Genomic DNA, 115,343 nt, shown 5'->3' with positions numbered 1-115,343 from the left:
TTGATATTGATATAAAATTATCTACTATATTTAAAATAAATATTAAACTTCAAAAAAGAACTCCAAAAGGAGTAGAGAAAGATGATGTAAAAATATTAGAAAAGTATTTAGCTAATTTAAATTTTAATAGCTTTATAGATATTAGATCATCTTTGATATTAAAAATACTTCTTTACACTGGTGCTAGAAGAGGAGAGTTAGAAGTTTTACAAACAAAAAACTTCATTGAAGATGAAGAGTTGTATGTTATACATACAATTGGTAAAGGTGATAAAGAAAGAACTCTATATATCCCTAAAGTTTATATTCAGAAAGAATTATTGTATTACATTAATAATGGTATAAACTATATAGCTTCAACAAAATCAGGTAAAACAATGGATGGTTCTCAAATATATAGATTTTTAAATAAAATTTATAAAAAAATTGGTATTAAATATTCAGGCGCTCATATACTAAGACATACTTTTGCAAAATCAATGATAGCTAAAGATGTAAATATTGTAACAGTTAAAGAGTTACTAGGACATGCAAGTATTCAAACAACAATGATATATACAAATCCAAATCAAAAAGAGGTTCAAAAAGCTTATTTGAATGCTATAAAGTATTAGGAATAAACTAGTAAGCTTAAACCCTTAAAATTAAATATAAATTAGAAAGAAATATAAATGGATCCAAAAAAAAGAATAAATGTAAAAGCAGGACTAAAAGTAAATATAGTTTTAAAAGCTGATCAAAGAACTAATAAATTAACTCAAGGAATAGTAAAAGATGTTTTAACAAACTCACCATCTCATCCACATGGTATAAAAGTAAGATTACAAGATGGGCAAGTAGGGCGAGTGCAAGAGATATTGTAGATTTTTTATTTAAACGAAACCAATTGAGATAAAAAACTTTATTTTTATTAATTATAAGTTTTATTAGGGGTTAGAAATTTCTTATAATAAAAACTCAACAATATAAAATTTAAAAATATATAATTAAAGGAATAATAACAAACTTTAAAGCTTATTGTTTTTCTAAAAAAAATTTGGATTTAAAACTTTCTGTGTGTAAAAATTTACCATATAAAACTTCATTAAAGTCAAATTTATTCTCTCTTCCTTTCTCAAGACTTGATATTATTATTTTATTAGATAGACACCGATTTTCTAATAGTAAGAAGTCCTTAGTTCGAAAATTATCTCATTGTTTCTCATTATTTCAAATCCTTCTTCCATACATCCATTATTAGAGTCAGATATTTTAGTAACTCTTGTGTATTTATATATTTTATCCTCATTTCCTAATTTTGATTTTATATCTATCCAACGATAATTTAGAAAACCAAATACAACTGGTTTGTCTCCAAAGCTTGGGTCTGTTACCATGTTTTCATTTTCTACTCTTTCTAATGAATATAATTCTCTTGTGTGTACAACATTAATTTCAATTACTTTCTGTTTTAACACACGATATCGAAGAAAATTAGTAAAATTATTTATCAATCTTTTGAAAAATTTCATATTATAAATTCTCCTTTTTTTGCACAACATTCTCTATCATTTTATAGCCACCTGATTTAATTCACTTTGTAATTTGTTTAATATTTTGTTCTTTTGTTCCGTTAACACTTTCGAGGATACAAAAAATTATAACTTAATTAACTCAACTTTCGCACATAAAAAATCATCAATTTCTCATGTGTAAAAGCTTTCTAAAGCCCATAAATAGACACTTTTTGATATAATTTCATCACCACAAATCAATTATAAAAGGTATTTTTATGGGTATTGACAATTTTATCCAAACTGCTATGAACAATGTATTAAAAAATCCTATTCTTTCTATTTTAAGAGATATAAATTTTAGTTCTATTTTAAAACAGAGTAATTTTATAAAAAGAGATATTGGAAAATCTCCATATCTAGTTATTTTACATTTTCTGTATATGTTTGTAATAAATAGAAAAATTTCTAGTTTTATGAAATATAGTAATGATAGTTTTCTCAAAGAGAGTGCAAGCACAAGAAAAAAGATGTATATTACAGACTTTTAAAAGATAATCGATATAACTGGAGAAAATTACTATTACTGACATCTGTAAAATTAATTTGTAAATTACATAAACTTCAAAAAACAACTGATACAAAAGTATTGATTATAGATGATACTGTTGAAATTAAAAGAGGTAAATTTATAGAAGGTAGTTGTAAAAATCTTTGGAGCAATAAAGAACATAGAACTGTAAAAGGTTTGAATATTGTATCACTCAATTATAGTGATTGTTATACTGATATGATGTTAGATTTTTCTATTAACTACAACAAAAATCAAATTGTAAATGTTAATGAAAACTATTTTCATCATAAAAGTAATGCTTATAAAAGAAGAGTTGAAGGTAATGATGGTAAAAATATTTTAGCTCTACATATGATTCAAAGAGTTTTAAAATCTGGAATATATGTAGATTATTTACTAGTTGATAGTTGGTATGCTAAACCAAATTTTATAAATGAAGTAAAAGAAAATGGTATTGATGTAATTGCAAGATTATCAAAATCAAATAGAATTTGGCAATTTACAGGAAAATATAATACGCTTGAAAGCTTGTATATTCAAACAAATAAAACCAAAACTTTAAAACTTGGTAACTATAACTCTATTAAATACACTTATGTTTCAACTACAACTACACATAAAACACTTGGAAGAGTAAAAATTGTATTTATTAAAACCAAAGATAATCTTATTCCAATAATATCAACAAATACAAATTTATCTGATATTGAAATTATCAATACTTATAAAAAAAGATGGAACATAGAACAAGGATATAAAGATTTAAGAGAGTATTTTCAATTTGGAAAAGAAGAAAATAGAATCTATGAAGCAATTATTGCTAGAATAACTCTATCGTTTTTAGCTTATAATCTTACAAGCTATATTAATAGAGTTCAAAATGAACCACAAACCTTAGGTAATCTTTTTAGAGATTTAGAATGCCAGCTTGAAACTCTAGCAATATCTATGGAATTATTTGTAAAAATCCTAGAACAAATAATAGAATCTCAAGAAATTGTCAAGAGAAATAAAGATTTAGAACAAATCATTCATATGCTCAGAGTTCACACTAAAAAACAGCTCGGTTTTATGTGCGAAAGTTGAGTTAATTAACTTTCTAAACGTAACATTTTTTCTTCAAAATGCTCTTTGAACCAACCATTTACTAAACTCATCTCTTTATCTTGAAGATCTTGATTATATTTACTTTTAGATTGAAATATTTTATTATCTTGTATTTCAACTGCAAATTTAATTACATTATCTTTGAAAAAACCATATACTATTGTTTCTTTCTCTTTAATGATTCTGCAATATCCTGATAGGCAATTTTGAAGTTTATTTGACCAATCATATAGTTCTATTCCATTCATTGGTAATCTAATATCATAATCTAAGATATCTACACAAGCTTTTAGAAATTTATCTTCAAATTCAAATGTTGTATCAAAATCTATTTTATTCATTAGCATTTGATGATATTGAATAATATCATGGTGAATATTACCTTTGTTACATTTACTTAATATTAAATCATCAGCATCATTAGCAATTTCATAAAACATTGAAACAGAATCATGTAACCAAAATAACTCTGAGTCTTGATATGATATAAAAAGTTTTTCAATTTGCTTATCCCTAAAATATTTAGTTAAAAATTTTATAAATTGATATAAGTTCATTGGATAATTTGTATAAGACATATATAAATTAAAATCTAATGTAATCATTCTATTTAAAACATTTATATCTTTTATACTTCTAGAAATAGAATAAATATAAATAAAATTATAGAAATTATATTCTCTCATTTGAAATTTATAATTATCAAATACTAATTTTTTCAATGATTTTTCTTTTCTATAATTCATCACAAAATCTAATGCTTGAATTATAGTAAGCTTCTCATCTTTAGGTAAGATATCTACATTTTTCCATTTATAAAAATCTAAATCTAGAAGATTATTATATTTCACAAAATAGCAATACTCATCTAAATTAGATGTTTTTAATGCAACTTTAGAGTTAAATGTATATTTACAATTTTGTAACTCTTTTAAAATAGCTCTTTTATACTCTTTTAAATAAAAATTTCTATTAATCAAATCTTCTTGGGAAACATATTTATCAAACATTATTTCTTTTTCAGTTAATTCACCACTTAAATTAAAATTAGTGTGTAACTGTCCTGTATAGTTACCAAATTGATCAATATTAAATTCATAAACATCTTTATAAATATAAACTATTTCATTTCTTGCTAAATCTATTGTTGTTGGAATTTTAATTTGAAAAGCAGCTCTTATTATCTTATTATTTTCATCATAATATATATTTGGTTTTAAATATAAAATATAATCTTCTTTGAATAACTCATAAATTGGTTCATACCAAGTAGAATTATTATTATAAAAATTTGCATCATAAAACTCATTATTATCACAATGTTTACAACTATAATTTTCTAAATTAGTATATTGATCTTTGATTATAATTTCATTATGACCACAACTACAAACAAAGCAATCTAGTTCATAAGGAAGATCTATTTGTGAAAATAGATTTCTAACATTGTTAATATTTTTATTTAAGTGCCATGATAAAGTATTCAAATGTTTATTTCTTTTATTTTTAGTTAATTATATTTTAAACTCTTCGTAATTTATATATTAAATATTTTTTGATAGATATTTAATCATAGTTAATTCATCTTTTGCAATTGCAAAATGTCCACTTGAATGAACAAATTCCATATTATTATCTTGTTTTAATGGATTTCCATTTAATTCAAAAGAACCAACAGTTTTTGAAGGTACTTTTACTTTCCAAGTTCTATCATCTTCATCTTCCCATACAACAGCTTTAACAAATGGCATAGTTATTCCATTTATATAACTTGTCCAATAAGGTGTAAATTCACTTAATTCAATAATTTCTGGATTACGATTAAAATTAAAAGAATTATTTATAATCTCTTTTGCTTTTATCATACCCTCTTCCATATCTTTCATTGATAATATTATATTTTTTGAAAAATTTACTGCTTGATAAAATTGTTCATCTTGTTCTTTTGAGCTTGGATTTCTTGTATTGTAGCATTTAATTAAAGATGAATATTCAAATGGTTTTGCTTTTTCAATACCAACATCATTTCTATCTACTAAATCAATAAGTTTAGATAATTTTGGATATTCTTCATTCAATCCTATATAATCCCAAATTAATCCAGCTGAACTCTTTCCACCTTTATATTGATGATGATCAAAATATTTTATTCCATCAAATTTTTTACCAATATCTATAACAAAATCATATTTAGAAAAATCTTTACAATCATGCTCTACTCTTTCCACTTCTATTTCAAAATCAGTGAAAACTTCTAAAAGTGCAATGGCTGTTATTTCATCTGCATGAAACATTTTATTATGTGTTGCTATTAATTTTTTCATTTTATATAACCTTTGATGTAATCTTAGTTGGATTATATAAACTACTTAAGACATATTCTGTCTAAAAATAAAAAATATACCTTGTTTAAATTATGATTTACAGTTTTGATTTATTTTGAACTATTTAATAGAATTATCTTTTATTTTTATTTATTATCTTAACTATTTGTAAAAAAATTTTAATCATATAGTGCTGTTTTATAAAATTCCATTGTAAATTCATTACATTTTGGGCATTTATAATAACCATAAATATCAAATTTTGGTAACTCAACTCTTTCTTTTTTTCCAAGAAGTTTTGAAAAAAATGATAACTTTTGTTTTGGTGGTTCTGGTTCTTTATTTAATTTGTGTTCACTATATATAACTACATTTTTAGAAGAACAGCTTGGACAACATAAATTTGGATCTTTATAATTACCTTGGAAAAAATCATTACATTCATTACAAGAATATGGATATCCTTCAAATACCTTATGATTCGTCATTCCACATTCAATTTTTATACCTTTCTTTATAAAATCACATTTATTACATTTTGCAGTAATTATTGAACCCATTAAAATCCTTTTATATAATTATCGTATTATAACATAACTAAAAAATTATGCATTTTGAAAATTTTTATTTATAAATCATTTTATCAACAAAGCAAAATATATACTAATATAGCATTGTTAATAAATATTCTATAATCAATTAATAAAACTCTATATCATCATAGAAATCAATTATTAGATCTTTTTCAGAAATTTTATTTTTTTTAAAATCATAAATTATGTAATTTGAATTTGTATTTTTTATCTCATAAATTGCTCTAGAAAATTTCTTTATGTTGTCATACTCTATATTATTCTTTTCACAATTCTCTCTTACAAATTGATCTAATTGAAATAAAAGCTTATGATCATTAATATTTGAAAAAAAACTAATCCAACCATACTTCTTATTTTCAATTATACAGCCTGTTATTTTTAAATTCAATCTCGTAATAAAATAATCCTTTGAATATATTCTTTCATTTTTATACAATGTAAATAATTTACTTATATTTGTGTACATTTTTTGAACTGAGCTATTTCTAACACTAATTAGCTCATTTTCAAATTTATAGCCTAAAAATTCATATAAATCTTCTTTATTACCATATGTAGATTTATTTGAATTTTCTTCAAATTTATGAATTGTTAGCTTTAAATCTCTAAAATCTGATTCTAAATTAATCATTATATTTTCTAAGTGATCTTTATTACATAAAATCAATATATCATCAACATATCTAAAAAACTTCAATTTATTATTGTTATTATATTTTACTTCTAAATCATTTACATAAATTTCTGCAAGAAGTCCTGAAATAGACAATCCTTGTGGAACACCAACATTGTTGTTATATTTTATTCTTTCTTTATTAGAAGTTTTTTCATCTACAGTTGTTTGTTTTATAGCTTTAGTAATTAAATTTAAGATATTCTCATCAAATATTTTAGTTTTTAATTTTTCTAATAATATTTCATGATTTATAGATGGGAAAAAATTTACAATATCTACTTTTATAAAAGCATTAAAATTTTGTCTTTGTTTTATTACTTCATTTACTATAATATTTGCATGTGATTTTGAAGTTAAATTTTCTTTAAAACTATTTGATATCTCATTAAATAAATACTTTAAAACTATTTTATCTCTTAGTGTAGGTATTGATATTTCTCTAGTTTTATTTATAGATTTTATTAGAAGTTTTTGTTTATAAAATGAAAAATCATAACTATTATTTTCTATTTTTCGTTTAATTATTGATATTTCATCATCTATAATCTCATCAAGTTTTTGTTTTGAAATACCGTCAATTCCTGTACTTTGATTTGATTTTAGATTTGAATATATTTTATATAACTTATTTTCCATTTTTAAACCTTGTAAACTAAATTTATGTAGCCCAAAACTTTGCTTTGAAACCCTACACTTAAGTAGAATTATTAGTAATTTTAATGTGAAATACCTTTTTATAAAAAAGATCTACTACAATATTGTAGTAAGGCTACTAATGGAATTTTATTTAATATTATAGACATATTATGTTTATAATTTAATATAATCATAAACTAATACTCATTTTATAAATATTAGTTTATGTAAATAGATAATTGTTGAAACAAAATTAATGATTAATTCACAAATTATTTTAGGGTTTAAATCTTCATTTTGTAGATTTACTTTTTGCTGTTGAAGTGGTGATTTTACTCTTTTGATTTCTACATTACTATTTTTAATTTGATTTTTCTTCAAAATTAAATCTGCTATTTGTCTATTTGCTTCATTTATAAAATCTTCATCTCCATATGGTTCTATATTTTCAAGTTTCCAATCTTTTGCAAGTGCTATTTGTATCATTATTTTTACTTGTTCTTCTATATTTGTTCTATTTTTAACAGATACAATTTCTTCTCCTTTATCTATTATTTTAATATTTTTGGAAAAATTACTAACAATTACTGAGAAAAATAATTTAATTTTATCAATTTTAATAAGTTAATTCAAATAAATAGCTATATAGTAATAGTTTGGCAAGTTTGGAAGTTTGGCAAAATAAATTTAATATATAAAATAAATCTTAAAAAACTACTCTGTAACAACTGGATTGTATATTTTATTTTAAATAAAGACTCTTCCCAGTTGTTTGCTCATTTTTTAAGTAAACTTAAAAAATCGAGCCTTTGAATTTAAATTAAAAAATAATAGTATAGTGACAAAATTAAGTAGAATATTTTTAATTTAACTATTTATCTTTTAATATTTCACTTATAAGTTGAGACAAATCAGGACTATTTAACTTAGTTTGATACTCTACATTTACACCCATTTCACGCAATTTTTTGAAAAATGCTTCAGCACTTTTGATTTGAAGTTTTTCTTTTGTGCTTATATCATCAAATTTATCATATCCTTTAGTTTCTACTACAAAATATAATTCTTTTCCATTACCTATTTCTATTACATAACCAAAATCAGGATTATAATGCCTTCCATGTGCTGTTGGAATATTTACTTTTGGTAATTTTCCAAAAACTGTAATTCTTTTGTCGCTAGATTCATCAATAGCAATTTTTTCTGCTCCACTATCAACCTCCATAAAGTCTTCATCATAGATTGACAAATCTCTTATATTCTTAGATTTAATTTTATATGTTTCTGTACCTAAACTTCCCTCAGGTATAAACTCTTTTAAATTTCCATTCTTATCTGTTAAAGATGTATTACAAGTTTTTATTTCTTTTAAATCATAAGATATTTTATTTATAATAACTTCATAAATTGAACTTACTAATTGTTCTTCTATTTTTTTAAGTGCTAAATTTTCATTTTGATATATTAAATCAAATTTTTCTTTTTTTATACCATGTAATATTTTTGCAACTGTTTGCATACTTAATTTAGTACTATTAGAAACTGCTTTTACAAACTCATATAGTGTAAAAATAGAATGTGTTTCAACACTGATAGTTTCTTTTTCACTATCATGTTTATCTTTATCTTCAATATTTTTATCTCTTTTAACAATAATATCTTGTCCACTTATCAAAAAATTTTCATTTATTTTTTTTATTGCTGTTTCAATTAAAATATCACTATTTATGTCATATTTTACAACTGCATCATAATTTAAGTTATTCCATAAAGTTTTAAACTTTTGGAAATTTTCTTTATGAATTTTTATTTTTCCTTTTTCTTTTTTATCACTTCTATCTTTTGCTTTTATTCTGTTTGTTGTTTTAAAGAAACTATCAAAATACTCTTTTAATTTACTATTATCACAACCTTTTATATCTAAAGATTCTAATTCTTTTGATCTTGTTGAATAATCTTCTTTTGATATGATTATCTCACTCATATCATTCTCATCTATTGAAATAAAGCCTATTTCATCAAGTTTATCAAGTAATTTTACTGCTGTTCTTGAAGTTGTAGCAATATGATTTTCTACCATAATATCTTCGTTAAATAGTTTCGATACTTGCTTAATACTGTTTTCACTTATCTCTTTTTGTATTGAAGTTACAAAATTTTCTTCAGTTGATGGAATAACAACAAAAAGTTCATTTACAAAATCAAAATTACTATCATCTTTTGTAATTCTTTTTCCATCTTGATTTACTGCAAGTCTTAATCCTCTACCTATTTGTTGCAATTTAGATATTTTAGAATTACTAGGAGCTAATTTACAAAGTGTCATTACATTTGGATTATCCCATCCTTCTTGTAAAGCCCATTGAGAAAATATAAATCTAAGATCACTATCAAAACTTAATAATTCTTCTTTTTTATTTAAAATTAGCTCAATAGCTTCTGCTTCATCTCCCTCTTTTTTAGATTTTGCAAAATATCCACTGTGTACTTCTTTTACAGAATCTTTTGTTTTCAAAAGATATTTTTTATAATCTTCATCTAAATTATCTTTTTTTAAAACTTGTTCTAAATTTTTTAAATATAAAGTTTCAAAAAGAAGTGCTAACTTTCCATTAATCCCATCTTCAGTCAAATATTTATCAACTCTATCTATAAAAAACAGACAAAGTGATTTGATATTCAGTTTAAATAATTCTTCTTCTCTTTCAAAATGATTTTTTATAGCTGTATCAACAATAGCTTTTTGCACTTCATCAAGAAGCACACCATAGCTCTCACTCTCTCCAAGAAGTATTGAAATACCATTTGTGAATATCACTTCACTTTTAGTAATTTTTTCAACTACATAACTAGTTAGATATTCAATCCCTACTTTTTCTCCTAAGTTCTCACCATGCTTTAATTCAGTAGGTTTTGTTTTAGAATTAATATCTTTATACTCTATTTTTGCTACATAATCTTTTTGGTTAGCCCCTTTTACTTCTTTAAGCCTAATCGTATGATTATCTACATTTTCATTTCCCACAGTATCGACTGTTATAGCCTTTACAAGTCCCCTACTAAAGGCATCTACACTATCAAGTGTATATATGAGATTTTTATACTCATCACCTTTAAAAGTTGCACCAAACCTTAATGTAAAAAGTGCATTAAACTCTTTTAGATATTTTGCTGTTTGTTTTCCCTCAAATCTATGTGGTTCATCTATAATTATTACAGGTCTTAAATGTCCTATTGCTTGCATATAACTTCGAGAACGACCAATAAGAGTTTGTTCTATTTTATTTTTATTAATACTATTTGTTGCTTTGTTAAATGATTGATAAGTCGATACCAAAACAGAGATATTTTGACTACTTGCATTTATATAATTTAAAACAGTTTTTTCACTATAGTTATAAACTGATATTTGTTTACCGTACTCTTTTGTAAAAAATTCTTTTGTAATATTGATATTTTTAATAGTACCTTGTCGAATTGGATTTGAAGGCACTAAGATTATAAACTTACAAAGTCCATAATCTCTATTTAGCCTATATATTGACTCTAAAAATGTAAAAGTTTTTCCAGTACCTGTTTCCATTAAAGTATCTATAACAAGCTCATCTTTGATAGAGATATCGCCAATATCTACTTTATTTATTTCTCTAACTTTTGTAATATTATTTACTAATATACTTTTTGAAGCTTGTAAATCAAAAGATGGATTACTTTTCTTATTATCATTTGGTTTAAATGCTATATTTTTGAATACATCACTGATACTATTTACTGCAAGTTCTTGATAATCAAGTCTGTCAAATTTTATTTTTAGCATTATTTTTTCTCTTTTACCATTTTTGCAATATTCTCTAAGGCTTTTATATTTTCTATAAACCCTTGTTCTTCTTTTTGAGCTCTTCTTTGTGCAGAAAATATTTTATATTCATCTTTAGCTTTTTTATCTGCTTCTTTTTTTGAAACTTGTCCAAAATTTTGTAAAACATCTCTTTCATTAAACTCTAAAAATGCATCTAATTTATTTTCCCAATCATTTAAAAACACTTGTTGTTTTCTTTTAGCTTGATCTTCTGCATAATCCAACCACATTACAACTATACGATTAAGTTCTTCAATCTCTTTTTCACTTAGATAATTTTTAGCCACTGTTATATCTGTACTTTTTATACTATCTGTAGAAAGAGTTGTAATACCCATATTTGGTAAACTAGCATTTGCTCTTTGAGAAATAATTTCAGCTGCTGTTAATTTTGTAATAGCAAAATGAAGTTTATTTTGTATATGCTGAAAAAATCGTGTTGTTTCACTCCATGAAGGATCATAATCACTAGCAAGTGCAAATATCTCTTTCACTCGCAAGTATACTCTTCTCTCACTAGCCCTTATATCTCTAATTCGCTCTATCATCTCTTCAAAATAATCAGGAACCAAAGAATTTGCTACAGGAGGATTTTTAAGCCTTTCATCATCCATTGCAAAACCTTTTACAACATACTCTTTTAGTATATTATTTGCCCATTTTCTAAATTGTACACCTGTTCTACTTCGTACTTTAAATCCAAGAGCAATTATCATATCTAGATTATAATATTTCACATCAGTTGATTGAGTTTTTCCCTCTATTGCACCATGCTGAGTGGTTGTTCGGTAATTCCGAACAACCACTTTTTCATCTAGTTCTTCATCTTCAAAAATAGTTTTAATATGTTCACTTATAGTTGATTTAGATTTTCCAAAGAGTTCACAAAGTTGCTTTTGGTTTAACCACAAAGTCTCATTTTCAAGTTTTACATCAAGTTTTGTTTTCCCATCTTCACTTGAATAGATAATAATATTTAGATTTTCTTCCATATCTATCCTCTAAATCTTAGTTTATCACTCTTGATACCAAGTTTTGATATATTACTTTCTATTTCAAGAGTAAACTTATCATTGCTAATATTTGGAGAATACACAGTGATATATTCACACTCTTTTTTATCTTTTAAAGCTTCAACCAATTCATCAGAAGTTATATCACCAAGAATAAAAGCTACATTTGACGCTAAATAAAGTTTATCTTTAATAAGCTCTTGATGTTTTGTACTAAGTGGTAAAGCTTCTGCTACAAATAGATTATAAAGTATCTCTTCATTTGATGAAATATCAGGTTTTTCCATCATCACTAATAAATCTTCTTGATTTACCTCTTCTAGTGATTTTTGGTAAATTTTTTGTTTTTGGTCTTCCACTATTTCAAAAGTTCTAAAACCTATATCACCTTTTGCTAACTGTTCTCCTGCTTTATCTATTCTTGCTTTTGTAATATCAAATATTGTTTCATACCCAGCTTTTTTAGCTTCACTATTTTCAGGTGTCCCTTCTGCCCATTGAACACAAATATATTTACGATTTCCATTATCTTGAGCATTTAAATCCATTACTGCATGTGCAGTTGTTCCACTTCCTGCGAAAAAGTCTAGAATAAGGTCATTTTTTGTAGCTAATTGCAAAAATTTTGAAATTAAACCTATTGGTTTAGGTGTATCAAATAAATTATTATTCATTAACTTTTTTAAATTTTCTTTCGCAAGTTGTGTTGAACCAACATCATCAGCTAATAAAAGAGATGAAGATAAAACACCTTCCTTAACTTCAGATAAAAACTTTTTTAACCTAGGAACATTTTTCCCATCTTTACCAAACCATAATCTGTTATCATTGTATGCTTTTATTAAACTATCTTTAGATAATCTAGGGTATGTACCTTTTACAGGCTCCCATTGAACACCATTATCAAATTCAATACTATATGTATTTGAGCCACTTTTAGCCTGTAGTGCCACACTTGTCCACAATCCTCTAGGATCATTATCAGGATTTTGATACCTTTTTAGTTGTTCTTCTGTTCTTTCTAATAAATTAAATCTAAATATATTAAAATTCTTTGCATATACTAAAATATACTCATGATTAATTGACATATGTGTAGCATCATTTTGTACAACATTCTTTTTATTCCAAATATATTCTCCTACAAAATTATCATCACCATAAATTTCATCACATAGAAGTTTTAACTGTGCATTTTCATTATCATCAATCGATATAAAAATAACTCCATCATCTTTGAGAAAATCTTTTGCCAATAAAAGTCTAGGATACATAAAACTAAGCCAACCACTATGTGTTTTAGCTCCTTGAATATTTTCAATATAGTCTATATATTCTTTATCATATCCAAGCTCTTCAAGTGTTTGTTCAGTTGAAGTTGTGAAATCATCATTGTAAACAAAGCCATCATTTTTAGTATTATAAGGTGGGTCGATATATATCATTTTGATAGATTCATAATAGTTTTGTCTAAGTATTTTTAGAGCATCAAGATTATCCCCTTTTATAAGGATATTTTCTGTTTCATCCCAATTTTTAGAAATCTCTTTAAGTGGTTTTAGAACTTTATAGTTTTTTGTAAATGCATTATGATAAGCCTCTTTTTTCCCAACCCAATTAAGCCCATAACCATCTTCTTTTATTTGGGCAAGTGATGGGTCTAAACTCAATTGTAACTGTTGAGGGTCTATTACATACTTACCATTTTCATCTATGCTTACAGCGTTAGGAAATTGTTTTTTTAATAATTCATAATTAACATCATTTATACTTTGTTCTTCTATAACGTTTTTCTCTAAACTCATTTACTTTAATCCTCTTTTATAAAGTAGATATTATATTTAAATGTTTGTTAGATTGGGATTATAATAAATCCAATTTATTCATGTGTATGCTTAAATTAAGTAAAACATCATAAATCTTTTTTGCACAAGAATTATAATCATTAGATTTAATAATAGGTAAGCTATTTTCTATTCCTTTAACTGAATTTCTGATAGTTATTTTTGTATTAGAATGAGTATCAGACCAAAAAACAACAACTAAAGGCACATTTAAAAGTTTACAAAAATCATCAAGAACACTAAATCTAGTTGAGTCTGCATTATATTTTTGAATAGATTCTTCCTCTAAAATTCTTCCTTGTGTATCAGATTTATATTCTAAAATAGCTTGAACATTATAGTTTTCATCCATAAAAATACCATCGGCATCCCCTGGAAAAGCTATTTTCCATTGATCTTTTGGAATATTTGCTAAATAATATTCTAATTTTGTAGGTATAAATGTTACTGCTTTTCGAGTAAATCTTTTTTCATAATTTTTCAATAGTAACCTTAAACCATCAACATTAGTTCTTTTAACTTTTTTTTCTATATTGATTTTTGGAAATAATATTATTTCCTGCTCTATAGCTTGCTCATCATCTTTTGGATAATTGTATGGAATAAATACACAAGTTAAATCACATTTAAGTTTTTTACTGAATTCTATAGCAATTTTAAAATCTATTGCTTTATTCATTTCATCAAATAAAATTTGTGCTAAAGCAACCAACTCTTTATCTTTAACAAGCTCTTGATTATATTCACGGCAATATAGTAGTAAAGTTACTCTACTTCCATTTTTAGGAATAATATATCCATCAAAACCAATTATTTTGTGTGTTAAATTAATTATTTTCTCTAGTTCTAATATTAAATCACCTTTAGCCGGTTTTCTTTTATATTCACGATTGTCATGTTCTCTAGTAACTCTATCATACAGTAAACTCAAGTTGTCACTCCTATTTATATATTTAATTCATCAATACCCATCATCATTTTATAATGTCCTTCATGATCAGTAAAAATAAATATTTTTTTAAATACTTCTAAATATTTATCTATAGTATCATCATGTGATTCTATAAATAAATCGTCTGATATACTATGAGAACCATCATTAATCCAAGAAATTAAAGAACGGCAAATAACCTGTTCTTCATATTCTTCAAAATTTTTAATCAGTTTATCATCGCTGAAATTACCGAGAATTTTAAAATAATTTTCAATTATTCTTCTCATTGTATTTTGTAATGTTATATTTGAACTTTTTTCTTTATCTCTTAGTTCTTGCCATAACAATTCATATGAAGTTTTGATTGGATTTGTATCATATGGATAAAATTTTGAAACTTTATTATTTTTTCTTAGTATCCAAAAATATGTATCATTTCTTCTCCCAGTATCCCGACCATCTATAAATGACACTTCTTTATAAAAATAGACATTATGAGTTAATATAATAACCTGTTTAATATTACTAATTCCATTTCTAACATCATTTATGATTTTTTTTAGTAAGGTACTTACAACAAATAAAATATTACTATCTAAACTTGATATTGGATCATCAATTATTAAAATCCTATTATTAGAAACTTCATCTTCTTTTACTGCCCCTTTTGTAAGTTGATAATAATATAAAAATGTAATAAATGTAATTTCTCCTTCACTCAATGTCTCTTGTGCTAAAGTTCCATCTTCTCTTTTAATTTGATATTGATTTATTTCTGTTTGAGAAGGTACTATCTCAAAATTTAAAAATCCATAATAATTTAAAAGTTTGTTTATTTCATCTATTGTCGGCTGTACACTTGTTACATTTTTTTCTAAATCTTTTATTTCTTGACTAAGTTCCCTATATTCTTGTCGTTTTTTATTATATTGTATCGTTAAACTGTCTATACCTTTTTCTAAACCTTTATGCTTTTTTGTATATTCTTTTATTTCATCTTCAAATGATTTCACTAGAAATTTCCAAATTGCACAAATTAAATTAGTTTTTTCTGTTTGGTAATTTGCTACTATTTTATTATGTTTTTTAATTTCTTCATTAGCACTATCAATAGCAACTTTAATATTTTCAAATTGCTCTTTTGTTGATGTAAGCTCTAAAGACCTACTTGGTTCTTTTATTTTACTTTGTAAATTTTCTTTATTTGAGTTTATTTGACTTATAAGTGTTTTGATATAAATAGAAAATTTTTCTAAGTCTAATTTTGAATTATTATTTTGTTTTTGTTCATGTTCAATATAGTTTAATTGTTCTATAATATTTGAGGAATGTAAATCGTAATCTTGCTGATATTTCTTAATTTTATTAATTAAATCAACATATGTTGTATCAAAATATTTTTCAAGTTGTTGTCTAAAATCATCAGTGATTGTTTCTTTTTGGCAGAAAGGACAGATGTTATCATCTTTAAGATAACCCTTACCTTGATTAACCCAATCATTTATATTTAAATATTGAATTAATCTAGCTATATCTACATCTGACTTACCAATAATTTTTTTATTCCAAATATCTTCATTCTCAATATTATTCAATTCATCAAATGAAATCGTTGAGATAAGATTTAGATGTTTTGGAGTTTCACCAAAAATTGTTTGTGCTTTCTTTTTTAATTCATCAATACTTAATATAGTTACTTGATTATTTGCAAATTCACTAAGTATTTTATCTGTAAAAGTTTGTTTTTGCATAAAACCTTTAAAGGCTTCTTTAAAAGTTTCTTCATATGGTTTATAAATTTTTGTCCAACAAAACTCTTTAAATTCATTTTCTAAATCTTGTATCTTCCCTAAACTTTCACGTGTTCCTTTTAAATCTTCTAATTTTTTCTTATATCCAGTACCTTGTATTTTAATAGCTTCTAATTGTTCTTTTTTTTCATCTATAAGTTTTATATCATCATCTGTTGCTTGTCCTAGTGTAAAAACACCTTTGATATGGTTTGAAGAGTTGAAATTTGTTTCTTTAAAAGATTTATTATAAACCATAGTATCAACAATGTATCCATCCTTCCATATTATATTACAATCTCGATATTTAACATCTTGTGGATTATTCATTAAGTTTGAAACCGTAGTTTTTCCACTTCCATTTGCCCCATAAATAAAATTAATTTCTTTTAAATTATTTAGAGATGTTCCAGCTTCATCATAAGTAGCTATATTCTTTAATTCTATATTATTAATCATAATTCATTCTCATCTTCTAACAAATTATAAGGCAATTCTAAAGCCTTAACATTACCAATACTATTTCCCGCTATGCCTTTTATAGAACCATACATTCCTATAGTATTATCAAGTACCTTTTCTATTTGTTTTTCTCTTTGTTTCCAGATTCTTTGCATGGATCTTTTTTCACTATCAAGGTCACTTTGCATTTGAGTAAAACCTTCTACTATAGCTTCTATTTGCATTTTAAATTCTGTACTTGTTAAATAACCATACAATAAACTCATCTTATCAGTTTTATTTTCTTCTGATTTTTTTGCTTGATTAATTTTAATAATACTTTCTCTAAGAACTGACGATAAACCTTTAAACTCTTCATATGTACATATCCACACTCCATCAATAAGTCCCATACGTTCTAGTTCTTTTGGTAACACTTCTGTTACAAGTACACCTATATCAGCTCCTTTTTCTCTCATATCAGCTTTAAACTTTTCTATCCATGTTCGTTGAAAATCTTTAGTCCTTTTACTCTCATAATATATTTTTCCACAGTTTTGTATTTCTCTAGTATGAACTGTTTGAATACAATCCCCACCTCTTACACCTTTTTTGATTTCTTCTATAGAATCAAAAGGATATTTATTTTGTAGATACTCTTCAATAGCAAGTTCTTGTACTTCTCCTTGAAGTTGTTGTGAGCCCTGCTCTAGTTTTCTTTGGGTATCTTGGAGTTGTTTTTTAAGTTGTTCTAATTGTTCTTCTTTTTGTTTTAATTTTAATTCATTTTGATCATCAACAGTTTTTTGTATTTTCTCTTTTTCTATTTTTAGTTGTTCATTAAGAGCAAATTGAGCTTTTGCCATGATAGCTGACTCCATCTCTTCTTTATCACGTTTAAGTTGTTCTATTTGAGCTTTTGCAGTGTTTAATTCTTTTACTTGATTAGATTTTTCATCTAGCTCTTTTTTAAGTAGTGCTATAGATTCACTTTGTTCTTCTAGTATCTCTTTTTTTAGTTCTTCTTGAAGTTTTTGTTTTTCTTGTTTAAGAAGTTCTTTTGTAGCTTTTTTTAGTTCTTCATCAAACTTCTCTTTTTGTTCTTTGATATCTTCTTCTTTTTGTTTAAGCATATCAAGTGCTTGTTTATACTCAATTCGTTTTAAAGCTATCTCTTCTTCAAACTTTTTCTTTTCATTTAAATTTTTTTGTTTAAACTCATTTTCTAATTGATGATAAAGTATCTCATTAACATCTATTAACTCACCATAATTTGGACATTTTATACTTGATTCTGTTGACATTTGAGCATATTTCCCCTATAAATATAATATTATCAATTATAACAATTTAAACTAAAAAGTAAAAATAATTTGTAATTAAAACACTTGTTTTCCGACACTTTCTTTTCCTTCTCAAAAACATTCAAAAAAATAGCTATTTTTTATACGATAAATACTATCGGATTGTGATATAATACGAAAACTATATAAGAGAGGTTTTTCGTATGTATGTAGGTTATATTAGAGTTTCAACTGATGATCAGAATCTTTTTTTACAAAAAGATGCACTTTTAAAATATGGAGTAGATGAAAGAAATATATTTTCTGATAAAACATCTGGTTCAAAAGATAAAAGAGTTGGTTTAGATAAAGCATTAGAATTTTTAAAAGAAGGTGATACTTTAGTTGTATGGAAACTAGATCGTCTTGGAAGAAGTTTAGCTCATCTTATATCTGTTATTACAGATTTAAAAAATAAAAATATTTCTTTTGTATCTATTACTGAAGGTATGGATACAACAACAGCTTCAGGAGAATTATTCTTTCATATATTTGGAGCTTTAGCTCAATTTGAAAGAAGTTTAATTCAAGAAAGAGTTAAAGCTGGATTAGAAGCTGCTAAAGATAGAGGTATTAGAGGTGGACGTCCTAGAGCTATTGATACTGAAAAAATGATAGCTATTAAAAAAGCTCTAAATGAGGGAATGAGTAAAGCTGCAATTTGTAGAACATTTGGAGTTAAAAGAAGTACACTGATTGATAGTTTAAATAGAGAGAATGTTTAATTTTTATTTTTCAACTTAAATTCACTAATAATTTAGATAAAATGAAATAATAAATCAAATAGGAGAAAACAAATGAATAAAAATGAATTTATTGATGCAGTTGCTGCAAAATCTGGATTAACAAAAAAAGATTCTAAAACTGCACTAGATGCTGTGTTAGATACTATTACAGAAGCATTAGAGAAGAGAGATTCTGTTGCTTTTGTAGGTTTTGGGACATTCACAACTGCTTCAAGAGAAGCTAGAACTGCAAAGGTTCCGGGAACTGATAGAACTGTTAATGTACCAGCTACAATTGTTGCAAAATTTAAAGTTGGAAAAGCTTTAAAAGAGGCTATTGCTAACTCTAATTAATATCTTTTAATATCAACATAATAATTTTATTATGTTGATAAAATTAGTAAAATTATGCTGCTAATTAATAACTACTCTTTATTGGAAATTTCTTCATTATAATTTAGAGGTTTTGTAATTGCTTTTGAGGGGACCGTAAACTAAACTGTGTTTTATCACAAAAATTTTATATTTGCAATAAATTATCATTATCTTGAAATAACTCTTTAGCTTCTTCTTGTTCTTTTATGGGTATAGTTTTTTCTTCTAAATTCATCTTTAAATCTTCTAAGCTATTTAAAATACTTTCTTGATTTTCTTCACTTTCTTGATTATTAAAATCTTCTTCTTTTAAAAGTTCATTATTTATATTTTCATCATAACATATTTGTAATCCTTTGTTTACACCTCTATTATCTTTGCATCTATACTCCCAATCTTCATCATTTTCAATTAAATATTCAAATCTATCTTTAAGTACGAGATTATGAAATACTTTGAATCTAAATAAACTTTTTATTTTTGTATTTGATACTTCTAAAATATTTTTTGTATTTTCTTTTAATGATTGATTTTCTTTTTTAAGCATTAGATTTTCTTTTTTTAATTCATCATAATCGCTGCTTATATTTTGTATAGAACTAATTTTCTTTTCTAGGCTATCTTTTTGTGTACTTAAAATTAGATTTTTATTCTCCGTTTTTAGTTTTATTATAATTTCATCTTTAAGGTTGTTATCAAACAGTAAAGTTTCTATATTTTTGTCTTTGTCATTTATGATCTTTAATTGGTTTTCTACTATTTCTTTGTTTTTTAAAGGTTTTTTTGTTACTTCATTTAATTCAGTTTCATGATAAACTAATTTTATTAATTCTCTAATTTTTTCATATAATGTTTGGATAGTTATTTCGTTTTCTTTATCTTTAGAATTATATTTCTCAACCTCTTTTTCAAGTGTTTCAATTTTCTTTTCTAATTCTCGCTCTTTTCTTTTTTGTATTTTCCAGTCTTTAATGCTTAACCTTTTTCTACTTACTTCTACTTCAACTCCTAGTCTTTTTGCTTCAACCGTACTACTACATTTTCCACGAGTCATTTTTAAAGTATCGGCTACAATGCTTTGCATTCTAGACATATCTTTTAATTGATTTCTTATTGTTCTATGCTTTGTAAAATCATAGTTTATAATCATGAAATGAGCATGGTAGTTATAATGCATTTTGTAATTTACTATTTCGTCACCTTTAACCCAATCATTATTTTTATCTAAAAACCACTCATAGAACTTATTTTCCTCAAAATCTAATTCAGCAATAAATGAAGTTTCCTCTTTGTTTTTATAAGCATCTCTTCCCATCACAAAGTTTTTTTCTTCTGTATAAATATAGCCTTCATCTTTATGAAGATTTATGTCTGTGATTGTATATCCAAATTCTTTTTCTAATTCTAATTTTACTTTTTCTAGGTCATCTATATTATGATTCTCATTTATATTTAAAATAGCTTCTTTTAAAAGTTTCGCATTACTTGGTAATTTTTTTCCTTGTTTATTATATTTTTGATAATCTTCAATAGCAAATTTGATTAAATCATTTATAAAGACATTCTCAAATACTGTTTTTATTTCTTCTCCATTTTTTTTATTAGTAAATACATATTTAAATTTAATATATTTTCTTGATTCATTAATTTTTTTACCATTTATATTTATTAAATAATCAGGAATTAATATTCTTAGATTATGTAACAAAGCAGATATTTGAGAATTTTCAATATGTATTGATGATATAGCCATTTTATTAACTTTTTAGTAAAATATTTAATTTTATTACAACTGTTAGGGGGTACCCCCTAACAGTTGTAATAAAATTATTAATATTATATCATATTTTTTAAATATTGATTTATAATTTATATTTTTGTATAATATAATAAATTTTATACAAGGTTTATCTATGGCTAAAAAAAATTTAAATAATGCTTTTATAACTACTAGAATCAAAAATGATGATGAAATAAAAAAAGCAACTTCTAAAAATATAAACAGAATAAATGAATATGATATAGAAGAAATACATAAAAATTTAATAAAGACATTAAATATTAAAAATGAAAGTGAAACTAATTATTTTTTACTTGAAAAATTTAAAGAACTAATAAATGAAATAAAAAATGAAAAAAAAATAAATAATGAATATAAAGAGTATAAGTATAAAAATGGTAAAAATGCATTATCAAAAAAAGAGTGGTTTAAAAAAATTAAAAATCAATTATAATAAAAAACAATAATTGTCTAATATTTAAATGCATATAATAGAATTTTTAAAATACAGTTGTAGTTATTTTTTCTGTAAAAACCTATAATATTTTTGTATTTTTTATGTTCTATTATTTATGCTCTTATAAAAATTTAATCCTAAAATTGTTTTTAAAGAAGTTTTTTACATTTTCAATTAAATATTCAAAGAGTGAATCATGTGTCATTTGTTTTATCTTTTAATTATATTAAATATCTCCCCTAGTTTCACTCCAAAATTCTCAAAATCTTTTTTCCAATAATCTATTTGCAATTGATTTTCAAAACTATTTGGATTATTAAAAGCTCTAAAATAAATATATGCGTTTATTTCTACCTCATTACAAATTACAGGAATTAATTTTCTATAGTAAAAATCTGGAACACCTTCAAATAGATCAATATCTTTTATATTACTATTTTCAAGAATATATAATTCTCCTTTTAGGTGATGTATCTTTTCATTTTCAATTGCATAAGGAAATAGGTACAAACTATCTGGATACATATTATATTTATTTTTAGAAATAGCATTTCCTATAAATTTTTCATTTATTAATCTATTATGATTAATAAAATCTTTTTTCATTGAGCCATAGACAAATAAATAATATTTCATTTAAAATAACTCTTCAAATTTTGATTCAGCTTCAAGAAATTCAAGTTTATTTTCAAGCATCATAATTCTATCGCTTAGTCTTTTTTCAGCTTTTATAATTGCTCCAACAGAACGTAAACAATCATTTACATATTTTTCCATCTCATCTAATTTTGAATAATATTTATTTGGATTAATTTTTATAGCAACCCTATCTTTATCATTAGTATCTATAGTTTCTATATCACAAGATACGGATAAATAATCTACTGTAAAATATTTTTCATCTACTGTTTCTATCATTATTTTATACTCTTCAATTAACTTACTGTCATAAATAAAAATATAAGGTTCATTACTTTGGTAATCTACTAATTGTAAAAGATTATTTAATTTCAAAAATTCATATTCTACTTTTATTAATTCTTTTCTATCAATAAACAGTGGAGTTGCAAAATATTTTCTATTGTTAGAGATATTTAAATATTCAAATTGTTCCATTATTTCTAAATTATTAGAACTAAAACTAAATTTATCTACTAAATTTGAATATAGTTCTTCAAATTTTGAATTACCTAGTTTATTTATTAAAAGTATTTTATCTTGAGTTGCAAAGATATATTCAAATTTACTTTCTCTACAAACATCAGTTTGTGGTAAATATTGAGAACTTAAAACTTTTTGAGCTTCATCTATTACTATACATACAGGTTTCATTATCTCATGTTTTACTTGTTGTAATCTAGTATATATTGCTGTATTGATACAATCAAGTATATTTTCACTAAAAGTCGAAACATCTATAATTACAATTTTTCCAGCTCTTAACTCTTTTATGATATCAATATCATTTTTATTTAGATACTCTTTACTTGCAATTTGATTTAAAATACTATTTAAATGATTAACAACAGCATTTTTACCATGATCATCATCTTTATTTACTGATTTATAAATTTTTAAACTATTTAGAGATTTTGAAATGCAATTAATAGATTCATTAAAAATATTTAATCTATTTTTATATAAATTTGTTTCATAAAAATGTAATTTATCTCTTACATATTCTAAATTTAAACTCATTGTTTCAAAGAAAACTTTTGTTTCCTCAACTGAAGATATTTGATTATAAACAGTTTCAAAGGATACTTGTTTTACTTCATAAGGAAGAGTGAAATTTTTATCCATTCTTTTAAATTCATTTTCAAGGATATTGAACTTTTTATTTATAATAAAAATCATTTCAAGTAGATTTCTTGAAGCAGTATCCCAATAGTTACTTCTATTTTCTTCAGTTTTTACAATCATAGGAATTTGTTTTAAAGATAGATAATCACAAAGATTAATATTTTTACCCCAAGGTTTTCCAATTTCAATTACATCTGATAATTTATTATACTTATTTGCAAGATATTTTGTTTGTAGGTGCAAATTACCTTTAAAATCATATATCAATAATCCATAGTCAGATTTTATTCTATCTTCAATATTTGGTAATATAGCACATGTTGTTTTACCACTACCAGTTCTTCCAAAAACAATACCATTTGTAAACTCTTTATTAAAAATCATCTCTTTTTTAGATTTATTATTTGAATTATTAAAACCGATTGCCATCTTCTTATCCTTGTGATTTTTTTGATAATGAAAGTCTAAAATATATTATTGACAAGTTTTGACATTTTTAATATGATAAGAGTAATTTATTCGAGGAAATAATTTGGCTAAATTATCAAAAAAAATATCATTACATCAAAGAATAGGCTCTTTAATTAAAAGATTAAATAATGGCGAATATATAAGTACAGAAGATGTAGAGCAACAATATGAGATAAGTAAAAGAAATGCTGAGAGAGATTTTACAGAAAGATTACCTAAATATTTAGGAGAGGCTCTTTTGAAAGAAAAATCTACAAAAAAATGGTTTTTAGAAAAATCAAAAAATAATATGCTACTAAACGAAGAGGAAGAGCTTACTTTAAATTTACTTATTGAGCAAAGCAAGAATATCGACTCTACTTTATATAAAAACACTTTGAAAATTGTAGATAAATTTAAAGATTCCCTTCATAACAATACTATTTACACCAAAATTGATGTTGAAGATATTTCTGAAATAAAGTCTGATTTAATAAAAGTTGAAAAAGCGATATTAAATAAAAATATTATCTCTTGTATTTATAACAATAAGCCAAGAATAATCAAACCATTAAAACTAGCTAGTTTTAATGGATATTGGTATTTAGTTTTTAAAGATAGTGATAATTTAATCAAAAAGTTCTATTTTAAAGATATAAAAAATATTGATGTATCAAAAGAACAATTTAAAGATACCATAGATGATTTACAGAAAAAATTAGATAATGCAATCAACGCTTATTTTGATGGAAATAAAAAAGAATATGCAGTCCAGTTATATGTAAACAAGGAAATTTCACACTTGTTTAAAAGAAAAAAAATTTCACCATCACAAAGAATCATAAAAAATTATGAAGATGATTCTATAGATATAGAACTTTTTATAACTAATGATATGGAAATAATACCTACTATTCAAAAATTTATTCCTTACATAAAAATAATAGGCCCTATTTCTTTAGAAAAAAAATGTATGGAAAATATAGAAAATTATAAACAATTTTAGACTGTATCTATTTTCGCTAGATGTCTGTATCTAGCAATAGTGATTTACTTTTTATTTTAATCTACAGCTTTCACCAGTAACATTTATTATTTGTGGATAGTTAATTAGTCTCATCTCTAATCTAAAACAGCTTTTTGATCATGATTAAAATACTGATTTAAAACCTCTTTTAAAAACTTTAGATTTTTACTATACGGGGAGCTTAAAAAAATAGATTTTAAATCTTCTAAATCAATAAAATATTTATCTTTTAAAATCTGTAAATCTTTTTTAGTTGCATTTTCAAAAATATCATTTACAAATAATCTTTCATTGTAAGTTAAATCATCATATCTTTTTTTAGTAAGAGCATTAATTATAAAATCTATTGCTAGGCTATTATTAACAATTTTACTTTTAATCAATTCTCTTTTTTTGATTATTTTTAAAGCTTCTATTTCGGTTTGTTTAATCAGCTCATTAGCTTTATTAATTAGTTCTAAACTCATTCACTATTTCCAATATCTCTTTAAAAGTTCCATATTCTTTATAATCACCTCTCAAAGGGATTTCTAAACCTTTGATATTTACAAAACCTACCTCAAATAATTCTTTATATTACTCCCCCAATAAACAGAGTTAATTTTATTAACTAGCATATTTAACACTAGGATGTAAAAAGAAATTTGCAACTTTTTGTGGATTTTTTTGTAAACTCTCCATATAATTTTGCGTATTTTCTTTTAACTCTTTTTGATTCTTTGGCAGACCATTTTTATGTACATTACTTTTATAATCTTGATTTAAATATTCATCTGGGTTAAATTCAGGAGAGTATGGTGGTAGATAAAATAGTTTTATTTTATCTTTATTCTCTTCTTCCCACTCTTTTACTTTTTTAGCATGATGTACTCTTAGGTTATCTACTATCATAAATACTTTTTTATCATTTGACTTTATTACTTTTTCTAAAAAATCTATAAAATTATCAGTAGCTATTGAATCATCATAAAGTGCAAACATTGATTTACCTGTATTAGTAATAGCACTTATCATATTAACTTTAAACTTTTTAGCTGTATGAGTTAATATTGGTTTTATTTTACTTCCTATTGGTGCATATCCTTTTAGATTACTTGGCAATGAAACACAAGCTGTTTCATCTGCCCACCAAACATCAGCATTATTTATTTTTGCTTCTTTTTTTATCTTTGGGTACTCTATTTCAAGCCAAGCTTTTGTAGCACTATCTTTTCTCTCATAAGCTCTTTTTATTGGCTTTTTAGATGTAAATTGCCATTTAGCTAAATAATCTCCAACAGTTGATATTGGCATATCAACATCAAGTTCTCTCAAAATCAATTGTTTTACTGCTTCCCTTGTCCATAGGGCAAATTTAAATTTTAGCTGTTCTGGTGTTGTATCTATTAGCATACTAATAATTCTTGATTCTTGTTCATCACTAAGGCGTTTACCACTCTTTTTTGGTCTACCTGTTTTTTGAACTTTAAGAGCTTTCTCTCCATCTTTTTTATATTTACTATACCATCTTGAAGTTGTAATTTTTGATAAACCTAAAATACTAGCTGTCTCAATATTACTAACACCATTCTCTCTTAATTTTATTGCTCTATCCCGAAGATATTGCAATGTTTTTGAATCTACTTTTCTTGCATCATTTTTATCTAATTTTTCCATTAGAAATTGTACCAACAATATCCATAATATTAGTTTAATTTATCGGTGGAGTAATATTTATTGTTTAGTTCTTGTAAAACTCTATCTTTTCCAAATTTTTTACAAAGAGTATGAATATCTTGTTTATTCATAGTTCCTAAATAGTTTCTAATAATTAATGTAACTTTTTGTTTTGCAGGAAACGGTGTTTGCCAAAAACAATTAAAGGTGTAATCTTTGGGGTCGTGTAGATACAGCTCGTCATAAATATCTTTGACATATATTATATCTCTATTAATTCTTTTTAAAAGTAATGGTTTAATATGCGTATGCTCTCTTATCAAATCAACTTTTTTTCCTAATTCATTTTCAATTAAATCTTTAATAGCAAACATATCAAAGATTTTTGGAGGCATTTTTACAAAAATATCAATATCGCTCTCTTTGGTAGCTTCATCTCTTGCATAACTACCAAATAATCCTATTTGTTCAATATTGTATTTTTCTTTGAATTGTTGAAGATTATTTTTTAAACAATTTAAAATTATCTCTTTATTCATAATCATTAACCCTATAAGAAGTATTTTGTTTTAGCTCTTTATAAATATTAATTACTTTACTTTTATCTATATTGTTATGCGTAATAAAATCTTCTAAAACAGTTCTTGGCATTTCATTAAAAATTCTTATATAAAAAGGGCTTTTTTCAATATCAAAACTATCAAACAAAACTAAAGTTTCTTGCTCTTTTAAATGTTTTTCTTTAGCAAAAGACCAGTTACAAAAAGCTAGAAATTTTCTATTTAGGTTTGTTTTAGAAACAATTCTTCTATTTTTACTATTATATCTTTGCATCATATTTTCTCTTTGATTTTTTAGCTTTTAATAATTATTAATTACTCAAAGCTTAATTTATATTTTGCTGCATACCTCGTTAGGATTAAACTCTATTTTTTCTGTTAAAACACTTCTCGCAAGCATTTATATAATGATTATTTTTTTCAGTTGTTTCTATTTCATCATTCGCACCACAATACTCACAAATCATCATAGACTTATCTTCTGTTACATAGATTAAAGAGTCAATTAATGTTTCAACAATTTTTGGTACAGATGAAACAAAATGATAATCAACTCTTAGAGTATTATATTTGTTATACATAGCTTCTATTTTGGGAAGTTCGCAATTTGCTAATTTACAAACTTCTTCTATATTTTTTCCTAATTCATAAGCTAAATCTACCCACCCATTTGAAAATTGAAAATGTTTTTTATCTTTGTATATTTCTAAACTTTGTAATTTAGCTTTGTTATCTTCACTTAATCCTATTTCGGGTTTTTGGACTAATATTTTTGCTGTTTGCATTTTAATCTCTTTTTTGAAATCTATGTTTTCCAGTTTCGATGAATAGTTTTGAAAAGTTCTCAAAATCACACAAATAAACATACCCTTCATTATCTATAATAGGTTGAGTGCTTCCTTTTGAGCTATCTAGCCAAAAATCATAAAAAGGTAGTTTTTTAATATCATTTTCTTTGATTAGGTTTTCTTGATAAATTTCCAAACCAAAATAAGTTTTATTTTTTGTAGGTTTTATAGTGTATTCTTTTAATGGTTTTTGTAAACAAACTTCGGCAAAACTACATACACTGTTTTTAATATCATCTGTAATTTCTAAATCTTTTGTAATCTCATTTACTTCATCATAAAGAAGTTTTACACTAACACCCATTAAATAACAAGCAACTAAAAAACTTCCATTTGATACATAACAATCTTCTTCATCATACTCTTTGCCTTTTAGGAAATTATATATATCTTCTTTAAAAGCTAAAGAGATAATTCCATCTTCACTTCTTGTACATCTTTTAATATATTTTTTTGCATAATGTACTTCTTGATTAAGTTTTAAAGGCACTATATTTTCAATATTTTTTTCTGTAAAACTTTTAATTCCTTTATCATCTATAAAGAAATCCTTGTTTATTTTAAAAATCATTTTTCTATCAATCATAGTTAGAACTTCATCATTTGCTTGTGCAAATTTACTTAATTGCATTTTTTCACCTTTTCTAAAGCTCTTTTTTCGTGGTGGTTTTTAACCATTTCTTCATACTCATTTTTTGAAATTGAATTGCCTTTATGCTCTTCACAAACAGTTGTGTAAATTCTATTCTCAACTCTTGTTTCACCATATTTGCCACATACCTCGTAAGTATTAGATGATTTTATTTCAGCTTGAAAAACTAAAGCTCTTATACTTTTTTCTACTATTTCAGGGTATTGTGAATTTAAAGTATTGTAATAAAATCTTAATGTTCCAAACTTCTCTTTTATTTGTTGAATTTTTGGAAGTTCACAATTAGTTAATTTGCATAACTCTTCTATATCTTTACCTAAATTATAAATTAAATCAGTCCACCCGTCTTTGAATTCAAAAGCTACTTTATCTTTATAAAGATTTAAACTGTTTAATTTATTAAAATTATCATCAACTACATTACTAAACTTCTTATTTTGATAGATTATTGCTTCTTTTGTTTTTTCATAGTTTTCAGTATTCATTTTAATTTCTCCCTATATTTCTCAAACCAAAAATCATTATTAGTCATATCTTCCATGGATAAGTTTTTAAGTTCTTCATCATTTGGGTATTTTTCTCTAAGTTCTACCCACAATTTAGCTCTTTTTTGAATGTTTTCAACTTTCTCTTTTGAAATTGGATTAGTCCATTTTCCTTTTGTAAAATCTATATCCATTTTATTTATCCTTCAAATTATTATTTGTTTTATTTTTACAAACTTTCCATTTCCACTCTCATTGTAGTAACCCAAAGGATTACAAATACAAGTAACATTATGTTCTTCATATTCAATAACATCGTGGTTATGTCCAAATATCCAGTATTTCATATTTCCATTTTTTAAATACTCTTCACCATCAAAGCAAAAAAATGTACTTGAGGGATTTTGATATTTAATATTTAAATATTCTTTTTTAGCACTTGGATTAACATGAGTAATCATCACATCACACTCTTTATAAACTCTTTCAATTTTAGGTTTTTCTATTTCAAATATATCATCAAAATTTTCAATTTCTAAAATATTTTTATAATCAGGAGTACAGTTTTGCCACATAATATTAGTTGAATATTTTGGGAAAAATTCATCAGGATAATTTACTTGTAAATAACCTTCATTATACCAACCATTACAACCACCAAATTTAACACCATCAATTTCAATAATATCTCCATCTAAGCAATAGATATTCTCTTGCTTATTAATTAGTTCTCTCATATTAAAAACTCGTTCAAAAGAGCCTTTAAATAAAGACTTATTCTCTTTACCTACTAGATAATAATCATGATTTCCTAAAACACAAACTATATTTTTATAAAACTCTTTTAGAATTTTTAATATCTTTATATTTTGATGATTGTTATGTCCTAAATCACCAGCAATTACTAATACATCTCCACAATTATTAAAATCAATAATTTGACTATAAAAGTTAATTACATCATCTTTTGTGTATTTATTATAAAAGTAGTTATCAAAATGTAGGTCACTTAATATATCTATTTTCATTTTTTCTCTTTTTCAACATCACTGTTATTGATACTACTTAAGATATTTTCAAAATCTTTTTTTAAACTATCTTTTTCAATTATTAATTGAGCAATATTTTTTTCACTCTCTTTTATTTTTTCTTCCATAGTTGATATTACATGAGATATAGTTATTATCTTCTTTTTCTCTTCAAATTTAAAATCTTTTAGTTTGATATCTTCAAGTAAAGAATCAATTGAAAGTTGAATATTGTCATAGTCCTCTATATTAATAGTTAAAGTATCAACTTTTTCAAAAAAATCTGTTTCTTCTCTTTGATGATTTTTAAAAACTTTATAAACTTTACTTTGTTCGTAAAGTTTTGCATCAAATTTTATATAAAAAATATTTTTTCTATCTTCTTCAACACAATCAAAGATTCCTAATTTTTTTTGATATAAAACTTCAACTTTAAACAAATCTATATCATTAATAAATAGTGGCTCAGCATATTTAGTTCTATAGTATGTATCTATGTATATATGTGGTTCATACAAATCATTTTCATTCGTTGCAAATGACATTCTTGTTATAACATTTTGAATTAATTCTTTATATTTATTTGTAGTAAGTTTATTTTCTAATAATACAGGCGATTGAGTAGCAAAGATATATTCAAATCTTGATTCTCTACAAACATCTGTTTCTGGTAAATAATCTGCATGTAAAATTTTTTGAGCTTCATCAACTATTATTGATACTGGATTTAAAAATTTTTGATTTAATCTTTGTAGTGATGAATATATACCTAAATTTATTAAGTTCAAACTATTTTCTGTTAAATTAGATACATTAATTATTATAATTTTTCCTCTTCTTAGCTCACCTACAATATCAAAGTCATCATAATTTAAAAAATCATTTGAAGCTATATTTCCTGTATAAGAAGCAAGGTGACTAACAACTCCATTTCTTCCACTATCATCTCCATCATTAACTAATTCATAGTTCTCTAATGATTTTATATTCTCTTTTAAATGTTTAATTTTTTTAGAAATAGTACTTAATAGAGCACTATTTTCTATTTTATTTAGTACTTTTTGATACTTTATCTCTATAGTTTTAATTCTTGAGTTTTTATACTCTAATAAAAAGTTTTTTAAATTAGTCGGTTTATTTACAATATCATGTATTTTTTTAAAACTAATCTCATTAATATAATTCTCACCTAATAGATCTGATAATTTAGTAAAAATATATTTTTCAAGGTTTAAAATAGAATATATTCCTTCAAGTAAGTTTTTTGAAGCTGTATCCCAATAATCATTTACACCACTATCTGATTGTACTACATTTAGTAGTTGTTTTGTAGTTAAAAATTTAATTACATTAATATTTTTACCCCAAGGTTTACCTATTTCAATAACATTATTTAACTTTTTATATTTATTTGCAAGATATTTTGTTTGTAAATGTAAACTACCTTTAAAATCATATACTAATAAACCATAATCAGATTTTATTCTATCTTCCATTACTGGCAATATTGCACCTGTAGTTTTACCACTTCCTGTTCTTCCAAAAAACATTGCATTAGTAAAATCTTTTGGTACTTCTATTCTTTTTGTATTTCTATTTTCTTTTATATCAAATCCCATTTTCATCTGAAATCCTTTTTATATTAAAATATTTAAGTTTTTAGAAACTAAAACTAAATTAAAAGTATTGTATATTAATTTTATATAATTTGTCAATAGAAAATTAAATATTTTAAGTTTATTTTTTATAAAATTACTTAATAACTTAATTATATTAATATAACTCAAAAGGCTTAATATGACAAAAGAACAAATTATGGTTGAACTATTTGAATTTTCGGCTCCTACATATTATAAATGGTCAAAAAAAGAGAGAAGAAAGATATTTGATTTATTAAATTATGCTTTTACATTAGAAGAATTAGAAGAATTTATATCTAGTGGTAAAATTGAAAAGATGGAAATTATAAATAATAATCAAGTTTTAATTAATAAAATCAAAGAGTTTAAAGAAAATTTGATTGAAAAATCTAATACATTTATTGCAAATAATGTACTTGTTAAAATAAAAGAGCATTACATTAGAAATGATTATAAAATTGATATGGAAGAGTTAAAATTTGAGTTATTTAATTTAAATGACTACTATTTTATAGAGTGTGCCGATGAAGAGTTTATGTTAAAACTTAATGATTTTGATACAAAATATAATTTTGATACTAATTCTTTAGATTCTGAAGAAAGAACTTTAGATACTATTAGTTCTATGACTAGATATAAAATAATTAGCTATATAGAAAATACACCTAAAGAGATTTTAGAGTTTGCTTTGAATTTATAATTTAGTGATTTCAATTATTCGGAATTACCGAATAATTGAATATTTACTATTTGTTGTTTAATTCAAACAACAAAAATTTGCATACTAAGTCCACGTATATAAAGCTTAGCCGCTTATCTGCCATTAACAATATTCCACAGTGTATCAAAATTATCTATCTTGCTATATTTTAATTTTAAATTGTCAGTACTTAACTTATCAAAAAATCTCTCAGCACACTCTATTTTAATCTCTTCTATTTTTCTCATTTGTAGACTTGACATACTTCCTTTTGTCTCAGCCACAAAATAGATATACTGAACACTTCCCTCTTTAAATGCAACAGCCCAGTCAGGATTATAATCTCCTACAGGAGTAGGTATAAAGAACCCTTTAGGTAGTTTTGCATAAACAACTACTTCATTGCTTGCATCAAGTTCATCTGCAAAGTTTTTCTCAATTTTTGAATCTGTAATTAGATAGTTGTAAATATGCTTTTTAACCTCTTTAGCATTCTCAAAATTATAATTTGGTTGATTCATAGTGAATATGTCTGTATCAAATCTATCATCAATCGGAGTGTAAGCTAACTTTTGAACAACCATTGCTGCTTTTTGCTCATTGATTATTCTACTAGCTTCATTTACTTACTTCATCAAAAAGTTTTTTAGCATTCTTTTCACTAATTTTAAGAACCTGATTCTCGAGTAAATGATATACATTTAACTTCTTTATAGCTGCTATATACTTGTTTCTTAATGGTAATGGCAATAAAGCCAAGTCTATTGATACTGCATAATCTTCAGACATTTTGAACTCCTAATGTAATTTTATAATAGTTGAAATACATAACCATGTAATTTATAGTCCCAATTTATCAAAAAATATCCGATTTCTATTTTTTGCATCTTTCAATAATTTCTCATATGAAATTATTTCAATGTATGAATGACTTGAAGGTTCATAACCAAAATATCCTGTCCCATCCGATGCTTTCATAAGCCATCCATAGTTTTTTCTAATAATAACTTCAAATGTTGAAGTTAAATCAGCAATAATAAAAATTTGTTTTTGAATATTTGGATTAATTGTTATAGCCATATTATCATTATCAATTATTCTGCTGTTGCTAGAAATTTCATCCAAATAATTGATGACTTGTGAAATGGGGTCTTTGCCTAAACTATAATCATTTCTTTTTGGTCTTTTAAATTCAATTAAAACCATAGTACTCATATATTCTTTATTTGGAGAATATATAAAAGGCTTGTCAAATATCAATATATCAGGTCTATCTGCACTTTTACTATCTTCTAAAAACTTCTTAAACTGTACATCTGATGCACAAAAATTGTGAAATGCTAGCCTATCATCAATAAGCCATAAATTATGTTCACTATAGTCTTTTGTTTCTATTGTTTGCATAGGATAAATAAGTTTATGAATATCATCTTCTAAACTCTTATCATCAATTTTTAGGAATTTTGCAAGCGTATCAATTATAGTCTTTCTGTAAATAACATATTCAGCAAGATTAGCACTATTTAATGCAGTTACTTTTTCTACTAATGATTTTGTATCAATTTCATTTAAAGATGAAAGATCTTTGGCTATAGATTTGATGTCTTTTTCTAATGACTGCTTAATATTAAACAGTTCTTGCTCAATTTGTTCACCTTTCATATCTTTATGAACTTTTCTTATTTGCTCTTCTGTAGCATAACGAATGATTTTAGTATATTGCGGAGCTTCTTTTTTAACATACTCGTTTAAATAATTTCTATTATCTTCTTTTTGTTGTAAAATCAAATCCCCTAATGTCTTATCAATATGCTCTATAATTCCTTGTTCTAATTTTCCAAAATCTACATTGTAATCATTAAATAAATTTGAATCAAAATCTGTTCTTTCATCATTTACTGTATCATCGAAAACTTTACCGGATACAAAAATTTGTATATATTTCTCTCCAGGCAATGATGTTTTAAGTTCAGGAATAAATTTAGATAACTTATCTTCTTTTACAACCCTATTATTTGCACAGTAAAGAATCTTGTTTTCTGAGATATTTGAATATACTTTAATTAAATTTAAATCATTATCTTGAACATTTAAACTGCTTTTTTTTGTTTCATACTTTTCTGAAAAAAGCTTATTTAAATCCAATAAAGGAGATTCTTCTTGTTCATCATAAATTGAAAATTTGATATCTCCTATTGTAAAATAATATAAACAATGTTCAATAATTTTAACTCCAATTGATTCCATTTTTTTTGCTATATGTTGTAAAAAAATATCTTTGATACCATCAAGTTTTATTATTGTATTTGTATTTTGCTCTGTCGAAGTAGCTTCATTTTCAATTTCCACGCCATCTTCAAAAGAATGATGAAATTTAAAACTCTTTTGTTTTAAAACATCAGAATCATAATAGTGTGAAGAAATATTGATTTTATCAAAAGCTTTAAGCCAAGCAAGCCTTCCAATACCTTTACCACCTTTAGCAACTTTGTTTAAGGTATCTAATTCTTTAAAAGCATCAAAATTTTTTTTGTTAAACCCTGGACCATTATCTTCAATCCAAAAACCTTTTATTTCACCAAGATCTAATTTTTTTTCTGTTGAAGACATTAAAGTATCATTTCGAAGTATAAATATTTTAATATATTTCTCATTTTGCTTTTCATCTATTAATGAATCTATTGAATTTACGATAGCTTCAAATAAAGGCAATAAAGCTTTTGATTTTGGTAATTTATACTTTCGCAATCTTCCTTCAAGATTTGAATTCATAGATTTTCCTCATTATTTTAAATAAACAAATATGCGTTCTGTTAATATTTATTTGAATTTGTAATTATATCTAAAGTACTATTCAAACTTAATTTCTATCTATTAAATAAAACTATTTTTTGAACTTTTTAAACCTATCGGTATCACTCACTTCTTTTTTTACAATTTTTTTCTTCTCTTTCTTTGTATCTGTATCTTTAGCCATTACTTTACCTTCAAGATAATCTAAAGTTTCTCTTCTTGGTAATGGTTCACTTGTATTCATAGTAACTACACATTTGATACAACCATTTAAACACTCTTCATTGTGTTTTTCATCTATAAAAAGCCTTTGTCTCGTTTTTTCTAACCAGTCATTCCATCGATTTTTTGCCAAGTCATAAACATATCCAACACCGCCTGATTGATTGTCATAAATTAATATACTCAATTTCCCATCTACTTCTTGAATGAGAGCATTAATCTCCCTCTCATCAATACCTAACTCTTCTGCACCACTTAACTGCATTGCATTTGCTAGTGTTTGAGCTATAGTAATATCTTTGATATCTCTTTTTGGAATAATCATAATGGCATCTGTAATCATTTTAGCCATCAAATTATGATTTCTCCATATAGTAGGGGAAGTTTCCAAACATATATTTGCAGATGATTCACTATAAATTGATGAATGCTTTTTAAATGATATTGGCAATTTATCATAACTGCCTGTATTGACTTTTTCTATTTCTGATTCTGTATAACCGCACTTTGTACAAATTGCAAATCCTAAGCCTTTATTTCCTCTATTAATCCCATAAATAAGTGCTTTCTCTTTATAAATGATAGAAAAATCATCATATGTGAAATTAATATCATTTTCTGAACTTGTATGAATTGCACTATGAATCTCCAATCTTCCAACTTTTTCTGGACTACCTGCTCTATAAGACAATTTATCAGATGCAGCTGTGATATATCCATGTTCAGGCATTAAATAATTTGAAGCAGGTTTAACAACACCTTTGCAACCACTCATACTACACTCGTGAACTTTGATATACGGTGATGTAAAAAAATGTCCTTTATCACAAAGATAAGTAAACCCTTTTTCACCAAATGCTTCATCTAAATTTTCACCCGTAAAGTGTTTTGAAATTCCTTTAGATTCAATCAACATACCACCTGCTAAAATCTTTGATCCTGGAGCATATTCAGACAATGCCAAAAAACTACCTCTTGATAACTCAAACATTTTAGGTGCATTAATTACTTGCAAGGTTTTTATATCTATAGGAAATCCATATTTTGGTAAAACTTGTGCATTTGAGAAAATCTCGATTAGACTTTCTCCATGTTTTTGTTTAATGTTGTATCTAACTGCATTTTTATGACTTGTATTTGTAGCAAAATTCCAATCCGAATAAAGTTCTTTTAAACTATTGATATATATTGTACTCATAGCCTGAACTTGATCAGTAAAAACTTTGATTAATTGCTGATAATCAAGAACCTTGCTCGTATGTTTAAAGATCTCATCAAATGCTTTTTTATCATCCTCAATAATCTCAAAATTAGTCAAAAACTCAATAAATTTATTATAAATAGAATTCTCATCCATTTCAAAATCTAACTTTGCATAAGGATTATCTGTATGTTTTGGTATTTCATATATACCTACAAAATATCCCATTTTTTTGAATGAATCAAAAATTAATGCATCTTTACTACTTGCATGATTTTCATAAAATTTGAATAACATTAATGAATTAAAATGTCTAGTTGCTATTTTTTCTTTCTCAAGAGATATTGTTAATTTTTTGTGAGGCTTATCTAAATAAAATTTAAAATCTCTAAATACATTTTGATCAAAATGCCTTGTTTTAGTGTAAGTAAGAATTATAGATGAGCCATCAGTTCTTCTTCCTGCTCGTCCTGACCTTTGAATATAATTTGCTTTGTTTGGAGGGACATTAGCCATTAATACACCACTTAATCCACCAATATCAATCCCCACTTCAAGTGTTGTTGTTGCAGATAATACATTTCTCTTACCTTGTATAAACAAATCTTGCAACCTCCTATTTTCTTTTTGTGCAAGTTGAGCTGAGTGTTCTTCTGCCCATAATCCCATACTAAGTTCTTTAGAAGTATTGAGATACATTTTTCTATATCTTGAGAAATATGGATCTGCATCCAAATCACTTTGTGTAACTTCTTTTAATTCAACAATACTATGTTTTTCAGGAACAACACCATTTATAGCTTCTTGCCAAATTGTTTTATTGACACTGTTCATATATAAAGTTTGAGGTATTTCAATAGATAATTCATAGAATACTATTCTAAAAGCATCAACAATTCTTCCATCATCAGTCTGAACTCTATTGTGTTCTAACCACCTAATATCATCTCTCTTTGCAGCATCTAAAAATGTTTCAAATACTGCTTCTAAAAAAGTGTATATATTCTCTTCGTTATCTTCGATTTTAAAAATTCTAAACACTGAAGCAATAAACTTATAAATAGAACTTCGACTTGTTACTTTAAAATTAAATATATTTTTATTTTTCGCATCAAAAGCAATGTATTGACCTAAGCCTATTTTTGAAGCCTCATAGTCTTTTAATTCATTAGACTGATATTCAGAAGTAATACTTTTATAATCTCTAAATATATATAGGAACTGTTTAAGTATATTAAGTTTAAAACGGTCAATAATCTCTTTTTCTTCATTAAAAATATTGTTAAACTTATCAGACAAAACAATAGACTCGATTCCTGGATAAGTAAGTTTTATTAGCCCCAAACTTTCAAGGTTTATATCTTTTATATTTGGGGTAATCAATGCCTCTACAATTCTGTTATAGATATTTTTTTTAATCGCTTCTTGATTTTTATCAAATGACAACTGCTCTCGCTCTTCAGCTAATTGCTCTTTCATCCTTTCTCTATCAAAAAACTCTCCAATTAGAAGATGTTTTTTAAGATTATCAACTAAATCAGCAATTGAAAACCCTGAACTCATTTTTGATAATTCTACTTTTGCTTCATTAATTTTTTCTACAAGCTTTTGCTTTACTATTGGGTTATCTATATTTGATAGCTTTAGTTCATTTTCTTTGATCTCATTTTGATAATATTCTCTTAGATCATTATCTTGATTTTTAAAAATATTATTTTGTATTGTTTCTACTATTAACCTTCTAAATAGTTGTGTTTCATGTTGCATCGTTAAAAGTGGCCCAAGTCTAGCTGCTTCACTTCTACTATCTGAAAATGTTAAAAGTCTTCTTCCACGAGCAGGTAAGAAAACATTTACCTCTTTATCTATTTCGGGCATATTAACAAGCATTGTTTCTGATACCAATGGAATTAAAAACTGATCGCTTACGCTTAGCCCATAAAATTCTTCATTTGAACACACAGGACATACAGAATGTTTATAAAATTTATTGTTGTAATCATGTTCTGAACATTTTTTACCATCTTTACTGATGTAGATTTCTTCACTTGACTCTTTAAAACTCAATATATGGCTATTTTCACTTTTAGTATCATCTTTAAAGAACCTCTCTAAATATAAAGTATCTTTGTAATTAAATTTACCATGATAAAAATGCTCACTACACTCTGAACATCTCACAAGATTTAAAGTAGGACTTTGACATGTTGTACAGTTATAAAAAGTTCCATGATGAATTTTACCTAGACCCTTAATTTTAGAATCAGGACAATTTGGATTTGAGCAAACTGAAAAACCTTGAGAACTCCTTACTTGTAAATGCAATTTATGTGGAAGTAATGGCAGCTCATTGTCATTCAAACGAGCTTTTGCTCCAATTGTAAAAATATTTAATAAAGTTTTTGGGTCAATACTTGAAGAGACTAACTTTAATAACTCACTAAATTGAATTGTGTATTTTTCAGATAATATTTTTAATATTTTAGGAAATACCCTATACCCTTTAAATTCATTGTATAAATCTAAATTAGGCTCTGTCATCATAGAAGATATATCTATAAACTGCTCTATTTCATTATCAACATTGATATTTGCGTCTATCTCTTTAAACTCTTTTTCTCCAGATACTCTTAGAATATTATCTTTATTAAAAAATTTACTAAAAAAATCCTGTTGTTCTTGCTTATCATCTGAAATTGTTGCAGTTGTTGCGATATATAATATCTTTGAATTATCAACTTTTGCCTTAGTAGTTACTCTTCTTAAAAGCAAAGACACTTCAGCAGCTAAAGTACCCGTATATAAGTGGGCTTCATCTACTACTATAGTTCTCAGTGCATTACCAATTAGAGGAAAATCATTTGGTCTTGCTAATATATACTCAAGCATAGAATAGTTAGTAATCATAATATCAGGAGGATTTTCTCTTGCTTCTTTTCTTGTTTTTATGAAGCATTTATCGTCAAACTCATCAGTCGCATATTTTTTTGATTCAGGAGTTTCACTGTTATAAAAGAACATACTTACATTTGATTGTCCTTTTAGGTATGAAAATAACCTTTTATTTTGATCTGCAACTAGTGCATTCATCGGATATAGAATAATAGCTCTAACACCTTTTTCATCGGATTTTCTTGGATTAGAAACTAAATCGTTAAGCATTGGAAGTAAAAATGATTCTGTTTTACCTGAACCAGTTGGTGCAGTAACAACAATTGCAGGTTTATTATTACTATCCATCTCATTAACAATTTTAAGAGTTTCAAATTGATGCTTAAACGGATAAAAATTTGGATTAAATACTTTATTTAAGTCAAGCAAATCTAAAAACTTTTTATTCAAAAATGGAATGTTTCTTAAAATATCATCATGTTTTTTTGCTGAAAATGCTCCTTCTACAAGTATTTCAGATATTAAGCCATCATTAGATTTGATTATTTCACTTAACTCATTTTGGAGTTCTTCGTCTCTTACATTAATGCTGCTTAAAACTATCTCTTCAAGTCTATTTTTCAAATTATTCGATAGTTCAATTGCATCTAAATATTTAGCCATTTAATTTCTCCAATGCTTTTTTTAAATAATATGGACCATTGATGTAGTGCATAGCAACTTTTAAATTATGTTTTTGTGGACCACTTAATGTTGTAGTGTCAAATAGATTGTTAATTATCAATTCTATAAAACTTTCATCTCTCTCATCCTCAAGTTCTGCATCATTAACAAGATTATAAAAGTAATATTTGAGTTTATTTGAACCACACGATAATAAAAGTTTAAATAAAATGATAGGAGTATCAAGCATCAGTCTTTCTTGCTTGTTAAGAATTATTCTTTGTAAAATTCTTTCACTAACTTCTGCATCTATTTTTAAACTAAATAGTACATGTTCTATCAAAAGATTAATCTTTGAGAAATCTAATCTCAATAAATTTTCATTTATGATGATTCGATCATTATAAAAAATGGAGAAAAACTCTTCTATGTTATGCATTATAAATTTTCTTAAAAAATTTGTATGTGATTGCTTAGATAAAAATGGATAGTTTGAGACTAATAAATTTTTAATAACTTCTGTATTTGTATAGTCATTAAAACTATCTAAAAAACTATTATCATATGAACTATCAACTACACTATTACCCTGAATAACAAGGACTGAAACCAATTCATTGTCAAAACATATCTCATGATTGTTTGCACTCTCTAGTAACTGTTGATGTGGAAATTCATGTTCTTTTAGATTTTGGTCTAAAAGTATTAATTTACATTGTTGTGGTAACTCTCTATGGATAAAAATTTCATTCTTTTTTTCTTGATTTATTGAAATATATTCATCACTATTTCTATAATCAAAAACACTTATCAATGGGGAATTAAATAAATGCTCTGCAATAAAAATAGTTTCTCCAAATCCATCAAATTTCGCAAAATTTATAATTTTATTTGGTCTAATTGTTTGATAAAAACTAGATTTATTTTTAATGTAGAATTGCTCAGTTCTGCTAAAATCACTAAGATAGTATCTATATCTTTTTAAATCGGACTTTGTTAAATAGCCTGTTCTATCAACTAGTTTAACAGTTGCATCACTTCCCATTTGAAATAATCTATATTGATTTTGTTTTTCAAAGAAGTTACAATAAACTACCTTTTTAAATACCCTATTTTTATATTTAATAAGTAGTGTATGCTTTGGAGAAGTAATCATTTCAGGATACAATTTACTTTTTATTGAGCTGTTATTTTCAATATCATCACTATCTGAATAACCACCCAAATATGACCATTTTATAATTTTAGCTTCTGAAGGCAATGTCTTTAAATCAACTTCTTCTGTTTTAGAATCAATTTGCATAATTTTTAATTCAAAAGTATATTCATTATTTAATATAAATGAAGGATTAGCCGTTGTATATAAAACTAATTGATCTATGAATTCAGGTTTTTCAACATTTTCTGTAAAATTTAACTCAAATAATATTTCTTCATTGTATGTAATTTTACAGTTATCTTTGTATCCAATAAATGGAACTAGTGTAGCATATCCGTCAAAATACTCCCTTTGAAAATCATCATTAAAATCGCAATCTAAATCAGAATCCATCAAGATATGATATTTTTTATGAGCATTTAATTTTTTGAATATATTTTGATAGATATTTCCATCTTCATCAAACAATACCATCTGTTCACTAAAATCAAATAGCACTATTTCTGTAGCAAATACTACATCATCATCTTCATTTCTTAGTTCTAAATCTATCTGATTTGTAGCGAGATTAAAAATAGTAATTGGCGATTCTAATATAAGCTCTTTGGAATTATTAGCAATCAAAACACCTTTATATTCATCGTCTATATAAATTTCATATCTAAATCCGCTCAAATTTAGTGAATAAAGGTCTTGTGCATTAATTGTAAAACTTAGTCCATCGTCTGAATAATTAATTTTTTCAAGATAAAACACAGGTAAATCTTCATCTTGAGTAATCATTAATTGCTTTTTAGCTCTTTGTTTAGCTGCTTTTAGTAATTCATCTAAATTGAGATGTTTAAACCAAATGTTTTGAGTTAAAATATTTTTTGCTTGGTCATTTGATAAAATGTTATCTCTAAATCTTCTTAAAACTCTCCATCCATCATTAAACTCTTTTGAGTAATTTTGAGAATCTACATCTAACAATTCTGAAACAATAACCGGTAGGTTGTAATTTGATAGCCAAAGTTTTAAATGATCGAAGCTCTTATTTAAAAGCCCTATTTGTAACAATATAGTATTTCTTACATATTGCTGCTCATCTTTTGCATCAAAATTATTTCTAAGATGAAATAGATTACATGCATACTCTATTGACTCTTTTAAAAAGAAATTTGGATAATTTTGACTTGTAAAATATGAATCTAAAAAATGTCTTGTAACTGAAGAATAATGTTCCAAGTCACTTGTAATAGCTTTCCAAAGTGATGAATAACTAAGTTTTGATTCAAGCTTATAAATTACGTAAGTTAAAAACACTAATCCAACAAATGCTTTTTTTGTGTGAGTTAGCTTACCTGGTTCTCCTCTAAAATGGAAAAATAACTCCTCAATTTCATTTATATCATTTACAGTTAAATCTAACTCTATTATCGATTTAAAGCTACTTTCATTGTTAAGAAATAGCAATATTTTAGTTATTGTTGCATTGCGTTGATACTCTTTTATTAGTTGATCTAAAGTAAAACTAACAACTGTTGTATGCTCATGAACTTCTTTATTTGAATGTTTTTCATGAATTATGTGTTTTTGTTCTGCCACTTCATCAATTGTATTTCCTAACCAATCACTCCAATTTGTCCATCCATCATTTTTATATACATATTGTGGTGATTTTGGTAAATCCATAGGTCTTAATGGCAAATTTTCGATTCTATTATCTATATATGCTTTCCATTCATCATATGATGATAATTTTAAAGAGTGAACATACTCCTTTGCATCTTCATATGACAACCATGTATCGTCAACTTCACCATGAGTTGTTCTTCTCTTTCTCTCAGTGCCTAGCCAATCAGACATATCAATCCAACCGTTATCTTCATAAACTCTTTTGGGATCTGTTGGAATATCAAGAGGTTTAGATTCATAGCCATTTAGTTCATTTTTACAATATAATCGCCATTCAACTTGTCCATTTAAACCTAAATTTCTAACAAATTCTCTAGCTTCCTCAAAGTTTTTCCAATCTGTACCTATCCAATCTTTTATTCCGTTCCACTGTTCAGCATAAATTTTTTGTGGATTCCAAGGAATATTATCAGGTTTTACTAACCCATCTATTTTCCCTTGATAATATCTTTGCCATTGTTCAGCATTTACTAAATTTAAACTTCTTACAAAGTCTCTTGCCTCTTCAAATGGTAAATATTCTATTTCAATATTTTCACTTATCCAATCACTCCAACTTATCCATCCATCATTTCTATAAACTATATCAGGATTAGAAGGTATAAAATCAGGGCGTCTTTCCTTTCCTTCTAATGTACCATTTGACCATTTTTTCCAAGCTCTAGTGTTTTCTAAATTTTGATTTCTAACATAATTTCTTGCTTCATCAAATGATAAATACTTAGATAAATTACTCATACTAACCCCTCTGCAACTTTTTTTAACTCAGTATTTAACATATCTATCATAGTTTTATATGAATGTAATTCATTTGTATTTAATTGATAAGCCCATATAGACTTTGGAACATCAGTCCATATCATTGCTCTACTAATTTCATTAAAAATATTGTTTAAATTAAACTTTATTTCCTCATTTGAATACAATAATTTGGTATATTTTGGAAATTGACAATAAAAGAATTTTTGGTAATCATTTAAAATAAATTTCGCTAAATCTTCAAAGTAATTTTCTGTAGTTTCTAAATTCTCAGTATGTTTTATTGAAGCGATTAGCAATAATGAAGGATGAAGATTCGACCAGTAGCTAGATAAAATACCAACCAACTTAGGATATTGAGCAATATTTTGGAAATCTTGATGTAAATGTCTTGCAGCACTATGAATGGCTTGATCTATTAAAACAGAAAAAAAGAAGCTAAAAAGAAAAAATTGCTTTTTCTGAATTCTATTGAATTCATCTCTTACTACACCATAATGGTCCGGTGCAGACATATCATCAACTAAACTAACAATCGAAATCCTCTCTTTTGCGAATTCATGAGAATTCATTAAGTTAATTAAATCCTTTGAAAACTGCTGTTGATAGTATTCAACAATAGACATATTCTACACTCCTAAATCATATCTCAAATATTCCATATTCTTAATTGAAATTGTATAATAAATAAATTACCAAACTTTATCACTCAAACCTTTTGAGATACAAATCAATGTTGTTTTTAACCTCAATTTTTAGCTCATCAGGAGTGATTATTCCAACAAAAGGTATGTATCTTTGTATCGTAGGAATTATCTCCATCAAGTCTGTTATGATGATTTCAAGTTCAAGTGAACCATGATCATATTTTTTGATAACTCTTTGAGTAGGATTAAGAGGTTTTCGTAAAAAATACCGTGACACGGTTGCATCTATAAATAGTTCTACAGTTATTGGTTCATTCTCAGGTTTATAGTAAGCTGTAATAGCATTGTCAAATGTTTTTACTATCTCTTTATCAAACTTGTAGTTTGCATTTAATACTTCAATCTTTTTGATAGTGTTAAGGTGAAATGTTTTTATCTTTTTATCTTGAGGTTCAAAAACTATTAAATACCAATATCCTTCAAGATTTAAGATTTTAAGAGGGTATATTTCTCTATATTTATTATTATAAAAACATTTAACAATGTTTTTATTCTCGATAGCATTTTCTAATTGTATTAATTCATTTTGAAACTTATCTATTTTTTCAACAGAAGATTTAGAGTAAAGTTGATTAGATAGTTCTTTTTCAAATTTAAAAAATAGTTTATCAACATTAGCTTTTAAATCATGATCACTATATTTATCAGTAGATTTATTTTTTAATACAGCAATAATTGCTAACTCTTTTGAGTTAAAAAGAGTTTTAGATAAAAAATTGTTTTTAGCTTTATATGTTTTTGAAGAGTAATCATAATAGATTGTTTCATTAGGTAGTAAAGGAAGAATAAAATCTTTAAAATCAGTTTGAATGATTTTTTTAGAAATATTAAATCTTTCAACAAGACTAGGTGTTGAAAGATTATATCCTTGATTTAACAAATCTAATATAGCTTTTATTCTTTCTACTCTATTGTTTAAGTTCATATAATTATATTAGCTAATAGTTGTAAGATTTATGTAAGATTTTTATTTTTCATCACAAAATAAAATTATATTTTTATACAAATTTACTCTATACCTGAAAATAACATTGTACACTTGATTGTCTCATTTGGAATATCTTCATTTATAGATGATTCAAAAATCAGATCACAATCTTCAGTTAAAGCATCGACTAAAATCATTGAATCTTTAAAACTATTAGCATTCACTGTAGAATTAAACTCAACTTTAACCAATAAACCTTTTGCAACAGATGTTTCATTAGTATAATCATCAGCTAATATTTGCCACATATTTTCATTAACACTAAAAAATCTTACTTCACTTTTTATTTTTCCAGTTTTAGAAAGAATTACTTGATAATCCTCTTCATTAAGATCATTGTTTTTATTTTCCATTTTTTAATCCTTGTGATAAGTTTATAAATAAATTGTAGCACGAGTGATTTACTTAAGTTGGTGATTTATATATCTGTATAAACTTATATCTCTTTGAAAGTTTATAATATGTGCTTCTACTCTGCCCTACTCTCACTATTAAATTTTTTTCTATAAGGCTATTAAGTGTCTCTTTTGTTTTTTGTTTCGCTATATCCCGTAAGATTTAGTGTTTTTTTGTAATCTTTTCATTGTCAAGAAGATATATTAAAATCTTTTTATCTTCTATTTGCAATCGGTCGTAATCAGCCACAATCGGTCGTAATCGGTCGGAAAGATATTTTGTTCTTCAACATTTAATATTTTTTCTTTTGAAATTTTTGGCTGTATAAACTCTATTATTTAAAATAAACATTAACACATAAATTGAGAAATTTATATATATTATATAAAAAAAAATTTATTTAATTATTGAGAATATCGATAAAATAGAGGTTCTATATTTTTAAAAATGTATTTTTGCCCTACTTTTCTCATTTTAGGTGCTAATTCCTTTTGTTTTATACATTTTTAATAACTTCTGAAAAAAGTTATTAAAAAGACTTCTTTAATAAGTCTTTAATAGTCTTTAAGAGCTAGTGTACTATGGGTGTATTTTGATGTACTATGGGTGTAAAATTTGTTGTTTTTAGTGTACTTTGGGTGGAACATAGGTGTACTATGGGTGTATTTGATGTACTATGGGTGTATTTTTTAGTGTACTAGCCCTAAAATAGGCATTTTTCTTCAAGTAAGATAAAAAATCCTTATTTTTTTTGATGTACTATGGGTGTAAAAATTTGTTTAAGAAAAAATTTTCTTGCTCTAAAATAATGTACTATGGGTGTATTTGATGTACTATGGGTGTAACTTGATGTACTATGGGTGTAAACAAATGTTGGCAAATAGGCACTTTATAACTAGAAAGGAGTATAAAACTCCCCTAAAATGGGCACTTGAATTATAATAAAAAAAATATAATTCAGTTTGAACTTCATTAAACAGCTTATGTACTTTGGGTGTAAACGAATGTTGAGAAATAGGTACTTCACAAATAAAAAAATTCTGATTTGTCCTAAAATTCGTATCTTGAATTATATTTTTTTTAATATTATTCAATTTTGATTTTGTTGAATAGCTTATGTACTTTGGGTGTAAACAAATGTTGGCAAATAGGCACTTTATAACTAGAAAGGAGTATAAAACTCCCCTAAAATGGGCACTTGAATTATAATAAAAAAAATATAATTCAGTTTGAACTTCATTAAACAGCTTATGTACTTTGGGTGTAAACGAATGTTGAGAAATAGGTACTTCACAAATAAAAAAATTCTGATTTGTCCTAAAATTCGTATCTTGAATTATATTTTTTTTAATATTATTCAATTTTGATTTTGTTGAATAGCTTATGTACTTTGGGTGTAAACAAATGTTGGCAAATAGGCACTTTATAACTAGAAAGGAGTATAAAACTCCCCTAAAATGGGCACTTGAATTATAATAAAAAAAATATAATTCAGTTTGAACTTCATTAAACAGCTTATGTACTTTGGGTGTAAACAAATCTCTATAAATAGGTAGTTCAATAATTAAAAATATATTTCAGATAGAAATTTTTTACCTTGAATTATATTTTTTTTAATATTTTTGAAGTTGTTTTTTAGTTAAAAATATTTTTTTAATATTTTTGGTTTTAAGTAATTTTAGTTTTAAAAAAAGATAATCACTTAAAAAAATAGTAAAATTATCAAAAAATATGATATATTTTGAGTCATTTTAAAAAAAATATGTTAAAATCACTAAAACATATTGTCCGTTCTACGGACAGAAAATAAAGGTAGATAATGTCAATTGAAAATATATCTTCTGTAGAATATCTAAGTAAACAAAAATATAGTGAGTTCGCTGGTATATCTGAAACAAAAATTAAACAACTTTTAGATGAAGGAAAATTACCACATTTTCAATCTACAAAAAAGTATTACATTCCAAGTTGTTTAAGAGATACTTTAGAACTAGTTGAAGCAAAAAAAGAGCTTGCTCCTGGTTGTATTGTTATATCAATAGGAAATCATAAAGGTGGAGTATTAAAAACTACTAATACTCAAAATATTAGTGCAACTTTGGCATTTTATGGATACAAAGTTCTTTTGATTGATGCTGATCCACAAGGAAATGCTACAAAAGGGTTTGGAATTTTTCAAAATCAATATGATTTAGTTGAAAATAATACTATACAACTGATGTTGAACATAAAAGAAGATTTATCAGATGTTGAATTTGAAAAAAATATTAGAGAATCAATTGTAAATGTACAAAGACCAGAAATTACAGGAAAGTTAGATATTTTACCAAACGATCCAAAAATGATTGACAAAATTAGATACTTAGATGATTTAGCAAATACAGAAGATAGTTTAGAATATATATTATCATTTATCAAAAATGATTATGATTTTATAATAATTGATACTCCTCCAAGAACAGATACAATATTAAGAACTTGTTTAATGGCAAGTGACTATTTCATTATTTCATTAAAACCAGAGCCCTACTCTTCAATTGGAGTACCTGATGTTTTTGCTCCAATTAAAGCAATAAGTAGAAGCTATCGAATGAGAAAAAATAAAGATTTATTTGTATTAGGTGGTATTGTTGGAGATATTGGAACTTCATCACTTCATAAAGCAATAATAGAGCAAGATAATTTAAATCTTATGCAAATAACAAACAATACTGCAAAAATATTTGATACTCAAATATCTCACTATGAAAAAGTTGGAGAATCGCAATTAGGTTTAGGCGCAATGATTTTTACAGATTTTAAACATGATTCAACTAAAGCTTATATGCTTTTAACAAATGAAATAGTTACAAAAATATTAGAAAAAGAAGCATTAAAAGAACAATAAAAATATTTTGTCCGTTCTCCGGACAGTAAAAAGAGGAATTTATGAGTAACCAAAACAAACCTTTATCTAAGTTGGAACAAATTAAATTAGCAGCAGCTGCACAATCAAATAAAAACATTGCACAAGCAAATGTAAAAGAGAGTAGATTGAAAGTTTCTGAAATAAAATTAAACCCTTTTCAACCTAGAAAATATTTTGATGAGCAAAAATTAAATGATTTAGCAGAATCAATAAAACAAAATGGCCTAATTCAAGCTATTACAGTTGCACAAATAAATGATGAACTGATTTTAATAGCAGGAGAGAGAAGATTAAGAGCTCACCAAATAGCAGGATTAGAATATATAGATGCAAATCTTTTATACAATATAACAGATGAAAAATTAAGAGAATTATCTTTAATAGAAAATTTACAAAGAGAAGATTTAACACTGATTGAGGAAGCGAATGCTTTTAAAAAATTAAATGAAGAGTACAATAAAAGTTATAGAGATATAGCTGCACTAAGTGGAAAATCAAAAACAACAATTGCAGATATAATTAATCTGAGTAATTTTTCCGAAGAATGCCAATTGTTAATTCAAGAGAATAAACTAAAAAATACAGCTATATTAAACAATATTTTAAAGTGCCCTACTCTAGAACATTATGAATTGATTTTAAGATTAATCGAAAATGATTTAACACACAAAGAGATAAAAGATAAACTTCAAGAGTTCACAGAAAATAAAAATAAAGAAAATAGTAAAAAAAATAAAACTCAAAAAATAAAAACTTATCCATTTGAATTACCACTTATTACAGGTGTTGATATAGAAAGTAAAAAAAATAAGCTAAAAATAGAGATTGATATGAGTGTTTTTAAATTAGATGATTCTAAAAATATAGAAGAGTATATTAAAAAAATCATATTAAGTAATAGTAACTAGAAGTAGGGCATATGTTTAATAAATTAGATTTAACTTTTATAGATAGTATGGAGAGAGGGATTCTCTCTACAATTTTATTTGATAATAATACTATCAAAGATGTAAAAGAAAATATATTTTCAAATCAACAATATAAAAATATATTTGATGTTATGCAAGAGTTAAATAAAAATAATTTCCCAATTAATGAAGAAGCAATAGTTGCAAAGCTAGGGAATAGCTATGAACAAACATTAATAAATATCATAACAACTAATCCACTAACTCAAATAAAATCTATTTACAATGAATTACAAGAAAATAATTATAAAATATTTTTGCAGGATCAATTAAGAAAGATAGCTAGTTCAGATTCAAATAGTATTGATAAAATAAATGAACTACAAGATTTAATAATAAGAAGTAGAGATTTTAAAAGACAAGAACTATTTAATCTTGTAGATTTTTCAAATGTAAAAGAAAAAACACCAAACTTTCTATTAGAAGATGTTTTGCCAATTCAAGAAAATGAGATAAATATCATAAGTGCTGCTGGTGGAAGTGGAAAAAGTTATCTTTCATTATATTTAGCTTTGAACTACATTTCAAAATATAAAGAGAATAGGGCATTTTTATGGCTAAGTGAAGATGAAATAGGGGTATCAAAAAAAAGAGCACTAAGTCTTTGTAAAGTCCATCATAATTTAACTATTAATCAAAGAATTTCTGTTTTAGGAAAAGAGACGCAAGTATTTCATTTTGTTGATAAAAATTTGAATATTAATACAAAATTTGAAGAAATGAAACAGCAATTAAAAGATTTTTCATTAATTGTGATAGATCCACTTATAGCTTTCTTTGGTGCTGATGAAAATTCAAATGCAGATGCAAGATTTTTTATGAGTTTATTAAATAAATGGTGTGTAGACGAGAATAAAACAATTATTTTAATACACCATCATTCAAAGGCAAGTGGAACAAGTAAAACTACTGCAAGAGGAGCAAGTGCTTTTATTGATGCTTGTAGAATGCATTATGTGATTGAAAAAGTTGAAAATGATTCAAGAAGTAGAAAAGTAGTTATAGATAAGACAAATCATTTTTCTAATGACAAAAAAGATTATATTATTAAGCTTTTTGATGTAAAAGTTGAAGTTATTCCTTACAAAGAAACTGAAAAAAGAGTGCCTAAAAAATATTCAGTACCACTGCTTGGGGATATTGAAGCAACAGAAGTAGATGAATTATGATAAAAGTTTTACAAATATACAACAAGGGAAAATCATGGCTGTACAAAAAAATGATGAAATAAAACCAAAATTTATTAAGAAGATGGTACCTAAAGAAAAAGTAGGTTTTTTACCTGATGAGAGTCAAATTCAATACAGCCTCTTTGATACAAAACAAAAGATAAATGAATCAACAGCGACTCTTATGGATTTAAGAGTTAGTCCATTTATGCCTGTTGATAAAATATCTCATAATAGTGCTCTAGCTAAAGAGTTTGTTGCAAATAAAAATATTTTAAGAAGAGAAACAGCTTTTGGAACTGTAGAAATTAGAAATAGGCTACTTACACAGTATCATAAAATGATATTAGATTGTATAATGATTAATAATATTGCAAGATCAGTTCTTTATAAAGGAAATATAGCTATTTATTTTAGTATATATGAAATTGCCCAAAAGTTGGGATTGGAATGGAGTGGTAAAACTCAAAAAAACATTCAAGAAGCAATAGAATATATAAAAGACGTTGTAATTGTAAGAAGCGATAATAATGGTTCAGGAGTAAGCTCTAGCTACAATATTATTCAAGAGATGAAATATAGTTCAAAAGAACAATCATATGTTATTATTTTATCTTCATTATATTCAGAATATTTTAATAAAACAATGTCAATAAATTATAATAAACGATTTGATGATTTGATCAGTATAAGAGGCAAGGGTAGTGCATTTATTAGGTCAATAATTGAGTTTTTTATTACTCATGATGCTAGTGCTGATAATATTCAAAGAATAAAGTTAATGCAGCTTCTTGAAACTATAAATTATCCATGTGAAACACCAAGGCAAGTAACATCTGCTAAACAATATTTAAAAGAGTATGAAAAAGAACTCGCAAAATTTCATATCAAATACTATCCAGGTTCTCAGGTATTTGAATATTGTGGAACAACAGATATTAGGTTTATTCCACCACTTGAAGGATTAGTAGAATAAAAAAATAGATTTTCATATCAGGGACTGGAAAAACCCTTGATTGTTTTTCGTTTTTATTGGAAAAATATTTTATTAAATAAATACTATAAAATTGAATTGTTATATTTGTAAATAATTTTTAATCAACCTTAGTCTAAATATAAAATTTGAAAATAAATAGATGATATTCAAATCTCTGAATCAAATGAGATAAACTCTTCAATTCTCTTAATTTTTGTTTTCTCCCATTGTGAAATAGGGTCTTCTTGATTCCATTTCTCAAACATTATTTTTTCTTGTTTTGAGATTTTAAAATTATATTTATTTGACATATAAAAATAGATTCTAGCAATATCTCCTCTAATCTCTTTTTTTGGATAAGCTATTTTATTTTTAGAATCAACTTCAAATTCACATTTTCCATATTGCTGTTTTTTTGGTAATTTATCACCAAATTTATAATTGCTTCTATCGTTGTTAATTTCTCCTATAGCAGGAACAAGATTGTACATATCAGATTCCATAGCTCTAAAAGTGTTATCTTTATTACAAGCTTTTCTTCCACCATCTTTCCAACAAGGTAAATTTTGTGCAAGAACTTGAATTGGCACTACATGTTCCCATTCAACAACTTTTGATCTTTCATTATTACTATTTGCAAAAAAGTTAAAAAAAGAGCTATTTTTTGGGGAATAATATTTTTTATCTTCAATAATAACTGTTCTCTGTTTACCTTTTATCTGCTTTATTTCATAAGGATTTCCACAATAAAAAGTAAATTGGTTATCAAAATATACTTTTTTTAATAGGATTTTTTTAGTTTTTGAATATGAATTTGCATTTAGATTTGATAATGAAATAAAATATATCATAAGCAATAAACTAAATATTTTTAAATTATGAGTTGTCATTATTACTTCTATACTTTTTTAATATTAAATCAGTTGTTGTTAATATATCTTTTTTATTTAAAATCTCTTGTGATTTTTTAGGTAAGATAATTTCTTCTTTTTCTATAATCTTATCTTTCGATGCAGTTTTAATAGATTTGATTAACAAAATATTATATAAAATAATAAAACTCACAATTAACCATTTCCCTAATAATAAATAAAGTAAAGTGCTTGTATCTTCTAATTCAAATATTTTTATTAAATCATCATATATTCCAAATATTAACCATATTAAAACAATAGAAGCTAATAGTGAAATAATTTGAGTTTTAAACTTTTTCCAAATAAAAAGATAAGTTCCAGTTTTAAATAAAAAATTCATCATATTTTATATCCCTAAAAGCATATCTAAACCAATAAAAGCCAATAAACCTTGTGCAGTTTTTTTTGCATAATCTGCTTTTATATCCTTTGATAAATCACTAATCATTGATTCATAATCATCATTTTGAATTTGTTCAACACTTAAACCTTTTTCTTCTATTTTTTCATTTACTTCTTTAATAGCTTTTTCTCTTATATGTGATTCATAAGTATCATCAACTTTATCAATCCCACTTTTAATAGATTCAATAGCATTATTTAAAATATCTTCTGGTCTCATAATTTTTTCCTATTTAAGATTTTTTATTAGGTAATGTTAGAGCTTTAATTTTTTCTTCTAAAGCCAATTGTCTTTGTTCTTGTTTGTATTCATGGATACTTTGTGCTATTTCATTTGAAATTTCTTTTTTTACTTGCCAAGCAACACCTAAAACAGTTGGTGTATTTTTTATAATAAATTTGCCAACACACCATGTAAAAATTGATAAACATTTTGTAATTGTCCAAACTTGACCAGCAGTTGATTTCTTAGATTTTCCCTTTAAAATTAGTTCTAACTCTTTTGTGTTCATAGCAAAATTCTTTTATATTAATCCACCAGTCAAAAGACTGATTCCAATACCAACTGCAATTCCAGCAGCAACTTTTTTACCATCATTTTTTATAATCTCAATTTCTAATAAAAGTAACTCTTCAAATTTCTCATTCTCTAAGTCATTTTTATTAATTCCTTGTTCATTTAGCTTTTTAATTAAAGAGCTTTTAGCCATATTTCTTACACCTTGGTTTAATTCAGTTTGGATTGAATCTAGCATTTTGTTTCCTTTTTGTTTATATTTTATATTGAAATACTATTATTAAAAATGTACACATTTTGTCTATTTAATTTAATCTCTTTTTGGAATAATTGTAATAATCGCATTATGTTTATGAACCACATAAAATTGATTCTCAAACCCTGGTAATGCAAAACTTTTTGCAACACTTGTTGGAACTACATTTTTTAAAACTTTTGTTAGATATGCATTTGCTAATTCTAAATCTTTATTTGTAAATTCAGTTTTTCCAATAACTCTTTCTAAAAACCTTTTTGCAGCGTGTAATGTGATAATCATTTTATTCTCCTTGATTGTTTTGATAGGAGAATTATAAAGAGATATATAGACATATATTGTCTAAATAAATAGGATTAAAAATACAAGGAATAAATAAGTAAAGACAAAATATGACTAAATGGATTGATAAAATAATTTCACATTTTAAAAGGAGTAAATAAAATGAAAAAAATAGTAAGTATGAGTTTAATCTCAATAGGATTATGTTTAGGTGCAAATGCAAGTGATTATACTATGACCCCCGATGGTAATTATGTTGGTGGAAGTACATATTCAATGACACCAGACGGAAATTATGTTGGTGGTAGCACTTATAATATGGCTCCTGATGGTTCGTATAATAGTGGTAGCACTTCAACTATGACACCTGATGGAAGCTATGTGGGTGGAAGTTCATATCATATGGCACCAGATGGAAGTTATCAAAGTGGTAGTTCTTCTAGTTTAGCTCCAAATGGTGAATATATAGGAAGATAAAACATAATATTTAAGTACAGTATTTTACTGTACTTATTTATATTTTAATTATTGGAATAAATGTGGATAATCTATCAATTATTATAATTACTTTTACAGTTGTTATATTTTTGTATCTATTATATAAAGGTCTAAAATCTGTTTATCAAGATTTTAAAAATATCTATTATTTTAAAATCAAAAATTATTTCATTAAGAAAAAGCAAGAACAATACAGTGAAAAGAAAAAAATCATAGGTATTGGTGGTGGAGGTTCTAATATAGTTGAATATCTGGCAAATCAATATGAAAGCTTAATTATAAATAGCGATAAAAGAGCCTTAGAACAAAAAAAAGTAAAAAATAAAATATATCTTAAAAAACCTGATAATCTAGGTTGTGGTTCTAATGAAAAATGTGGATTTTCTTTAATTACAGAGGATGTATTAAATCAAATTGATAATTTTATAAATGAAAATTTATCAATAACTTTAATAGCAACTCTAGGTGGTGGAGTTGGTAGTGGTTCTACAAAAGCAATAGCAGAATATTTATCAAATAAAAATATCATAGTTAAATGTATTTTAGTAAAACCATTTTCTTGGGAAGGTTCTAAAAAAAGTAATAGAGCAAATGAAACAATAGATTTTTTAAAGCAACTAAAAAATGTATCAATTATAGAAATAGAAAATGATGAGTTAAAAAGTTTTGAGCATTTGAGTATGAAAGAGTCATTTAACTTGCTTAATAACAAGATAAATTTGATGATTTAGTAAATATTACTTTAACAAAAAATTGAAAATAAGAAGAATATCGATACAATAGATAACTTTATATTTAATTATTTTTAGGGTATGTATGTTTAAAATCAACTTCTCAAATCCATTCGTTTATTGGACTGTTATTATTATTTCAATATTAATATTTTCATTTCTTTTTAATAATACAAAAGAAATATATGTAGAAAAAAAAGAAAATACAAATACCTTTGAAAAATATAGTTATCAAAATGGTGAAAAAAAACTAGATACTTATGAATTCCCAGATATAAATGCAAAGTTAGAACCTGAAAAGAATAACATTATCTCAAATTTATTTTCAAAAGACACAAATATTTTGATGATATTTTTACTTATATATTCAATTGGATTATCTATGCTTTTTACATATAGAGAGAAAAGTAGAATCTCAAAAGAGATGTTAGATGAAAAATTGAAAATAGAAAAAGAAAGAATTCAATCAAAAATAAATATATTTGAAGATATTGAAGTTGAACTCAAAAAATATGAAAATATAATTAATCCTGAAATAAAATTAGAAAATTTAGATAAAAGAATTGATACAGATACAAATTATGTATTATTTAATGCTAGAGTTGTTTTAGAAAAAATACTTTTAAATATTTGCAAAGTAAATGAAATCGAAGAAGAATCTTTAAATAAAATGATTTATTTATTATTCAAAAAAGAGATTTTAACTCACCAAACAAAAAGCTATGCACACACTATAAAAGCTTTTGGAAATAGGGTAGCTCATCCAAGTATAAAACAACCAATCATATTTACTTCAAAAGATGCCTTATTAGTATTAAGTACTTTAGTTGCACTATTAGAAATATTTAAAACTCAAAATCTTTTGGTAGGATTAAATAATGATAAGTAAACAATTCATTTTATTTTTTATATTGTGTTCAAGTTTATTTGCAAAAGTTGAAGTAAATTTAGAATTAAATAAAAATGATTCAATTTATAGATTAGAAAATAACGATATAGTATTTAAAGATGACAAATTAAAGTTTAGTATGAAATCTAATAAAGACGAAGTTTTAGAAATTTTTTATAAAACTAATAAAAATAAATTGGAGCTTTTAGAAAAAATTGAATTAAAAAAAGATATTGCTCAAGATTATCCACAATCTAACAAATATATTATTTTAGATGATGAGATTGGCACATTAACTTTTCTAATTAAGTCTAAATCATATCAAAAAGAATTTATATTAAATACTAATCCAAAACATGAAACTTTAATAAATAATGAAGAAAATATAAAAAAAGATGAAAGAGTTTATGTAGATAAATCAAAAATTATTTCAAATGATAGGGGTGAAAAAGAAGCAAATATTATCATTCCTAAACTTGAATCATCAACGGTAGTTATTAACAATAAATCGGATAATTCCATTGGTGCAGGTGTGGTTATAAATGATGGCAAAAATATCTTAACGAATTATCATGTTGTAGAACCAGATAAAGAAAATGTTTATATCGCATTTAAACCAAAACTAGGAAATAAGCCATCGAATAATAATTATTATAAAGTTAAAGTTGTAAAAGTAGATATGACAAAAGATTTAGCATTATTAGAAATGCCTAAAGATTTGATTAGTAAAAATGACTATATTTCTTTAAAACTAGCAGATATCGATTCATTAAAAAAAGGAATGAATATTTATAATATGGGACATCCTCTTGGATATTATTTTGCATTTGAATATGGGATGTTAACAAATATTTTAAATGATTATAGTTGGGATGAATATAAAGCTGATTACATACTACAATACTCTATGAATGCAAATAAAGGTAATTCTGGAAGTCCAATTGTAAATGATAAATTAGAATTGATTGGAATTGGAGCTTTTTCAAATAAAAAAGGAGAAAATCTAAATTTTGGAATATCTGTAATTGATATAAAAAATTTCATTGATTCAAAAGATAGCGTAATAGTGAAAAAGAAAAATGCTGATGAATATAAAAATAAAATTATAGAGCAAGGTTTATATAAAAATATAAAACTTGCAAAAATTGATAGAAATAAAAATGGTATTCCAGATGCTATGATGAAAGATATAGATAATGATGGTATTTGGGATATTATAGCTTATGATACAGATGAAGATGGCTCTTATGAAAGGGTGACAAGTTTTAGATGAAAAAAATATTTATATTAATTTTATTAACAATCCATTTATTGGGTAATACTATCGAATTTGCAAAAGATTTATTTGATAATAAACAACAATACAAAGAAGCTATTGATATATTTCAGAAATTTCCAGATGATGCAGAAGCTCAATATTATATTGGAAAAGCTAATTTTTATGGAATGGGTGTAGAAAAAGATTTAAAAAAAGCTTTTGAATATGCAAAAAAATCAGCTGATAAAAATAATTCTTCTGGACTTAATCTTTTGGGGCTTATATATGCGAATGGAAATGATGAGATGAAAGCTTTTGATTACTTTAAAAAATCTGTAGATTTAGAAAATACAAAAGGTATGTTGAATTTATCAACATATTATATTAGGAGAGAAAATTTCGAAGAAGCAAAAAGATGGCTAAATAATGCACATGACTTAGGTGATTTAAATGCAACTCTTGAATTAGCATTTTTTTTATCATCAACTGAAATTAAAAATTATAAAGAAGCAATTATATACTATGATATTTATATGAAATCTGGTTATAAAATGACTAGTAATATTTATTATAGAATGGCTTCAGCTTATGAAAATATAGGTGATTATGAAAAAGCTTATGAATTTTATGTTAAATCAGTAGAGTTTGGAGATAAAGATGGAATATTAAGTATTATTTATTCAGAAGGTATAAGAAATATTCTTTCTGATGAGGAATATTTAGATTGGTTGAAAAAAGGAGTTGAATTAAAATTAGAATTAGCTTATCAACCTCTTTATATGTATTATCAGGAAAAAAAAGATTTTAAAAATTTAAAATTATTTTTAGAAAAGGCATATTATGAAAATAAGAATTTTGAGATGGGATGTAACTTAAGCTCATATTATTTAAATCTAATGAACTTACGAACTGAAAAACCAGACTATGAGAAAGCTTTTAAGATAGCCAATCAAATAGTAGAAAATAATCCAAAAGCTAATAATCTTGGTAGTTGTTATCGTACTTTATCTTATATGTATGAAAAAGGAGATTATTTATCAAAAGATTTAAATAAAGCTATAGAAATTAGAAAAAAATCTTCAGATATTTCTTATGAGTTTGATAAAAAAGAAGATTTAAAACATATCAACGAAAAAGAAGAAGAATTAAAATATAGATTAAAATTATTTGAAAAATTAGATATAAAAGATGAAAAAGTTTTCCCTATAATAAATAATTTTACAAAAAAAGAACAAGTAATTGCTGCTTTAGAAACTAAAAAATATTTCTTTTTCAGTGTTAATGATAAATCAATAAAAATGTATGATAAAAATAATTTATCACTTTTAAAAGAATTTAGACCTTGGATTTCTTCAGGGTTAGAGGGTAATCCACTACAAATTGTTTTTGATGAAAATAAAAACATACTGTATTTTAGTACTCTAAATAGTACAAATGATATGAGTAAAAATGATTTAATTCATGGTATAGACATACAAAGTGGAAAAATAATTAAAACATTAAAAAATATTATAGCATTTAAAAATATATACTTATCAATTTCTGATGATGGTAAATTTATAGTTGCGATTAACAATAATAATTTAATAAATATAATTAATACTGAAAATAATGAGATTCAGCATTATAATTTAGGGGATCCTATTATTTTATTAGCGGCTAATATTATTAAAGAAAAAGATGATTATGTTGTAAATGTAGTAAGTACAGATAAAAAACTATATAAATTTTCTATAAATTTAAGTAGAAATATATTAATTGAGGATTTTAATTTTCAAACAAATTTTAGGTCATTTAACGGAACTCATGCTGAAAAGATTTTCGAGAATAAAAATAATATAAATATTGAAAATGCAAAGATAAATTCTAAAGATAATCTTGAGTTAAAAATAAACAATAAATTTAAAGAGTTTGATTTTAAAAATTTAATATTCAATGAACAAGATAAATCAATAACATCAGATGATAAAAGTACTTCTTCATTAAGTATAAATCAAAAATACGATGGAAAAGTTATAGAATTTGTAAATATGAAAACAAAAAATAAAAAAGAGTATTTTTTAGTGGGAGATACTAAATTATTAAATTCATATCCAATAAAAGATAAATATATTTTATTAATAACTTCAGATATTACATTTATGCCAATATTGAATGATAAGGGTGAAATAATCGCAAATTTACAAGGTTTTTCTGCTTTTCCAAAAGATATAGATATTAAGAATAATAAATTAGTATATACAGGATTAGATAATATTATTCATATTTTTAATTTAGATATTTTAAGTAAGTTAAAATATGTTAAAAATGAATTTGATAAAGAAGTATTAGAAGGCTTTAGTAAGCAATTTGGTGATGATAAAGATACTATAATAGAAAATTTCCTAAATTTTGGAGAAGAAGATCTTGAAAATTTAAGAAATACTTATAATTTATCATTTACTCCTACTCAAGATCAGATTAAAAACTTTTTTCAACTTTTTATGCATAAAAAAGAAATAATATATCCTCAATTATCTTTATACATTCAAAATGAAAATGATTGGATTATATATACACCAGAAGGTCTATTTACTTATGGTGGGAATGGAAAAGATTTATTAAAATATCATCAAAATCAAGGCTTATATAAAGAAGCTAAGATAATTGAAAATGATAGATTATTTGAAAAATTTTATAGACCTGATTTAATTAAAAAAATACTTGCAGGTGAAAAAGTAGAAATTCCAATGGATGTAAAATCTGTAATATTAAATATTATGCCTCCTGAATTAAAAATTTTAATAAATAAAATGATAAATGCAAAAGATATTGAACTTACTTATCAAGTTTGTGATGCAGGTAATGGAATTGCAGATGCAAAACTTATAATCAATGGACAATCAATAAATCCACCTCAAAGTAGAGGTTTTTCAATTGAGCAAATAGATAATCAAAATGATAAATGTAAGATTTATAAAAGTGTTCATACTTTATATCCTGGTAAAAGTACAATTGAATTTAAAGCCTATGATAAAGATATGAATATTGCAAATGTTAGTGATAAACTTGAAGTAACTGCTGATTATAAAATAATAGAAAAATCAAAAAATATGTCTATTGATGATATTAAAAAATTAGAAACTGAAAACAACAATATTGTACTTGAAAAATCAAATCTTTATTTTTTATCACTTGCAGTTGCTGAGTATGAAGATAAAAATTATAATTTAAAATATACTGTTAATGATGTAGAATCAGTAAAAGAAAAGTTTGTAAAAAATAGTAAAAATACCTTTGAAAATATTTTTACATATAAACTACAAGATAATGAAGTAACAAAAGATAATATCGATAAAATCTTTGATGAAATATCTAAAAAGTTAAAAATAAATGACACTTTTGTACTTTATATAGCAGGTCATGGAACAATTCAAGATGGAAAATATCAATTTATACCTTATAAAATTGATGAAAAAATTTCAATAGATAATATTAAACAAAATCTTGCAAAAATAGCAAATTATACAAATAAGTCATTAGTTATGTTAGATACTTGTTATAGTGGAGCAGTAATTGAAAATATTAGTGATAATGCAACTACAAATAGATTATCTCATGATAACAATAGTATAAATTATATAGTTGCAAGTAGTTCAGAACAAGTTGCACTTGAGGGTTATAACAATCATGGAGTATTTACATATAGTGTACTAGATGCTTTTGATAAAAATCAAACACTTAAAGTAAATGTATTATCTGAACATGTTACAGAATTAGTTCCTAAAATTACTCAAGAAAAATTTCATTTTGAGCAAAGACCTCAAGTAAAATTGAATCAAAATTTTATTTTGTCTGATGATAAATAAAAAGAAGTTTATAATTAAAAAGATGTAAATTGAGTATTTAATTATAAAAAAATATTTAATATAAAGGAAACAGTAAACAATGAATAATGAGCAAAGTATATTTAAAAAGATTAAAGAACAGCTAAGTTTAAGAAATAGATATTTTTATTGGAGCATATTTGTTTTTTTAATTGCTATTTTAACAGGTATAAATAATTATTACTTCTATTCTCATGTTGATAGAAGTAGTAAAAGAGATGTAAGGCAATTAAAAATAATATTAGAAGAACAAATACAGTATTGTAAAAAAAATGGAATGAAAGTTGATGAATGTAATGAATTATTAGAGCTTACAATAATTAATTTTGGCAAAAACGCATATTATAATGACAAATTAACAATAAATGGAGAAATAATCCCAAAAGAAAGAGAACTGAATGATAAAGTAGTAAAATCTGATATAAATATTAGTTTACTTCAAAACAATAGATATGAAGGTTACGAATATCATTCTGAAGTAATTTTTGATAAATATTTATATCTGGATTCAATTTTTAGAAGTATGACTTTTTCAATTAAGGATATTATTAGCATTACATATGAAGATGGATTGAAAGAAGCGTTAAAAAGTTTTAATACGTCTTATTGGTATCGAAGTCGACCTGTAATTGGTTTTGCAATTTTTACATATTTGATTCTATGGCTTTCAAGAAAAAGAAGATTCAAAAATCAAAGAAATATTTCAAGAAGATTTAAAAAATAATTTAGAAGTTCAAAATACTTCTATTATCAAAGATAAAATTACTAAATACGATGCTATTTTAAATCCTCCAATAAATACATTGAGATTTCAGAATTTATTTGATGACCTAGATACAATAGGAACTAAATTTAGAAAGGTTACAGAAAAAATCATTTTTAAAGTTTATGAGGAACAAATAGGAAGAAGACCATTACGAATGTCTCTATCAACAGCTGTGTATGAACTCCATGAGAAAGGCATATTAAGTGATACTGCTAAAAATTATATTTCTATAGTTAGAGTTTATGGAAATATTTCATCTCACTATTCAGATAGTACAATATGTAGAGAAGAAGCTATTGCAATAGCTTCTTCTTTGTTGAATGTTATTGATGAAATCTATGAAAAAAACTTATTAAATAATAATGGAATTTAGATAATTAATAGACAAAATATGACCAAATAAACTTTTATAATTTCTCCATCTAAACAAAAGGGAAAAAAGATGGAGCAATTTATAAAAGGAAATTGGACAGCAGGTTGGACTATGGATTTACATACTGTTTCTTGTTCAAAAAATAGTGATGGTAGTTTTGATACAGTTAGATCTGAAATCGGAGAACTTGTTTATAAATTAAAATATCAACAAGATAACACTACTATTACAAATTTATCTAATATGGTAGCTACTTTTATGAAATCAAGAAGAATCTTTAATTATATTGATGCAATAATTCCTGTACCACCTTCAAAAGATAGAAGTTTACAACCCGTTACTGCAATTGCACTTGAAGCTGGTAAATTAGTAGGAAAAAAAGTAGATACTAATTATATTAAAAAATTAAAATCAACTTCTGAAGTAAAAAATATTCAAAATCCAGATGATAGAGCAAAAATTTTAAAAAATGCTTTTGGAGTAATTGATAATAGATATGAGGGAAAAAATGTATTACTATTTGATGATTTATATAGATCTGGAACTACATTAAAAGAATTAACAAATGTATTATATAAATATGGAAATGTAAAAAATGTTTATATAATTACAATGACAAAAACAAGGGTTAATAGATGAAAAAAGTATTTATATCAGGTTCAATTTCAATAAAAAAGCTTAATTCTGAAATTATTGAAAGTTTGGAAAATATAATTTCAAAAAATTATAAAGTATTAATAGGTGATGCACCTGGAACAGATACTTTAATTCAAGATTTTTTTTCAAAATCAAATTATGATAATGTTGAAGTGTATTCAATATTTAGTTCACCTAGATATATAGCAAATAAAAATTTTCTTTCAAAATATATAAATGTTTCAAGTGAAATAAAAAATGAAAGAGAAAGACAAACATATAAAGATGAAGCTATGTCAAATGATAGTGACTTTAGTTTTGTAATATGGGATGGAAAAAGTAAAGGAAGTTTTGCAAATATTTTAAGAGCAATAGATTCTGATAAATTTGCAAAAGTTTATTATATTTTTGAAGAGAGATTTTTAGAACAAACTAAAATCAATAAAAATGAAATAGAGTTTATTTATCGTACTCATAATGGCTATACAGCTTCTGAAGTTGTGGAGTATCTTCAAAATCAAGGAATTGAAAAATTTAAAAAAACTCAAGACTTAAATAAATATTTATTAGAAAAAAATGTAATAAAAAAAGAAGATAAAATTTATTTACCTACTGAGAAATACTCAAATTTATTAATTACTGAAATGTATAAAGGAAAACCTTCTGGAATAAAATTCAATAATGATTTTATATCTTGGATTGAAAAAGAAATCCTATCTAAACCTGTTCAAGGTGAACTATTCTAATATCAAATTAAATCTTATTATAGACATTATATGTCTATAATAAGTCATATAATTCTTTTATAAATAAACATAAAAGGATTTATTATGAGTGCTTACAATTACAATGAAATATCACAATTCCTACAAAATATCAAAAATTCAGATTTTAATAGAAGTGAACTATTAGCCATCAAAAATGGTTTTGAAGTTGTTTTTGATGAAGACGCTTATAATGGTAGATATTTTATTAAAGATGGTAAAAAATGGATTCATAATATTGAAGCTTTAAAAAGACAATTAAGAGTAAATAGTGACTCTGAACTATCAGAATATGATTATGATGTAGTTGCTTATTATGAAACACACTAATTAATAATAGACAAAATAAGTCTATATGTTTATATAAAATTACAGAATAAATACTTAAAAGGATTAATAAAATAAAATGGAAACAGCAAGTAATATCTCAACAACACAAAATAAAGCTTTTGAAGAAATCTTTGCAAAATTAGATAATATGATTAAAACTAATATGGTTTGGGATAATGAAATTTCATTAAGTGGAGCAGCTGGTACAGGAAAAACATATCTTACAACAAAACTAGTACAAAAACTTCAAAAAGAGTATCATATTACAATAACTGCACCAACGCATAAAGCTTTGCAAGTTTTAAGACAAAATCTTTTAGGTGAAGATGCAGATACAACAAATGTTGAAACAAAAACATTACAATCTTTTTTAAATTTAAAACTCGTTACAGATTATGATAAAGGAATTCAAAAATTTGAACCATCAAAAGCAAAAGATAAAGATGAGACAAATACAGATATTTTAATCGTAGATGAGAGTTCTATGGTTAGCGGAAATCTTTATGACTATGTTATAAAAGCTATTGAAATTGGAAGAATTAAAGCTGTATTGTATGTTGGAGATGAGTATCAATTACTTCCTGTGGATAATCATAAAAACAAAGTATTAGAAGTAAAAAATAAATATAGACTTGAAAAAATAGTAAGACAAGCTCAAGGTAGTTATATTATCAATATGGCTACAAAAGCTAGAAATATAATCAAATCAAAACAATATATTTCTATAAAAGAGTTTTTTGAAGATGAAACATTTAAAAATAATGTGCAATTTTTTACAAATCAAAAAGATTTTCATAATGATTTTTGTACACCTGATACTTGGGCAAAAAAAGATAAAGTAATAGCAAGTTTTACAAATGCAAGTGTTGAATCTCACAATAGAATAATTAGAAATAGATATTGGGAAAATCAAAATGTAATAAGTCCTTTACCATTATTACAAAGTGATAAAGTGATTTTTCAAGAAGCAAATGTAATCAATGAAAAAATAATTCATCAAAATAGTGATATTGTAGAGTTATCAAGTGCTAAGAAAATATATTTTGAACCATTAAAAATATATTTTTGGGATTGTTTGGATTTAAATAATAAACCATTTAAAGTTATAGATCCAGATTCAAAAACTAGATTCAAAAATATTTTAGATGATATAGCAAAAAATGCAAAAAGTGAAAAAAATTATACTGAACGAACAAAAAAATGGAAATTTTTCTTTGAACTTAAAGAGCTATTTGTAGATGTAAAATATACTTATGCGTCAACAATTCATAAATTACAAGGAAGTACTTATGAAACTGTATATATAGATTTAAGCGAAATAGAAAATATGAAAGATAAAGATATGATGTTTAGACTTTTATATGTAGCAATCACAAGAGCCTCTACTAATATAAAAGTATTATTGCCAACAAATGAAGATACAACATTGATTGATATTCAAAATAATGTTTTAAATTCACTTGATAGTAGGCTTGATATGTTGGGGATTGAATTTTAATAAATATTTATATAGACATGATATGTCCATCTATAAAGATAAAATTAGATAGAATAAAAAAGGATTAGTTATGAATTCAAATGATTTAAATAAAATTCTAAACGAATATTTAGGAAAAACAAACATCCAACCTAGTATAGAAGTTTTTAATGATAGAAAATATAGCAAAAGAGGATGGCAATACAAAAAGTATGGAAATTCTACAGCAGGATATGATAAATTAATGAAGTGTAAGAAAGAAATGGAAGAGTTAGATTATATTTGTAAAGATACTAGGAATGACTATGATTTAAGAGCCTATCAAACATACATTTTTTATGCAAATAATAGCATTGTTACTGTTAACACCTCCCCTAGCAGAAGTGGTAGTAGTTGCGAATATATTTTTAAAACATATAAAGAAGGAATAAATTAGAGTGAAATCAGACTATAAAAACTTAACATTTAAAGAATTATATAACCAAATTTTCAAAGATGGAATAGTTACAAAACAAAATAAAGATAGGTTATTTAAACTTGCCAAAGCTAATGAGGATATTAAAACAATAGAAAAAATGGCTAATGAATTAGATTTTAAAAGTGCAAAAGCTTTTTTATCGAAGCAAAAAAATTTATCACTTGAAGATACCATTAAAAATAGTGATGCTCTGTCTTTTAAAAAATTAGTTGATGAGGGAGCTGATATATCTAAAATAAAAGTTAGTGACTTAATTGATAAAAGACATGATGATGAGATTATAAAAATTTTTATTAAAAAAGGTTATTATGTAAATGTTGCTCAACTTGTCAAAAAAAAATTTGATATTAAAACAATCAAGTTAGCACTAGATAATGGTGCAAAAGTTGATGATGTAGATAATAGTGGTTTGACTGGAATATTATACGCATGTGAATATAAAAATAATAACATTCTAAAACTATTGCTTTCAAATGGTGCTAATCCAAATAAAAGTAATAGTTCTAGAACTTCTCCATTATTGATTTCAATTGATAAAGGTTGTTATGAAAATGTAAAAATATTATTAGAATATCATGCAGATGTTAATTTTCAATCATCTATAGATGGTGTAACTCCTTTAATAGCTGCTTTAGATGATAAAAATTTAGAAATTGCTAAATTACTGTTAACTGAGGGAACTAATATTGATGTTAATTTACAGGATATTAATAATTCCACTGCATTGACAAAAGCAGCATATGAAAACTATATAGATATTGTAAAACTCTTATTAACTAAAAAGGATATTAAACTAAACCTACAAGGATACAAGGGAGGGACAGCCTTATTAAATGCTGTTCAGAATCAAAATTCAGAAATAGCATATTTATTACTTGATGCTGGAGCAGATGCTAGTATATCTAATGAGTTTAATACCAATGCTTTAAATTATTCTCTTGAAAATTTAGATTATGAAATGTCAAATTTACTTATTAAAAAAGGAATCATTCCAATAGTAAAAAAATTGGATCAAAAGCAAATAGACATCCAAAATAATTCACAAATGTTGACTCAAAAATTTATTGAGAAACTAAAAGAATTAATCAAAAATAAAGAAGTGGCACTTAATTTGATTAAAGAAATAATATTATGCAAGAAAATAAAAACAGATTTTTTAAATGAATATAGGTTAGATATTGATTTAAAAAAAATTGACAAAAATAATTTAAATAAAGAAATTATTGAATTTATTGAAACATTACTTACAGAAGAATTGATTATGTTAGAAAAAATAAATAAAAAAAGAATCCCTGAAATTATACTAATGGGCTACAAAATTGATTTTTTTAAAAAACATATTAATATCATTATGCAGCAATTTTTACTTGGAATATATAGTAATGATCAATATAGTAATATAAAACATGATGAATATGAAAATGAATATTTATACAGATTAATATTAAGAGATCAAATTGATGGAAAAGTTATAGTTGATATATATGAAAACTCCCTAATTCATAATTTTGAAACAAACATAGGTAAAAGATTTCGAGTTGAATATAAACGCATTAATGAGAACTTATATTATGATAAAAAATGTGGATATATAATGATTATTAACGATTATTTTGTTGAAAAACCCTTAAAAGGAGGAGTTGCTATATATAAGTTTAATTTAGTAGATGAATTTAATAATATTATTTCTACTTCAAACAAATTGATTCATAATCCAAAGCTTTTATCAAATAAATTAAAAAAATTCAGTGAACCAAAATTAAAATACACTAATCATGATTGGGATCAATCAAATTTAACCTATGAAAAATTTATAAGTGATGCTAGAGATGGATGGAATGAAATTAAAAACGATATTCTGATATTAACTAAAGATGAAAATAACAATAGTAAGCTTTATTCAAATATTGAAAGTTTTCTATTTAACAAGCATCTTGGAAATGTTACTCCTTCTGGTGAAATTGTTTGCTGGGGAAAAGGTGATGATAAGTTTACAGAGGGGTGGTCTTCAGATAAGATTATAAAAATTGGAAATAAACCTCATACGGATAAGACTTTTAAAATTATTATGGATTATTTTAAAAGTCTATTTGTAATTAAGCAAGATAGTAAAGATCTAAAACTATTAAAAAAATTTACTAAATTAAGAAAAGAAAATATGTATGATTTTAAACTTGATTTAGAACAAATAAAAACAGTTGATCATGAAAATATTTTTACTGATGTAGAAAGATTAGAATTTGCACTTAGTACAATATTATCAGAAATCAATGATCGAGTTGATCGAGGGAATGAAGTTAAAGTTATTATTGAGCCAGATAAAAAGACTAATACAGTAGTTTTAAAAATTATTCATATTGGTTCTACTTCTAAAAGTGATGTAGATGATTTGGTAAAAGCTATTAATAAAAGTGGATTTAAAGGAATTTATGAAAATTTGAGATCAGTTTGTGATTGGAGTATTGAAACATTTTGCTCTGACGAAAAAAGATATAAAATAGATTACTTATATCAAGAAATCGATAATAATAAACCACATTCTTATCCAATTGAAAATGAAATAGAAGGGTTTACACATATTTTAAGGTTTTATGTATGAAAAAAGTTATTTTACTAGAAGATAAAATAGATCGTGATAGTTTAAAACAGTCTAACATTGATTTTACAAAATACGATAATATAGAAGCAGTTTTCGGTAAAGATAACTGCAATAAATATTTGAATAATTTTAACGAACTTGATGCTTTTGATACTGTCATCATTCATGCGAGTATTCAATATGAAGAAAAAAATATTATTCAGCAGTTAAAAAACTATTGTAGTAATAAGTCTTTAGTAATTTTTTCTGGTGGTGGAGATATTGGCACTTTTAAAAATAATATGCTAGAGGTAACAGCAAAAAGTCTTTATGGTAACCTTTCAATATTTTTAGAAAAGTATCCAAAAGATAGTCATATTTTAATGCTTGCTTATGGTGAAAACTGGTCTTTAAATATATTGCTTAATACCCTTGAAAAACTTAATATTTTGATTGAAGATAGTGATGAAAGTTTTGAAGAGGATTTTGATGAATTTGAAGATGACTTTTTTCATCAAATAAAAAAAATTTTAAACCATGAAAATTACAAATCAATATTTAATGATGTTATAATAAATAATTATGAAATCAACTTATCTCAAATAAAAGTTATAAAAGATAATCTATTAAACATTATCAATAGGATTATTTATGAATAATGAAATTTTAATTCATAATGACAATATTTCTAAAAGTGTTAGTAGAGAATTTGAATCTCAAAATATAATTCACTTTGATTATTTAAGTAGTGATTATAATAAACTAGATGACTATATATCAAAAGTTATAGTTGAGGACCTTAAAACTAAAAATTTTAATATGATATTTATTAAAGACAATTTATCATTGAATTATCTTGAGCTATATGGTCTTAGAGTAGCATATCATATTAGATTATCTCAAGAGTTAGGTGAAAAAAAATTTATTCCTATAGTGATATTAAGTGATTTAAATACCTGTGGTTTAAATAAAATAGAACCTATGTCCAGAATAACTTTTACAAAAAATGTATATGTAGAGCCAAATAATTTGTTAATTATTGAAAAATATAAAAACAAAACTTTTTCTAAATTTAATGAAATAAATTATAAAAAAGATTTTTTAGATTTAATAAATATTGAATCTCCCGAAAACTCCACGAACCATAGTATAGCAAATGAATGGGCAATTTATAAATGGGCAAAAGAATTAGGAATAACTGATTCTCAATCTATCAACAATACTATTGCTAAAATATCTAATCATTTATATTTTAAATATTTGCAACAGTTACATCAAATTGAAGATGATATTAATATTTTAGAAGAAAAGAAACAAGTCAAGTGTCCTCCTAGTTTAAAAATTGTTAAACAAAAAGCTACATCAGAAAAAAAGATAATGATTATTGATGATGAACTTGATAAAGGCTGGGAAGATATATTTGAAGAATATTTTAAAAAGAAAAGAAACTTTACTATATCTAAAGATCTGCCTTTTGAGTTTAAGAATAAAAATTATGAAGATATAGAAGAAAATATAATAAATATTATTTTTGAAGAAAAACCAGATCTAATAATTTTGGATATGAGATTAGTTGTTATCGACCATAAAAAAGAAACTAATCCTGAAGATATTTCGGGAATAAAACTTTTAAATAAAATAAAATGTACATCACTAGATACAAAGTTAAATCCAGGTATTCAAGTAGTAATGTTAAGTGCAACCACTAGAAGTGATATTCTTGAACAAGCTTATAAAGAAAACAAGATAGTTGGATATATTCAAAAAGATCATATGGAAAATAGATTCTTTTCAACAAAAGAAAATATTGAAAAATTATCTGAACTATTAATAAATGCTGAAAAAAATTTTTACATGAAAAATATTTGGAGTACTCAAAAAGAAATTTTAAATTTCAACATAATAAAAAGATCCTCAGATGAATATATGATTTCTATAAAATTACAGGTAGAAAGTATTTTCAATTTATTGAATAGTAATCTGGAAAAGAAAATAAATTTAGTAATATTGTCGTTTTATAACATCATTGAGTTTTTAATTAAATATTATGGTGGAACACATGGATCAGGATTTAGTCAAATAAAAGATATTTGCAATGATAAATTGGGCATCCATACTTTAGATACTTCATTGAGTGAAATTATATGCACTAGAAATTATAAGGCTCATGGTGAAGATGAGACGGAAATTCAAAAATATTGTCAAAAAAATACAATTAAAGATCCAAATAATACCTATATTATTAAATGGTTTGAAGCAATAAAAGAAATATTAAAAGAAATTAATAAAAAGGAATCAAAATAATGGAATACAAATACAATATAGAAGATTTTAAAAATATAGATTTTGGAGAAACAAATGAACAAGAAGAAAAAATTCTTGAGTTTTGTACAACATTAAAAACTACTAAAGAGATATTTGATTACTTAAATATAGATGATGATTTAGATTCTTTTCAAATGACTATAGATGAAATGGTAGATTATGGACTTTTATTAGAAAGATTTCCAAATAAACCTGATCATCCTAAACAAAAATACAAACGAAATAAATCAGTTAAAGAAGAAACTAAACAAACAAGAAGAGTATTAGAACTTATTAACAGATTTAATAATGGCGAAAAAATTTGTATTGAAGGATTGCAGAAAGCTGCACAAGATGCTTATGATTATAATGGTTCAGAATTAGACAAGCTATGGTTTAATGAAAGTACTAAAAATAAAATGGGTATTCCACAACCTATGTCAGAAAAAAGTATTCGAAGAGATTTAGATATTATAAAATCTCATTTTCCAAGAGCATTTGAATTAATTACTACAGAAAAAGGTTGTTATAAATCATTGGGTAAAAAGATGTTTGATAATTTTTTAAATCCTGAAGCACTTTCACTAATGATTCAAACTTTTACTATTGCTCAGCGAAGTAATATGTTTGATAGTTTTGATATTAGTGAAGAAGATAAAGCTATATTAAATAAAAAAGCAAAAGAAAAAAATAAAATTTATGAATTTAAAAATAGACCATTTGAACATATTGAAAAAGATATGGAGTATTTTCATATTATTGAGAAAAATATAAAAGATAGAAAAACTTTATATTTTGAATATGAAGAGATGAGTGGTAATGTAATGAAAATAGAAGTAAAACCTTATAAAATTTTGTTTATGAATGATAACTTTTATGTAGGGTGTGCAGTAGATAATGAATATCTATATAGTACATATAGAATATCAAGAATTCTAGATATAAAAGAATTAGGTAAAAGATTTATTCTAGATCCAGAAATTGAACAATTTATTAAAGATTCACAAACTCCTTTTAGTAGATATGTTAAAGGGTATAAATCAAAAATGATTGATGTTATCATTGAGGTAGTTAGTAAAAAAGCTTTTTATTTTAGTTCTAAAAATTATTTATCATCACAAGAGATTATTGAAAAGAAAGAAAATGGAAATTTATTAATAAAATATTCAGTTACACAAGAAATAGAGGTAGTAGAATTGATAAAAAAATGGATACCTTATGTTAAAGTAATTGAACCATTAAGTCTAAAAAATAGTATTGAAAATGAATTAAAAGAGTATTTAAAAGTATAATTTCTCAATTTATGTCTAAATCATAAGATAATATTCTCAAAATTTTAAAGAGGTATTACTTATGAAAATCAAAATAAATCTAAAAAAATCACAAATCAAACAACGAATTACATGGGGTTTTAATCCTACTAATAGGGTAAAACCTAGTAAGAGAATCTATAATAGGAAAAAATTAAAGAATCAATATTAAATCAGTTATAAAATTTATTTAATATGACAATTGACATAATATGTCAAAATCTATCAATATTATTCTTCATAAATTTTATAAAGGAATAATATGAAAAAACTAATAGCTACTCACAATAAAATCTTCCACGCAGATGAAGTAACAGCAATTGCACTTTTACAAATTTTTACTGATTATGAAATAGAAGTTGAAAGAATTGACCATGATACTAATGATTTCTCTAAATATGATTTTGTAATAGATATTAGTAAAAAATATGATGGAATAAAATATTTTGATCATCATCAGTTTAAAGGTGGAAAAAGTTCAGCTGGTTTAATTTGGGAATATTTGGATTTAAGTGAAAAATATCCGAAAATTTCTAAACTTATTGATTTAGTTGATAGAAATGATGTTGGAATTGAGAAGGCAAAACCATTTGAGTTTTCATCTTTAATTAAATGCTATAACACTAGAAATTTATTATCAGAAGAACAAAATCAACAATTTTATAGAGCTGTTGATTTTGCAAAAAATGTAATTTTATCAATGAAAGATATGGAAGAGGGGATGATAAAAGCAAAAGATATTATAAATAGTTCTTTTAGTTTTAATCATAACCCAAAAATTATTGAATTAAGTGAATTTACACCCTATTGGACAAGCTATATAAATGGAACTACTATGCCATTTATAAAAGCAGTTGTTTGGGAAGATGAAGATGATAATACATGGAAAGTAAAAGTACCTTCAAAAACTGTTGGTTCTTTTGAACTAAATGGTAAAGCATTAAAACAAGATAATAATATGGAATTTGTTCATTCTAATGGACATTTTGCAATTGCCAAAGATGAGATAACGATGATTAAATATCTATCTAAGAATATTTGATCAATTTAAAAATAATCACAAGGTAAAAATTATGGAAAATCAAAAATCACACAAACCAAAAATAGCTTTTGTGTGGGCTGAAAATGCTAAAGCTAAAATCACTAATATGATTTCTAAGGATAATTACTATAAATATTCAAAATATAACGTTTTTGATATGGACATTCCAATATCAGAGATGGATCACAATGACCCTGCAAAAGTTAAAAGAGTTGAAACAAAAGATATAGATATTTCTGATCTTGAAAGATGGTTAAGAGAAGAAGAAACTACTAATAAAATAACATTGAGATACAGAAAACTTCTTAGCCAAAAACAAGATGCAGATATAATAACTTGCTCAACCCAAGTTAATTCAGGTGATGTCGCTTTTACAGATTGGAAATGGATTAAACTTATAAGAAATGATCAAATAATTGATCAGTTTAAAATATTAACTAAAAATAGGGAATTACAAGAAATACAAAAATGAACACTCTATCTTGGCATTTAAATCTAAATATAAATAGTGTGAGAAATCTATTTTCACAAATAGAGCTTCCTTATGAGATTGATTGCTATGTTTGTAGTTGTGGACATAATGAAATTATAATTAAAGAACAAAAGGGTATTTTAGATTATATTTGTTTGCATTGTGAAAATGAATTTTTTTGTAATGCAAATTTTTATAATAATAACCACAGTTGGTATGAACCAATTTATGAGTTATTTGATGAAGATTTTATTTTGTATTTAAAGCCAAATGTATATTATGATGAAAATAATAAGATAATAAGAGCTGCTTTCCAAATTAAAGTCCCAAAAACAGTAGATTTAGCAAGTAATAAAATAATTTATACAGATAAAGATATTTTTGAATTAGAAATAGATCAATTTGGAAACTATAAAGAACAGCTACACACTAATTTTAATTTAAATGGTGAATTAACTGAAAAAGAGATAATGTTTTATAAATATGTTTCCCAAGAAGATTTAATTAATAGAAATTTTTATTTGACTGAGTATAAAAAAAGTATATTAAAAGAATTAAAAAATTGTAAATATGCATTTAATTCTAAAGTAGCCTTAAAAACATCAAATTTAAAAGAGTATTGTTATTTTATAAAACATAATAATCTTTTAGATTTAGAATTCTTTAAATGGAAAAATGTAGAAATACTACCTAAAGATGAAAAGTTTACCATACTTAAAGCACTTGATTTTGTTATGAACTATAGAAAAGAGAAATCATTAAAGAAATTAGTATTTGATAATTACAAATTTCAGATGAAAGAATATAAATCTTATGATTTGGTTTATATTTACTCGATTACTAGAAATATAAAAGATATAAATATTTTAAATAGAATGATGAATCTAGATTTTTATTTGCATAGAGAGTACATAAATCATCCAACAAATTTATGCCAATTTATTAAATTCTTAACTAAAAACTTTAGTGAGAAACAAATAGAAAAACTTTTTATTTCTTATAAACAAGCGGAAATGTTTTGGTTAAATGACTCAGTTTTGATATTTTTTGAAATAGCTAATGATGCTGAAGATTTAGTACTTAGTAAATGTAAAAAAGAAAATATTCATAATGATATAATCAAATATCATCAAATGCTTTTAACTAAAAAAGATTTTGATACAACATTTGAATTTGATGATAAATTTTTAAAAGCTTGCACAAATATTTTAGATTATGAGATAAAACTACCAACAAATGGAATAGAGCTTTATGATTGGTCGAATAAACTTCAAAATTGTCTCTCAGGATATTGCAGAATAATTAAAGAGAAACAAACAATTGTATATGGTTTTTTCAAAGATAGTGTAATTAAATTTGCAGTTGAAATACAAGATAATAAAATATTTCAATCTAAAAGTAAATATAATCAAGATCTTCAAGATAAAGAGATGAGTTTAGTAAATGGTTGGTTCAAAGAGTATTTTGAAGAGAAAATATCTACTGAAAATTCAGAAAAAGATACCTAAAATTAGTATTTAGACAAAATATGACCAGTTAAATCTATATAGTTTCACCCTATAAATATATTAAGGTAAAACTATGAAAGAAACAATTTTAGCTGTTGATATGGGATCTTCAAATATCACATCAGTTATTGCAACAAATAACAATAAACAAGTAGATATTATTAATATATCTTCTACACAAAGCTTAGGTATAAAAAAAGGGACTATTGTTGATATTGAAGATCTATTTTTAGCTCTTAAAAACTCTGTTGAAACAGTTAAAAAAGATAACTCAATTGAAATTAATAAAACAGTTGTATCTTTGTGTGGTAAAGACTCTTTGAATATTAAAAGCTCTGGAAAAATTAATATACCTGATAGATTAGTTACTAATAGAGAGATAAATCAACTTTTACAAATTTGTATGTATAACGCATCTATTCCTTATGATTATGAGATGATTCAGCTAATTCCTAAACTATTTATTATTGATGGCGTTCAAACAGTTAATCCATTAAGTCAAGCTGGAAATAATCTTGAAGTTTATGTAAATATTATTGTTGTTAAAAAAAATCTATTAGCTAATGTTAAAAATATGTTTCAAAGATTAGATATATTTAATGTAAACTTTGTTTTAAAATCTTATTCATCTCTATTTAGTTTGACTAATTTAAAACAAAGAATGAGAGGTATAGCTGTTTTAGATTTAGGATCACAAACAAGTGAAATAATTGCTATAAAAGGTGCAACTTTTTTATTTAATGATTTTATAGCTATTGGTTCACAAAATATAACTAATGATTTAGTGATGATGCTTAATATCTCTTCTAGTGATGCTGAAAATATTAAACTTCAATACTCTAATCTTCTTACTAACTATAATGAATTAGATAATAAAGATTGCACATTAAAAGTTGAATCTAATATTGATAGTATAAATCTTTCAAATATACAAACAATAGTTCATGCAAGAGTAGAGGAGTTACTAGTTATTCTAAAAAATAAACTCAAAAACTCTGGATGTATTAGTGATTTAGAAGAGGGAATAATAATTACAGGTGGATTATCAAAACTAAAAGGTATTAAAGAGTTAGCTAATAAAATATTTGAAGGTATTCCTATCGTTATTCAAAACCCAATTGAAGATAAAAATAGCTTTAATGATCTTGATGAATCTATTATCTCTTCTTCAATAGGCTCAATAAATTATATTGTAAATTTTGATGATAGAATAGAATTAGACTCAAATAAATCTTTGCTAATTAATAGGTCTATTCAAAATAATAATAATCAACAGCAAGAAAAACCAAAACCACCAAAAGAAGAGATGATTCTAACTCCACTACAACCAAAAGGAGTTTCAAAATTAAAAGATCTTTATAAAAGATTCGTTGAAATCTTTTAAAAGATTTCGACTAATAAAAACATTTAGACATTATGTGGGAAATAAAATTAATATGATTCTATTCTAGAAGGGAGGATGAATTGTATTAACTACAAAAAAATATAAAAGCAAAAATCAAATAAATAAGGAAACATAGTATGAGTAAAAAAATTGTTAGTTTTTCTCTAATTGGTTTAAGTATGTTTATTTTAAGTGGTTGCTCTTCAAAAGAAGTAACAATAGAAAATAAACAACCTGAGAAATATGAGATATTAGGAAAAGCAAAGGGTAATGGGAATGGTTCATTAGCAGCATTAGCAACAGCATATTATTTTATTCCACTTGGATTAAATGATAGAACAGAAAGAGCTTATGCAGATGCAATTAGAAGTGTCCCAGGAGCAACGGGTCTAATAAACGTAACATATAGTGAAGATTGGTATTGGTGGTTAATTGGAACAAATAGAAGTGTAACTATTACAGGTGATGCAATTAGGGAGATAAAATAATGAAGTTTAATAAAATTTTTAAAGTAATATTACTATTTGTATTTGCGGTTTATTTTACTGGTTGTTCGGGTAAACCTGTAACTTTTGATAGTGTAGATCCTAAGCTTTATGCTGATAAAAAAAGTGAAGGTAGAACAATTTCTGGTGAAGCTAGTGGATTTCAATTATTATTGTTTATTCCAATAGGAGTTAATGATAGACACAAACAAGCTTACGATGTTTTAAAAGGTCAAGCTAATGGAGATATTATAACTGATATTAAAGTTACAGAATCATGGACTTATGCTTTTGTAGGAACAGTTTATACAACTAAGTTTACAGCAACAGCTTATCCTAGAAATAAATAGATTTTTTTAAAATTAGCTCAAATAATTTAAATATTTGAGCTAATAAGTCACAATAAAATAAATATGTCTACAGTAAATCAAATTTTTCAAAAAAGTTTTTTATTTAAATTGTTAAGATGGTAAAAAGCTTTTATTTACTCAACTTTCGCACATAGTAAATCATAAATTTCTATATAAAAAAGCTTCATTAAATCCCATAAATAGGCACTTTTTGATATAATTGTATCTACCAAAACACTATTATAAAAGGCTTTTTTATGGAACTTGACAATTTTATCCAAACTGCTATGAGAAGAGTGTTAAAAAATCCAATACTTACAGTTCTAAAGGATATAAATTTTAGTTCTATCTTGAAACAAAGCAACTTTATCAAAAGGGATATTGGTGTTTCACCTTACCTTATAACACTTCAATTTTTATATATGTTTATTATTAATAAAAAAATATCAACTTTTATGAAGTATAGTAATGATAGTTTCAAAAAAGATGTTTATTATAGACTTTTGAAAAATGAAAAATACAATTGGAGAAAACTATTACTATTAAGTTCTGTAAAATTAATCTCAAAACTTCATATACTTCAAAAGGCTGCTGATACTAGAGTATTAATTATTGATGACACAGTTGAAATTAAAAGAGGAAAATTTATAGAAGGAAGCTGTAGAAATCTTTGGAATAATAAGGAACATAGAACTGTAAAAGGTTTGAATATTGTATCACTAAATTATAGTGATTGTTATACTGATATGATGTTAGATTTTTCTATTAACTACAACAAAAATCAAATTGTAAATGTTAATGAAAACTATTTTCATCATAAAAGTAATGCTTTATAAACGAAGAGTTGAAGGTAATAATAGTAAAAATAATTTAGCTCTTCAAATGGTAAATAGAGTATTAAAATCTGGAATATATGCAGATTATTTACTTGTTGATAGTTGGTATGCCAAACCAAATTTTATTTATGAAATAAAAGAAAAAGATCTTGATGTAATTGCAAGATTATCAAAATCAAATAGAATTTGGCAATTTATAGGAAAATATAAAACACTTGAAAGACTGTACACTCGAGTAAAAAGTCATAAATCTTCTAAACTAGGTAACTATAATTCTATTAAATACTCTTATGCCTAACTACAACTACACATAAAACACTTGGTAGAATTAAAATAGTTTTTATAAAAACAAAAGATAATCTTATTCCAATTGTTTCAACAAATATAAATTTATCAGATATTGAAATTATTAATACCTATAAAAAACGATGGAATATTGAACAAGGATATAAAGATTTGCGAGAGTATTTCCAATTTGGTAAAGAAGAAAATAGAATTTACGAAGCACTCATTGCTAGGATTACTCTATCTTTCCTTGCTTATAACCTTACAAGCTATATCAATCGTATCAATAATGAACCACAAACATTAGGAGAACTTTTCAGAAATTTAGAGTGTCAGCTTGAAACCCTTGCAATTTCGATGGAACTATTTATAAAAATATTAGAACAACTAGTTCAAGCCCAAGAAATTGTCAAGAGAAATAAAGATTTGGAACAGATTATCCTAATGCTCAGGGTTTACACTAAAAAACAGCTCGGTTTTATGTGCGAAAGTTGAGTTAATAATCTTAATTTTAATTGAAACTATTAAATTAAATCCCACTTATTTAATTATGATTAAATTGCACTGTGTAGAAACTTCTCAAAGCTTTATTTAAATTACAACTTTGTTTCTACCAGTCTGCTTTGCTTTGTAAAGGTTATCATCTGCTCTTTTTAGTAAACTATCTTTTGTATCATCTTTTTTTGGAATTGCAATTCCAAAACTACTTGTAAGCTTTCCTATTTTTGTAAAATTGAAGTTTTCAACATCAACTCTCATTTTTTCAGCAACAAGAATTAAATTCTCTTTAGAGTTTGATTCTATTATTGCAATAAACTCTTCACCACCCCATCTATATACTAAATCTGTAGTTCTTATTGCTTTTTTTGTAACATCTGAAAACTCTTGTAAAACTATATCTCCAATATCATGCCCATAAGTATCATTTACTTTTTTAAAGAAATCAATATCATACATAATAACGCTATATTCACAAAATCTTTTCTCTTTTATTATCTTGTCTAAATCAACATTAAATTTACTTCTATTAAAAAGTTTTGTAAGTGTATCTGTATAAGCTTTTTTGATAAAAATATTCTTCTGTATATAATTCACTCTTAAAATATATAAAATGATAAGCAAAGATAGTATTAAATTTAGAGTTATAAAAAGAGAAAAACCTTCTTGTTTTGTATCATTGATAATACTATTTTTTGAGTAAGATAATACATAAGTATTTATACTTTGATCAAAATCAAATATAGGTAAAAAAGTTACTAAATACCACTCATTTTTAATCTTAAAATCTTCTACAAAAGCTTCAAAGGAATCAAGTTTTTGTGAGAAATTTTCTTTAATTTTTGCATCAATTAAAGATACTGTTTTTTTATCAATAGCTTCAATTTCGCACTCTTTAATCTTCTCTTCATAAAACTTATCGCTTACAGATGAACCAATATAGTAGCGTTCAGCTATTTGTTTAAAAGCTCTTTTGTTTACATAATCTTTTGAAATAATTAATTTATACTCATAAGGATAAGTTTTATGTAAAAAGTGATGCATAGCATTAAATGAGTTAGAGAGTTCAACTGTTCCATAAAACTCATTATCAATTATAATTGGAAATACATTTCTAAATCCATTTTGAACCTTTCCCTCTTCAAAACCAAATTGTGGTTTTTTTGTCTCATTGGCTTTTTTTACAGTTGCTCTAACCTCTAAAAGATTATCTCCATAATTTTGTGGTGAATGAAATCTTAAAAAACTATTTCCATATTTATCATGAAAATGAAGTTGTCTAAAATCGTGTTGCACTAATCTATTGTATGTAGAGTAAAGATTGTTTAAAAGTTCATTTCTAGTTCTATTTTTAACAGTTTCATTAGCACTATTTAAATTTTTTAATAGATTTTTTATTTTTTCTTGATACAAAATTTCATCAACAATCATAGTTGCAAATTTTTGATTAAAATTTAAAATAATATTTAATTCACTACTTAATTTTTCAATTTGAGAGTTTTTAATTTTTTCTATTTTAACTTTATTAAAATGCTCTATTGAAAGGTAGAAAATAGTCTCAATAGCTATTAAAAATAGTATGAAAAAGAGTATAGTTTTTCTTGTTCTCATTAATTTGCCCTAATATAAGAATTTCAAAGTATAGTTAAATAATAATAAAGTTTAGCTTTTTAAAAAAGAGTAAACTTTATTATATTAATTGATTTTTTACAAAATCCAAATAGTGTCCATCTTCTTGCTCTAACTTATTAGCACTTCCACTTTGAACAAGCTCTCCATCATTTAAAACATATATTTTAGAGGCATTTTTAACACTACTTAATCTATGAGCTATTGTTATAACTGTTTTATCTTTTAAAAACTCTTTTAACTCTTTAAATAGATTTGTCTCAGTTTGAACATCAAGTGCTGAAGTTGATTCATCAAAAATTACAACGCTTGGGTTTGCTAAAATCATTCTAGCTATTGATAATCTTTGTCTTTGACCTCCACTTAATCTAACACCCATTTTCCCAACAATTGTATCAAGACCATTTGGCATATTTTTTAAAACATCATCCATTTGAGCAATTTTTAAAGCTTTAAATATTTTTTTATCATCAATATTTTCACCCATTGTTAGATTAAATCTAAGAGTGTTATTAAATAATATTGGCATTTGAAGAACCAAAAATACGCTATTTCTTAAACTCTTTTTATCTATATCATCAATACTTATATTGTTGTATAAAATATCGCCTGAGCTTTTTTCATAAAATCCAGCAATTAATTGAGATATTGTAGTTTTACCACTACCACTTGCTCCAATAATTGCAATTTTTTCACCAGCTTTTATATCAAAACTTATGTTTGATAGATTATTTTTATCTTTATTATATGAAAAAGATAGATTTTTTAAAGAGATATCAACCCCATTTTTACTATCTAATTTTATATCTCCATCTTTTTCACAAGATAACTCTAAAACACTATTTATTCTTCCTATTGCTGCTTTTGCACTTGCAAGTGAGTATTGAATAGATAAAATCTCTTGAACAGGAGACATAATAAACCACTCATTGGATTTGCAAGAGGTAAAAAGATGAATCTTTATACTCATAGTGGAAGAATTGATGTCTAGTATTGATGATAAATTAGATTTTAATTTAAGCAATGAGCAAAAAAGAATAGTTTTTGAAAATCTTGATGAGAATAAAAAACTATCTTGTTTAAAGGCATTTAAAGTAGCTAAAAAAATCAAAGTTGAAGCTAAAGATATGAGTGCGATTACAAAATCTTTAGGCATTAAAATAACAGATTGTGAGCTTGGTGTATTTGGCTTTTTAGATTTCTTAGCTAAAGATGAAGAGATTTATAATAGATTAAAAAATAGTTATAAAGAGCAAAGAATTCCTTGTATAGATTTGTGGCAAGAAGCAAAAAACTCATCTTTAAAAATAGTTGGATCAACTGTTAAAAACTCTGATATTGAAGTAAGTTATTGCCAACTAGGATGTTTTAGAGAAAAAAAAGGGCTTAAAAGTGGAAATCAAAGTTAAAATTTGGATTGAAGATAATAAGCAAAATCACAATCACAAAAAGATGAAATAATAGAAGCTATAAAAAATAGTTCTATAGTTCATTGGAGTCATATTAATTTTTATGGAACATATGATTTTACAAAAATTGATAAAAAAGTAAATGACATGATAAGTTAAAATATAACTCTATATTTCAACGAGGAATGATTTATTGATTGAAAGTTGTATTAATATAAGGAAAAACTATTTCTAGGGCTATTCTAAGAATTATGATATATTAAATTAAGCCATATTTAAGAACCGTGGCGCATTTTGTACCTTTATGTAAATATAGCCGTGCGACAAGAAGTCGCTTAGTTTGATGTCGGGTGGCACCGATAAAATATTCTGTTGTTTTCTCCCTTTTTGTTGGTGCATTGTTGGTAACGATGGTGTGCTAAGCAACAAAGAAATGATTGGATAAATTCTAAATGCAATAGAATTTATAGGTTGGGAAATTGGATATGGTTAAGAAATTGAATCATTGTTTGACGCTCCGTCAAAGCAAGACAGTGAAAGTGCATTGATACACTGTAACTAAAAAGTATAGGGTTGAGGATATGATGTTGGTTAACCATCATACACAGACAATTAAACCCTCGGAGTATAGATGAAACCTAAGTCCAAAGCTAAACAAACTAAGAGGAACTTGGTAAGCCCAATGAGTTGTTATGATAAATTTATTTTCACTTTTATTATAACAAACTTTTCAGTAATGAGAAGCGATAATTTAGTGGGTATAGGAGATAAGAGAAAGCGAATGGTTATATGTAATGTATGACATAGAGGTTCAAACTTTGCCTTATATTGAAAGATAGCAAACTTCTTATTGGTGCTGATGTCAATGACATTTGTAGTAATAAATTTTTTAAATAGAAAGGTATAAAGTGATAGAGTCTTGTAAAAAAGATATCACCCACATAAACTGGTTAGCCGTTGACTTTGATGTTGTAGAGCAATCAGTAAAGATATTACAAAATCGAATTGTAAAAGCTAAACTAACAGGTAGAACAAGAATGGTAAAGAAACTCCAATCTCTACTTGTAAAATCTTTGAATGCTAGAATATTAGCAGTAAAAAGAGTGAGTGAAAATAAAGGTAAAAAAACAGCTGGTGTTGATGGAAAACTTCTTGATACTAGTATAAAAAAGTGTAAATGTGTTGATGAACTTAAAATAAAACTGCCCGATTACAAATCTATGCCACTAAAACGTATTGAAATTCCCAAGAAAAATGGTAAATTAAGACCTTTAGGAATTCCTACTATGTTTGATAGAAGCCTTCAAGCTTTATATAAATTAGCTCTTGAACCTATTGCTGAAGTTGTTGCAGATAAAAACTCCTATGGATTTCGTCCAAAACGAAGCACTCAAGATGCTATGAAGCAAGTTTGGATTTGTACTTCTAAAAGAAATGGTGGAGAATGGATATTAGAAGCAGATATAAAAGGATGCTTTGACAACATAAGCCATCAATGGATTTATGACAATATTCCACTTGATAATCGACTTTTAAAACAATGGCTAAAATCTGGATTTATTAAAGATGATACCTTGTTTCCAACAGATAGTGGAACACCACAAGGTGGAATTATATCTCCAATACTAGCTAATATGGTTTTAGATGGAATTGAAGAAGTTGTGAAAAGGCATAAAGCTAGATTTCAAAAGATGAAAGATGGAGTTATCTTATATCGTCATACTAATCGTCTAAATTTTATAAGATACGCCGATGATTTTGTCATAACAGGGCATAGTCCAAAATATTTACGATTACTTCAAAAAGATATTGAAATTTTCTTAAATCAAAGAGGCTTAGAACTATCAAAAGAGAAAACGCATATTACACATATTAGAGATGGATTTAATTTTCTAGGCTTTAACTTTAGGAAATATCCTAATAATAAAGTGATAGTTAAACCCACTAAAGATGGGATAAAATCTTTTAAGTCTAAAATTAAAGAGATATTTAAAAAGTATAATTCATCGAGTTTATCAATGCTTATAACAAAACTCAATCCTCTTTTAAGAGGATGGGCAAACTATTACAGATTTGTAAATAGTAAAGTTGTATTTGATAAGATTGATACTTATATTTGGAGAAAGTCACTTAATTGGATGAAAAGGATTCATCAAAGAAAAGAAACTATAAAATATTACAAACAATATTTTAAACCATTCCCAAACTACAAATCAGATGTATTATCAGATGGAAAACAATTCGTTTATAGACTAGCTACACTCCCACTTAAAGAGTTTATCAAAATTAAAAGCGAAGCTAACCCATATGATAAATCTTTTGATGAATATTTTATCAAAAGATATTTTGCCCTTAAAAACCTCACAAAAGTTTAGTTCAGTGCTTGAGCCGTATGCGGGGAAAGTCGCAAGTACGGTTCTTAGGAGAGAATGTCACTGTGAAGTGATGTTCTTATCCGACAGTGTTAATAAAAATTCAATATTTAATTACTTTTTTTCATCAATATTAATTTTTTTATATTATATTTTATAAGATTCAACTATGTTTAGATTTTATACATCTAGTTTACTTTGATAGAAATCAATGATTATATTTTTATTTTATTTTAGAATTCTTATATTCTATTTTTAAAGAATTTAAAATTTTAAAACTTAATCTTAAGCCTAAAGATTTATTTATAGAGCCACTTGCAAATTCAAATCCAACCAAGTAACTAGTTTTTTATTGTAGCTATTTTTGACTTTTAAAAAAATCATTTTCTTCATGTGTTAAATAGTTTTTTAGCTTTTCATTTAAATTCATCTAAAAATCATATTTTTATACCGTGCTTTATGCTTTAGTTTTTAAATTCACATCATTTTTCCTATTTTTAATGGTATTTCAAATCACAAGCTTCAAGCTTTGATGGATACAGACACAAAGAATTCCAAATGCTAAAACAGAAGCTACTTTTGTAGCTCCTTGATAATATATTGTATTACATCTGAAATCTTCCTTGAGGTATTTATTTACCCTTTCAACCATACTTCTTTGGTTATAGTGATGGTAATCTGAACTCCCCGTAAGATTTAACATTTCAAACTTCTTTTTTTCATCTTTTTGAAGTTCTATTTTGGTTTTTAACTCAGTAGAGTTTTTGGGATTGATATCAATGAGTGGTCTATGATTTAGCTTTTTGGAAAAATCTCTGATGATATTGCTATCGTACCCTGCGTCTTGTAGGTCATAGAAATAATTCACTCTTTTGCTTGTTTCATTTATAAGTGGCAAAGCAACAGAGCTGTCATGTACATTAGCTCCACTATAAAATGCTGCTATTGGAATATCTCCATCAACTGCCGATATATGAAGTTTACCACCAATCCAAACTTCTTTATTACCTTTTGAGTTCTTTTTTATACCAGCTCCACATTTTGTTGATATAAGAGCTAACATCTCTTGTGTGGTAGTCATTTCTTTTTGTTGTTGTAGAATTGTTGGTAACTTAGGCTCTTTAATCTCGCCTTTTTTTAATCTACCTCTTTTCTTTGTAGACTTTTTTTCTTTTTCTACTTTTATAACTTTTTCTCGAAGGGGTATCTTAGTGGAATCACTAGCATTATAAAAAAATATTGTATCACTCAAATACTCTTTAACAAACTGTTCATGAGTCTTTGCGGCAATTTGATGAATACTAAGCTCTTTAAAAACTCTACTAAATTTTGATTCACTTGGAATATCACTCTTGTATCTCCATCCACACAATACTCTCAATATTTTATCACTATGAAGCCTATTAATTAAATCCCTTGTTGTTTGGATATTATAAACACTCTTAGCTATGAAAGCTCGTGCACACTCTTCTCTATCTTTAGGAGTGTTTGTAATAGATACTATTGTTACATTTTTTTCAATTTGTGCAAAATCCAATATCTTTATGAGTTTCTGCTCTTTATGTGATAACTCTTCTACTCTAAATTCCTCTTTTAAAGCAGGAAATAAAGTGGATTCAAGGTTTAAAATCTTATTCCACATTTTTGATATGCCAATTGAAGTGTTTTTAAAAGATATATTTGGTAAGATACTCATATAAAAGCCTTTATGATAGGTGTTTTGGATTGTTTTTGTGGTAAAAAATTATACCATTTACACGATTTCAAAAGGCTTTTTTTGAATTTGATTTAGCTTAAATTGTGGGTTATTTATTGCAATTTGCAAGTGGCTCTATTAACAGTGCTAAAACTAAAGCTCCTTCTTTATCTCATATTTTAAAGAGATTGTGAACTTTGCTCCAATGTACTCAACTCCTTCATAGATAAAAGTGTCATTAGAGACTTTTAAATGACCATTTAAAATATTTTTAATAATATTTTGACTCATATATAAGCCAATTCCCGTTCCTTGAGATTGGTGTTTTGTTGTAAAATATGGGTCAAATATTTTCTCTACAATATCATTATCGACCCCTCCTGCATTATCTTTTATCTCTATAAATATCTCTTCATTTTTTAAATATATGCTAATAAATATTAATTTTTTGCTATTTTCAATCTTATTTAAAGCATCTTTTGCATTATTTAATATATTCAAAATAACTTGAATCAACTCGTTTTCTGAAGATAATATTTTTATATCTTCTATATTTTTTATTATCTCAATATTTTTTGATACAAACTGAGAGCTAACAATACTTAGCGATTTTTCAATCATTTCCAAGAGAGAAAACTCTTTTTCTTTATTGTTTTTTGGATCAAAAAAACTTCTAAAATCATCTATGGTTTTAGAAAGATATTGGGCTGAATTATTAATTGAGCTCATTGCATAATCTAAGTCTTTATCATTTAAAATATTTAAATCTTTTTGTAGTTTTATTCCTGTTGCTGCTGTTGAAATTACCGATAGGGGTTGTCTCCATTGATGGGCAATATTTCCCAACATTTCACCCATAGCTGCCATTTTACTTTGCTGGAAAAATAGCTTATCTCTCTCTTCTTTTTCCAAAGCAATAAGTTTTTGTTCTGTAATATCTTGTTTTATTGCGACAAAATTGGCAATTTCTCCTTCTTCATCAAGAACAGGAGTAATGATGAGCTCTTCATTGTACAAAGAGCCATCTCTTTTTTTATTTATAATCTCACCTTTCCATAGTTTTTTGCTTAAAATAGTTTTCCACATATTTGCATAAAACTCTTTTGATTGTTTTTTTGAAGATATAAAATATCTTGGATTTTTGCCTATAATTTCATCTATTTTAAAACCTGTTAAATCTTCAAAAGCTGGATTTGCCCATTGTACATTTGCCATTTTATCAGTGATTACTATACTATTTATACTCGATTCCAAAGCTTTTATTAAAAGATTGCTTTTTTCTTGAAGTTTTTTTTGGATACTTATATCGGAAAAAGATGTAACAATTTCAAAATCATCTTTTGTGTGCAAAATCAATTTACTGTTAATTGCAACGGGAATATTTTCACCTTTTGAACTTAAAAAATACTCTTTTTGAGATACAAAAGATTTCTCTTTCATTACACCCAAAAATATAGGACAATCTTCTGCTTTGATATTGTTGTTTATAGAGTGAGAATGAAAAAAATTATGAGCATTTTTGCCTAAAACCTCTTTTTCTGTATATCCTAATATTTGGCAAGCCGTAGGATTGATATAGTTTATTTTAGCCTTGGAATCCATAACATAAAGACCTTCTCCTATGCTGTCTGTTATAGATTTAAACCATCTACTTTGGCTATCTAAATTCTTCGTCTTTTTTTGTATTATCAATAACATTGAAATAATAATTATCATCGCTACAATGACGAAAAAATAGATATAAAGTTCAAGCGTAAGCATAAACGGAATATTTTTGCTCTCTTGATAGCCTATTAAATAGCCCTCAACTTTACTACTAACATCAAGCATGGGAATAAGTGCAATATCATAATAAATATCATCGATTTTTACAAAAGCTCCATATGTTTCACCATTTTTCATAGCCTCTTTTAACTCTTTGTTGTTGTGTAGTTTTTGATTAATTTTTTTTGCTGTATTGCTTAACTCTTTTGGAGAATCAGGCAAAGAAGAATTTATATCTTCTATTACAAAGTCTGAATTAATAAGTGAGTCATTGTATAAAAACTTCTGACTTTCAAACAATTTTTTATATACAACATCTTTATTTAAAACAATAGAGTACTCCCTTGTGCTATTTAAATTAGTAATAGAGTCAATAATCGTTTTAGTTGAAATACTAATCTCAACACTTCCTAAATGCTCACCTCCAAAGTTAATAGGAAATATATTTCTAAAACCTGACATAACTTTTCCTATTTCAAAGCTTGAAACAATTTTATTTGTTGAATTTGCTAATAAAATTGTTTCTCTATCTTTTGATAAATCATCTGAGTGTTTGTTTGGTGAATGAAATCGAAGATAACTTTTATTATCTTTAGAAGAAAAGTGAAATTGCCTTATTCCCTCTTCTTTTAATCTTTGATATAAAGGATATAGCTCTTTATACAACAAACCTTTGTACAATTTTTTTTCATCGGCTGTTGTAGCGTTTAATCCTTTTTCAAAAATTGCAACTGCTAGTTGATTATTTATTGACTTAACTTTCGCACGTTAAGTTGATTAAAATTGTAGCTAAATCTCCCTAAAATATTACTGCTATAGGTAATAATATTATCCTTGTTGACATAAAAATAATTTAGTTGTTTTTCTATGATATTTTTCTATTTTGAACTCTCAATAAAGCCCTTAAATAGGAACTTTTAGATATAATATCTATTATATTAAAGGGTAAGAATGCAGATAGAATCTAAGATAATAAGCATCATAAACGACAAACTAAAGAATCCAATTTATGAAACATTGCGACTATTAAATATGAAAACGATTTTAACAAAGAGCAATTTTTCTAAAAAAGAGGGAGTTGCTGTTCATATGGTTGTATTACACTTTGTATATATGCTAGTTATGAATAAAAAAATATCAACTTTTATGGATCAGAGTAATGATAGCTTTAAAAAAGATGTCTATTACAGACTACTTGCTAATGCTCACTACAACTGGAGAAAACTATTATCACTTAGTTCTTTAAAGATTTTATCACTGCTTCATAAAGTACAAGATGCAAAGCTAGTAAGAGTTCTTATACTTGATGATACTGTTGAAGATAAAGTTGGTAAAAATATAGAGGGAAGTTGTGACAACCTTTGGAGCAATAAAGCAAAGAGAAAAATCAGAGGTGTAAATGTTGTATCACTAAACTATAGTGATGGTTATTCAAATTTTATGTTGGACTTTGCAATTGCTATGAATAATTATGCAAGGGTAAAGATAGAAGAGTTTACAAATATTATTGATCATCGAACCAATGCACATAAGCGAAGATTGGAAAGCTTAAAAGGGAAATCACAAATTGCTATAGAGATGATTAAAAGAGCAGTAGCTAGTGGTATATATGCAGATTATCTGCTTGTGGATAGTTGGTATTCTAAACCTGTGTTTATAGAAACAATGAATGAGCTAGGATTGCAAGTTATTTCAAGAATGGTAAACAATGATAGAATCTGGAACTTCACAGGGGAGAAAAAAACTCTTGATGGTATCTATAACAAGTTTAAAAAGCTTAAAACTATTAAGATGGGTCAATATGGCAAAAAGATAAAGTTTGAATACTTCGGGGTCATAGTTGAACATAAAAAAGCAGGAAAATTAAAAATTGTTTTTATAAAAACCAAAGAGAATCTCATCCCTATTGTATCTACAAACTTAGACTTGAGTGATGAAGAAATTATCGATATTTACAAACGACGATGGGATATAGAACAAGGGTATAAAGAACTTCGTGAACACTTTGGGTTTGGTAAAGAAGAAAATCGAATTTATGAAGCACTTATTGCTCGCATAACACTCTCATTTTTTACATACAATGTTGTTAGCTATATAAATCGTATCAGTAATGAACCAAAAACTATTGGTGGATTGTTTAAAGATCTAGAATGTGAACTTCACACCTTGGCAATTGCTATGCAAGCATTTTTAGCTATTTTAGATGAGATTGCAAAAATTGAAGAAGTTGTCAATAGAAATGAGGATTTTACAGCAATAATCGATCTATTAAGAGATGTGACTGGAAAACTACTTGGTTTTAGGTGCGAAAGTTAAGTTATTTATTAAAAAAGTATAATTTAGAAGAATTATCAACAAATCATTTAATGACAAAATAATAAATAATATAGACAATATGTGTCTATATATTATCTTATAATTCCTGTATAAATAAACACAAGGATTAATATCATGCAAAATATTCCAGTAAATTTTGAAGAAAACTACTTATCAACTACTATGATTGCTAAAAACTATGGTATCAAAAATCCAAGAGATTTTGTAGCATATTTAGAAAAAATAAATTTGATTTATAGAGATAAAGAAAATCAATTAAAATTGACACAAGAAGCATTTGATTTAGGTGGAAAATATAAAACAGGTTAGAATGGAGAGAGTTGGATTGTATGGAAAGAAAATTCATTAGATAAATTTCTTTTAGAATTTGTAAAATCTCAAAATGTAGAGATGTTACTTGAACCTATTGAAAATAGTAATACTTTAAATGAAACGCAAAAATTAATTCATAATAAAGTAATAGAATTTATAATTAATAATAAAAATAATGTATTGAAATCTACAAATTTAGAGGATTATCAATTATCATTAACAGGTTCAGCAGGTACGGGGAAAACTTATCTAACAACTCAAATAGTAAAAACACTTGAGTCAATGAAAATAGTATTAGCTGTAACAGCACCAACACATAAAGCAGCAGGCGTACTTTCTGATTTATTTTTAAAAAATAAATTAAAAACAACACCTAGAACTATTCACTCTTTTCTAAATATTAAGCCATTTATTGATTATGAAAAAGGAATTGAATCATTTAAACCAGATAAAACTAAAAAAGAAAGCTTGCCTATTGATGTTCTTATAGTAGATGAAAGCTCTATGATTGGAATAGAACTTTATGAGTATATTTTAGAAGAGATTGAAAAAGGAAAAGTGGGTACTGTACTTTTTGTAGGTGATCCAAATCAGTTATTACCAATAAATGGTGAAAATTCATCAATATATAAGTTGAAAAATCAATTTAAATTAACTGAAATTGTAAGACAAGCAAAAGATAGTTATATTATTTCAATTGCAGATAAAATTAAAAATATGATTGAAAATAAATCATATATTCCTGTTATGGAGTTTTTTAATCAGAATTTTTATGATGAAATCACATATTTCAATAATGAAAAAGATTTTTTAGATGATTTTTATAAAAATGAAAAATGGTATTTAGAAAATAAAATTATTGCTACTCATACAAATAAGGATGTTGATGCTTTTAATAGGCAAGTTAGACAAACTTATTGGAATCAACAAAATATTTATGAATTAGATACTTTAAGAGTTGGAGATTGGTTGAGATTTAATGATTCATATTCAGTAAATGGAGTAACTTTATATCATAATGGTGAAGAAATTGAAATAGAATCAGTTGTTAAACTGTATCATGAAGCTCTACAAATTTGGTATTGGGAAGTAAAAGCGAAAAACTCTAGACATCAACAAAAATTTAGAGTAGTAGATCCTGATTATCTAAAAGTTTATAATGACAAACTATCAGCAATTGCTAATTTAGCAAAAAGAGCAATATTTCCTGAAAATAAAAATTTTTGGAAAATCTTTTTTCAAACAAGAGATATGTTTGCAAATGTTCAATATATTTTTGCATCAACAATGCATAAACTTCAAGGTAGTACTTATGACCAATGTTATATCAATTTATTTGATTTGGCAAAAAATAGAATGTCTCTCGATGATAAATATCGTTTAATTTATGTGGCTATAACAAGAGCCTCAAAAGATATAAAAATATTTATTTCAAAACTTGACGAAGAGTTAATAGAATTCAATAATCTTGATACTGATAAATATTTTGAGAATATGGATTTTATATTACTAAATACTTTGCAATTAGAAAAATTATAGAATAATCCAACTAGAGAGTAAAAGTAGTTCCAAAAAGATAGGTTCTTTGAGCTAAATAAAAAAGCCCAAAATTAAATTACTATGGAATTTTTCATAGTTGTTGATTTTTAGGAATTTAAAAAAATTAATAAATAGATTTGATTTATTTATAAAAATAAGGTTATATTATGTCAAAAAAAATTGTTATGAGCATTACTCATATAGCTAATATTGAAAGAGCATTAATTTCAAAAATGTTTAATTGCTTTGAAGCATTTAAAATAATTACGGAAAAGATTTCTGAAGATGATTTTACAATTTCAGTACATAAAGATATTTATTCATATTTTAAGAAATCTTTAAATGAAAAACATTTCAATGATTTTAAAAACAATGAACTAGATGATGAACAAATTATTTTCAGGCATTTTAATCAAGTAAGAAAAATATTCAAAATAGGATTTATTTCTTTTCATGCTATTGTTAAATCAACTTCAAAAATAAGTCACATTGAAATTATCAATAATTTATTAGAGTTTAGTAGATATAGAAAACAAATCATTGATAATTCTAAAAATAAAGAATATATTATTATGCAAGTTGTTGATGAGTATGGTTTACATGAAGCTTTGTATTCATCTAACATATTATTAAAAGTTGTTACATCATACAGTTTTAAAATAGCAAATGAAATTTGCATTCATTTTGATAAAACATTTGAAAATTACAAATCTTTTATAAATGTAGATGATAATGAAGCTAGTGCTTCATTAATAGATAATGTAAATCCTAATTATTTGAAAAAGCTTGTTTTGAAAAGAAATATTAATTTTACTGAAAAAATAAATAATATTTTTAAATGGGCTGATGAATTTAATTTAGATAATTTTAAAATTATCAGACAAAGAGGTGTATTTTTAGAAACTAAGCCATTATTTGATTTTTCAGATTCTAATATAACTTATATACCAGATGAATTATTTGAAGTAAGAAGAGATTTATTTTTAGTTTCTTTTGCAAATAATCAAATAACAACAATTCCTAGACTAATAAATTTAGCAAGAGATTGCAATGCATTATTATTTTGCAATAATAAAATTGAAGTATTACCTAAAGAATTATTCCAATTAGTAGAATTGGAATCTTTATATTTACATAACAATAGATTAACTTTAATACCGATTGAAATTTCAAAATTATCAAATCTAAAAACATTATCAATTTCAAATAATGATATTAAAGAATTTCCAATTGAAATAACTCAATTAAAAAAACTAGAAAGTCTTGATATAGAGAATACTTTAATTGAAAAATTACCAGTAGAATTTTTAAAATTAGAAAATTTAAGTGCAATTAGCTTTGATGAGCAACACTTTGAATTTATAATTCAAAATAAATATTTAATGAAAAATGTTAATACTATTAATCTAGCACATAGTTCTTTTAATAAAGAAGATGACTTTATAAAAAGCTTAAATATTCAATATTGCGAGGATTCAAAATGGATAGATGATAAAGATTTAACTTATAAAAAATGTATTAAGTTATCATTTGAAGATAAAATAGGAATCTAAAACTTTTTAGTATAAAATAACTATTTGATGGGATAAACAATATTATGGAAAAATTATCTGATATTGACAACTCAAATATTAATAAAAGAGATTTTTGATAATTATGAAAGTAATGTGAAAATTTTAAAATAAACAAATTGAAGGAAAAACAAAAATGTTTGGAGTAAAATATAGCAGGTTAACCTTTTGGATATGGTCAATATGTTTGTTGATGATAGATATGATTTTGGTTATAGTAGCAAGACTATTAGAAGCTGCTGAAATATATGACAAGGCATTATTTTTATATGTATTTGTTTTTTTTATTGGAATTACCTGGATGAATGTTCTTGCAAATAGAATAAGAGATTATGGGAGTAATCCATGGATTTCAGCTTTTGCAATGATTCCGCTTGCTAATATTGGATTGGCATTGTATTATGGTATTGTAAATAAAAAATCTAAACCTAAATTGGAAAATGTTTCTAATTCATATGATTCTACTTCATTATCAAAAGCAGTTTATAATCATAGTAAAGATATTCTAAGTGAAATAAAGCCAACAATAGATGAATATAAACAAAATCATTCAACTTCAAAGATTGAAACTCAAACATCATCAAATTTAAATTCTGAGATAAATGAAGATGAAATTTATGAACAAATAATGTTAGAAATTGAAGAAGATAGAAAAATAAAAGGAACTTGGGCAAAAGCACTGGCTCAAAGTGATGGAAATAAAGATAAAGCAGAATCTATTTATATAAAAATAAGACTAGAACAAGAAAAAACTAAATCCCTAAAAAACATAGAAAATTTAAAACAGAATAAAATAATAGAAAATAATTTTTCTCAATCAAATTGTAATTTCACAGAAAGCAAAAAGTATAAAGGATTAATAGAAGAAGTTGGTATAAGTACTTTTTTAGCTCCTTTTCTTATTATATTTATTACTATAGTTATTATTTATATAGCAGAAGAACTATTACATATAAGTGGTGATGGTCTAGTATTCATAAGTATATGTTCATTTCTAATTGTAATGTTTATTTATATGGAAATAACAAAATCTAATAAAAAAGTAAATGAAATTGATTTAAAAAATGAAGGTATTGCAATATATAATTCAAATCTAGATAATGATTTCAGTATATATGATGAATTGGATGAACTATATGAAGAAGCAAAGGTAATAGTTTTATCAGATAAAAAAACTTCAATTTCCCATATTCAAAAAAAACTTAAAATAGGAAATTTTAGAGCTTTAACAATAATGGAACAATTAGAAAAAACTGGTGTTCTATCTGAAGCTGATGAAAAAGGTAATAGAACTATTCTATTGTAAAATTTGATTTACTCTAGAGGGAGTGTTAGAAAATTCGTGTCAGTCTGATAAAATAATAAAAAGGATTGACAATAAGAGAGAGAATAAACTTTGACTTTAATTAAGTTTTAGAACAATTAAAAATGGTAAAAATCTTACTGGTAAAGATGGACTATTGGCGCCATTAAAATAATTTATAAAGTAAAAGGATGGCAAGCAAGAACTCTTGAAACTATTTATACCTTTCTATGGTTAGATGCAATACATTATAAAATCAAAGATGGCTGGAAATATTTTGCTTATATAGTCACAATATGTCCTTTTTTAATAATATGATTATAAAAAATTTGGAGATAATAATGAATAAACTGACTATAAATATTCCTAAACTTAAACAAAGAGTGGTTTGGAATATGAAACCAACGACAAGAGTGAAACAAAGTAAAAAAATATATTCAAGAAAAAATTGGAGAACAATATGAAACTAATTGATGGAAAAATATTTGATGCAGTTAGAGCAGAAGTAATGATTGATTATCTAAAAAATTTAGATGTACAAATTATTGAAACTGATCCTAGAAGTGTAAAAGTAATTAAAACTGATAATGATATATTAAAGTTAGAAGTAACTTCTAATCAAAAAGCTTTTTATTCAATTAGAAAAGCATTTTTATTTAAATTGCTAAAATGGTTTAATATTTCTCACCATAATATAAAGCACTTTAATATTGATACAATTATTGCTATTTGTAATGATAATTTAAGAGCAATATCCGACAATCAATATAACTCCTATGTAAAAATAAAAATAGAAAATGGTGAGGCTGTAACTATTTTAAGTTCAAAATTTACTACTATTAGTGATTTAGAAATTATTAATTTAGCTCAAAAATATAATATCGATAGTATCTCACGAGATGATTTTAGTATGAGAATTTATACTACCATAAAAGAAAATTCAGAACCAATTGTTGGGGATATGTTTGGATATGCTTTTAATATAACTAATTCTGAAACAGGTTTTTCACAAGTAACAGCAGAGAATTTTATTCTAAGATATATCTGTACAAACGGCGCAACTACTAGAATTTCAACTGATAATCATAGTTTTAATCACTATAAAATGAATAAAAACTATGTTTTAAATACTATTATTGATAGTTTGGATAAGAGTGAATCAATTAGCAAAACATTTGATGAAAAAGTAAAAAATGCTCAAAAAATTAAAGCTGAATTATTTTTCCCAAATATAAAGTATCAAGTAAATAATATAATTGGATCATCTAGTGGATTTAAATTTTTTTACAATTTTGAGGAAAAAAGAAAGAGTAAATATGATTTGTTTAATTATATTACACATAGTGCAAAAAGATTTAATCTTTTAGAAAAATATCAACTTGAACAATTAGCTGGTAATTTAATGTAATTTTATCTAATAAGGATAATATAAATAGACAATATATATATAGTTATTTAGTTAAAATATAAATAATCAAAACTAGGGGAACTTTTTGAAAAAACTACTACTAATATTAACTCTGAGCATACTTTCATTTGCTTCAAGTTTACCAATAAATTCTGTTGTAAAAATATTTTCAACAGTTACTGAACAAAACTATTTAGAACCTTGGGAAAACCCAAAGTTTTATGATATTACTGGTTCAGGTGTAATAATAAAAGATAATAGAATTTTAACATCTGCACATGTTGTAAGTGGTTCAAATTTTGTTCAAGTGCAAAAAGAAAATGATAGTAAAAAATATGATGCAACTGTTAAGTATATTTCTAATGATGTTGATTTAGCAATACTTGAAATTAATGATAAAACTTTTTTTGCTAATACTAAAGCTTTAGAGATAACTGAAGATGTAAAAATAAAAGATAGTGTAACAGCTATTGGTTATCCAATAGGTGGTAATACAATTTCAACAACAAATGGAATAGTATCAAGAATTGAATATAAGAGTTATTCATGGAACCCTTGGGCAAATTATCTCACTATTCAAATAGATGCTGCAATAAACTCAGGTAACAGTGGTGGAGCTGTAATAAATAAAGATAATAAAATAGTTGGTATTGCTATGATGAAATTAACTCATGCTGATAATATTGGTTATATTGTACCATCTGTTGTTATTAATACTTTCTTAAATGATATAAAAGATAATAAAGTAGATGGATTGTCTTCAACTCAAACAATAGTATCTTATATTGAAAATCAAGATATGAAAGATTATTTAGGATTACATGATGATTTAGGTATTTTAATTACAAGAGTTGATATAGAAGATGTTGAATTACAAGAAAATGATGTATTAATTTCAATAAATGGTAAAAAAATATCAAATGATGGAAAAATTGATTCTAAATATGGAAAAGTAAGTTTTAACTATGAACTAGATAATAAACAAATAGGCGAAACTGTTAAATATGAAATTATCAGAAATAAGAAAAAAATAGATGTTAATTATAAAGTAAAGATCTCAAAACCATTAATTCCTTATGAATTCCAATCTAAACCAAAATATTTTGTATTAGGAGGATTAACATTTGCTCCATTAACTACAAATTATCTTATAAAATTAGGTGCAAGAGCTAGTGATATAGATACTATGCTTTATAAAGATAAAAAAACAAATGAAATAACTCAAAGAGTTGTTTGGTTACAAAAAATATTTCCTAATAAGATAAATAGAGGTTATTATTCAAACACTTACATTGTTACAAAAGTAAATGGTATAACAATAAAAGATTTTAATCACTTTGTAAATATCATAGATACAACAAAAGATGAATATATAGTAATTGATTTTATAGAAAGTAAAAAAGTAGTTCTAAGAACAAAAGAAGCAAGAGAAAGCTTTGAACAAATTAAAAATACTTATGGACTAAAGTCTGATAGAAGAGTTGATTAATGAAAAAGAAATCTTTGGGTATAGACCTACAAAGGGATTTTTTTTCCAACAATATTTAAACTAAACTTAAAATGATAAGGAAATCCCTATATAATGGCTTTTCTATCTTTTTTACTTATCTTCTACTTTTAGATTTATTATTTTCTCTAAATTAAATTCAAATTCTTTTTTATTTGTTTCTATTCCAGTAAAATCATATTCACCATAAAAATTAATATGTTGCCAATGAACAATAGAACCATTTTGAATTGATTGAATTATTAATGATTTTTCATTTTCATCAGTTTCTTTTGCTAATTTATCAGAGAAATATAAATAATTCCAACAAATAATAGCATTTTGAATTAATCTTAGGGAATTACTTGCTATATCTTGTTCTTCTTTTGTAGCATACATGTATTCTCCATTATTTCCAAAAAATATTGCTTTAGAAAATTTATTTGCATTTTCTATTTTATTTAATTGCTTTTCAATTTGTTGACGAAGCGTAACATCATCAATATATTCAAGGAGAAATTTTGTTTTTATTATTCTTCCAAACTCTCTTAATGCTAAATATGTTTTATGTTGTTTTGGATAGGAAGTAAGTCTTTTAAGAAGTTGTGATGCTGTAGTTTCTCTCTCTTTTATTGTAAGAACAAATCTTAAAATATTTTCCCATTGTTCTTCTATTAGTTCTATATTGATTTGTTTTATTGGTAAAACTTTATATCCTAATTTGTGATACTCTTTTTTTGCTTCAAATGCATATAGTTGCTGTTCTTTAAAATTTTTAATTCTTGGTGCAAATGAAAAACCTAATAGATGTGTTAGAGCAAATACAACTTCACTATAGCCAAAAGTGTCTGTCGAATGAATATCACTCTGAATTGTGTCATTATGCATTAAACCATCAATTACATAAGCAGCTTCTCTTTCATTTGCATTGATTACAGTTGAATAAAATAGTCTATGTGATTCATCAATAAACATATATCTACTAACACCTCTTCCTAATCCAAAATATTTAAATGAATATCCAGCATTTAAAGAATCAACTGAAATATTAAACTTTTGACCATCACTTGCTGTATGATTTTTGTCTTTATCATTTTTAAAAAGTTTTACTATGTCTAACTGTTCTGTAAAAGCTATGATTTTATCATTTGCTTCAATTAAATTTTCATTTGATAAATACCAATTACTTGCATGTTCTATATCATGTTCAAAAATACCTTTTGAAATTTTAGCCATTCTTGAAATGTTGATATTACAACCATATCCAATAATAGATGCAAATAATGCTTCTATCTTTATGTTACTTCTATTCCTTCCTAAAGAGTAATGTGTAAATACTTTTGTAAAACTAATATAGCTATTAATCTCTTCCAAAATTGATATTAATGGAATAAATTTGTCTTTTGGAAGCCATTTTGTTAATGGATCTAATGATATATCTTTTTCAACTTTTGGAGTAGTTATTGTAAAACTATTTTCACCTTTTAGATGAAAATATAGATTTAATTCCTTTGAAATTTTTTCATTAACATCTTTAAAAGATGAGTTTAGTTGCTCTTTTAAATAGGTTGTAGTTTTTTTGCAATTAGCAAAATGTAAAAGATTGTATTGTTCCAATAAATCCATCTTTTCTTTTTTGAATTTATTAATATCCAATAAATATGATTCAAATGCTCTATATCTATAAGAGTTTAGAAGGTTTAATTTTCCTGATTTAATAGCTTGTGATATTTCAATAAAAAATAGTATTTTATATAATGAAATTCTAAAATGTTTAGTATTATTTTCATCTTTTTGAAATAGTAAACTTTGAATATTTTTCTCTAAAAAATCTTTTGGAGTTGATGAATTCAATTTCCCATTATTGTTTTTATAATGTTCTATTGCTTTTATAAAAGATTTTTGTGAATTGTTTGTATCAAAATCAACATTTTGGATAATCTTAGCTATTCTTATTTGTAATTTAGAAGAGTTATTCTCTAGCATATCATAAAAAGAAGTCTCTTCATTTAATGAATTAAAATCTATTGATTTTATTTTTTGAAACTCTTCATTTTTTGTTAATTCTGTAATTATATTCTCTATAAAAGATATTTTATCTTCACTTGAGAAATCATTTTTAATAATTGATTCTAAATTTAATATATTTGGAATAATTTCTGTTTGTAAGAATTGTGTTAAGTCTTTAAAATTCTTTGTTCTGCTATGTTTTTGATCATAATAAATTGTTTGGTGTTCTCTTAATGTGGTTTGTTTTATTGATTGCATCACTTGTACGAAAATATCAATTAAATAGTCACTTCTTATTTTTACTTGATGTAGCACAAAACATATCAAATCAAAATATTGTTTATGTTTTACTTTTCTACTAATTTGATGCATATCAGATTTTTCAACCCATTTTGCATAGTGAATAATAGTGTTATCATCTAATGAAAGCTCTTTTAAAATAGGTTCAAGTTGTTTTGATAAATCATTTAAATATCTAAAATCAATATTAGATTGTCTAACTTTAGTAGCATTTACAGAGTGTAAAACTCTTTTATATTTACCAAGAACATATTTAGTAGGGTTTGAAACATCTTCTTTTAAAAGATAATCAAGATTTTTTAAGGCTTCATGATTTTCATATTTTTTGATTTTTTTATAATCTAAGGTGTTTTGTGCATTTATTGATGATGAAATGATAGTTGTTATTTGAGTATAGCTAGGAACTTCTATTCTTAATTCCATTGATTTTTCTACTAACAAATAAAAAATATCTTGTGTTTTTAATAGCTTTTTTACTAATAAATCTGATTCTTTTTGAAGAATATCATATATATGTGAAGTAAATTTAACACAAGAAAAATGTTTTTTTATTGTATTTTTATATGTAGCTAATGAACTATGTCCAATATCAGTGGAATATGAATTATCATCAAATTTAAATTTAGAAGCTATGTATTTTATATCTTCATCATAATATGAAGTTGGATTAAAAAATCTATGTGTTATTTTAAAATATCCAAACATCAATATAAAATGAATTTGATTACTACTGTTGTTGAATGAATAAACTTGTTGTTCTAATTCAATTGGCAGTTTAAAAATTTCATTTTTTAGCTCTTGATTTAGAATTGGTGGTTCTTCAAACTCTTTTTTTTGGATAGATGTTAAAATCTTAATAAGTGGCATGAAGAACCTTTAAATTATAGGAAATTGTATACATATGTCTGTATTTACATATTTGAACTAAATTTAGCAAAGAAATTGATTTAATAATAGTTTCTATAAATTATTTTATATGGTTTTAAATAATCTATAATTCTACTTTTAAAAGCTTTTATTTTTAGAATTTATACCCAATTGATAGTATTGAATAAGTATTCTCTTTATTATAAAAACTATGATTAGCATCTTCTTTTTCAAATCCAGTTTTAATATTTAAATATATATTTTCATAAGAAAAAGGTTTATCCCATCTAAATATAGTATTAATACCAAAAATATCAGCATTTATCTTTTTATTTACTTCAAGATTAATTTCTTCATAATCTTTTTTTCCAATATTAGAAAAAATAGAGAATAAAAAATTTTCTGTTAAATTTATAGTTGTTCCTACTAGTAATTCATATTTATTATATGAACTTGATTTCCCTTTAGCATCATATATTTCATAAGATAAATTAGTTATATAACTTAAATCATTATCGAAAATTTTTGAATTAAATTTGTTTTCAAAAAGAAAAAGATGCCTATTCCCTTCTCTTTTTAAATCATTATTTATAGTTTCCTTGCTGTATTCAATTGTGCTAAGTTCATATTTAATCATTCCTTCATGATTATCAAAAAGTGATAAACCATAGCCAGTGTAAAAACCAATTTCTGTTACATCTGTTTTTTCTCTATCAACTTCTTTTAAAAATGGATTTTTCCACTCTTTAGATAAATTAAACTTTAATCCAAAATCAAATACTCCAAAATCTGAATTAATTAATGAACCTATATGAGCTCCATTTATATCTGAGGATACATATAAATTTAAAGTATCATTTAGATTATGTCCATAGTACATTTCAAAATAAGGAAAACTTTCATTTTCATCTTGTGCTTCATTTAATTGAATAATAGTTTTTCTTGATTCTGGTGAAAAATTATTTTTTAATTTTTCACTACCACCACCTATTTCTATATAATTTTGTTCATTAGCAAATAAAATAGTTGCTAATAAAATATATAAGAATATTTTTTTCATTTTTCCTCCAATTTTTTAATAAAAAGATTTTAAAAAAAATTAGTGTGGAAGTTATGTGAAACTAAAAAGATTTTAAAATATAATTTTAAATATTTCCAAGCTAAATGCTTGGAAAATATCTATTTGTGAGTATAAAGTTTTCTGATTTTATCATCAAGTGGAGCTATTAATTTGTATAAAGCTGGAACTACAAATAGACTTAACATTGTAGATATTATTAAACCACTTATAACACTAATAGCCATAGGAGCTTTTATACTTGATCCCTCACCAATAGAAAGGGCAAGGGGAAGCATACCTAAACACATAGATATAGTTGTCATTAAGATTGGTCGTAGTCTTGATATCCCTGCTTGAATAATTGCTTCATCTAAAGTTGTATTATTCTCTCTATTCCTATTTGCAGCATCAACTATTAAAGTTGAGTTTTTACCAACTAAACCAAGAAGTAAAAATAATCCCATCATACTAAATAAACTCATATTCATATTTGCTAAATAAAGTCCTAAAAATGCCCCTGTAAAACTAAGTGGCATTGCACTCATGATGATAATTGGTTGGAGTGGAGATTCATATAATGAAGCAAGAATTAAATATATCATTATAAGAGCAGCAACAATAGCAACACCAAAGGCATCAGAAGTATCTTGCATATCTTTAGCATCTCCTTCAAAAGTATAAGTTACTCCATCTAAAAGCCATTTATCTTTATTTTCAACTACAAGATTGATTAGAGTATCTAAAGCTAAACCATCTTTCATATCAGTTCCAACAGTAACTTGTTTTTGTCTATTATATCTTTTTATTACAGAAGCTAACTGTTTTGTATTTATATTAATTAAACTTGATAAAGGAATAAGTTCTTCTTTATCATTTTTTACATTTAATTGATTTATCACATCTATATTTGTTCTTAAATCATCTGATAATCTCATAACAATATCATATTCTTTACCATTTTTATTAAAATTACTTATTGTAATTTCTCCTGAATAAGCCATTGCAATTACATTTGCAATATCACTACTTTTTACTCCAAATTTTGAAGAGTTTTGTTTTAATATCTCAATAGAAAGTTCATCTTTTTTAGGCTGAATATTATTTTGAATATTTGTTGTTCCGTTTATTGTTTTTAAATAATCAATCAATTTATTAGCTGATTCTTCAGCAAGTTTTGAATCATTTGCTTTTAATATAAGTTGAAATGGTGTCATAATTTCTGCACCTGAATTCATATCATCTGTTTCATTTACATTTATCTCTATATTTTCAAATGTTTTCGATTTATGTCTAATCTCTTCCATAATTTGACGTTGAGTTTTTGCTCTTTTATCTATTGGAACTAATCTAACATAAATTGAACTTTCATAAATATTTCCATTTAATCCAATAGTCAAAGAAGAGTAATCAACTTCACTTATTGAAAGTAACTCTTTTTGAATATTTATTGTAGTTTTTTTCATCTCTTCCATTGAAATATTTGCATTTGCTTTGATTATTACTTCAAACTGACTTCTATCTTCTTTTGGCATAAATACCATTCCTAGATTTGAAGATAAAATTATAGATATTGCAAATATAGAAAAGCCACTTATTAAAGTTACAAATTTAAACTTTATTGCTTTTGTTAAAAGATTTTTATATATTCTATCCATCGATAAAAATATTGATTCAGTCATCAAATAAAATTTCGAATGTTTTGGATTTACCAAAAGTGAACTAATCATAGGAATAACTGTAATTGCTACAATATAAGAAATTATTACCGAAGCAACAATAGTTATACCAAAACTTTTAAAGAATTTTCCTACTATTCCACTCATATTTGCAATAGGTATAAAAATCGCTAAAAGCATAGCTGAAATAGCTAAAACAGAAAAAGATATCTCCCTTACTCCCTCTAACGCTGCCTCATATCTACTTTTTCCTAGTTCAAGTTTTTTATAAATATTTTCTATTACAACAATTGCATCATCAATAATAATTCCTATTGATAATGTTAAAGCTGTAAGTGTTAAAATATTTAGTGTTTGCCCACTCCAACCCATTATTGCTAGAACACCTAAGATTGAAATAGGTAAAGAGATAGCTGCAATGATTGTAAAAGTAAAATTTCTTAAAAATACAAATACAATTAAAGAAGCCAAGAAACAACCCAAAATCAAGTCAAATTGAACACTTTTGTAAGTTGATTCAATAAAATTTGTTGTATCAAATAATAAATTTATATCAAAATCATTTGATAATCCTTTGATATATGGAATTTTTTCCCTTACTGATTTTGCAATATTTACCTCATTAGCACCTGAGATTTTTTTTACTTGTAATAATACACCTTTTTGTTCATTATAGTTTGCAAATGTTCTTTCATCTTCTATTGTTTCTTCAACTTTTGCAACATCTTTTAATCTAACACCATCTTTTATTTTTATATTTTCTAGTTGTTCAACATTTATTGCATCTGAATCAATTGAGATATTTAATTCTTCTTTTTCTTGAACAACTCTTCCTCCATCTTTTTTGATATTTTCTTCATCAATTTTTGAAGATAAGTCATTTAAATCAAGATTATATTTACTTAAAAGAGTAGTATCTGGATATATTTTTAGTACTTTATCCCTAAAACCTGCAATTTCTACTTTTCCAACACCTTCAATACTTTGTAAAACAGGTTTTACTACTTCATTTGCATGAAGCATTAATTTATCAAGATTATCAAGTTTTGTTGATAAAAAAAGAGTTATTATAGGTGCAGAACTACTTGAAAATTTTTCAATTATAGGTTTATTAGCTTCTTTTGGTAAATCAACAGTTGAAACCTTATCTCTAACATCATTTGCAGCTTCTTCAACAGGTTTACTTAACTCAAATTGAGCAATAACAACTGATTGATTTTTTGAAGTATCTGATCTTATTATATCAATTCCAGAAATACCACTTATCGCTTCTTCTATTTTATCAGTTATTTTACTTTCAATAATTTCAGTTGAACCTTGGTCATAATTAGTTATAACACTAACAACGGGATAATCAACATTTGGTAAGAATGCAATTGGCATTTTTTGGATTTGAGTATATCCAAAGAATACCAAAGCAAATACAAACATAAAAGTTGTAATTGGTCTTGAAATAGCAAATTTGTACATATTAGTTTCCTTTTATTAATCCATCACCAAAATTACCAATTTTTAAATCTACACCATAAGCTTCTGCATTTAATTTTTTGTCACTATTTAATGTAGGATAAATTTTGTAAATTTCAACACAATTTTTATAATCATCTTTTTTTGAGTTTAAACAAAATTCATCTCCAACTTTCACATCTTGAGCGAATTTTGAATCAAATGCTAATAAAAGTTTTTTTTCATTTGAAACAAGTTTTAATAAAGCTTTTTCAGTATTACTTGACATATCACCAACTTCTATATTTTTTTCAGAAATTACACCAGAAAATGGAGCAATGATTTTCATTTTTGATAGTTTTGCTTCATTTAAAGTTATTAAATCTTTTGCACTTTTTAACTCTGATTCCAATTTATCTAAACTATTTTTATCAAAAACTTCTGCACTTTTTTTATATCTTTCATATTGAGTTAATAAAAATTTATATTCATTCTTTGATATTTCAAGATTCGCTTTTTCTTCTGAATCATTTAGTGAAAGTAAAACTTCACCTTTTTTTACTTTGTTTCCTACATCTGTATTTATTTTAGAAACAATACCAGATGTAGAAACATTTAAAGAGGCTTCATTTAATGCTTTTACTTCATAAGTTGCATAAACATCAGCAAATAAAATATTTGTTAGAAGTATTATCATAATTTGTATTTTTTTCATTTTATTCCTTTATAAGTGTTAATAAATCAATTCCAAGTGCGAAAGCAAGATTGGCTTTTTTTAGTTCAATATCATTTTTTGCTAAGATTACTCGATAGTTTGCATCTTGTTTTTTTGTAAGTTCAGTTAAATATTCAGTGTAACTTATCAAATTTGCATCAAATCTTTTTTTACTAAATTCATAAGTTGTATTTGTAGCTTCAAGCCCTGATGTTGCACTATCTAATTTAACTTTTGAAGATTCTAGTGATTTTAAAGCTAGTTTTCTTTCAATTTGAATAGATTTTTCTTTATAAGCAATCTCTTTATTTAAAGCTAAAGCCTCTAATTGACTAGCTTCTTTATCTTTTGAGATTTTTCCAAAATCTAAAATAGGAAAGCTGATTTGAAATATTATTTGATTATTCAATTTATCATTATATGTTTCATCATAATGCAAATATTCTTGTTTTTTTAAAGAATCTGTTATTGATATTGTAGGTAAATAATTAAAACTATCAGATGTATATTTTACACTTTTAGCTTCAAGTTTTTTTGCTTCAATATCATATCTATCATTTTCTTCATAACTTGGCTCAATCAATCTTTCTTCATCATGTAGTGAAATTTCACGACCTGTCAAAAGAGATAGTTGTAATATTGAATTTTCTAAATCTATTTTTAAATTTTCAATATCATATAAAGCCTCTTTTTTTGATGCAATTAAAGCTTGAAGTTTATCTTTTGTTTCAAGGTCATTTTTTACTAAAATTTCAAATTTTTTTATTTGACCATTTAATTCATTTATTTTGTAATTTATAACATCAATAGCAGATTTTGTATTTTGATATGAAAAATATTGTTTTATTACCTCTAACATAATCTCTTGCTTTAAATATTGAGTTTTTAGTTTTTGTGATTCATGTAAATTTTTTTTAGATAATTCATTATTTAGTATTTTGTTTCCATCATATAAAATATATGAAGCTTTTAATTCTCCATAAGCTATATCCTCAGGTTCATTACTTAAAACTTTTGAATTATTTTCATAAGCCCCAATTAGATTAAATGTTGGATAATTATCTTTTGTTGCTGATTCATACTGTTTTTTAGCCATCTCTTGTAAAGCTTGTTGTGCTTGATAATTTTCATTTGTTACTTCAATATTACTTAAAAGTTCTTTTAAAGAATTTGCATATAGTGAAGTTGCAATAAAAATTAATACAATGATTTTTTTTAACATTAATGTTTCTCTCTTTATTTTTTATTACAAAAAGAATAGAATAAATTTATGGGAAAAATATGGGAAAAATTTAATAAGGACATTTTTTCTACATTTATTCAAAATACAATATATAAATAAAACCATCCTATAAAGAATAGCTTAAACGACTAGGCTATTTTTTAAGGCGTGCTTTATGGTTTGATTTTTTGAGCATTTTTTGAAATGTTCAAATGATCAAATTTAAAAATAATAATACATTTTGGTCAAAGTTCTATGAAAACTCATTGTTCTCACAAGTGTTAAACTAACAAGTTTACTTTTTATGTTGGATTAGTACTCTATATGGATTATATGCTTGGTTATATTTAAAAAGAGAATAGATAATAGATGCTAATTTTTTAGCAATAATTATCAATGCTTCTTTTTTGGATTTACCAGATGATACTTTGTCTCTAAAAAGTTTATGAAGTTCGTTATTATGTCTAACAGCTGATACTGCTGCCATATAAAGAGCATGTTTAGCTATGGGTATTCCTCTTTTAGCTAAAGTTCCAGTTGATAAAGATTTACCTGATTGATATAAAGTTGGATATAGACCTAAAAAACCTATGAAAGCTTTAGCTGATTCAAATCTTCTAAGGTCTCCACATTCTCCTAATATTGCTGTAACAGTTTTATTAGATACTCCAGGAATTGATTTAAGATTTTCAATATTACTTGAATCATCATCAAGTTGATTGTCTATAAGAATTTGAATTTGTTCTTCAACTTCATCTCTTTCTTGAATATAAAGCTCTAATATCTTAATATTAGTCTTGATCATTAAAGCTCTAGATTCATTTGCACGACCTGTATAAATAGAAGATTTAGCAAGTTCTATAAGATATTTTGCTTTTTCAAGATTAAAGCTATTACCTTTGATATGTCGAAAAATCTTAGTTAGCTTTTCTGGCGTAGCTTTTGAAATATCCATTGCGGTTGGGTAAGATTTAATGATCGCTATTGCAGTTTTGGTAAAGATATTTGGAAATACTTTTTCAATCTCTGGATTAACAGTAGCAACAACAGTTGTTATCTCTCTTTTAATAGTTTTTATTTTATCATCTAATGATTTTTTTAATCGATTTAAAACTTTTAAATTGTGATAATCTTCATTGCTAATATAACTAGCTTTGTATTTACCACTAGCAAGTAATTCAGCAATAACATAAGCATCTATTGAATCATTTTTAATCTTTTTAAGAGTAGAGAAATCTCTATACTTAGAAGTTTGATAAGAATTTAAAAGTATTACTTTATAATCTGCATCAGTAATATAACTATAGAAATTTTCACTAAATGCTCCAGTTGATTCTATACCAATAATAAAGTCATTCATATCTAATGATAGTTCAGCTAATCGTTTGAGTAGTTCTCTTAATCCTAATATATCACTATAAATCCAAAAAGGTTTGCAAGCTAACTCTTTTGCATCATCTAAAATACAAACATAGTGTTTGTCTTTAGCAATATCAACTCCAACATAATACATAATAATCCTCCATAATGTGATAGTTTAAAATCTCATAGCTTCGTGTTATAACAGGTAGAAAATATTTTTCTCCCGAGCATCCTATAGATGATTTAATAAAGCTAACACAAGACGTTTTATATGTAGGTATTTAAATCCTAAAAGGAAAAAAACTTGTTTATTATTAGCCTTTGTGAGAGCTATGAGTTTCATAGAACTTCAATCAATATTTTAAACTTTGATTGATAAATGTATTATACGAAGGTTAAAGATGAATGAGTTTAAAAGTTTAAAGATTTTATATATTGATGATGAAAATTCTATAAGAGAAAATGCTGTTGAATATCTTGAGTTTTATTGTAATAATGTTTATGAAGCAGATAATGGAATAAGTGGCTTTGAAGCTTATGAAAGATTTCAACCTGATATTATAATCAGTGATATAAAAATGCCTAAGCTAAATGGTATTGAAATGGTTAAAAAAATTAGACAAAAAGATAAAAAAACTAAAATTATTCTCGCTACTGCATTTTTAGAAACATCTTATTTATTGGATGCAATAGAATTAGGTCTTATAAAATATTTATTAAAACCAATTACAGCTGATAAACTTTTACCTGTTCTTAAATCTTGTATTGAAGATATTATTGAAGATAAAAGTATATTTTATTTAAATGAGGAGTTCACTTTTGATACTTTAAATAAAACTCTATTTTTAAAAGAGGAACAAATAATTTTAACAAAAAAAGAATTACTATTTTTAGAACTTTTGATTAAAAATAGTAAGAGAGCCGTTAAGTATTGTGAATTTAATAACTACGTATGGCATGGAGATATGACAGAAGATTCGATGCGTTCTATTGTAAAAGATATTAGAAAAAAAACGTTTAAAAATATAGTTAAAAATATTTCTGGAATTGGTTATCAAATAAATGTTTAATCTAATGATAAGAATTCTTATTTTAAATCTCTTTTTTTTTATAAATTTACATGCACAGAATCTTAAAGAACAGATGTTAGAAAAAACTTTTATCTCATTTGATGGGAAAAATTTTATTAAATTTAAACAATTAGATAAAAAAAACTATGAACAAAAATATACTAACTTAGTATTAAAAATAGAAATTGATGAAAAACTTTTAAAAAATGATGTTTATTATATAAAGATATTAAGTACAAAAGATAGTTTTAAAAATAGTAATTACTCTTATGAATTTATAAACAAAGTACCTATTATTAAACTTGAAAATATAAAAAATGATTTAATAATAAATTTTGATTTAGAAAATCAACATCTTTTTTTTGATTTGGAGCTCTTTAATGAGTTTGAATATAAAAATATTTTAAATGAAGAAAAACTTTTATTTGGAATTACTTATGGGATAATATTATGTGCTTTTTTATATAACTTTGTCTTTTTTCTTTATAATAAAGAAAAGATTTTTCTTTATTATTCATTATTACAAGTATCTCTTTTATTTCTTTTAGTACTATGTTCAAAAAATTCTTACATTATTAATTTACTTGATAACAATGGAAATAATATAGATATTTCATTAACTCTTTTATTAAATTTATCAATATTATTATCAATTTTATTTAATATGGAATTTTTAAATACTAAAAAATATACACCAAAAATACATACTTCTTTATGGCTTTTAATTTTTTTAGATTTATTAGATATTTTTTCATTATTAATTACAAATAAATCATTTATTATTGATTATATTCCACCCTATATATTAATCTTTCTTTTGCTTATCTTTGCTTTTTTTGTTTTAAAGCAAGGCTATAAACCAGCATTATTTTATATTATTGGATGGTTTTCTCTATTTATTTTTGTATTTTTATCTCAAAGTAGTTTTTCTGATTATAATGAAAATTATATGTTGCATATTGGCATTCCTTTGGAGTCTTTACTATTTTCATTTGCAATTGGATTCAAAATGAGACAAACCGAATTAGAAAAACAGCAAAATGAAACTATTTTAATAAATAAAAGTAAATTAGCCTCAATGGGAGAAATGATTGGGAATATAGCCCATCAATGGAGACAACCTTTAACACATCTTTCATATATAATTATGAATTTAAAAGCTGCTTATGAAAATGATAAACTTGATAAAAAATATTTAGAAAAAAAAACCGATGAAGCTAATAAGCAGATAGAATTTATGTCTCATACAATAGATGATTTTAGAAACTTTTTTAAGATTTCTAAACAAAAAGAGGAATTTAGTTTAATAGAATGTATAAATGAAAGCATAAATCTTTTAAATGAAAGTTTTAAATCTTTAGATATAAAATTAAATTTTAATTACACTGAAAATTTTAGAATCAGAACTTATAAAGGTGAGTTCGCTCAAGTAATTTTTAATCTTTTAAATAACGCAAAAGATGAATTTATAAAACAAGAGATAAAAGATGCAAAAATTATAATAAATATAATTAAAAAAGAAGAAAATATACTTATAGAAATTATTGATAATGCAGGTGGAATAAGTGAAAAAATAATCAAAAAGATTTTTGAACCTTATTTTACAACAAAAGAAAAAGGCTTAGGTATTGGACTTTATATGAGCAAGGTTATAATTGAAAAAAATATTGGTGGTAAATTAGAAGTTGAAAATACAATAAATGGTGCAAAATTTATAATTTATTTAATAAATTCACAAATTTAAATTATGATATTAAATTATTCTAATAAAAAATCCTTCTACCATTTAAACAATCTACTAAAATAGCTTATATAAACTTTAATTGAAATATTATTTTTCAAGCACTCTTTTTGCATAATCTCTTAATTCACCATTTGGTGAAATATATTTGTATAAAGTTGCTCTTGTGATTTTTAACTCCTTACAAAGTTCAGTAACACTTGTATCTCTATTTTTCATACTAGCTTCTGCAAGTCTTACTTGAGCTTTTGTAAGATTGAATTTTCTTCCACCCATTCTTCCTCTTGCACGAGCTGCAGTAATACCTGCTATTGTTCTTTCTCGAATAAGTTCTCTTTCAAATTCAGCTAATGCTCCAAATATAGAAAATATCATTTTACCTGCAGGTGTTGTTGTATCTATATTTACACCTTGACCACTTAAAACTTTAAATCCTATTTTTCTTTTTGTTAAATCTTCAACAGTTTGAATAAGATGTTTTAAATTTCTTCCAAGCCTATCAAGTTTATATACAACTAATATGTCATCTTCTCTTAAAGCTTTTAGACAATTTTCTAGTCCTGGTCTTGCATCTTTACTTCCAGAAATTTTATCACTATAAATATTTTCTTCTTTTACTCCTGAATTTGTAAGAGCATCAATTTGTAAATCTAAAACTTGTGAATTATCTGATTTTGAAACACGAGCATAACCTATTAACATTTTAAAAATTCCTTTTTGAAAAAATATGTAAATTAAATGAACGTTTAATTTACATTATAAAAACCATACCAAATTATATTGTAAAAATGTAAATTAACTAATATATTATTCAAAGTATATTAAATATATCATAGAATTTAAATAAAATACACTAAAAAGGAGTTTTTTGTACTTTTAGAAATTTTTACAAAAAATTAAGAGAAAATAGTTAATGATTTTATATTAGAATTAGATTTAAGCTATTTTTAAATATTGTTGGAAAAAAAATCCCTTTGTAGGTCTATACCCTTTTATTTGTTTGAATATACAAGCTTTCAAGCGTATTATATTTTCCTGTAAATTGCCAAATTCTATTTGATTTTGATAATCTTGCAATTACATCAATACCATTTTGTTTTACTTCATTTATAAAATTTGGTTTAGCATACCAACTATCAACTAATAAATAATCTACATATATTTCAGATTTTAAAACTCTTTGAAGCATATGTAGAGCTAAAATATTTTTACCATCATTACCTTCAACTCTTCGTTTATAAGCATTACTTTTATGATGAAAATAGTTTTCATTACAATTTACAATTTAATTTTTATTGTAGTTAATAGAAAAATCTAACATCATATCAGTATAACAATCACTATAATTATTACTCCCCCAATAAACAGAGTTAATTTTATCAACTAGTCTCATAGATTTACCTTTAATATAGTTGATTGTGGTAATGAAATTATATCCAAAAGTGTCTATTTATGGGCTTTAGAAAAGCTTTTATACATAAGAAATTGATGATTTTTTATGTACGAAAGTTGAGTTATATTATGAAGTTTAAATAACTTGATAAGGATCATTATATATTAAGATATATAAGGCTAAAATTCTTTAATACATTATATATTTTATTATATAACGATATATAAGATTTTAGAATAGGAGGCTTATGAAAAAGATTATTTTAAGTTTAGTATTATTATGTTCAAGTATTTTTGCAGGAACTATTAATGTTGCAGTTGCAGCAAATGTTAGTTATGCAATTAATGACTTAATTAAAGAGTTTAATAAAACTAATCCAGATACAAAAGTTGAAGTTGTTCTTGGAAGTAGTGGTAAATTTACAACACAAATTCAAAATGGTGGACCATTTGATATTTTTATGAGTGCTGATATGAAATTTCCACAAACTTTGGAAAAAGAAAATTTAACTGCTACAAAGCCAGTTATTTATGCTCAAGGAAGTTTAGCAATGTTAAGTGCTAAATCTTTTGATTTTTCAAAAGGTATTAATTTAGTAACAGATAGTAATATAAATAAAATTGCAATTGCAAATCCAAAAACTGCTCCTTATGGAACTGCAGCTCAAGAAGCTCTAAAAAATTTAAATATTTTAGATGAAGTTGAAAGTAAATTCGTATATGCTGAATCTATTTCTCAAGCTGTAACTTATACAATAACAGCAGCTGATATTGGATTTATTGCAAAATCATCTTTGTACGATGAGAATATGAAACAATATAAAGAAAATATTAATTGGGTAAGTATAGATCCAAAATTATATACTCCGATTGATCAAGGAATAGTATTATTAAAACGAGCAGAAAATAATACTGAAGCAAAAGCTTTTTATGATTTCATACTTAGTGATAATGCAAAAGATATATTTAAAAAGTTTGGTTATTTGATAAAATAATGATCTTATTTTTTTGAAATAAATTTTTAAACTCCCTTTAATAAGTAGATTGTACAATTTATACAGTCTACTTAATTCAATTTTTAGTACTTCTTTTACCAATATAGTTTTTAATTTATCTGATTATATTTTCAATAAAATTTTTTAGATAATAAGATTTATAAAATATGTATATTAGTAACAAAATATTCTCTTATATAATATTTAGTATTGGATTTAATTATAAATAATAAAAATATTATTTTTTATGTTACAATATTTCTCAAAAATATTTATCAGGGAGATTTATGAATTCTGTTGTAAAGAAAATATCTTTATTTCAAGGGCTAGCTGTAGCTATTATTTTAATATTAGCAATAATTTCAATAACTTTTGTTGTTAGAAATTCTATAGTATCAGATATTCAAGACGATTTTCAACAAAGAGTAAAAGATGTTAGATCAACTTTTGAAGTTTTGAATGAATCTATTGTTCAATCAGCTAAAAGTGCATCAAATGTATTGTCTTCAAAAATAAGTAATATAGAAATAGATTATAGTAAGACGATTGAAATTAATTCTGTTAGAACTCCAATATTAATTTCAAATGGAGAAATTATAAATAAAAACAATGATTTAGTAGATGAATTCACAAAAACAATTGGTGCAGTAGCAACAATATTTGTAAAACAAGATAATGATTTTTTTAGAATTGCAACTTCTTTACAAAAAGCTGATGGAAGTAGAGCAATGGGAACTTTTTTAACAAATAAAAGTCCAGCGTTTGATAAAGTTATGAATAAAGAAAAGTATATAGGCAGTGCTAAATTATTTGGTAAAAACTATATGACTGTATATGATCCTATTATAAAAAATGGTGAAGTTATTGGTATACTATTT

Annotated in this window: 102 protein-coding genes and 2 pseudogenes (2 of these 104 running past the window's edge); 53 read left to right on the top strand and 51 right to left on the bottom strand. The window is 24.8% G+C overall.

All coding sequences use genetic code 11. From position 1 onward, the window contains the following. Together ACBT_RS01045 and ACBT_RS01040 are read left to right on the top strand one after the other, a co-directional pair. Positions 1 to 614 carry the 3' portion of a tyrosine-type recombinase/integrase gene (locus tag ACBT_RS01045; protein ID WP_176325379.1) on the top strand. It extends 304 nt beyond the left edge of the window, so only the last 614 of its 918 coding nucleotides appear in the window; its start codon lies beyond the left edge, outside the window; its stop codon occupies positions 612 to 614. A gap of 57 nt (positions 615 to 671) precedes the next feature. Beyond that, positions 672 to 863, top strand: coding sequence for a YwbE family protein (locus tag ACBT_RS01040; RefSeq protein WP_176325378.1), 192 nt, complete (start codon positions 672 to 674; stop codon positions 861 to 863). Between the two features lie 294 nt (positions 864 to 1,157). Here ACBT_RS01040 and ACBT_RS01035 read toward each other — a convergent pair whose 3' ends face one another. Then, a complete protein-coding gene (locus ACBT_RS01035) occupies positions 1,158 to 1,457 on the bottom strand; it encodes a hypothetical protein (protein ID WP_176325377.1) in 300 nt (99 codons plus the stop codon). Between the two features lie 314 nt (positions 1,458 to 1,771). On the opposite strand from ACBT_RS01035, the gene ACBT_RS01030 reads away from it, so the two are divergent. Beyond that, complete coding sequence (locus ACBT_RS01030) at positions 1,772 to 2,044, top strand: hypothetical protein (RefSeq protein ID WP_176325376.1); 273 nt, start codon at positions 1,772 to 1,774, stop codon at positions 2,042 to 2,044. A gap of 35 nt (positions 2,045 to 2,079) precedes the next feature. Next, a complete protein-coding gene (locus tag ACBT_RS01025) occupies positions 2,080 to 3,153 on the top strand; it encodes a transposase (protein WP_228280438.1) in 1,074 nt (357 codons plus the stop codon). A gap of 5 nt (positions 3,154 to 3,158) precedes the next feature. On the opposite strand, the gene ACBT_RS01020 is transcribed toward ACBT_RS01025, so the two are convergent. The 11 genes from ACBT_RS01020 to ACBT_RS00970 form a co-directional block, all read right to left on the bottom strand. Next, the gene (locus tag ACBT_RS01020) at positions 3,159 to 4,661 is read right to left on the bottom strand and encodes a PcfJ domain-containing protein (protein ID WP_176325375.1); all 1,503 of its coding nucleotides are present in this window, start codon (positions 4,659 to 4,661) and stop codon (positions 3,159 to 3,161) included. Positions 4,662 to 4,718: 57 nt separating this feature from the next. Next, a complete protein-coding gene (locus ACBT_RS01015) occupies positions 4,719 to 5,498 on the bottom strand; it encodes an MYG1 family protein (protein ID WP_176325374.1) in 780 nt (259 codons plus the stop codon). 179 nt (positions 5,499 to 5,677) lie between these two features. Then, entirely contained in the window at positions 5,678 to 6,058 is a 381-nt protein-coding gene (locus ACBT_RS01010; RefSeq protein ID WP_176325373.1) for a hypothetical protein, read from the bottom strand. A gap of 139 nt (positions 6,059 to 6,197) precedes the next feature. Further along, positions 6,198 to 7,406, bottom strand: coding sequence for a reverse transcriptase domain-containing protein (locus ACBT_RS01005; protein ID WP_176325372.1), 1,209 nt, complete (start codon positions 7,404 to 7,406; stop codon positions 6,198 to 6,200). A gap of 204 nt (positions 7,407 to 7,610) precedes the next feature. Further along, positions 7,611 to 7,892, bottom strand: coding sequence for a hypothetical protein (locus ACBT_RS01000; protein ID WP_228280437.1), 282 nt, complete (start codon positions 7,890 to 7,892; stop codon positions 7,611 to 7,613). 385 nt (positions 7,893 to 8,277) lie between these two features. Continuing rightward, entirely contained in the window at positions 8,278 to 11,223 is a 2,946-nt protein-coding gene (locus ACBT_RS00995; RefSeq protein ID WP_176325371.1) for a restriction endonuclease, read from the bottom strand. Further along, positions 11,223 to 12,257: a virulence RhuM family protein gene (locus ACBT_RS00990; RefSeq protein ID WP_176325370.1), complete on the bottom strand. Its 1,035-nt coding sequence runs from the start codon at positions 12,255 to 12,257 to the stop codon at positions 11,223 to 11,225. The genes ACBT_RS00995 and ACBT_RS00990 overlap by 1 nt, the downstream gene beginning before the upstream one ends. 2 nt (positions 12,258 to 12,259) lie before the next feature. After that, positions 12,260 to 14,083: a site-specific DNA-methyltransferase gene (locus tag ACBT_RS00985; protein WP_176325369.1), complete on the bottom strand. Its 1,824-nt coding sequence runs from the start codon at positions 14,081 to 14,083 to the stop codon at positions 12,260 to 12,262. 58 nt (positions 14,084 to 14,141) lie between these two features. Beyond that, the gene (locus ACBT_RS00980) at positions 14,142 to 15,053 is read right to left on the bottom strand and encodes a hypothetical protein (RefSeq protein WP_176325368.1); all 912 of its coding nucleotides are present in this window, start codon (positions 15,051 to 15,053) and stop codon (positions 14,142 to 14,144) included. A 14-nt stretch (positions 15,054 to 15,067) separates the two neighbouring features. Next, positions 15,068 to 17,305 (bottom strand): AAA family ATPase, encoded by a 2,238-nt coding sequence (locus tag ACBT_RS00975; protein WP_176325367.1) that lies wholly within the window; start codon positions 17,303 to 17,305, stop codon positions 15,068 to 15,070. Continuing rightward, complete coding sequence (locus ACBT_RS00970; protein WP_176325366.1) at positions 17,302 to 18,591, bottom strand: DUF2130 domain-containing protein; 1,290 nt, start codon at positions 18,589 to 18,591, stop codon at positions 17,302 to 17,304. Before ACBT_RS00970 ends, ACBT_RS00975 begins: the two co-directional genes overlap by 4 nt. Positions 18,592 to 18,794: 203 nt before the next feature. On the opposite strand from ACBT_RS00970, the gene ACBT_RS00965 reads away from it, so the two are divergent. Both ACBT_RS00965 and ACBT_RS00960 read left to right on the top strand, forming a co-directional pair. Continuing rightward, positions 18,795 to 19,355, top strand: a complete 561-nt coding sequence (locus ACBT_RS00965; protein ID WP_176325365.1) for a recombinase family protein — start codon at positions 18,795 to 18,797, stop codon at positions 19,353 to 19,355. Between the two features lie 72 nt (positions 19,356 to 19,427). Next, entirely contained in the window at positions 19,428 to 19,709 is a 282-nt protein-coding gene (locus tag ACBT_RS00960; RefSeq protein ID WP_176325364.1) for an HU family DNA-binding protein, read from the top strand. Between the two features lie 166 nt (positions 19,710 to 19,875). Here the strand turns inward: ACBT_RS00960 and ACBT_RS00955 are convergent, their stop codons facing one another. Then, on the bottom strand, positions 19,876 to 21,483 hold the full coding sequence (locus ACBT_RS00955) for a coiled-coil domain-containing protein (RefSeq protein ID WP_176325363.1): 1,608 nt from the start codon (positions 21,481 to 21,483) through the stop codon (positions 19,876 to 19,878). 160 nt (positions 21,484 to 21,643) lie between these two features. On the opposite strand from ACBT_RS00955, the gene ACBT_RS00950 reads away from it, so the two are divergent. Then, complete coding sequence (locus tag ACBT_RS00950; RefSeq protein ID WP_176325362.1) at positions 21,644 to 21,964, top strand: hypothetical protein; 321 nt, start codon at positions 21,644 to 21,646, stop codon at positions 21,962 to 21,964. A gap of 213 nt (positions 21,965 to 22,177) precedes the next feature. Here the strand turns inward: ACBT_RS00950 and ACBT_RS00945 are convergent, their stop codons facing one another. Continuing rightward, positions 22,178 to 22,603, bottom strand: coding sequence for a gamma-glutamylcyclotransferase family protein (locus tag ACBT_RS00945; protein ID WP_176325361.1), 426 nt, complete (start codon positions 22,601 to 22,603; stop codon positions 22,178 to 22,180). Continuing rightward, on the bottom strand, positions 22,604 to 24,199 hold the full coding sequence (locus ACBT_RS00940; RefSeq protein ID WP_176325360.1) for a type IV secretory system conjugative DNA transfer family protein: 1,596 nt from the start codon (positions 24,197 to 24,199) through the stop codon (positions 22,604 to 22,606). A gap of 103 nt (positions 24,200 to 24,302) precedes the next feature. Between ACBT_RS00940 and ACBT_RS00935 the strand changes: the two genes are divergently transcribed. Then, the gene (locus ACBT_RS00935) at positions 24,303 to 25,226 is read left to right on the top strand and encodes a WYL domain-containing protein (RefSeq protein ID WP_176325359.1); all 924 of its coding nucleotides are present in this window, start codon (positions 24,303 to 24,305) and stop codon (positions 25,224 to 25,226) included. Between the two features lie 116 nt (positions 25,227 to 25,342). On the opposite strand, the gene ACBT_RS00930 is transcribed toward ACBT_RS00935, so the two are convergent. From ACBT_RS00930 to ACBT_RS00885, 10 genes are all read right to left on the bottom strand, one after another. Further along, on the bottom strand, positions 25,343 to 25,714 hold the full coding sequence (locus ACBT_RS00930; RefSeq protein WP_176325358.1) for a hypothetical protein: 372 nt from the start codon (positions 25,712 to 25,714) through the stop codon (positions 25,343 to 25,345). 139 nt (positions 25,715 to 25,853) lie between these two features. After that, the gene (locus ACBT_RS00925; protein ID WP_176325357.1) at positions 25,854 to 26,903 is read right to left on the bottom strand and encodes an IS630 family transposase; all 1,050 of its coding nucleotides are present in this window, start codon (positions 26,901 to 26,903) and stop codon (positions 25,854 to 25,856) included. A 29-nt stretch (positions 26,904 to 26,932) separates the two neighbouring features. Further along, complete coding sequence (locus ACBT_RS00920) at positions 26,933 to 27,442, bottom strand: nucleotidyltransferase family protein (RefSeq protein WP_176325356.1); 510 nt, start codon at positions 27,440 to 27,442, stop codon at positions 26,933 to 26,935. Then, positions 27,435 to 27,740, bottom strand: a complete 306-nt coding sequence (locus tag ACBT_RS00915; RefSeq protein ID WP_176325355.1) for a hypothetical protein — start codon at positions 27,738 to 27,740, stop codon at positions 27,435 to 27,437. Before ACBT_RS00915 ends, ACBT_RS00920 begins: the two co-directional genes overlap by 8 nt. Before the next feature lie 82 nt (positions 27,741 to 27,822). After that, the gene (locus tag ACBT_RS00910; RefSeq protein WP_176325354.1) at positions 27,823 to 28,248 is read right to left on the bottom strand and encodes a hypothetical protein; all 426 of its coding nucleotides are present in this window, start codon (positions 28,246 to 28,248) and stop codon (positions 27,823 to 27,825) included. Between the two features lies 1 nt (position 28,249). Then, positions 28,250 to 28,942, bottom strand: coding sequence for a hypothetical protein (locus ACBT_RS00905; protein WP_176325353.1), 693 nt, complete (start codon positions 28,940 to 28,942; stop codon positions 28,250 to 28,252). Further along, entirely contained in the window at positions 28,933 to 29,448 is a 516-nt protein-coding gene (locus ACBT_RS00900; protein WP_176325352.1) for a hypothetical protein, read from the bottom strand. The genes ACBT_RS00905 and ACBT_RS00900 overlap by 10 nt, the downstream gene beginning before the upstream one ends. Continuing rightward, positions 29,445 to 29,642 carry a hypothetical protein gene (locus ACBT_RS00895; protein WP_176325351.1) on the bottom strand — a complete coding sequence of 66 codons (198 nt, stop codon included), beginning with the start codon at positions 29,640 to 29,642 and terminating at the stop codon, positions 29,445 to 29,447. Before ACBT_RS00895 ends, ACBT_RS00900 begins: the two co-directional genes overlap by 4 nt. 12 nt (positions 29,643 to 29,654) lie before the next feature. Next, positions 29,655 to 30,476 carry a metallophosphoesterase family protein gene (locus tag ACBT_RS00890; protein WP_176325350.1) on the bottom strand — a complete coding sequence of 274 codons (822 nt, stop codon included), beginning with the start codon at positions 30,474 to 30,476 and terminating at the stop codon, positions 29,655 to 29,657. Then, a complete protein-coding gene (locus ACBT_RS00885; protein ID WP_176325349.1) occupies positions 30,473 to 32,101 on the bottom strand; it encodes a TraM recognition domain-containing protein in 1,629 nt (542 codons plus the stop codon). Before ACBT_RS00885 ends, ACBT_RS00890 begins: the two co-directional genes overlap by 4 nt. Before the next feature lie 172 nt (positions 32,102 to 32,273). Here ACBT_RS00885 and ACBT_RS00880 point away from each other — a divergent pair, with 172 nt between their 5' ends. Continuing rightward, positions 32,274 to 32,816 (top strand): hypothetical protein, encoded by a 543-nt coding sequence (locus ACBT_RS00880; protein WP_176325348.1) that lies wholly within the window; start codon positions 32,274 to 32,276, stop codon positions 32,814 to 32,816. Positions 32,817 to 32,929: 113 nt separating this feature from the next. On the opposite strand, the gene ACBT_RS00875 is transcribed toward ACBT_RS00880, so the two are convergent. From ACBT_RS00875 to ACBT_RS00840, 8 genes are all read right to left on the bottom strand, one after another. Further along, a complete protein-coding gene (locus ACBT_RS00875) occupies positions 32,930 to 33,400 on the bottom strand; it encodes a restriction endonuclease (protein ID WP_176325347.1) in 471 nt (156 codons plus the stop codon). Positions 33,401 to 33,434: 34 nt separating this feature from the next. After that, positions 33,435 to 33,605, bottom strand: coding sequence for a hypothetical protein (locus ACBT_RS00870; protein WP_176325346.1), 171 nt, complete (start codon positions 33,603 to 33,605; stop codon positions 33,435 to 33,437). A 51-nt stretch (positions 33,606 to 33,656) separates the two neighbouring features. Beyond that, a complete protein-coding gene (locus tag ACBT_RS00865) occupies positions 33,657 to 35,588 on the bottom strand; it encodes a Shedu immune nuclease family protein (protein WP_176325345.1) in 1,932 nt (643 codons plus the stop codon). 112 nt (positions 35,589 to 35,700) lie between these two features. Then, complete coding sequence (locus ACBT_RS00860; protein ID WP_176325344.1) at positions 35,701 to 40,587, bottom strand: DEAD/DEAH box helicase; 4,887 nt, start codon at positions 40,585 to 40,587, stop codon at positions 35,701 to 35,703. Continuing rightward, complete coding sequence (locus tag ACBT_RS00855; RefSeq protein WP_176325343.1) at positions 40,580 to 44,161, bottom strand: hypothetical protein; 3,582 nt, start codon at positions 44,159 to 44,161, stop codon at positions 40,580 to 40,582. Before ACBT_RS00855 ends, ACBT_RS00860 begins: the two co-directional genes overlap by 8 nt. Further along, entirely contained in the window at positions 44,158 to 44,808 is a 651-nt protein-coding gene (locus tag ACBT_RS00850) for a hypothetical protein (RefSeq protein WP_176325342.1), read from the bottom strand. Before ACBT_RS00850 ends, ACBT_RS00855 begins: the two co-directional genes overlap by 4 nt. Before the next feature lie 79 nt (positions 44,809 to 44,887). After that, the gene (locus ACBT_RS00845; protein WP_176325341.1) at positions 44,888 to 45,814 is read right to left on the bottom strand and encodes a helix-turn-helix transcriptional regulator; all 927 of its coding nucleotides are present in this window, start codon (positions 45,812 to 45,814) and stop codon (positions 44,888 to 44,890) included. An 83-nt stretch (positions 45,815 to 45,897) separates the two neighbouring features. Then, positions 45,898 to 46,230 (bottom strand): hypothetical protein, encoded by a 333-nt coding sequence (locus ACBT_RS00840; protein WP_176325340.1) that lies wholly within the window; start codon positions 46,228 to 46,230, stop codon positions 45,898 to 45,900. 1,862 nt (positions 46,231 to 48,092) lie between these two features. Here ACBT_RS00840 and ACBT_RS00835 point away from each other — a divergent pair. From ACBT_RS00835 to ACBT_RS00820, 4 genes are read left to right on the top strand one after another with little or no spacing between them, the layout of a single operon-like run. Continuing rightward, positions 48,093 to 49,160, top strand: a complete 1,068-nt coding sequence (locus tag ACBT_RS00835; RefSeq protein ID WP_176325339.1) for a ParA family protein — start codon at positions 48,093 to 48,095, stop codon at positions 49,158 to 49,160. A gap of 41 nt (positions 49,161 to 49,201) precedes the next feature. Continuing rightward, positions 49,202 to 50,089 carry a ParB/RepB/Spo0J family partition protein gene (locus tag ACBT_RS00830; RefSeq protein ID WP_176325338.1) on the top strand — a complete coding sequence of 296 codons (888 nt, stop codon included), beginning with the start codon at positions 49,202 to 49,204 and terminating at the stop codon, positions 50,087 to 50,089. A gap of 11 nt (positions 50,090 to 50,100) precedes the next feature. Continuing rightward, positions 50,101 to 51,318: an AAA family ATPase gene (locus ACBT_RS00825; protein WP_176325337.1), complete on the top strand. Its 1,218-nt coding sequence runs from the start codon at positions 50,101 to 50,103 to the stop codon at positions 51,316 to 51,318. Then, on the top strand, positions 51,308 to 52,294 hold the full coding sequence (locus ACBT_RS00820; RefSeq protein ID WP_176325336.1) for a BTB/POZ domain-containing protein: 987 nt from the start codon (positions 51,308 to 51,310) through the stop codon (positions 52,292 to 52,294). The genes ACBT_RS00825 and ACBT_RS00820 overlap by 11 nt, the downstream gene beginning before the upstream one ends. Before the next feature lie 167 nt (positions 52,295 to 52,461). On the opposite strand, the gene ACBT_RS00815 is transcribed toward ACBT_RS00820, so the two are convergent. The 6 genes from ACBT_RS00815 to ACBT_RS00790 form a co-directional block, all read right to left on the bottom strand. Further along, on the bottom strand, positions 52,462 to 53,184 hold the full coding sequence (locus ACBT_RS00815; RefSeq protein ID WP_176325335.1) for an endonuclease: 723 nt from the start codon (positions 53,182 to 53,184) through the stop codon (positions 52,462 to 52,464). After that, the gene (locus ACBT_RS00810) at positions 53,171 to 53,551 is read right to left on the bottom strand and encodes a hypothetical protein (protein ID WP_176325334.1); all 381 of its coding nucleotides are present in this window, start codon (positions 53,549 to 53,551) and stop codon (positions 53,171 to 53,173) included. Before ACBT_RS00810 ends, ACBT_RS00815 begins: the two co-directional genes overlap by 14 nt. A 3-nt stretch (positions 53,552 to 53,554) precedes the next feature. After that, a complete protein-coding gene (locus tag ACBT_RS00805) occupies positions 53,555 to 53,830 on the bottom strand; it encodes a hypothetical protein (protein ID WP_176325333.1) in 276 nt (91 codons plus the stop codon). A gap of 13 nt (positions 53,831 to 53,843) precedes the next feature. Next, positions 53,844 to 54,122, bottom strand: a complete 279-nt coding sequence (locus tag ACBT_RS00800; protein WP_176325332.1) for a hypothetical protein — start codon at positions 54,120 to 54,122, stop codon at positions 53,844 to 53,846. 12 nt (positions 54,123 to 54,134) lie between these two features. Next, positions 54,135 to 54,365: a hypothetical protein gene (locus tag ACBT_RS00795; RefSeq protein ID WP_176325331.1), complete on the bottom strand. Its 231-nt coding sequence runs from the start codon at positions 54,363 to 54,365 to the stop codon at positions 54,135 to 54,137. A gap of 72 nt (positions 54,366 to 54,437) precedes the next feature. Next, the gene (locus tag ACBT_RS00790) at positions 54,438 to 54,665 is read right to left on the bottom strand and encodes a hypothetical protein (RefSeq protein ID WP_176325330.1); all 228 of its coding nucleotides are present in this window, start codon (positions 54,663 to 54,665) and stop codon (positions 54,438 to 54,440) included. Positions 54,666 to 54,827: 162 nt separating this feature from the next. Between ACBT_RS00790 and ACBT_RS00785 the strand changes: the two genes are divergently transcribed. From ACBT_RS00785 to ACBT_RS11755, 25 genes are all read left to right on the top strand, one after another. Beyond that, on the top strand, positions 54,828 to 55,142 hold the full coding sequence (locus ACBT_RS00785; protein ID WP_176325329.1) for a hypothetical protein: 315 nt from the start codon (positions 54,828 to 54,830) through the stop codon (positions 55,140 to 55,142). Positions 55,143 to 55,204: 62 nt separating this feature from the next. Then, complete coding sequence (locus ACBT_RS00780; RefSeq protein ID WP_176325328.1) at positions 55,205 to 55,894, top strand: FtsZ/tubulin family protein; 690 nt, start codon at positions 55,205 to 55,207, stop codon at positions 55,892 to 55,894. A gap of 85 nt (positions 55,895 to 55,979) precedes the next feature. Continuing rightward, a complete protein-coding gene (locus tag ACBT_RS00775) occupies positions 55,980 to 56,783 on the top strand; it encodes a DUF4145 domain-containing protein (RefSeq protein WP_176325327.1) in 804 nt (267 codons plus the stop codon). Further along, positions 56,773 to 58,056, top strand: a complete 1,284-nt coding sequence (locus ACBT_RS00770; RefSeq protein WP_176325326.1) for a S1 family peptidase — start codon at positions 56,773 to 56,775, stop codon at positions 58,054 to 58,056. The genes ACBT_RS00775 and ACBT_RS00770 overlap by 11 nt, the downstream gene beginning before the upstream one ends. Next, complete coding sequence (locus ACBT_RS00765) at positions 58,053 to 61,889, top strand: caspase family protein (RefSeq protein WP_176325325.1); 3,837 nt, start codon at positions 58,053 to 58,055, stop codon at positions 61,887 to 61,889. The genes ACBT_RS00770 and ACBT_RS00765 overlap by 4 nt, the downstream gene beginning before the upstream one ends. 79 nt (positions 61,890 to 61,968) lie before the next feature. After that, complete coding sequence (locus tag ACBT_RS00760) at positions 61,969 to 62,631, top strand: hypothetical protein (RefSeq protein WP_176325324.1); 663 nt, start codon at positions 61,969 to 61,971, stop codon at positions 62,629 to 62,631. A gap of 79 nt (positions 62,632 to 62,710) precedes the next feature. Then, on the top strand, positions 62,711 to 63,046 hold the full coding sequence (locus ACBT_RS00755) for a DUF4145 domain-containing protein (protein ID WP_176325323.1): 336 nt from the start codon (positions 62,711 to 62,713) through the stop codon (positions 63,044 to 63,046). 69 nt (positions 63,047 to 63,115) lie between these two features. Then, positions 63,116 to 63,685, top strand: coding sequence for a ComF family protein (locus ACBT_RS00750; RefSeq protein ID WP_176325322.1), 570 nt, complete (start codon positions 63,116 to 63,118; stop codon positions 63,683 to 63,685). Then, entirely contained in the window at positions 63,682 to 64,428 is a 747-nt protein-coding gene (locus ACBT_RS00745) for a hypothetical protein (protein WP_176325321.1), read from the top strand. The genes ACBT_RS00750 and ACBT_RS00745 overlap by 4 nt, the downstream gene beginning before the upstream one ends. An 84-nt stretch (positions 64,429 to 64,512) precedes the next feature. Continuing rightward, positions 64,513 to 64,776: a hypothetical protein gene (locus ACBT_RS00740; RefSeq protein WP_176325320.1), complete on the top strand. Its 264-nt coding sequence runs from the start codon at positions 64,513 to 64,515 to the stop codon at positions 64,774 to 64,776. A 76-nt stretch (positions 64,777 to 64,852) separates the two neighbouring features. Further along, entirely contained in the window at positions 64,853 to 66,274 is a 1,422-nt protein-coding gene (locus tag ACBT_RS00735) for an ATP-dependent DNA helicase (protein WP_176325319.1), read from the top strand. Between the two features lie 70 nt (positions 66,275 to 66,344). Further along, positions 66,345 to 66,689, top strand: a complete 345-nt coding sequence (locus ACBT_RS00730; protein ID WP_176325318.1) for a hypothetical protein — start codon at positions 66,345 to 66,347, stop codon at positions 66,687 to 66,689. A gap of 1 nt (position 66,690) precedes the next feature. Then, positions 66,691 to 69,330 carry an ankyrin repeat domain-containing protein gene (locus ACBT_RS00725; RefSeq protein ID WP_176325317.1) on the top strand — a complete coding sequence of 880 codons (2,640 nt, stop codon included), beginning with the start codon at positions 66,691 to 66,693 and terminating at the stop codon, positions 69,328 to 69,330. Further along, the gene (locus ACBT_RS00720; protein WP_176325316.1) at positions 69,327 to 69,968 is read left to right on the top strand and encodes a hypothetical protein; all 642 of its coding nucleotides are present in this window, start codon (positions 69,327 to 69,329) and stop codon (positions 69,966 to 69,968) included. The genes ACBT_RS00725 and ACBT_RS00720 overlap by 4 nt, the downstream gene beginning before the upstream one ends. Next, positions 69,961 to 71,613, top strand: a complete 1,653-nt coding sequence (locus tag ACBT_RS00715) for a response regulator (RefSeq protein WP_176325315.1) — start codon at positions 69,961 to 69,963, stop codon at positions 71,611 to 71,613. Before ACBT_RS00720 ends, ACBT_RS00715 begins: the two co-directional genes overlap by 8 nt. Beyond that, on the top strand, positions 71,613 to 72,905 hold the full coding sequence (locus ACBT_RS00710) for a WYL domain-containing protein (protein ID WP_176325314.1): 1,293 nt from the start codon (positions 71,613 to 71,615) through the stop codon (positions 72,903 to 72,905). The genes ACBT_RS00715 and ACBT_RS00710 overlap by 1 nt, the downstream gene beginning before the upstream one ends. Before the next feature lie 280 nt (positions 72,906 to 73,185). After that, positions 73,186 to 73,965, top strand: a complete 780-nt coding sequence (locus ACBT_RS00705; RefSeq protein WP_176325313.1) for an MYG1 family protein — start codon at positions 73,186 to 73,188, stop codon at positions 73,963 to 73,965. 31 nt (positions 73,966 to 73,996) lie between these two features. Then, complete coding sequence (locus tag ACBT_RS00700; protein ID WP_176325312.1) at positions 73,997 to 74,437, top strand: hypothetical protein; 441 nt, start codon at positions 73,997 to 73,999, stop codon at positions 74,435 to 74,437. After that, a complete protein-coding gene (locus tag ACBT_RS00695; RefSeq protein ID WP_176325311.1) occupies positions 74,434 to 75,945 on the top strand; it encodes a PcfJ domain-containing protein in 1,512 nt (503 codons plus the stop codon). Before ACBT_RS00700 ends, ACBT_RS00695 begins: the two co-directional genes overlap by 4 nt. Positions 75,946 to 76,018: 73 nt before the next feature. Then, on the top strand, positions 76,019 to 77,329 hold the full coding sequence (gene ftsA, locus ACBT_RS00690; protein ID WP_176325310.1) for a cell division protein FtsA: 1,311 nt from the start codon (positions 76,019 to 76,021) through the stop codon (positions 77,327 to 77,329). 137 nt (positions 77,330 to 77,466) lie between these two features. Next, positions 77,467 to 77,817 carry a hypothetical protein gene (locus ACBT_RS00685; protein ID WP_208993258.1) on the top strand — a complete coding sequence of 117 codons (351 nt, stop codon included), beginning with the start codon at positions 77,467 to 77,469 and terminating at the stop codon, positions 77,815 to 77,817. Then, positions 77,817 to 78,164, top strand: a complete 348-nt coding sequence (locus tag ACBT_RS00680) for a hypothetical protein (protein ID WP_176325294.1) — start codon at positions 77,817 to 77,819, stop codon at positions 78,162 to 78,164. Before ACBT_RS00685 ends, ACBT_RS00680 begins: the two co-directional genes overlap by 1 nt. 257 nt (positions 78,165 to 78,421) lie before the next feature. Beyond that, on the top strand, positions 78,422 to 79,000 hold the full coding sequence (locus ACBT_RS00675; RefSeq protein WP_176325309.1) for a hypothetical protein: 579 nt from the start codon (positions 78,422 to 78,424) through the stop codon (positions 78,998 to 79,000). Next, complete coding sequence (locus tag ACBT_RS11760) at positions 78,963 to 79,298, top strand: transposase (RefSeq protein ID WP_176325308.1); 336 nt, start codon at positions 78,963 to 78,965, stop codon at positions 79,296 to 79,298. The genes ACBT_RS00675 and ACBT_RS11760 overlap by 38 nt, the downstream gene beginning before the upstream one ends. Continuing rightward, positions 79,283 to 79,780, top strand: a complete 498-nt coding sequence (locus ACBT_RS11755) for a transposase (RefSeq protein ID WP_176325402.1) — start codon at positions 79,283 to 79,285, stop codon at positions 79,778 to 79,780. The genes ACBT_RS11760 and ACBT_RS11755 overlap by 16 nt, the downstream gene beginning before the upstream one ends. Positions 79,781 to 79,876: 96 nt before the next feature. On the opposite strand, the gene ACBT_RS00660 is transcribed toward ACBT_RS11755, so the two are convergent. Both ACBT_RS00660 and ACBT_RS00655 read right to left on the bottom strand, forming a co-directional pair. Next, positions 79,877 to 81,394, bottom strand: a complete 1,518-nt coding sequence (locus tag ACBT_RS00660) for a sensor domain-containing diguanylate cyclase (protein ID WP_176325307.1) — start codon at positions 81,392 to 81,394, stop codon at positions 79,877 to 79,879. Positions 81,395 to 81,473: 79 nt separating this feature from the next. Further along, positions 81,474 to 82,328: an ABC transporter ATP-binding protein gene (locus ACBT_RS00655; protein WP_323126728.1), complete on the bottom strand. Its 855-nt coding sequence runs from the start codon at positions 82,326 to 82,328 to the stop codon at positions 81,474 to 81,476. A 67-nt stretch (positions 82,329 to 82,395) separates the two neighbouring features. Here ACBT_RS00655 and ACBT_RS00650 point away from each other — a divergent pair, with 67 nt between their 5' ends. Next, on the top strand, positions 82,396 to 82,821 hold the full coding sequence (locus ACBT_RS00650; protein ID WP_228280436.1) for a ModE family transcriptional regulator: 426 nt from the start codon (positions 82,396 to 82,398) through the stop codon (positions 82,819 to 82,821). A gap of 908 nt (positions 82,822 to 83,729) precedes the next feature. Next, positions 83,730 to 85,196, top strand: coding sequence for a group II intron reverse transcriptase/maturase (gene ltrA, locus ACBT_RS00645; protein WP_176325304.1), 1,467 nt, complete (start codon positions 83,730 to 83,732; stop codon positions 85,194 to 85,196). A 505-nt stretch (positions 85,197 to 85,701) separates the two neighbouring features. Here ltrA and ACBT_RS00640 read toward each other — a convergent pair. Next, a complete protein-coding gene (locus ACBT_RS00640; protein WP_176325303.1) occupies positions 85,702 to 86,889 on the bottom strand; it encodes a transposase in 1,188 nt (395 codons plus the stop codon). 153 nt (positions 86,890 to 87,042) lie between these two features. Continuing rightward, entirely contained in the window at positions 87,043 to 89,334 is a 2,292-nt protein-coding gene (locus ACBT_RS00635) for a PAS domain S-box protein (RefSeq protein ID WP_176325302.1), read from the bottom strand. Positions 89,335 to 89,604: 270 nt separating this feature from the next. On the opposite strand from ACBT_RS00635, the gene ACBT_RS00630 reads away from it, so the two are divergent. The 9 genes and pseudogenes from ACBT_RS00630 to ACBT_RS00595 all read left to right on the top strand — a co-directional run bounded on the left by ACBT_RS00630 (position 89,605) and on the right by ACBT_RS00595 (position 98,612). After that, complete coding sequence (locus tag ACBT_RS00630) at positions 89,605 to 90,969, top strand: IS4 family transposase (RefSeq protein WP_024774758.1); 1,365 nt, start codon at positions 89,605 to 89,607, stop codon at positions 90,967 to 90,969. A 135-nt stretch (positions 90,970 to 91,104) separates the two neighbouring features. Continuing rightward, complete coding sequence (locus tag ACBT_RS00625) at positions 91,105 to 91,299, top strand: hypothetical protein (protein ID WP_176325301.1); 195 nt, start codon at positions 91,105 to 91,107, stop codon at positions 91,297 to 91,299. An 81-nt stretch (positions 91,300 to 91,380) separates the two neighbouring features. Further along, entirely contained in the window at positions 91,381 to 92,841 is a 1,461-nt protein-coding gene (locus ACBT_RS00620; RefSeq protein ID WP_176325300.1) for an ATP-dependent DNA helicase, read from the top strand. 167 nt (positions 92,842 to 93,008) lie between these two features. Continuing rightward, positions 93,009 to 94,394, top strand: coding sequence for a leucine-rich repeat domain-containing protein (locus ACBT_RS00615; RefSeq protein ID WP_176325299.1), 1,386 nt, complete (start codon positions 93,009 to 93,011; stop codon positions 94,392 to 94,394). Positions 94,395 to 95,532: 1,138 nt separating this feature from the next. Next, positions 95,533 to 95,718 (top strand): annotated as a pseudogene (locus ACBT_RS11855) (DNA translocase FtsK); the annotation flags it as partial. Positions 95,719 to 95,883: 165 nt separating this feature from the next. Beyond that, a pseudogene (locus ACBT_RS11850) lies at positions 95,884 to 95,979 on the top strand (transposase); the annotation flags it as partial. A gap of 77 nt (positions 95,980 to 96,056) precedes the next feature. Continuing rightward, positions 96,057 to 96,179 carry a hypothetical protein gene (locus tag ACBT_RS11750; protein ID WP_257117013.1) on the top strand — a complete coding sequence of 41 codons (123 nt, stop codon included), beginning with the start codon at positions 96,057 to 96,059 and terminating at the stop codon, positions 96,177 to 96,179. After that, positions 96,176 to 97,123 (top strand): hypothetical protein, encoded by a 948-nt coding sequence (locus ACBT_RS00600; RefSeq protein ID WP_176325298.1) that lies wholly within the window; start codon positions 96,176 to 96,178, stop codon positions 97,121 to 97,123. The genes ACBT_RS11750 and ACBT_RS00600 overlap by 4 nt, the downstream gene beginning before the upstream one ends. 85 nt (positions 97,124 to 97,208) lie before the next feature. After that, on the top strand, positions 97,209 to 98,612 hold the full coding sequence (locus ACBT_RS00595) for a S1C family serine protease (protein WP_176325297.1): 1,404 nt from the start codon (positions 97,209 to 97,211) through the stop codon (positions 98,610 to 98,612). A 111-nt stretch (positions 98,613 to 98,723) separates the two neighbouring features. Here ACBT_RS00595 and ACBT_RS00590 read toward each other — a convergent pair whose 3' ends face one another. The 6 genes from ACBT_RS00590 to ACBT_RS00565 all read right to left on the bottom strand — a co-directional run bounded on the left by ACBT_RS00590 (position 98,724) and on the right by ACBT_RS00565 (position 109,418). Next, complete coding sequence (locus ACBT_RS00590; protein WP_024774783.1) at positions 98,724 to 101,786, bottom strand: Tn3 family transposase; 3,063 nt, start codon at positions 101,784 to 101,786, stop codon at positions 98,724 to 98,726. Between the two features lie 154 nt (positions 101,787 to 101,940). Then, complete coding sequence (locus ACBT_RS00585) at positions 101,941 to 102,846, bottom strand: DUF2860 family protein (RefSeq protein WP_024774784.1); 906 nt, start codon at positions 102,844 to 102,846, stop codon at positions 101,941 to 101,943. Positions 102,847 to 102,965: 119 nt separating this feature from the next. Then, a complete protein-coding gene (locus ACBT_RS00580; protein WP_024774785.1) occupies positions 102,966 to 105,992 on the bottom strand; it encodes an efflux RND transporter permease subunit in 3,027 nt (1,008 codons plus the stop codon). 1 nt (position 105,993) lies between these two features. Further along, entirely contained in the window at positions 105,994 to 106,683 is a 690-nt protein-coding gene (locus tag ACBT_RS00575) for an efflux RND transporter periplasmic adaptor subunit (RefSeq protein ID WP_024774786.1), read from the bottom strand. A 1-nt stretch (position 106,684) separates the two neighbouring features. Further along, on the bottom strand, positions 106,685 to 107,905 hold the full coding sequence (locus ACBT_RS00570) for a TolC family protein (protein WP_024774787.1): 1,221 nt from the start codon (positions 107,903 to 107,905) through the stop codon (positions 106,685 to 106,687). A gap of 295 nt (positions 107,906 to 108,200) precedes the next feature. Then, positions 108,201 to 109,418: an IS110 family RNA-guided transposase gene (locus tag ACBT_RS00565; RefSeq protein WP_024774266.1), complete on the bottom strand. Its 1,218-nt coding sequence runs from the start codon at positions 109,416 to 109,418 to the stop codon at positions 108,201 to 108,203. A gap of 250 nt (positions 109,419 to 109,668) precedes the next feature. Here ACBT_RS00565 and ACBT_RS00560 point away from each other — a divergent pair, with 250 nt between their 5' ends. Both ACBT_RS00560 and ACBT_RS00555 read left to right on the top strand, forming a co-directional pair. Continuing rightward, a complete protein-coding gene (locus ACBT_RS00560) occupies positions 109,669 to 110,337 on the top strand; it encodes a response regulator (RefSeq protein ID WP_024774788.1) in 669 nt (222 codons plus the stop codon). A gap of 4 nt (positions 110,338 to 110,341) precedes the next feature. Continuing rightward, positions 110,342 to 112,081: a sensor histidine kinase gene (locus tag ACBT_RS00555; protein ID WP_162147700.1), complete on the top strand. Its 1,740-nt coding sequence runs from the start codon at positions 110,342 to 110,344 to the stop codon at positions 112,079 to 112,081. An 87-nt stretch (positions 112,082 to 112,168) separates the two neighbouring features. Here ACBT_RS00555 and ACBT_RS00550 read toward each other — a convergent pair whose 3' ends face one another. Both ACBT_RS00550 and ACBT_RS00545 read right to left on the bottom strand, forming a co-directional pair. Continuing rightward, positions 112,169 to 112,780, bottom strand: coding sequence for a recombinase family protein (locus ACBT_RS00550; RefSeq protein ID WP_024774790.1), 612 nt, complete (start codon positions 112,778 to 112,780; stop codon positions 112,169 to 112,171). A 280-nt stretch (positions 112,781 to 113,060) separates the two neighbouring features. Further along, the gene (locus ACBT_RS00545; RefSeq protein ID WP_024774791.1) at positions 113,061 to 113,267 is read right to left on the bottom strand and encodes a hypothetical protein; all 207 of its coding nucleotides are present in this window, start codon (positions 113,265 to 113,267) and stop codon (positions 113,061 to 113,063) included. Between the two features lie 451 nt (positions 113,268 to 113,718). Here ACBT_RS00545 and modA point away from each other — a divergent pair, with 451 nt between their 5' ends. Both modA and ACBT_RS00535 read left to right on the top strand, forming a co-directional pair. After that, positions 113,719 to 114,465, top strand: a complete 747-nt coding sequence (modA, locus tag ACBT_RS00540) for a molybdate ABC transporter substrate-binding protein (RefSeq protein ID WP_024774792.1) — start codon at positions 113,719 to 113,721, stop codon at positions 114,463 to 114,465. A gap of 287 nt (positions 114,466 to 114,752) precedes the next feature. Next, positions 114,753 to 115,343, top strand: partial view of a methyl-accepting chemotaxis protein gene (locus tag ACBT_RS00535; RefSeq protein ID WP_024774793.1) — the beginning only. 1,776 nt of this gene lie beyond the right edge of the window; only the first 591 of its 2,367 coding nucleotides appear in the window; the start codon lies at positions 114,753 to 114,755; its stop codon lies beyond the right edge, outside the window.

It is taken from the genome of Aliarcobacter cibarius (genome assembly GCF_013372265.1).
GTDB lineage: Bacteria > Campylobacterota > Campylobacteria > Campylobacterales > Arcobacteraceae > Aliarcobacter > Aliarcobacter cibarius.
Note: the sequence above shows the minus strand (reverse complement) of the source record. Positions and strands in the feature narration are given on the sequence as shown.

What these genes read in the sequence shown, in the direction of transcription:
- ACBT_RS00765 (WP_176325325.1), top strand. Translation starts at nt 58,053, where the DNA reads ATGAAAAAAATATTTATATTAATTTTATTAACAATCCATTTATTGGGT.
- ACBT_RS00905 (WP_176325353.1), bottom strand. Translation starts at nt 28,942, where the DNA reads ATGCAATTAAGTAAATTTGCACAAGCAAATGATGAAGTTCTAACTATG.
- ACBT_RS01010 (WP_176325373.1), bottom strand. Translation starts at nt 6,058, where the DNA reads ATGGGTTCAATAATTACTGCAAAATGTAATAAATGTGATTTTATAAAG.
- ACBT_RS00960 (WP_176325364.1), top strand. Translation starts at nt 19,428, where the DNA reads ATGAATAAAAATGAATTTATTGATGCAGTTGCTGCAAAATCTGGATTA.
- ACBT_RS00640 (WP_176325303.1), bottom strand. Translation starts at nt 86,889, where the DNA reads ATGAGTATCTTACCAAATATATCTTTTAAAAACACTTCAATTGGCATA.
- ACBT_RS00575 (WP_024774786.1), bottom strand. Translation starts at nt 106,683, where the DNA reads ATGAAAAAAATACAAATTATGATAATACTTCTAACAAATATTTTATTT.
- ACBT_RS00920 (WP_176325356.1), bottom strand. Translation starts at nt 27,442, where the DNA reads ATGAATAAAGAGATAATTTTAAATTGTTTAAAAAATAATCTTCAACAA.
- ACBT_RS00900 (WP_176325352.1), bottom strand. Translation starts at nt 29,448, where the DNA reads ATGAATACTGAAAACTATGAAAAAACAAAAGAAGCAATAATCTATCAA.
- ACBT_RS00865 (WP_176325345.1), bottom strand. Translation starts at nt 35,588, where the DNA reads ATGAATTCAAATCTTGAAGGAAGATTGCGAAAGTATAAATTACCAAAA.
- ACBT_RS00815 (WP_176325335.1), bottom strand. Translation starts at nt 53,184, where the DNA reads ATGACAACTCATAATTTAAAAATATTTAGTTTATTGCTTATGATATAT.
- ACBT_RS11760 (WP_176325308.1), top strand. Translation starts at nt 78,963, where the DNA reads ATGAAAACTATTTTCATCATAAAAGTAATGCTTTATAAACGAAGAGTT.
- ACBT_RS01030 (WP_176325376.1), top strand. Translation starts at nt 1,772, where the DNA reads ATGGGTATTGACAATTTTATCCAAACTGCTATGAACAATGTATTAAAA.
- ACBT_RS00840 (WP_176325340.1), bottom strand. Translation starts at nt 46,230, where the DNA reads ATGGAAAATAAAAACAATGATCTTAATGAAGAGGATTATCAAGTAATT.
- ACBT_RS00570 (WP_024774787.1), bottom strand. Translation starts at nt 107,905, where the DNA reads ATGTTAAAAAAAATCATTGTATTAATTTTTATTGCAACTTCACTATAT.
- ACBT_RS00965 (WP_176325365.1), top strand. Translation starts at nt 18,795, where the DNA reads ATGTATGTAGGTTATATTAGAGTTTCAACTGATGATCAGAATCTTTTT.
- ACBT_RS01005 (WP_176325372.1), bottom strand. Translation starts at nt 7,406, where the DNA reads ATGGAAAATAAGTTATATAAAATATATTCAAATCTAAAATCAAATCAA.
- ACBT_RS00995 (WP_176325371.1), bottom strand. Translation starts at nt 11,223, where the DNA reads ATGCTAAAAATAAAATTTGACAGACTTGATTATCAAGAACTTGCAGTA.
- ACBT_RS00750 (WP_176325322.1), top strand. Translation starts at nt 63,116, where the DNA reads ATGGAGCAATTTATAAAAGGAAATTGGACAGCAGGTTGGACTATGGAT.
- ACBT_RS00695 (WP_176325311.1), top strand. Translation starts at nt 74,434, where the DNA reads ATGAACACTCTATCTTGGCATTTAAATCTAAATATAAATAGTGTGAGA.
- ACBT_RS00715 (WP_176325315.1), top strand. Translation starts at nt 69,961, where the DNA reads ATGAATAATGAAATTTTAATTCATAATGACAATATTTCTAAAAGTGTT.
- ACBT_RS00835 (WP_176325339.1), top strand. Translation starts at nt 48,093, where the DNA reads ATGTCAATTGAAAATATATCTTCTGTAGAATATCTAAGTAAACAAAAA.
- ACBT_RS00950 (WP_176325362.1), top strand. Translation starts at nt 21,644, where the DNA reads ATGGCTAAAAAAAATTTAAATAATGCTTTTATAACTACTAGAATCAAA.
- ACBT_RS00545 (WP_024774791.1), bottom strand. Translation starts at nt 113,267, where the DNA reads ATGCTTCAAAGAGTTTTAAAATCTGAAATATATGTAGATTATTTATTA.
- ACBT_RS00700 (WP_176325312.1), top strand. Translation starts at nt 73,997, where the DNA reads ATGGAAAATCAAAAATCACACAAACCAAAAATAGCTTTTGTGTGGGCT.
- ACBT_RS00885 (WP_176325349.1), bottom strand. Translation starts at nt 32,101, where the DNA reads ATGAAAATGGGATTTGATATAAAAGAAAATAGAAATACAAAAAGAATA.
- ACBT_RS00745 (WP_176325321.1), top strand. Translation starts at nt 63,682, where the DNA reads ATGAAAAAAGTATTTATATCAGGTTCAATTTCAATAAAAAAGCTTAAT.
- ACBT_RS00675 (WP_176325309.1), top strand. Translation starts at nt 78,422, where the DNA reads ATGGAACTTGACAATTTTATCCAAACTGCTATGAGAAGAGTGTTAAAA.
- ACBT_RS00845 (WP_176325341.1), bottom strand. Translation starts at nt 45,814, where the DNA reads ATGAACTTAAACAATAGAGTAGAAAGAATAAAAGCTATATTAGATTTG.
- modA (WP_024774792.1), top strand. Translation starts at nt 113,719, where the DNA reads ATGAAAAAGATTATTTTAAGTTTAGTATTATTATGTTCAAGTATTTTT.
- ACBT_RS11750 (WP_257117013.1), top strand. Translation starts at nt 96,057, where the DNA reads ATGAATAAACTGACTATAAATATTCCTAAACTTAAACAAAGAGTGGTT.
- ACBT_RS00910 (WP_176325354.1), bottom strand. Translation starts at nt 28,248, where the DNA reads ATGCAAACAGCAAAAATATTAGTCCAAAAACCCGAAATAGGATTAAGT.
- ACBT_RS00925 (WP_176325357.1), bottom strand. Translation starts at nt 26,903, where the DNA reads ATGGAAAAATTAGATAAAAATGATGCAAGAAAAGTAGATTCAAAAACA.
- ACBT_RS00585 (WP_024774784.1), bottom strand. Translation starts at nt 102,846, where the DNA reads ATGAAAAAAATATTCTTATATATTTTATTAGCAACTATTTTATTTGCT.
- ACBT_RS00615 (WP_176325299.1), top strand. Translation starts at nt 93,009, where the DNA reads ATGTCAAAAAAAATTGTTATGAGCATTACTCATATAGCTAATATTGAA.
- ACBT_RS01040 (WP_176325378.1), top strand. Translation starts at nt 672, where the DNA reads ATGGATCCAAAAAAAAGAATAAATGTAAAAGCAGGACTAAAAGTAAAT.
- ACBT_RS00555 (WP_162147700.1), top strand. Translation starts at nt 110,342, where the DNA reads ATGATAAGAATTCTTATTTTAAATCTCTTTTTTTTTATAAATTTACAT.
- ACBT_RS01015 (WP_176325374.1), bottom strand. Translation starts at nt 5,498, where the DNA reads ATGAAAAAATTAATAGCAACACATAATAAAATGTTTCATGCAGATGAA.
- ACBT_RS00825 (WP_176325337.1), top strand. Translation starts at nt 50,101, where the DNA reads ATGTTTAATAAATTAGATTTAACTTTTATAGATAGTATGGAGAGAGGG.
- ACBT_RS00565 (WP_024774266.1), bottom strand. Translation starts at nt 109,418, where the DNA reads ATGTATTATGTTGGAGTTGATATTGCTAAAGACAAACACTATGTTTGT.
- ACBT_RS00890 (WP_176325350.1), bottom strand. Translation starts at nt 30,476, where the DNA reads ATGAAAATAGATATATTAAGTGACCTACATTTTGATAACTACTTTTAT.
- ACBT_RS00735 (WP_176325319.1), top strand. Translation starts at nt 64,853, where the DNA reads ATGGAAACAGCAAGTAATATCTCAACAACACAAAATAAAGCTTTTGAA.
- ACBT_RS00560 (WP_024774788.1), top strand. Translation starts at nt 109,669, where the DNA reads ATGAATGAGTTTAAAAGTTTAAAGATTTTATATATTGATGATGAAAAT.
- ACBT_RS00580 (WP_024774785.1), bottom strand. Translation starts at nt 105,992, where the DNA reads ATGTACAAATTTGCTATTTCAAGACCAATTACAACTTTTATGTTTGTA.
- ACBT_RS00945 (WP_176325361.1), bottom strand. Translation starts at nt 22,603, where the DNA reads ATGAAATATTATTTATTTGTCTATGGCTCAATGAAAAAAGATTTTATT.
- ACBT_RS00740 (WP_176325320.1), top strand. Translation starts at nt 64,513, where the DNA reads ATGAGTGCTTACAATTACAATGAAATATCACAATTCCTACAAAATATC.
- ACBT_RS00720 (WP_176325316.1), top strand. Translation starts at nt 69,327, where the DNA reads ATGAAAAAAGTTATTTTACTAGAAGATAAAATAGATCGTGATAGTTTA.
- ACBT_RS00795 (WP_176325331.1), bottom strand. Translation starts at nt 54,365, where the DNA reads ATGCTAGATTCAATCCAAACTGAATTAAACCAAGGTGTAAGAAATATG.
- ACBT_RS00775 (WP_176325327.1), top strand. Translation starts at nt 55,980, where the DNA reads ATGTTTAAAATCAACTTCTCAAATCCATTCGTTTATTGGACTGTTATT.
- ACBT_RS00810 (WP_176325334.1), bottom strand. Translation starts at nt 53,551, where the DNA reads ATGATGAATTTTTTATTTAAAACTGGAACTTATCTTTTTATTTGGAAA.
- ACBT_RS00930 (WP_176325358.1), bottom strand. Translation starts at nt 25,714, where the DNA reads ATGAGTTTAGAACTAATTAATAAAGCTAATGAGCTGATTAAACAAACC.
- ACBT_RS00600 (WP_176325298.1), top strand. Translation starts at nt 96,176, where the DNA reads ATGAAACTAATTGATGGAAAAATATTTGATGCAGTTAGAGCAGAAGTA.
- ACBT_RS00830 (WP_176325338.1), top strand. Translation starts at nt 49,202, where the DNA reads ATGAGTAACCAAAACAAACCTTTATCTAAGTTGGAACAAATTAAATTA.
- ACBT_RS00915 (WP_176325355.1), bottom strand. Translation starts at nt 27,740, where the DNA reads ATGATGCAAAGATATAATAGTAAAAATAGAAGAATTGTTTCTAAAACA.
- ACBT_RS00955 (WP_176325363.1), bottom strand. Translation starts at nt 21,483, where the DNA reads ATGGCTATATCATCAATACATATTGAAAATTCTCAAATATCTGCTTTG.
- ACBT_RS00985 (WP_176325369.1), bottom strand. Translation starts at nt 14,083, where the DNA reads ATGAGTTTAGAGAAAAACGTTATAGAAGAACAAAGTATAAATGATGTT.
- ACBT_RS00860 (WP_176325344.1), bottom strand. Translation starts at nt 40,587, where the DNA reads ATGGCTAAATATTTAGATGCAATTGAACTATCGAATAATTTGAAAAAT.
- ACBT_RS00855 (WP_176325343.1), bottom strand. Translation starts at nt 44,161, where the DNA reads ATGAGTAATTTATCTAAGTATTTATCATTTGATGAAGCAAGAAATTAT.
- ACBT_RS00880 (WP_176325348.1), top strand. Translation starts at nt 32,274, where the DNA reads ATGACAAAAGAACAAATTATGGTTGAACTATTTGAATTTTCGGCTCCT.
- ACBT_RS00655 (WP_323126728.1), bottom strand. Translation starts at nt 82,328, where the DNA reads ATGTCTCCTGTTCAAGAGATTTTATCTATTCAATACTCACTTGCAAGT.
- ACBT_RS00805 (WP_176325333.1), bottom strand. Translation starts at nt 53,830, where the DNA reads ATGAGACCAGAAGATATTTTAAATAATGCTATTGAATCTATTAAAAGT.
- ACBT_RS00730 (WP_176325318.1), top strand. Translation starts at nt 66,345, where the DNA reads ATGAATTCAAATGATTTAAATAAAATTCTAAACGAATATTTAGGAAAA.
- ACBT_RS00590 (WP_024774783.1), bottom strand. Translation starts at nt 101,786, where the DNA reads ATGCCACTTATTAAGATTTTAACATCTATCCAAAAAAAAGAGTTTGAA.
- ACBT_RS00790 (WP_176325330.1), bottom strand. Translation starts at nt 54,665, where the DNA reads ATGATTATCACATTACACGCTGCAAAAAGGTTTTTAGAAAGAGTTATT.
- ACBT_RS00620 (WP_176325300.1), top strand. Translation starts at nt 91,381, where the DNA reads ATGTTACTTGAACCTATTGAAAATAGTAATACTTTAAATGAAACGCAA.
- ACBT_RS00650 (WP_228280436.1), top strand. Translation starts at nt 82,396, where the DNA reads ATGTCTAGTATTGATGATAAATTAGATTTTAATTTAAGCAATGAGCAA.
- ACBT_RS00680 (WP_176325294.1), top strand. Translation starts at nt 77,817, where the DNA reads ATGAAGTTTAATAAAATTTTTAAAGTAATATTACTATTTGTATTTGCG.
- ACBT_RS00895 (WP_176325351.1), bottom strand. Translation starts at nt 29,642, where the DNA reads ATGGATATAGATTTTACAAAAGGAAAATGGACTAATCCAATTTCAAAA.
- ACBT_RS00625 (WP_176325301.1), top strand. Translation starts at nt 91,105, where the DNA reads ATGCAAAATATTCCAGTAAATTTTGAAGAAAACTACTTATCAACTACT.
- ACBT_RS00630 (WP_024774758.1), top strand. Translation starts at nt 89,605, where the DNA reads ATGCAGATAGAATCTAAGATAATAAGCATCATAAACGACAAACTAAAG.
- ACBT_RS00850 (WP_176325342.1), bottom strand. Translation starts at nt 44,808, where the DNA reads ATGTCTATTGTTGAATACTATCAACAGCAGTTTTCAAAGGATTTAATT.
- ACBT_RS00990 (WP_176325370.1), bottom strand. Translation starts at nt 12,257, where the DNA reads ATGGAAGAAAATCTAAATATTATTATCTATTCAAGTGAAGATGGGAAA.
- ACBT_RS00760 (WP_176325324.1), top strand. Translation starts at nt 61,969, where the DNA reads ATGAATAATGAGCAAAGTATATTTAAAAAGATTAAAGAACAGCTAAGT.
- ftsA (WP_176325310.1), top strand. Translation starts at nt 76,019, where the DNA reads ATGAAAGAAACAATTTTAGCTGTTGATATGGGATCTTCAAATATCACA.
- ACBT_RS00785 (WP_176325329.1), top strand. Translation starts at nt 54,828, where the DNA reads ATGAAAAAAATAGTAAGTATGAGTTTAATCTCAATAGGATTATGTTTA.
- ACBT_RS00800 (WP_176325332.1), bottom strand. Translation starts at nt 54,122, where the DNA reads ATGAACACAAAAGAGTTAGAACTAATTTTAAAGGGAAAATCTAAGAAA.
- ACBT_RS00820 (WP_176325336.1), top strand. Translation starts at nt 51,308, where the DNA reads ATGAATTATGATAAAAGTTTTACAAATATACAACAAGGGAAAATCATG.
- ACBT_RS00710 (WP_176325314.1), top strand. Translation starts at nt 71,613, where the DNA reads ATGGAATACAAATACAATATAGAAGATTTTAAAAATATAGATTTTGGA.
- ACBT_RS00685 (WP_208993258.1), top strand. Translation starts at nt 77,467, where the DNA reads ATGAGTAAAAAAATTGTTAGTTTTTCTCTAATTGGTTTAAGTATGTTT.
- ACBT_RS00660 (WP_176325307.1), bottom strand. Translation starts at nt 81,394, where the DNA reads ATGAGAACAAGAAAAACTATACTCTTTTTCATACTATTTTTAATAGCT.
- ACBT_RS00550 (WP_024774790.1), bottom strand. Translation starts at nt 112,780, where the DNA reads ATGTTAATAGGTTATGCTCGTGTTTCAAAATCAGATAATTCACAAGTT.
- ACBT_RS00705 (WP_176325313.1), top strand. Translation starts at nt 73,186, where the DNA reads ATGAAAAAACTAATAGCTACTCACAATAAAATCTTCCACGCAGATGAA.
- ACBT_RS00870 (WP_176325346.1), bottom strand. Translation starts at nt 33,605, where the DNA reads ATGTCTGAAGATTATGCAGTATCAATAGACTTGGCTTTATTGCCATTA.
- ACBT_RS00770 (WP_176325326.1), top strand. Translation starts at nt 56,773, where the DNA reads ATGATAAGTAAACAATTCATTTTATTTTTTATATTGTGTTCAAGTTTA.
- ACBT_RS00940 (WP_176325360.1), bottom strand. Translation starts at nt 24,199, where the DNA reads ATGGCAATCGGTTTTAATAATTCAAATAATAAATCTAAAAAAGAGATG.
- ACBT_RS01000 (WP_228280437.1), bottom strand. Translation starts at nt 7,892, where the DNA reads ATGATACAAATAGCACTTGCAAAAGATTGGAAACTTGAAAATATAGAA.
- ACBT_RS00975 (WP_176325367.1), bottom strand. Translation starts at nt 17,305, where the DNA reads ATGATTAATAATATAGAATTAAAGAATATAGCTACTTATGATGAAGCT.
- ACBT_RS00875 (WP_176325347.1), bottom strand. Translation starts at nt 33,400, where the DNA reads ATGGTTGTTCAAAAGTTAGCTTACACTCCGATTGATGATAGATTTGAT.
- ACBT_RS00970 (WP_176325366.1), bottom strand. Translation starts at nt 18,591, where the DNA reads ATGTCAACAGAATCAAGTATAAAATGTCCAAATTATGGTGAGTTAATA.